Source organism: Hymenobacter taeanensis (assembly GCF_013137895.1).
Taxonomy (GTDB): Bacteria; Bacteroidota; Bacteroidia; order Cytophagales; family Hymenobacteraceae; genus Hymenobacter; species Hymenobacter taeanensis.
In genome coordinates this window covers 4112389-4227384 of record NZ_CP053538.1, presented here as the reverse complement: position 1 = coordinate 4227384, position 114996 = coordinate 4112389, and the positions used below count along the sequence as shown (strand labels likewise).

Sequence of the window (114996 nt, the reverse complement as noted above, 5' to 3'; positions counted from 1 at the left end):
AAAAATCTGTTTGCGGTTCTGTCGGGCGTCGGGGCGTTGCAGCAGTGACTGCAGATACGCGGTCTGAGCTGTTAAGTCAAGGCTGGCAAAGTCTGGGGCAGTCGCTTCGGGGACGTACTCTTCCTCCTCGTCGGTAGCAGCGGCATCAGACGAGGTATGCAATGAAGCCACGGCCGGGGCTTGTTCTAATGCTGCGTCCAGATTCTCGCCAAGCGTTACCTCTACCACGGGTTTCACGTGCGGAGCTTCTGGTTCAGGAGCCTCCTCTTGACTAGCATCAGGGCTGGGTTCCGTAGTGCCGTAATGGGCCAGGGACCGGGCCTCGCCGGCAGAATGGACTGTTCCTGTCGTTCCCGTGGGGATATGAGTCGCGGATTCAGCGGCGGCGGTTTCTTCGGGTGAGGGCGTTGCTTCAGCAGGGCCATTGCCGCTGGGCTCATTTGTATCGGCTGCTACAGTGTGGCTGGGTTGCTCACTGTCGGTTTCAGGAACAATGGGGGCTGCCGGAACATTGTTTACCGCGCCGGAAGGCTCAGCGGGAGGGGCAACGGATTCATTGGCCGGATCCTGCTTGGCGCTGATTTCAGCCAAGCGACGCTCCAGAATGCTCATTGGCGACTCTGAATCATCATTGGCGTTTGTGGGGGCGGTGTTATCGTTTTCAGGTAGCATAAGATTCAAGGGAGATAGGCCCGGAGGCGGGCAGTGGGCGCGATTAATTCAGACGAGGGTCTGTGGGGTAATTGGACAACATACGGAAGCGGCCCCCTTTTTCACGCAAGATTGACTGCCAGAAGGCATCGTTATCCAAAGTAAATACTTTCCCGGCAGCATTGGGATGCACAATCCAAACATTTTCCTTCACTTCTTCAGCAAGTTGCCCAGCTGTCCAGCCAGAATATCCTACGTACATACGCACATCTTCCGTGGGCGATGGATCAGTTTGCAACTCCTCCATCAGCTGCCGAAAATCACCTCCCCAATAAATATCCTGGCCTAGGGCCACAGCGTTTGGTAAATTGGCACGGCGGTGCACATAGTGAAGCGTATCGGGCTGCACGGGGCCACCCAGGCCTAGCGGCAGACGCGCGAGCGGGAGGGCATCACCACCGGGTAGTTCCAGCACGTCGCCCAACTGCAACGACGCCGGCCGGTTTAAAACCAACCCAAAAGAGCCCTCGTCATCGGAGTGGCTACAGATGAGTACTACGGTTCGCTCGAAGTTAGGGTCGCCGAGAAAGGGCTGAGAAATCAGCAAACTACCAGATCGAATGCGTGGCATTGGAGAAGGTGATTGGTTGAAAGAAGGCAGAGGGGAACGAAGAGAGCGGGTCAGAAAGTGCCGAAAAGCAAAGCGAGACTAGCGCTTCCTGCAGCCCGAACCGGAGCGGTATGTTTATGAGAAGAGTACGTTGGGCAGGGGGGCACAGGTTCCGTTTGCCGGTTGTATTGTACTACCTTGCAGTCTTACTAAGGCGCATTGCCCTTTTTTAGGTACTATCCGGGCTACTGAACAGGCCTACGAAATCTACCAACCACTAGTATAAGGGCTTTGCGCCGGTCTCGTATTTTTGCGGCGGTTGTATCCTTCTCAATGGCAACTAAAGCTTGCTGCTGCTGTTGGCCTTTACTATTGCTCTCACTCCTTTATAGCCTGCCTGCATGATTGACCCCCAGCTTGCTGATCTGCGCAAAACATACGCCCAACGTACGCTCACCGAAGCCGATGTGCAGCCAGACGCAGTTCGTCAGTTTCGGGCGTGGCTGGATGAGGCCATGAGCGCGCAGGTAGAGGAGCCAACGGCACTGACGCTGTCGACGGTTAGCGAAGCCGGACAGCCCTCCGCCCGGGTGGTGCTGCTGAAAGGGCTGCCTGATGATGCGGGTTTTCTATTCTTCACCAACTACAACTCCCGTAAAGGGCAAGAGCTGGCCACGGGTGCCCTGGCGGCCATGACGTTCTTCTGGCCCGCCCTGGAGCGGCAGGTGCGTGTGGAAGGCCGCGTGGAGAAAGCCCCCGAAGAATTATCGACTGAGTATTTTCAGAGTCGGCCGCGGGGTAGTCAGATTGGCGCGTGGGCATCGCCGCAAAGCCAGCCTATTAAAAGCCGGGAAGAGTTGGAACAGCGGGAGCATGAGATAGAGGCCCGCTTCTCTGAGCAAAACCCCTTGCCTCGGCCGCCGCACTGGGGCGGATACATTCTGCGGCCCCAGCGCATTGAGTTTTGGCAGGGCAGGCCCAGCCGGCTGCACGACCGGATAGTGTATGAAATTCATGAGCAAGGCTGGTCCATCTCTCGCCTGGCACCCTGAGGAATGCCGCTGGCCTGGCTAGGCCACTCCGTTCCACCTTTCACTTTACGTCCCTACTTTCAGTGGCCGAAATACAACCCGTACGTGGCTGGCGCTATAACGCAGTCTTAAGCCAGCAGATAGACCGGTACGTTTCTCCGCTCTTCGATGTGGTGTCGATGAAGCAGCGGGAGGCGTTGTACCAGAACCCACTTAACAGCATTCATTTATCGGTGCCGCGGGGAGATGATGCCGCGGGTGCGGCGCGCCAACGGCTGCAGGAGTGGCAACAGCAGGGCGTATTGCAGCAGGATGAGCTACCCGGGATCTACGTGTATTATCAGTATTTCCGGCTGCCCGGCAGTGCCCGCGAGTACTGTCGCAAAGGCTTTATGTGCCATATCAGGGCCTATGACTGGGCTGAAAGCGTGGTGTTGCGCCACGAGAACACGCTGCCTGCTTCAGTCAACGACCGGGCTGAGCTACTGAGCCGCACTGAGTTTCAGACCAGCGCCACCCACGGCCTGTACCGCGATGATGCCTTTGAGTTGGAGCAGTACATGGATGAGGCCATGCAAAACCCCTTGTACCAAACCGAGGAGGATTACCAAGGAGCGCGGGATGTGCTGGCCGTAATTCAGGACGTGCGGATTATTCAGCGCTTTCAGCGGGTGCTGGCTTCCCGGGAGGTTATTCTGGCCGATGGGCACCATCGCTATGAGGGCTCTTTGGCGTACCGGCTGGCGCGCCGGGTAGCCGCCGGGGAGGCCTACACGGGGGCGGAAGCCTGGAACTTCCACCTGATGTACCTGACCAATGCGGCTGCCGATGATCTGCGTATCCTGCCCACCCACCGCTTGGTGCTGGAGTTTCCCGTTGCGCTTTCAACGCAAGAGCTACTGGCTCGCCTGGCTACCTATTTTACGGTGCTGACCCTGGATGACCCCTATGATTTGCCCGAGCGCATTGCCGGCAAGCCCTGGGCCTTTGGTGTGTATCTGGGCGAAGGGCAGGTGTATAAGATTCGGCTGAAGCCGGAAGTACATGCGCTGCTCGACTGGCCTACCACGCCCGAGGTGAAGGCTCTTGACCTCACGGTGCTGCACTTCTTCGTGCTGGAAAAGGTGCTGGGAGTTGTGGGGGCTGAGGCCCAGCGGCAGTGGACGGGAGTGGCCTACGTGCGTAATTTTCCGGAGTGCCTGTCGCGGGTTGACCGCGGCGAGGCGCGGGCCGCATTCATCACCAACGAGGTAACCATGGAAGAGGTAGAGCGGGTATGTCATTCCGGGGCCGTTATGCCGCCCAAATCCACCTTCTTCTATCCCAAAACCATTGGCGGATTCCTGTTCACCAGCATCCGCGACTCCGAAACTGAACACCCTTTTTATGCCGTCTTCCGCCCCTGACTCACTTCATCATCGGCCCCGTCTGGTGCTGGCCTCGAACTCGCCCCGCCGGCGGCAGCTGCTCACGGAGCTGGGAGTGGACTATGAGGTGCGCCTGCGGGAAGTGGATGAATCTTTTCCGCCGCACCTGGTGCGGGCGGAAGTAGCCGAATATCTGGCCGCGCACAAGGCCTCTGCTTACGCCTCAGAGCTGGCCCCCGATGAACTCCTGCTGACGGCCGATACCATTGTGTGCCTGGACAACGATGTGCTCAACAAGCCCGCCGATGCCGCGGAAGCCATTCAGATGTTACAGCGTTTGCAGGGCCGCGCCCACGAGGTGTACACGGGTGTGTGCTTGCTGGCGGGTGATGGGCGCCGCGTGGTGTTCTCAGACCAGACTCGCGTGCACTTCCGACCACTCTCCCTGCCCGAAATCGAGCATTACGTAACTCACTACAAGCCCCTGGACAAAGCCGGCGCCTACGGGGCCCAAGATTGGATTGGTATGGTGGCCGTTACGCAACTGGAAGGCTCCTACTTCAACGTGATGGGGCTGCCCGTACACCGCGTGTGGGAAGAGTTAGAGAAATTTGGCGCGGTAGGCCTGTAGTTGAATAAAACGAATGCGCCCGCAAACTGCAAGGTTTGGGGGCGCATTCGTTTTCTGACTGGGCTATTCCAGGCGCTTGAGCAGATCTTGCTGCGCCTGCTGCCACTGCGGAAATTCCTTGGACTCCTGCCACAGCTCTAGCAGCTCCGAGCGCTGCAGTACGGTTGCCACGGCGCGGCGCGCCAGCTCCGTAAGCTCATCTTCATCACTAACATCCAGCTCGTAGGCCACCTCCTGAAGGTCCTCCGGAAAGTCGGCGGCAGGCTGGCCCTGCCAGGCCGCTACAATTTCGGCGGCCGCCAGGGCCTGAGCGGCTACGTCTGCTTCAATGTAGCCTTCCTCTTCCGCCGCGGTTATTAAAGTTTCCAGCAGCAGTAATTCGCTGGGGTCATCGGCGAAGTCGGCTAAAAAGTCGGCTGCATCGTCGTTGTCGAAATTCTGGTAGCCGAAAGTACCCATGCGTAGTTAAGCAATACGTGAAAGCGCAAAGATAGGGGTGCAGCAGCGGAGAGGAAAGAACCCCGGTGGTAACCTGGTGGTAACAAGCTTAGCGCAGGGGTAACTCAGGCAGGGGCTGGTTAGGCCTGGCGTAGCCATAGCGTGCTTGGGCAACGGCCGTGTGGTACGTATCGAGCCCGGAAACGCATACTGTATCAGCGGTGGGTAAGTTCAGGGAGCCATCTGGCCGTAGCACCTCCTCGGCGAGGTAGAGGTGCTTAACCCGCCCAATGAGTAGAAGGGTGCCGTTTAATTCAATAGGTACTTCCTGCGCCAGCTCCATACCCATCTGAATGCGGCACCCCTGTACGTACGGTGCCAAAAACTCGTCGCGGTACTCGGGGGTAAGCCCGCACGCCTCAAACTCTGACACCTCTCGCGGAAAGTTAGCGGAGGTGAGGTGCGCCTCCCGCATAATGCCACTATGAACGTGGTTGATGGTGTAGAAACCCGTAGCCTTGATATTCTCATACGTGTGGCGCGGTACGCTGGCGGGGCGCATCACAAAGCCAATCAGGGCGGGGTTGGAGCCCAGGTGCACCACCGAGCTGATAACGCTCAGGTTAGTGGCACCATCAGCCGATACTGTTCCGACTAGGTTGGCGGGCTTGTAGCCGGTTACGGAGTTAACCAGGTTCAGGCGGAATACTTTCTCTAGACCAGCAAGGTCGTCGGCGGTGAAGTGTGGCATCAGTTGTGAAGTAATAAGACGGAGTTATATGCAAGTCCCGACCTTTGCCAGATGTTTCAACGATTGTTTCGTCGGCGGCCTGCTTGGCTAGAGCCACTGTTCTACGTAGCCCTTGGGCTAGGCCTATATTTGTCGGGCTGGCATACTGAACTGCTGGGTCGGGCTCAGCAAGGCCTGCTTAGTACCGGGTTATGGCAACCCAAGCTGCCTGAGCCAGCTATAGCGCCCTTATCAACGTACCCCTCCGCAGACTACAGCCTGCTACTGCTGCCGCTTAATAACCCGGGGCCGGCGGTGCCATTTTCTGCCTTGCGCGGGAAGGTGATAGTGCTCAACATCTGGGCGAGCTGGTGTCCACCCTGCATAGCGGAAATGCCCAGCCTTGCGCGGTTGGCCGGGCGCACTAACCCCGATAGCGTGGCCTTTGTTCTTCTCTCCCTTGATCAAAATCCAGAGAAAGCCCGGCGCTTTCTGGCCCGTCGGGGTATTACGGTGCCGGCGTATTCGCCAGGCTTGCCCTTGCCGGCCGCCTACCAAACTGGGGGGATACCGGCAACCTTCCTGATTTCTCCCGCCGGACAAATCATTGGCTCACACGAAGGCATGGCGGAATACGACACACCTGAAATGCTAGGCCTGTTGCACCGCTGGCAGAATCAGAAACAGTAAGCCGGGTGAACGATAGTAGCTGTTAGGCCTCAGTGATTTACATGATACCAAATGGCCAGTGAAAGGGCTAGTATCGCGGCCACTACCATTAGGGTGTAGATAACGCGGTTCTGACGGGGCTCTATCTCGTTCCGTTTCATTTGCTGGTGGTTGAAGGCTCAACCGTATCTATACTATTTGTCTCTATAACGCAGCATGGGGTTTATAGTTAGGATATGCTATTTTCGGCACCGCAATAATTCAATTTAAATAAATATAAATAATAAAAGCGCACCCGTAATTCTATGTAAACATAGAATTACGGGTGCGCTTTTATTATTTATCAAGTTAATTAGGGCATCAACACTTTGTCAATTACGTGAATTACGCCGTTGCTCTGCGTAACATCATACGTTGAAATGGTTGAAACACCACCTTTTTCGTCAACCAGCACAATGTTCTTGGGGCCGTTCATCATGGCCTTCAGGGTGCCACCGCTCACGGTCTTCAGTGAAGCAGTTCCTTTGCCAGCCTTAATAGCCGCCATGATCTTGTCGGCGGTCATGTTGCCAGCTACCACGTGATAGGTCAGGATTTTGGTTAGGGTAGCCTTGTTTTCGGGCTTTACCAGTGTTTCAACGGTGCCAGCGGGCAGGGCATTGAAGGCAGCGTTGGTAGGTGCAAATACCGTGAAAGGGCCTTTGCCTTGTAACGTTTCCACCAGGCCAGCTGCTTTCACGGCGGCCACCAGGGTGGTGTGGTCTTTGGAGTTAACCGCGTTTTCTACGATGTTTTTGTTGGGGTACATGGCTTCGCCGCCAACTGAAACGGTACCGGCAACCATTTTGGCCTGAGCCGAGGCCGAAGTGGCAGTGGCTGCGCCCATCAGGGCTACTACTGCGAGGGAAAGCAGGTGCTTCTTCATGTGTTGTAATGAGTAAGGGGAAGGTAGATTGGTTTATTTGAGGGCATCTACGCCACCTTGCTCAATACTGGATTTACTCGCGCCTAAATAATTTTCAAATCCCCTTAATTTGAATAGGCTACTTATTTATACGCAGGGCTTTAATGCGCTTAAATAATTTGTTTTTTAACTCGGATAATTACTTGAAAATTTACCCTGGTAATTACAGTTGTCTAAATATAGTTGCCGTTAGGAGAGCAGCACTTTCATCGATGTCGGGTAGGAGCTGCCGGCGGCCCTGCTTGGTTTGGCAGGTTTAGTACGCAGGGAGATGGGCATCACTAGCGCAACTACCATAATAAGCAGGAAGGTTGTTTAAGGCCGTTGCGTACAGCTTAGGGCTTCAGCCGTGGGTCGAAGGGGTGAGGCTCCAGTGCTACAATGCGTAGCTGCCGATGATCGGGGTGCAAGGGATTAAGCAGGTAATTCCACTCATGGGGGGCGTGGGCCGAGGGTACCCGCATTAGCCACTCCTGGCCCTGCTCAATCCAGGCCCGGGTGAGCTGCGCCAGTTCCAGCGGATACGGCAGCTGCTGCCAGCTGCTAGGCAGTTCCTCCAGGGTTACGTGCCGGACGGAAGCCGTATCCGGAACCTCCAGGGTCAGGGAAAAGTAATTACGGGGTAAAGTGGGGGAGTTGGCCAGCACTTCCAGCTTGGCTAGCGAGAGATGCTCTGATGTATAAAGAATCAGCGTCCCGATTTCGTGCCAGCGACCTCCGTAGTACAGGCCACCCTGTCCGGAGGTATCCGAAATGTAGGGGGCCTTACCCAGGCGGTAGAGCAGCATGAAGTGGCCTAGGAGTAATGCCCGTATTGAATACGACCCAGAATGTCGCAGATCTGCTCACGCCCAATGGCCGACGATAACAGCGCCTTCGGCTTAATGCCGCCCAAGGCTGGGTTAGAGGTGGCCAGCCAGTGCTGAAAGTCATCCTGGTCTTCAAACACCTCCAGGCCCTTGGCCAGCACCCCGGAAAGCTGAATAGTTTTCTCGCCTTCATCAAGCGTGAGGGCACGTTGGGCCTGCTCGCGGCGGGCCAGCGTACTTTCTGAAATGCCCAGTACGGCGCTGATTTCCTTATTAGAGAACTGCAGACGCTGCTGTAGCGCCCGTACCGCCTGTACCGACATGCCCTTAATGGCCACGCCTAGCAGGTCCAGCTCATTGCGCACGAGCTGGGGAATTACGGCCGGCCCACCCATCAGGTCAACCATGCTGGCTACGGAAGTTTTACGGACGACTGTCATTTGCGGGTCTTTAAACCGTCATTTGACGGCAATATATGCAGGAACGAAAAACATTCGCTAAAAGATTCCAGTCATCCGGCTCCAGGCTGTTAGGCCACCACTTTAATTTATAGATAAACATGGATAACACCCATCAAACGCGGATCAGCAAGTTCCTGAGTTTGCATTTGCGCCACCGGCCGGAGTTGCTGGGTTTAACACTGGAGCCCGGAGGCTGGGTAGGGGTGAAGGCACTGCTGGCCGCCTGTGCCCACCATAAATTTCCACTAACCAAGGCGCAACTGGAAGCCATAGTAAGCAACAGCGACAAACAGCGCTTTGCCTTTGATGAAACGGGTACCCGCATTCGGGCGCAGCAAGGGCACAGCGTACCAGTTGAGCTAGGCCTGGTACCCCAGGTGCCACCATCGGAGCTGTACCATGGCACTGTAGCGTCGGCTTTACCGGCAATTAGGCAGCATGGGTTGCAAAAGATGACCCGCCACCATGTGCACTTATCACCCGATGTGGAAACGGCCCGCCGCGTGGGCAGCCGGCGGGGGCGGCCAGTATTATTGGTAATAGATGCAGCAGCTCTGTATGCCGCCGGGACACTATTCTATCAAGCGGGTAATGGCGTTTGGCTCACTGATCATGTGCCACCGCAATACTTACGGGAGTTGCCTTTTTAAGCTGAAGCCGGCAACGGGGCATGGTCAAGGCGTCGGGGTAGAGTGATACCTTTGCCGCGTTCTAATACTGGCATAGGCCACCGTCATGATGCTCAACGCGCAACAACTCATTGCTCAAACGGCGGACTTCGTCCGTGATAAATTTCTGAATGAAGGCTCCGGCCACGACTGGGCCCACATTCGCCGGGTATGGCACGTGGCCCGGGCGCTGGCTCAGCAAACCCCCGAAGCCGACCCCGTGGTAACTGAGCTAGGAGCCTTACTCCACGACGTGGCCGACTGGAAGTTTCATGATGGCGACGAGGAGGCCGGCCCAAGGGCGGCCCGGTTGTGGCTGGAAAGCCAGCAGGCTGATGAAGGCATCATTGAGCGCGTAGAAGCTATAATCCGTGAGATTAGCTTTAAGGGCCTGGGGGTGGCCACGCCCATGAGCACGGTGGAGGGTGAGCTGGTGCAAGATGCAGACCGCTTGGATGCTATTGGGGCCATAGGAGTAGCCCGGGCGTTTGCTTACGGGGGCCACAAGGGTCGGCCATTACATGACCCGGCCGTGCCACCTATCACGCACGATTCCTTCGAGAGCTATAAGCAAAACACGGCCCCAACCATCAACCACTTCTACGAGAAGCTGCTGCACCTGCGGGGACGGCTGAATACGCCCGCGGCCCGGCGGGTGGCCGAGGAGCGGCACCACTTCATGGAGCAGTTTCTGGAGCAGTTTCTGCGGGAATGGGACAGCACCGACGTCAGCACCCATGCCTAGGCCAGTATAGTAGGGCTTGATGCCTGGCCCTGTTATACTCCACCGTAGCCCAGAACCTAATACCTTTAACCATATGAATCTACGCGTACTCTTTTCTCGCCTGCTCATGCCCCTGCTGGGGCTGCTGCTAGTGGCCTCCTGCCGCACTTGCCCCATGGCTGCATGCCATACGCGCAAGGTGCATTTGCACAACGGGACCAAGTACCGCGGGCAACCGTGGTTTAAAAAGCAGAACCCCGCAATCGGCGAAAAAATCAAGGTGCACAGCCAGAATCAGGGCAAGCATCAGAACGATAAAAAGAAGACCTTGTAAGGGCGGCAAAGATGGCTTTAAGTTAGGTAAAATGGCCTTTTTTGCCTATCTTGCGGTCTTAACGAAGTACACACTCACGGGCCGAAAAAGCTCCCGTTTTTCACGGGATTCTAGGCCACTTAGATCTCCCTATGGCGGAAGGCGAAAAGATCATTCCGATAAACATTGAAGATGAGATGCGCGGCGCCTACATCGACTATTCGATGTCGGTCATCATCTCCCGAGCTCTGCCGGATGTGCGCGATGGCTTGAAACCCGTGCACCGGCGCGTGCTGTATGGCATGAGCGAGCTGGGCGTTTCCTACAACAAATCCTATAAGAAGAGTGCCCGTATCGTGGGGGAGGTGCTCGGTAAATACCACCCCCACGGCGACTCCTCCGTGTACGATACGATGGTGCGCATGGCCCAGGACTGGAGCCTACGCTACCCCCTCGTAGACGGTCAGGGTAACTTTGGTAGCATCGACGGCGACTCGCCGGCGGCTATGCGTTACACCGAAGCGCGCCTGAAGCGCCTGGCCGATGAAATGCTCGGTGACCTGGACAAGGAGACGGTGGACTTCCAGCCAAACTTCGATGACTCCCTGGAGGAGCCATCGGTGATGCCGGCCAAGTTCCCGAACCTGTTGGTAAACGGTACTACTGGTATTGCAGTGGGTATGGCTACCAACATGGCGCCTCATAACCTCACGGAGGTGGTAGACGGCATTGTGGCCTACCTCGGTAACGAGGATATCACGGTGGCCGAGTTGATGGAGCACGTAACGGCTCCTGACTTTCCAACCGGTGGCATCATCTACGGGTACGATGGCGTGAAGCAGGCCTTCGAAACCGGCCGGGGCCGTGTGGTAATGCGGGCTAAGGCGCACTTTGAGACCTTGCCCTCGGGTAAGGAGCAGATCATCGTAACCGAAATTCCCTACATGGTGAATAAGGCCTCGATGATTGAGAAGACGGCTGCCCTCATCAACGAGAAGAAGATTGAAGGCATTGCTGACTTGCGCGACGAGTCGGACCGTGACGGCATGCGCATTGTGTATGACCTGAAGCGGGATGCCATGCCCACGGTGGTGCTGAACAACCTGTTTAAGTACACCCAGCTGCAGTCTTCTTTCGGCGTCAACAACGTAGCCCTCGTGAAGGGTCGCCCCATGACGCTGAACCTGAAGGACCTTATCGTTTACTTCGTAGAGCACCGCGCCGATGTAATCGTGCGCCGGACCCGCTACGAATTGGCAGAAGCGCAGAAGCGGGCCCACATCCTGGAAGGCTTGTTGATTGCCCTCGACCACCTCGACGAGGTAATTGCCCTTATCCGGGGCTCACGCGACGGAGAGGTGGCCCGCACCCAGCTTATCGAGCGGTTTTCACTGAGCGAAGTGCAGGCTCGTGCCATCTTGGACATGCGTCTGCAGCGCTTAACTGGCCTGGAGCGTGATAAGATTGTGGCCGAGTACGATGAGCTGATGAAGCTGATTGATCACCTGAAGGCCGTATTGGCGTCGGATGAGCTGCAGCGCCAAATTATCCGCGACGAGCTTCAGGAGATCAAAGACCGTTACGGCGATGCCCGTCGGACCACTATTGAGTACGCCGGTGGCGACTTCTCAATGGAGGACATGATTGCCGACGAGAGCATGGTGATTACCATCTCTAGCGAAGGCTACATTAAGCGGACGGCGCTGGACGAGTACCGGGCGCAAGGTCGGGGGGGCGTAGGTGCCCGTGGCGCTACTTCCAAGCAGGATGACTTCACGGAGCATCTGTTTGTAGCTACCACTCACGAGTACTTGCTATTCTTTACCGAGGCCGGACGCGTGTTCTGGCTGAAGGTCTACGAAGTGCCAGAAGGAGGGAAGGCTACCAAAGGCCGCCCCATCCAGAACCTGATTGAGATTCCACGGGAAGACAGTGTGCGTTCCGTACTCAACGTACGTGGCCTACGCGACCCGGATTATCTGGAGAATACCTACCTGATGTTCTGCACCGAGCAAGGCACCGTGAAGAAGACTCCTTTGGAGGCATACTCACGCCCCCGTACGGCTGGCATTAATGCCATTACCATCAACGAAGGCGACCGGCTGCTGGACGTGCAGCTGACCACCGGTACCTCGGAAATTGTGGTTGCACTGCGCTCCGGCCGGGCCGTACGCTTTCCCGAGGAGAAAGTGCGCTCAATGGGCCGCACTGCCGCCGGGTACGTGGTATTACCCTCACCGATGAATCTGATCGGGTAGTGGGTATGGTGTGCATTGACAAAGACAGCGAGCAGGAACTGCTGGTAGTATCCGAAAACGGATATGGCAAGCGCAGCCCGCTGGATGAGTACCGCATCACGAACCGTGGTGGTAAAGGTGTCCGGGCTATGAAGATTACCGATAAAACGGGACAGCTGGTAACTATTAAAGCGGTTAGCGACTCCGATGATTTGATGATCATCAACAAGTCTGGTATCACCATCCGCCTGCGAATGGCTGAGCTACGCAGCATTGGACGCGCAACCCAGGGGGTACGTCTGCTGAAGATCAGCCAGGGAGATGAGATTTCTTCCGTTGCGAAAGTAGCGGCCGAAGAAGAAAAGGAGGCCGAGTTGGGTAGCGGAGATGAGCCAACCCTGAATGGGGATGGATCAGCTACCACGCCTGACTCGGACCTAACGTCTCTAACTGACCCCGATTCGCTCAGCGCTAATTAACTTGCAACGGCAGAACTCAACCCTGAGTTCTGCCGTTTGCTTTGCAATTCCTTTCAATCAACCTGACCACTCTTCGACAAACTCCCATGAAGAAGACAATTTTGACGCTCGTGGCAGCGGCCGCTCTACACACAGCTTCCGCCCAGAATTCAGCTGTAACGAATGCCGTACTATTTCAGCGCCAGGGTACCCTAGACAAAGCCCGTACTGAAATTGACAAGGCTATAACCAACGAGAAAACCTCTAACAAGGCCAAGACCTGGTATACCCGCGGTGAGATTTACGATGCTATGGTATCCAGCCCCATCTACGGCAAATCATTACCCGCCGGTGAAGGCGCGAAAGTGGCCTTTGAATCGTATCAGAAGGCAATTCAGCTCGATGGTAAGGATGGCGAGTTCGGTAAAAAAGCTACCGAAAAGCTCGATGGCCTGTATGGCCTAGCACTGAACGCTGGGGTAGAAAACTACAACGGCAAGAATTACGATGAAGCGCTAAAGTCGTACCAGATGGCTCAGCAGATTCGCCCCCAGGACACGACGGCATATCTCTACGCAGCCTATGCGGCGGCAGCCAAAGAAGATTTCTCAGCAGCCAAAGACCAGTACACCAAGCTTCAGGGCATTGGGTACAAGTCGCCGCAGATGTATACGGCCTTGCTGCAGATGGCACGCCAGGAAAAAAATGATGCCGAGGCTAGCAAGGTATTGCAGCAAGCGTTGCAGGCGTACCCAACAAATAAAGCCTTTATGCTGGAAGACCTGAATGCTGATCTAAGCTCAGGTCGTAGCAAAGAAGCGCTGGCTAAAATTGACAAAGCCATTGCCGCTGACCCTAAGAATGCGAACCTGTACGCAGTGAAAGGCTCGTTGTTGGATCAGGCTAAGCAGCCAGCGCAAGCACTAGAGGCTTATAAAAAGGCTGTGGAGATTGAGCCTGAGAATTTCGACGCCAATTTCAACCTTGGAGTATATAATTACAATAAGGCTGCTGATTTGTACACCAGAGCAAGCAAGATGAGCTTGGCCGAGTATCAGAAAACGGGTAAGAAATATGAAGCCGATGGCAAGAAGTATTTCCAGGATTCACTGCCGTACTTTGAGAAGGCTCTGCAGGTGCAGCCAAATGACCGCTCAACTATTTCATCCTTGCAGAAAGCGTATCTGCGTGTAGGTCGTACTGCAGATTCAGAGCGCATGGCAGCAAAGCTGGAAGCAGCAAAATAGGTTTATAGCTCTACCACCTGTGTAGGTAGGGGAGTTAAACACAGCCCGGGCAGATGAAGTAATGGTTCGGGCTGTGTTTTTGAAAACACTACTTAACATAATATAAATTATAAGACAAATGAACATGGCGGATTACAAGCTGATTAAGAATGGTTTCTTATACAGATATGGTCAAGTCTAGGCAGTAATACACAGACACATGGCGTAAACTATTATAATGCCAAGCATGAGAAATCCCCGGCTTAACTGCTTGCTGTTGGCTTTTGCTAGCTTTCAATTGCTGAACAAGTCAGAAGTCCATGCAAAGTCAGATCAGTAAAAGTTGCTTCAGTGCCTGTTGCTATTGAAGTTTTAGTTGCTTCCATTCTGGCTCAAGCAATGAGTAAGACAAATCATAACTATTAATTTACCTTACTAGTTTTAGCTCAGTTAATCTTGCAGGTACTGTGGCATTAAAGTCTAGAAAATGGGCAGCTACCGAGGCAAATAGAACGCACAGCATTACTGAACTTTCCAGATGAGAATTAACAGAAGAATATTCTCAGGGCTGTTAGAACAGTTTAGCGTTTATGATGCTCGATATAGAGGTTAAAGATTCCGGAGAGTTTAGAGCATCGTCTTCTGTGCTTTAAACAGCGACATACATATTAAGGTAAACCACTCAGGTGAGAGTTCTAAGACCTGCAGTACCAGTGGATAGATGCTAGAAGCATCTGGCAGTGCGTAGGCAATGATTTGCTGGCAAGGAATTCACTAATTACACTGGGCATCGGTTTTGCTCAAGGCGTGGCTACTCCGACTGTGCTGCGGAATCAATTGCATTAAGGCTATTGAAATGAGTACTGCTATGGTCATAACGCTGATGTGCCAGTCGTATAGGTATTCCATTAGGGGCTTTTCCGATACCTTACTAAAGCACCTATTATAGATGGTGAAAGATGGGCGACCGGAAATTGTTCCATTGACGAATTATCCTGGCTGGAGACCATTGCCTACAATTACGTGCCACTGGCATGAGGCAAGAAATGGTTAAGGCTTTATCAAATAGCCCTCCCTCCTATCTACACAGTCAGTTTCTTTATGAGTAGCTGAAAGCTACAATAAATTTGGAGTCCTGAGATATGAACTATAAAGGCAGTATAACAGCGATTCTAATTAAGGCAAATCTATAATAATCCTTTCTGAGAAAAAACCACTTGAAAGCGCTTGTAAGCAAAAGAACTGGCTAGTTACACGCATTCCTGAGGCATTAGCCCTGCCCCGCCCATACGGCAAAGGGTATTATTTTTTTATTGGTTATTACAGTGTGTAAAACTAGAGTATATAAACCCGTGCACTAGTCAATTAATAATAGCTCATAAAAGCATAAAAAGGTCCAAAAAATACTATACGTTTATGCCAATTTATACTTTGTACTACTGATTTATGCTTGATGTTCTGTTATCTTATTACCTTGCTTTCGCGTAGTGTAGTTATAAATACCACTAAAGTCTTCCTACCCATGCCAAAAACCATAGATTATCCACGCACCAGTTATACCAGTGCCTGGGAAGTAGCCGAAGTCGTTGATGACACTGGTGGCAAATGTGCTATTGAAACAGCAGCACGCAAACTCAATAGAAAGGTTAGCGGCTCTTTTAAGGCAATTATAGGATCTGCTGTAAAGTTTGGGCTATTAACCAGTAAGCGGGAGTTGCTCACTACTACAAACCTATTTAGACGCATAAAACATGCTTATGACAAACAGGAAGAAAGAATCTACCATCGGGAGGCCTTTCTACATCCCCCACTATTCACTCAGATATGCCGGAAGTTTCGTAATCGTGAACTACCCGTGCATATGCTCGATGTGATGTTATTACGGGAGTTCGGTGTTGAGGAAATCAATGCTCAAGGCGTAGCCAAGGCTTTTATTGACGGAGCGAGAATGGTCTCTATTTTAGATGAGAGAAACATTATTGTTGATATAGATCAGCTTGACGCTCAACAGGGCCCTCGCAAAGAGTTAAGCAAATCAGAGATGCCCCTTAATCTATTTAAGAGTTCTGTATCATCTCCTGCTACCAGTGACACTAGGACACCGCCGGATACTAATACTTTGGGTATATCACCTTCCCCCGCTTATGTACCCCCTCAACAAGGTGTAGATCCCGTATCCAGCCTGTTTGGCCTTGACACGGAAGACCTTGACGATACCTCTGAAGAAATAACTGGTACAAACGATAAGTTTAACGGAAACTATGTACCGTCAGCTGTTGCTGCCGACGCTATACAGAAGCCAAGGGACATTTCGGCTCCTTCAGTCTCATCCGCTGCGCCCGTAACACCTAGCACTTCACAAAGCCCTGCAACATCAGGCAGCCGTGTAGAATCACCGCCTGCGACGAAGTATGCAGGTACTACACCTAGCTCTGGTTACAGCATTAGTATTAGTGGCCCTGGCCTAGACACTCAGATGGTTATTGAGGATGCAGAAGACTTAATACTAGTGAGCGCACTGCTTGATAAGATAAGGCGGCAACTACGTTAGAAACATAACAAGGGCCGCGGGATTAAGCGCGGCCCTTGTTTTTGGGAACCCCTACTCCTACACGGAAGGAAAATTTACTTTATTCTGTTTTTACATTATGTTAATGCGTGTTTTGTGCATTTCTAGCAAGAATACCGACGTACCAATACCCTGACTCCTTTTTGCCACCCAAATAAAAGCTGTCAGCTTGGGTGATGCTATAGCCTGCCCTGCGCCAAACTAAGGGCAAACGAGGGATTAAGGGGGCTGCTGAAAACACTGCCACGGGTTCAGATAGCCTCCCCTGAGTAGTAGGTGCACTGATAGCGGTTGCGGGCAAGTGCCAAATAGGGACTGCCCTACCTGCTGCCCATACTTGTTTAACGTGTAAGGTATCGAGACTATACCACGGGATACGTTGTAACGCCACATGCCGCCGGATATCCCGCATCTGACGCAGGCCAGCATTGTCGCGGCGCCGCTCCCATAAAGGATAGAACGGCAGCAACAGCACTAGCAGAGCCGCCATGCCCGTTAAGGAGGCTCCTGTGAGAGCCGTAGGCCGAGGTAAGCGTACCACCTGCCGTAGTACATACACCCCGAGCAACCCAAACACAACCAAGGCCGCCCACAACCGGGGACCCTTGGTACCAGGGAGATGTATAATCAGCATAAACACCGGTACGGCCAGGCATACCACCAGCAGAATAACTCCCCAGGCCCGCAGTACCCATTGGTCAGAACGAGTTGCCTGTTTTGTTGCGACGGCTTCTTCCCAGAACCGAAGCATACCAGCAACTAGTAAGGCTAGTGGCGGCATTAACGGCAGCATATAACGCTCTTTCTTCTCCGGAACCAGACTGAGCAATAGTAGTGCTAGCAACGCCCACCCCAAGGCTAGCAGATACGGAATATACCGCTGCACCCGAGGCCGGGCATAAGGCCACACCAGGGAAGACAACGCCACCAGAGCCCAAATCCCTGTGAAAGCCGCAAAAGGTGCGTAAAACCACACGGGTTTCACATGCCGCTCTCCCCAGGAAGATATTTCTGTGCGCGCTACCATTATAGCGGCCGGCGCAACGTGCTGATAAATATACAAGGGCCAGCTGCAGCCAATCATTAACAGCAAGCCTGCCCCTAGTACCGTGCCCGCAATACGACGGCGTACTTGTTGCCGATGCTTAGGATAACCGACGAAGTATATTAACAGAAACGGAAAAAAAACGGTGTACAGAGCCACGGGGCCTTTACTCAGTAACGACAGCCCCCCTACTACTCCAGCCGCCGCGAGCCACGCCCATGAAGCATGGCCAACGTGCTGCCAGCCCTTCACCATAAGCCAAAGGGCCCCTACCATTAGGCTAACAGCGAAAATATCCCATTGGCCCTCTCGCCCGGTGGTAATAACCAGTAAGCTGCTAGCCAGCACTAAAGCGCCCAGCCAGGCAGTCCGACCTGGATCATCAGCATCACCAGACTGGTGACGGGTTAATTCACGTACGAGTCCCCAAAAAAACAGCACCAGTAAGGTAGCGGCCAATGCGGCGGGAAGCCGAAGCAGCGCCAGGTTTTCTGTAGGGCCTACTACTTTCTGCAGCCCTGCTACAGCCCAAGTGGGTACCGGCGGTTTGGCAAGGCGGAGCTCCCCGTTCATAGTCGGGATTAACCAAGAGCCGCCGGCTACCATTTCACGGGCCGCTACAAAATTGCGCGCCTCCATCAGGCTGACTGCGGGTGCCCCGCCGTGCACAAAGAAACTTGTAATACAAACGACTACGACGGATACCCACCGCCCCCAGGCACGAAGGCGCAGAGGCCGGGTGCTTTCTTGCTGCATAAATTAACGTGTTACTGTGTTGGCAATAAATTGGCGAGATATATGCTAAACCTATTTAAGATCTGCCTTAGTCATGGTGAGAACCTGAGGGGCGACGCCTTGCTCATGGTGAAGCTCCCGTAGTAAACGCCGAACATTATCTACCTCGTAAGCGTCGGGATGGGCCGCTACCACCCGGGTTATGGCTTTGCCAGAACGCCCCCCAAACACCACCACCTGGTGGCCGGTCTGGTGCAGGCGCGCTACCCGCTCGGGTGTTACATCATCTTTATGCAGTACTACAGCCTGCACATCGGTAGTAGCCAAGGCAGCCATTCCCTGCTCAAACTCATCAGTAAATTCGAGCCCCAGTGGAACAGATGGGTGTAGCCGACGGAAGTACGCCAGGGTAGCGGGCCGGTTGGTTAAAATCAAGACTCGCTCTGGTGGTACCTGGTACTGGCCTAACAAGGTTACCAGCTGGCGAGCCAGTAGGCGGCTGCGAGTAGTATCGTTGGCTGAACAGGCATCATCTTCGTGCAAATCAAGGTGCAGGTAGGGAAAAACCGGCCGCTGTGCAAGCTGGCCTAGCAAAGTTTCAAACGTGCTGATTTTCTCGCGCTGAAACCAATCGTAGGGCCACCCCCCGCGGTACTGTTGGCGCTGCAGTGCGGCCGCTGAGGTTTGACTTACGCACCCCTGCCCATCCGTCATCGAGCCCAAAGTATGGTCGTGGTAGAGTACGGGTACCCCATCCTGAGACAACCGAACATCGACCTCCACTCCTGCTGCCTTATGGCGCAGCGCCCGGTTGATGCTGCGCAGGCTGCTGGGCGGCAAGGGGTTAAACGGAAGAAACGGGGTGAAAAAGCCTGAGCCCGCATGGCCTAGTACCACGGGCTGCAGCACTGCCCGCACGGGCGGGCGGGAGGTCATACCAGAGCTCTTAGTTTGGGCTGCAGCAGGACTACCCGCCATACCTAGGCCACTCAGAAGCACGGGCAATACTCGGCAGCCCAACCAGAATAAAGATGATTGCATACAGCATAGCCAGCCCGCAGATGAGGGGAAAGAGAAAACGGGCTGATAGGAGATTGTATACGTGAAAAACTGCCAGCTGGGCAATTCCATTACCTTTGCGCCCCGCGGTTTACCCGTGGATTTCACTTTCTCCCCGCTTCTGCGCATGGCATCCATTCTGGTTACCGGCTGCGCGGGCTTCATTGGCTCGCACCTCGCCGAGCGGCTGCTCCAGGATGGGCACCGCGTTGTAGGCCTCGACAACTTTGATCCGTTCTACGACCGGACCCTCAAACAAACCAACCTAGGCCAGTGCCTCACGCACCCACGCTTTAGCTTTCATGAGGTAGATCTGCGTAACGGCCTCGATGCCCTGGTAGACGCCCTGCCCGCCGACCCCATTGAGGTAGTAGTACACTTGGCGGCGAAGGCCGGAGTCGGACCCTCAGTGCGGGAGCCCGTGGCTTACCTGGAAAACAATGTACTCGGGACAACGCATCTGCTGGAGTGGATGCGGCTGCGAGATATCAAGAAGCTGTTCTTTGCCTCGTCCTCCTCAGTGTACGGTAATACCAAGGAGCTACCCTTCCGGGAAGAGCAAAACCTGCTGGCGGCCTGCATTTCACCCTACGCCGCATCTAAGCTGGCGGGTGAGCAGCTCACGTATACCTACCACCATCTCTATAAGATGGATGTGCTGAATGCCCGCTTCTTTACGGTATATGGCCCCCGCCAACGCCCCGACCTCGCCATCCATAAGTTCGTGCGGTTATTGCGAGCGGCGCAGCCTATTCCCGTATTCGGTGATGGTACTACCGCCCGCGACTACACCTTCGTGCTGGATACCGTGGATGGTATTGCCCGCGGGGTACAGTATCTGCTGGATAACCAGGGCGTATATGAAACCATTAACCTCGGAAACAACCGGCCCGTTACGCTGATAGAACTGATTACGGCCGTGGGAGAAGCGGTAGGCCACTCCCCGCAGCTGGCATTTCAGCCCATGCAGGCCGGCGACGTTGACATCACCTACGCTGATATAACCAAAGCCCAGCAGTTGCTGGGGTATGCCCCTAAAACTTCACTAACAGATGGCCTGCGCCAGTTTGTAGAGTGGATGGATGGGCAGGACCCACTGGCGTAACCTCCTGAACATATACAATACACCATAGAAAAGGCCCCTCAGTACTACCGAGGGGCCTTTTCTATGGTGTTGCTTGAATGATGTTGATTCCTCGTACGCACGCATAGGCTAGGCCACCGGCATCTGCCCTTGGCTGGCCTGCTCCCGGCGCAACAGCACAATGTTGCGGGTATAGACCACCATACCAGGTACGTTGCCCAGAATCAGCACCTCATCGTGACGCAGTATGGCGTAGATGAGCACTAGAAACGAGCCTACTAGGCTCACCACCCAAAACCCTAACGGCAGCACTGATTCGCCCTTACGCTCAGAGTATAGCCACTGGTACACGAAGCGGAGCAGAAACACTGCCTGGCCTACGGCCCCCAGCGCCAGCCAGCCACCCGGAATGGGCGTGTGCAGCATGCGCTGGAAGCTGAAATTAGGCGTACCCACGAAGAACAGCACCAGCGTGGCCAGCGGGAAAACATACGCCCCGGCCCGAAAAATGCCATTGAGCTTACGCCACTCGCCCAGCAGCTGCAGGTTGCGGATGTAGATGCCGTAACTGATCAGCTGAGCTCCCAGAATAACCGGGTCGTGCCGGAGTATGCCATAGATAATCATCAGGAAGGATGATATCAGGCTGATCTGCCAAAACAGCGCGGGTACCAGCACCTGCTTGGCCCGCTCACTCTTGATCCATTGCAGAATAATACGGCTGCTAAACAGCCCCTGCGACACCAGCCCGATGATACGGGCAACCACTTCGGTGCTCATAATGCGCGTGGCCTAAGCTATGCTGAGGCCGCCGTAGCGCGCTGTTCCTCCCCAATTTCATAGTTCTTCCAGCGGCTCCGGATCCAACGGAAACCGAAGGTATCCACCAGCGGCTTCCAGGCACGGTTCCAGAGGTTGTACTTAGCCGTACCGGCAAAGCGCGGGAAGTGCTGCACGGGCATTTGGTGCACTTTGCCACCCTGCAGCTGCACCAGCGCCCCCAGGAAGCGGTGCATGCCGTGGAAAAGCGGAATCCGGCGGGCATACTCAATCTTCATGATCTTGAGCGGGCAACCGGTGTCCTGAATGCCATCGTTAATGAGCGTACGACGCACACCGTTGGCAATTTTGGAGGAAAGCTTTTTCACAAACGTATCCTGGCGCTTAGCCCGAATGCCATTCACCATATCATACTGCGGGAAAAACTCAAAAAACTTGAGGAAGTCCAGGGGTGAGGTCTGAATGTCGGAGTCGATGTAGCCCAGCAGCGTGGTGCGGCAGTGGTCAATGCCTGCTTTAATGGCCGTGCTTAGCCCCCGGTTCTGACTGAGACTGATGAACTCGTAGTGCGAATCCTGCCGGCAGATGTCGCGCAGAATGGCCAGGGAGCCATCCGTGGAGCCATCATTCACAAATAGGACCGTGGTAGCCACGGGCGTTTGGTCCAGAAACTTGTTCATCTCGACTGCAAACTGCTGCAGGCTTTCTTCTTCATTATACACCGGCACCAGCACGGTGAGACTTTGCGTGGCCAGATAGGCAGCGTTATCAGACATACAGACGAGGCAAGCATTTAGCTGCGCAAGGTAGGGTAAGATTAGAAAATGATTCGAAAGTGCACGTATTTCCCCAGGAAAGTATACTGTACGACAAAACCCGCCGACGGGTACCTGTATCTATCCGTCGGCGGGTTTGAACGCGTGTAGGCCACTAGATCAGGTGCGACACTACTCCCGGCGCACTCCCCCGGAAATAGTAGTATGGCGCTGACGCAGCACCGCCACAATATCTTCCAGGGTCAGGCCGGATGCCGTGAGCAATACCACCAAATGGTAAAGCAAATCGGCAGCTTCTCCTTTAAGGCCTTCGATGTTGCCCCCAACGGCATCAATAACGGTTTCCACGGCCTCCTCTCCCACTTTTTGGGCGATTTTCGGCATACCTTTCTTAAAGAGCGAAACCGTGTAAGACTTCGGGTCCTCGTCGGGGAATTGCTGGCGGCGCTGCACCAGGCGCTCTAACTCGGCAATGAAACCCACCGGCGCCGTTGGGTAAGCCCTCTGCTCAACCTGCTCGAAGCAACTGGTGGTACCGCGGTGGCAGGTAGGCCCATCCGGAATGGCCCGAATCAGCAGGGCGTCCTGGTCGCAGTCGGGGTGTTGGCTCACCACAGTGAGGTAATGGCCACTGGTCTCGCCCTTGGTCCAGAGGCGCTGCTTAGAGCGCGAAAAGAACGTGACGCGGCCCGTTTCAGTCGTTACGCGCTGGGCTTCCTCGTTCTGGTAGCCCAACATCAGCACCTGCCCCGTCTGAGCATCCTGCACAATTACGGGTATTAGCCCATCGGGCATTTTGGCGAAATCCATCAATTTTATGATGATGAGGTGATGAGGTGATGAGGTGATGAGGTGATAGAAAGACAGGTTAAGAGAGTACTACACTTCACCCTATCACTTCAACACCTCATCTCTCAAAAATTATAATCGAACGGGGATGCCGTCCTGGCGCAGGTGCTCTTTCAGCTCCCGGATGCCGATTTCCCCGAAGTGGAAGATACTGGCGGCCAGGCCTGCATCGGCGTAGGCCTGCTGGAATACATTGGTGAAATCCTGCTTGGAGCCAGCCCCGCCCGAGGCCACCACCGGAATAGTTACCGCCCGGCTCACGGCGCCCGTGATATCCAGGGCAAAGCCATCCTTGGTGCCGTCGTTGCTCATGGAGGTCAGCAGGATTTCGCCGGCGCCACGGTCCGCTGCTTCCCGGCACCACTCCACAGCATTGCGGCCGGTGTTGTTAGTACCGGCGCGGGTGTAGATCTGCCAGCCATCGGCGTCATTGTAGCGGGCATCAGCAGCCACCACAATGCACTGGCTTCCGAACCGGGCAGCCAACTCGTCAATTAGCTCCGGCCGCGCCAGCGCCGCCGAGTTGATGCTGACTTTGTCGGCCCCGTTCAGCAGCAGCGCTTCCACATCCGTAACAGTACCAATACCGCCGCCCACGGTGAACGGAATATCCAGCTCCCGGGCCACGTCACGCACCAGAGCCACTAGCGTAGCCCGTTTCTGGTTGGTGGCGGTAATATCCAAAAACACCAGCTCATCGGCACCTTCGCGAGCGTAGCGCGACGCCAGTGCCACTGGGTCGCCGGCATCGCGCAGGCCCTCAAACCGGACGCCCTTCACGGTGCGGCCATCCTTCACATCGAGGCAGGGAATGATTCTTTTAGTCAGCATAGAGTTGTGAGGTCAACAGTTACAGCCAGCTTTTAAGCTCGTCGAGGATGATGGTGCCTTCATAGATGGCCTTGCCAATAATGGCGCCGTGCATGCCGATTTGCGCTAACGCCTCCACGTCGGCAATCGTCGTGACGCCGCCGCTGGCAATGAGGCGGGCGGCCGGCAGCGCCTGCCGCAGCTCCCGATACGTGTCCAGGGCCGGGCCTTGCAGCTTACCATCCTTGCTTACATCGGTGCAGATAAAGGTAGTAGCTCCGGCACTCAGGTACTGGCCTAGAAACTCCTGCAGGGTGCGTTCACTCTGCTCCGCCCAGGCGTTGATGGAAATATGATTGTCACGGAAGTCAGCCCCTACAATGATCTTCTCGGCCCCGAAGGTTTGTAGCCAGTTGTTGACAGTTTCCGGCTCCCGCACGGCAATACTGCCCGCCGTAATCTGGGTAGCGCCCGCCCCGAAAGCCTGCCGCAGGGCTTCGTCACTTTGCAGGCCACCGCCGTAGTCCACTACCAAACCAGTATGGCGGGCAATGCGCTCCAGCACGGGCAGGTTGACGGGGCGTTTGGCGCGGGCACCGTCCAGGTCTACCAGGTGCAGGCGCTTCACACCGTGCTGCTCAAAGCGCTGGGCCACGGCCAACGGGTCAGAGTCGTAGGTGGTCTGCTGGGCGAAGTCGCCTTCGGTGAGGCGTACGCACTGGCCATTTATCAGGTCTATGGCGGGGATTATTTCCATGTTGGTTGAGCGATGAAGTGGTGAGGGGATGAAGAGACAAAAGCATTGAGAGTCTAAGCCCTAAGCTTCTTTACTTTATCACCCCACTTCCAGTATTACAGGTTCAGAAAGTTTTCCAGGATGCGTGTGCCCACGGTACTGCTCTTTTCCGTGTGGAACTGCACGGCATAAAAGTTCTCATGCTGCACGGCCGCGCTGAACGGTGTGGGGTACTGCCCCTGGGCAATGGTATACTGGCCTACGGGAGCATAGTAGCTGTGCACAAAGTACACGTAGTCTTCTTCCTGAAGCCCGGCAAATAACGGAGAGCGAAGTTGGCTCAAAGTGTTCCAACCCATGTGCGGAACTTTGTACTCGGCCGACGCCGGAAAACGTACCACGTCAAACGGCAGGACACCGAGTAAATCAGTACCACCGCCTTCTTCGCTATGCTGGCCTAGCAACTGCATGCCCAGGCATATACCCAGGAAGGGTTGAGTAAGCGTGGGCAATAGCTTATCAAGCCCTTGCGCCTGGAGCTCACGCATGGCCGAGGCAGCTTCGCCCTCACCAGGAAAAAGCACCTTGTCGGCCCGACGTATCACGTCATGATCGGCCGTTAAAGTTGCTTGCACTCCTAAGCGTTCCAACGCAAAAATTACCGACTGAACGTTACCTCCTTTGTAATCAATTACGGCTATTTCCATTTGAATATAAATTGAGGATTTCCCGGTTTACACATTTGTTTATACATATGGATAAAGCACCTGCTCGCATTATTGTAGCTGACTTCACATACAACCCATTTAAGCTAGTATCAATCGAGCACGAACCACAATTACCACGGCATCAAAACATTACCCATATGTTTAAACATATGGGTATACTATAGAATGCCTTTCGTACTGGGGATTTCCATCTTGCCGGCATCACGCATCAAAGCCATCTTTATTGACTTGGCTACTGCCTTGAATATTGCCTCAATCTTATGATGCTCATTCTGTCCTTCGGCCTTGATGTTAAGGTTGCAGCGGGCCGCGTCAGAGAAACTCTTGAAGAAATGGTAAAACATTTCCGTCGGCATATCCCCAATTTTTTCGCGCTTGAACTCCGCTTCCCACACAATCCAGGGGCGGCCAGAGAAGTCAATGGCGGCTTGTGCTAACACATCATCCATGGGTAGTAAGAACCCGTAGCGCGCTAGGCCACGCTTGTCGCCGAGGGCTTGGGTGAAGGCTTCGCCTAGAGCAATGGCCGTATCTTCAATGGTGTGGTGCTCATCAATGTGCAAGTCGCCCTGCACCGTGATTTTCATGTCGACACCGGAGTGCTTGCTGAGCTGGTCGAGCATATGATCAAAGAAACCCAGACCCGTGTGCATAGCCGGACGGCCGTTGCCGTCGAGGTTCAGCTCAATGCTGATTTTCGTTTCGTTCGTGTCGCGTTGTACTACCGCGGTGCGCGCAGGCAGGCGTAGAAACTGGTATATTTTTTCCCAGCTCAAAGTAGTCAACGCAGCGCGCTCGTCCTCCTCCCCTTCCGGCTTCAGCAAAATAGACTGGCAACCCAGGTTTTGTGCTAGCTCCACATCCGTCAGCCGGTCGCCGATAACGAAAGAATGTTGCAGGTCATACCCTGCTGCCTCACCGAGATACTGCTGCAGCATGCCGATGCCGGGCTTGCGCGTGGGCAGGTTCTCGTGGGGGAAGCTCCGGTCAATGTGCTCACGCACGAACTCCACTCCTTCCGAGCGCAGAATGTCAAGCATCATGGTGTGGGCCGGCCAGAAAGTATCCTCCGGGAAGCTGTCGGTGCCGAGGCCATCCTGGTTGCTCACCAGCACTAGCTCATAATCCAGCTCGCGGGCAATGCGGGCTAGGCCAGTAATGGCACCGGGCACAAACTGAAATTTTTCGCGGCTGAGCGAGTCAACCTGAAAATCGGTGGGCGGCTCGATCAAGATGGTGCCGTCGCGGTCGATGAAGAGTACTTTTTTCATGAGGTTGGTTGGCGCAAGCAAAAGCTGCGCGAGTAGTCGATGTACTACGTTACGTAAAGGAGTGGCCGACGAAATCAAGGTTGATGCTCCGTAGGCCACTCCCAGAAAATTACGCTTCCTTAAATTCCTGCAGCGCCTGCAGCAGCTCTTTGTTTTCGGTGGGCGAGCCTACCGTCAGGCGAAGCGTGCCCACGCAGCCGGGCTGGGTGGTGCGGTTGCGCACGATGATGCCACGGCCCACCAGGTAATCATACACGGCGGTGGCATCGGGCCGGAAGCGCGTCAGCAGGAAGTTGGCATCCGAAGGGAATACCTCCTCCACAATGCTCAGCCCTGGCAGCCGCTCGGCCAGCCAGTCGCGGCCAATGAGGAGCTGCTGGCGCATCTGCTCGAAGCGGGGCGCATCCTGCAGGGCGGCCAGAGCATGCTGCTGCGTGGCTTCCGATATATTATAAGGAGGCTTGATTTTGTTGAGGTAGCTGATTACCTCCGACGAGGCGAAAGCCATACCCAGGCGCAAGCCGGCCAGGCCCCAGGCCTTGGAGAACGTTTGCATCACTACCAGGTTGGGAAACTCCGCCAGGCGGGTGGTCCAGCTGGGAGCCGCCGCAAAATCGGCGTAGGCCTCATCCACCACCACCAGCCCCCGGAAGCCGCGCAGCACCTGCTCAATGGCATCGGCATGCAGCAGGTTGCCGGTGGGGTTGTTGGGGGAACACAGGAAAACGATTTTCGCGTCGGAAGCTACGATTTGAGTAATTGCTTCCGGGGAAATCTGAAAGTCGGGGGTGAGAGGCTGGCGCTCAATGCGCACATCGTTAAGGTTGGCGGCTACCTCGTACATGCCGTAGGTGGGCGGCAGAATCACAATGCTGTCCTGGTCCGGAATGCACACCAGGCGCACCAGTAGGTCGATGGCTTCGTCGGAACCGTTACCCAGGAAAATCTGGTTTTCTGCCACGCCCTTCAGCTTAGCCAGTTCCGTCTTTACGGCGCGCTGCAGCGGGTCGGGGTAACGGTTGAACCGCTCGGGACCGGCGCTGCCCAGGCTGTTCTCATTAGCGTCGAGCATCACATGTGCCTCGCCCTGAAATTCGTCGCGGGCCGAAGAGTAGGGTTTCATTGCCCGAATGTTGGGGCGAACGAGGCTGGTCAGATCAAACATAGATCACGGATTTAGACGGATGTTGAGGAGTGCGCGGATTTTGTTCAGCTGGCCATTCCATGCTTGTTCCAGGCCTGGAATGGCCCTGACACTTATGGACCTGGTGAAGGCTGCTCCGCACAAACCTGATTTGAGTTGTTACTGTTGCTGGCTGGCTACGGCTTCCAGGCGTAAGGTCACGGCGCGGGCGTGGGCACTGAGGCCTTCAGCCTCAGCCATGGTTTCAACTACTGGTCCCACGTTGAGGAGACCTTCGGCGGTGATGCGCTGGTAAGTGATTTTCTTCAGGAAGGAATCCAGGGAAACACCGCTGTAATTGCGGGCGTAGCCGTTGGTGGGCAGCGTGTGGTTAGTGCCGGAGGCATAGTCGCCGGCCGCTTCGGGTGTGTAGTGGCCTAGGAACACGGAGCCGGCGCTGGTCACGCCTTCCGCCAATTGCTCAGGATGTTGTACTGCCAGAATCAAGTGCTCGGGGGCGTACTGATTCGAGAAGTAGAGCATGTCTTCGGGTGTGCGCAGCAGAATGGCGCGGCTTTCGGTGAGTGCTTGCGTGGCCACGGCCGCCCGGGGCAGCGTAGCCAGCTGGCGCTCAATTTCCGCTTGGGTCTGCTCAATTACGGTCATGGAGTCAGAAACCAGGATCACCTGGGAGTCTGGTCCGTGCTCAGCCTGGCTGAGCAAGTCGGCGGCCACAAACGCGGGGTTAGCCGATGAATCGGCAATAACAAGCACTTCCGATGGACCGGCCGGCATATCAATGGCCACCCCGTAGCGGGTTGCCAGCTGCTTAGCCGCCGTTACGTAGCGGTTGCCAGGACCAAAAATCTTATCCACGGCGGGCACTGAATCGGTGCCGCCAGTGAGGGCCGCAATTGCCTGGGCGCCGCCGGCTTTGATAATCGTGCTAATGCCCAGGAGCTGGGCCGTGAACAGGATAACGGAGTTCACGGAACCGTCTTTCTGGGGGGGCGTGGTAAGCACCACTTCCGGGCAACCCGCCAGCCGGGCAGGCACGCCCAGCATTAATAAGGTACTAAACAGCGGGGCGGTGCCGCCCGGAATATAGAGGCCCACGCGCTGCACCGGCACCGAGCGGCGCCAGCACGTTACGCCCGGCATCGTTTCCACGGGCTTCTCTTCTGTCCGCTGACTAGCATGAAACTTCCAGATGTTGGCGTGGGCCTGCCGGATGGCCGTTTGCAGCTCGGCGGGCACCTGGGCTACGGCGGCCGTAATCTCCTCGGGCGTTACCCGCAGATCCTGCAGCTGCACACCGTCAAACTGCTGGGCGTAGTCGCGCAGGGCCGCGTCGCCGCGCTGGCGCACATCCTGAAATATGCCCAGCACGCGCTGCTCTATTTCCTGCGCTTCCTGCGCCGCAGCTCGCTGTTGGAGCGCGGCCCACTGCGTCTGGTCGGGATATTGAAAAACTTGCATAATGAAAAACTGATTCTGGGTGGGTCTAACAAGGTGATATAGCACTCAGGCAAAGAACCAAGTGGGCAGCTGCATTATCAGCAGGCTGCACCACCCAGTTTCTACCCTATCAGCCGTTAGGCAATCATCTTTTCAATCGGCAGCACCAGAATACCCTCGGCGCCTACGGCTTTCAGCTGCCCTGTGATGTGCCAGAAGTCATCTTCATTCACCACCGACTGCACCGACACCCACCCTTCCTCGGCCAGCGGCGTCACCGTGGGCGACTTAATGCCCGGCAGCAGCGCCTTCACGGCATCCAGCGAGGCAGTGGGCGCGTTCAGCAGAATGTATTTGTTGCGGCGCGCGCGGCGCACGGCCTGCATCCGGAACTGCAACTGCTCCAGAATCTCCCGCTTTTCCGCCGACAGGTTCTGGTTGGCAATCAGCACGGCCTCGGAGCGGAACACGGTTTCTACTTCGCGCAGGCCGTTGCCCAGCAAGGTAGAGCCGCTGCTCACGATGTCGCAGATGGCTTCGGCCAGCCCAATGCTGGGGGCAATTTCTACGGAGCCGCTAATAGTGTGCAAGTTTGCCTTCACGCCCCGCTCCGCAAGGTAGTCGCCCAGAATCTGGGGATACGAGGTGGCAATGTTCTTCCCCTGCAGGTCCTGCACTGAGTCGTAACCAGCAGCGCGGGGCACGGCCAAGCTCAGGCGACACTTGCTAAAGCCCAGCGGCTCCAACTCCAGTGCCGGCATGCCGGCTTCAACCAGCACGTTCTGGCCTACAATGCCCAAATCGGCCCACACCATCCTGCACGTAGCCGGGAATATCGTCGTCGCGCAGGTACAGGATTTCGAGGGGAAAGTTGGTGGCTTCGGTTTTGAGCTTGTAAGAGCTGGTCTGGAAGCTGATGCCGCATTCACGAATCAGGTTGAGGGAGTCTTCGCTCAGACGGCCCGATTTCTGGATGGCAAGACGAATCATACGGGTAAGGGGGAAATGACGGATACCGGCTAAGCAAACGGTAGGTGCTTATAATAGTCCGGTGTTGGTGAGGGAATTTCAGCACTAATACGAAGGAGACCCCAACGTTGTATAGCGGCCATACACGGCCGGGGCCACCTGTTTCGGGGGCCGGGGAACCAGGTGCGGTTCGCCCAACGGGGTCAATATGATGCGTATATTCCTCTAGAAAGAGGAATGATGCCCGTGCAGATGATGATGCACCGCGCGCAGCCCGGCCAGGGCGCCCAGCGTGGGGGCGGCCATGTGGCGAAGGGTGCAGATAGAAAGCGCGTTGAAGGGCATAAAGGGCTGAATAGCGAGGCAAATGTACGCGCCGGAAGGTAGGATGAAAACTTTTCAAGCAAAAATTTACATCAAAGACCCACCTTTGCAGTAATAATACCCTTGTAACTTACAACTGGCACCATTGTTTCGGGATGAGAAGTTCCGCTCCACTTGGGCAAGTCAGTTGGCTGCCTGCTCACCACTTATTGCCTTTTGCATATGATGAAAGACCGGTTATTGGCACGTTTGGGCCTAAGCATCAGTCTTGCAGTTTTTTATACCTGCGGGGCGCTGGGTCAGACGGTATCGGAGCCGACGCCGACCTCCATCACGCCACCCACCAATGCGCCGGAGAATGCCCAACCCGTCCTGTTGCCGCTGCCCCAGGCCAGTCCGCACGCCCTTACTTCCCAAACCATTGGGCTGACGGAGGTAGTGGTGGATTACCACGCTCCCAGCGTGCGAAACCGTACCGTGTGGGGTGGCCTGGTGCCGTATGAACAGATATGGCGGGCAGGAGCCAATGAAAATACTATCATTCGCTTCTCAACCCCGGTGATACTGCGGGGCCAAACGGTGGTGGCGGGTCAGTACTCTATTTATGTGCTACCCCACGCCGACCGGGAGTGGGAGCTGATTCTGAACCGGGTAATAAACCACTGGGGCTCCGAGGGCTACGATGCCAACGCCGATGTTGTTCGGGTACCGGTAATGCCGGAAACAGCGCCGTTCCATGAAACCTTACTCTACTGGTTTTCTGACGTGCAACCCACCGGGGCGCACCTCAACCTGACCTGGGAAAAGCGCACGCTGGTGCTGCCTATTGAAACGGAGGTCCACAAGCAAGTGCTTTCCAGTATTGAGCAAGTCCTGCAGCAGAAGCCCAACGACTGGCAGCTTCTGGCTCAGGCCGCCGACTACCTCGTGCAGAACAACCTTCAGCCCGAGCGCGCGCTCACCTATATTAATGAATCATTGAAGCTGCAGGACGTGGCTACTAACAACTGGATTAAGGCTCGCTTACTGGCCCAGCAGCAGGATTTTGGCACTGCCATTGTGTATGCCCGCAAAGCCATCAAGCTCGTCGATAAGGATGAAGCCCTGAAGCCCCAGTTGCCCAGCATGCGGATTGCTCTCACCGAATGGCAGTCGAAAGCGTACTAGGCCACTCGCTTAGCCCGTTTATAAAAGCAGTACAGCGCAGAGCCACTTTCTGAGGAAGGTGGCTCTGCGCTGTATAGTGTACCTGGGATTCCAAGTAGCTTACCTCTATTACTCTTTGCAAATGCACTCCTTCCTTTCCGTTTGCCAATCCATCCAGCCTCTATCATTGCCGCTCCGGGAGGCACTGCAGCAGCTTGTGCAACGCGAGGAGCTACCTGCCCGGGAGCATTTGCTGCAGGCGGGGCAAGTGGCTAATCGGCTCTATTTCCTGGAAACGGGTGTGGTGCGGGGCTACTACCTCAAAGACGGCAAGGAAGTCAGCTCGTGGTTTATGAAGGAGGGCGACTTTGTAATTTCTATTCTAAGTTTCTTCTCCCGCCAATCTTCGCACGAGTACATTCAGGCCCTGACGCCCAGCGTGGTTTGGACACTGGGCCATCAGCAGTTGCAGGAGCTGTACACTCGGTTTCCGGAATTCAACTTTATTGGCCGCATTCTCACCGAGAAGTACTACGTGCTAAGTGAGCAGCGGGCCCTGCACCTGCGCATGCACTCCGCCGCCGAGCGCTACGACCAGCTGCGCACTGAGTTTCCCGACATCTTTCAACGGGTACCACTCAAGCTGATTGCCTCCCACCTTGGCCTAACGCCGGAAACGCTAAGCCGCTTGCGGGCCCGCCGTTCTTGATATATATCAAGGAGATTAGTGGGCGCAACCAGCACCTTTGGGACATGGTTTTACTAAACGCCTCGTCCTATGTTTTGTGCCCCCACTGGCCTGCTGCTGTGCGTTAACAGCTTATCTACCTGGAGCCCGCCGCCCCTGCTGACAGTCATCCTGGCGGCATTCGTGTTTTGCTTTGTGTTAGAACGCATAGTACCCGGCTGGAAGCTGCCTCGGGTGCCTACCTGGCCGCTACGCGTGCTTACCATTAACCTGGCACAGCTGCTGGTGGTGCTGCTGGCGGGTATCACTTGGGAAGAGTGGTTTTCGGCGTACTCCGTATTCAACCTCTCCCGGCACGTAGGACCGGTGGTGGGCGGCCTACTGGCCTACGTGGTGGCCACTTTCGTGTTTTATTGGTGGCACCGCTGGCGCCACACTCAGGATTTCCTCTGGCAGCACTTCCACCAGATTCACCACAGCCCCCAGCGCATTGAGGTAATTACCTCCTTCTATAAGCACCCGCTGGAAATGACGGTAAACTCCTTGCTGGGTGGCCTGCTGGTATATACGGTGCTAGGTCTCAGTCCGGCGGCGGGGGCCGTGTATACGCTCTGTACGGCCCTGGGCGAGTTCTTCTATTATACCAACGTCCGGACCCCGCAGTGGGTGGGCTATATTTTCCAGCGCCCCGAGATGCACCGCATTCACCACGAGTACCAGAAGCACAGCCACAACTACGGCGACCTAGTAGTGTGGGACTGGCTGTTTGGCACCTACCATAATCCCCGGGAGTTTCAGGCCACCTGTGGGTTTGATGCCGACAAGGAGGAGAAGCTCTTGCCTATGCTGTTCTTCAAAGATGTGCATCAGGATGACTAGCCATCCTCCAGCCAGGCCTCTAGGCTACAACCTATTACTCAGCATATTGCTCGTTGCGGCCAATACCCTGCTAGGCCACTACGCAGCTCCCTTCGGGATTTTGCTGACTCCCATAGTCGTTTTGATTCTAACTGGCACACTGCTGCCCCTTTATGCCACGTATTCCATGAGCCTGCAGCGGGTGCTCTGGTTGGCCCTGCTGATTTGCGCCCACGATGTAGGCACCAAGCTATTTGCCGGTGGCGCGCATGATGCAGAAGGTCAGGGACTTGTTCACGCCTTACTGTTTATGGGCGTACTCCCGGCGTATGGGTATATCCTGTATCAGGCAACCCATCACAAAGAATGGCCGCTACGCACTCGTGTAGGCATGGCCCTGCTTTTTCCGGCAGTGCTCAGTGTGTACCTCTACTTTTTTGCCGGGTTAGGCTACGAGTTTCTGAATCCATATTCCCTGGGCTACTTACTGTAGCCTTTCTAGAATCGCACAATAGCCCGCATTTCTAGAATCGCACAATAGCCCGCAGATTTACTACGCGCTGCGAAAGAAAATTGGGTACGGAGTATATCTGACCGTTCAGATCCTGGAGGTAATTGTACCCTGCTATATTATCTGCTCCCAAAATATTGAGGATTTCGAGTCCCAGCCATAGGCTTTCGAGGCGGATAGGTTGGGCCGCATCCTGATCGGGCAGACTGGTACGTAACACCAGTACCTTCGAGAAACCCATATCCACTCGCTTGTAGCTGCGGGTAAGCTTACTGGTACCTCGCAGGTCCGGCAAACCGGGGGGGCTAAAGGGCAGGCCACTGCCAAACACAAGATTCACGTAGCCTTTCACAGAGGGTATTCCCGGTAGATTATCCTGGAAGAATACGCCGAGGTTTATGCGCTGGTCTGAGGGGCGCCGAATGTATCCCTTCGGTACCCGGCCCGTGGGTGTATTGCCGTCATAGGTAGTAACGGAGTCTCCGTCTACGTTTTCGCGGGTGGTGAGCAGCCCCAGGCTAAACCAGGACTCCACTCCCTTCACAAACTCCCCACTCACCCGGGTATCAATACCCGCCGCGTAAGCACGAGCGTTGTTTTTGGCGAAGTAGCGCAGACGCACATTGTCAATATCGTAGGGTACTACATCGGTCAGGTGCTTGTAGTAGGCCTCGCCCGTAAACTTGAAAGGCCGGTCCCACTGCTTAAACCGTACCTCGTTGCCCACAATAAAGTGTAAGGAGCGCTGGGCGCGCAGGTCTGGGTTTAAGAAACCCGTTTGCTCTTGGGGTGCTCCAATCTGAGCCCGCAACTCCCGATAAAATGGCGGCTGCACATACACGCCTGCCGCCGCTTTCCACGACACATTGGGCCGGCTCGGGCTGATAAACGAATACTGCACCCGGGGGCTAACAGTAAACTGGCCATTTACCGTCCAGTAGTTCACCCGTGCCCCATACGTGAGAGTGCGCAGAGAATCAAAGGCAATGGTGTGCTGGGCGTACCCTTGGTAGCGGGTACTTTCCAGGTTCAGGTTGGAGCGCAGGCGGGTGCGTCGGGCGTCGGGCACAAAGCCCGCAGAATCGGCGAAGCTATATTCATCCAGAATATCATCTATTTTCTCCCGGCCCACTTTCAAGCCCCACCTAACGGTGTAGGCCTGTGCGGGCGTCCAGGCGCCGCGGGTTTCCAGCGTAGCTATCCGAGCCGTTAGGTAGTTGCGGGAGTGGCTAAAGCGGCTCCCCAGATCACGCTCTCGGGCTGTCTTGTTGAAATCTTGAGAATCCGGGTCGGTGTTAACTTCGCCCAAACTATAGCTGGCCTCCACGTCGCGGTACTCAAACTCGCGCGAATACAGCAGCCCGGCCAGCACCTCCACCTGCAAATCGGGCCGGATGTTATGGCGCAGGTTGAGCCCACCCTGGTAGGTGTCATACTGCATCCGCTCCAGGCCCTTATAGCCAATCTTGAGGCGGGTGTATTGATTTACTGACGTACTAAAGGTGCTTTCGCCATTATCGGGGCTAAAGCGGTAGTCGTTGTGCGCAAACGTATTTAATATTCCCAGTGAGGTACGCGCGGGGTTATCTTGCGGGCCCAGGGCCACGGTAATCAGGCTTTGGCCGTCGTAAAAGGTAGGGTTATATACCCCCTGCTGCTGCTCTTGTGACCGAAGCACCGTAGTAGCGTTTTTATACCGGATACCCGTCAGATAGCTGATGCGCTTGTTGGGAGAAGTGGCTTCCACGTGAGCCGTACCGCCTACCAGGCTGGCCGAAGCCGAAGCCCCAAACCGCGTGGGCTGCTTGTAGTCGATATTAAGCACCGAGGAGAGCTTATCACCGAACCTGGGCTGCCAGCCGCCGGTGGAAAACTCTACCCGGTTGACCAGATCGGGGTTGATAAAGCTCAAGCCTTCCTGGGCAGCAGCTGTTACCAGAAACGGCCGGTATATCTCAAAGCCGTTTACGTACACGAGGTTTTCCTCGTAGTTGCCGCCCCTAACGGAGTATGTGCTGGTCAGCTCATTTGTACTGGTAACGCCAGGCAAGGTTTTGAGAATGGCATTAAAGTCGCCGAAAGGCGAAGGTATGACCTTGGCGGTGCGTGGGTCCAGGGTCAATATGCTTACCTGCTCACGGGTGTTTACCGCGTCGGAGTTGCCGCGCACGGTCACGTTGCCCAGGGAGCGGGTATCTTCGGTTAGGGTGAGGTGTAGATCCCGCTGCTCCGTTAAAGCCAGCGGAATACGCTGCGTTTTATACCCCAGCCGCCGCACAACAAGCACCTGCGCACCCGTAGCGCGGGGCACACTGAGGGAAAAGTGGCCTAGCTCATCGGAGGTGGTGCCACCGGGCTGGCCCTCCACTCCCACGCTCACCTGATCAAGGGGGTTGCCCGCCGCATCGAGCAAGGTACCGCTCACCACCACCCGCTCAGGCTGCTGAGCCACGGCGGCCGGGGCGGCAACTGTGCAGAGCAGCGCCATGGCGCTCAGCGGGTGGCCTAGCAGCTGAAGCCGGAAAACGTGGCGGGAGAGGTAATGGCGCAGCATCCGTGTTAGTCCTGGTCGCCGGATTCCGTTAGCGCCGTTAGCTGCTGGCGCATTTCTGCCAGGGTCGCAATAGGGTCAGCGGAGTTAAACACGAAGGAGCCGGCTACCAGCACATCGGCGCCGGCTTCAACCAAGGCGCCGGCATTGTCGAGGGTTACGCCCCCATCAATTTCAATTAGCGCCTGTGAGCCACTATCTACCAGTAGCTCTTTCAGAGCCGCCACTTTTCTCAGGGTGTTCGGGATGAAGGTCTGGCCACCAAACCCCGGGTTCACGGACATTACCAGCACCAGATCAAGGTCGGCGGCAATATCTTCCAGCACCCAAACCGGCGTGTGCGGATTCAAGGCCACTCCGGCCCGACAACCCAGCTGTTTGATTTGCTGCACTACCCGGTGCAGGTGCGTACACGCTTCGTAATGCACCGTAAGGTTGGTGGCACCTGCATCGCGGAAAGCGGCCAGGTAATGCTGGGGCTCTTCAATCATGAGGTGCACGTCGATGGGCTGCTTGGCATACCGGTGCACGGCCTGCAAAATGGGCATACCAAAGGAAATATTTGGTACGAAGCGCCCATCCATTACGTCGAAGTGCAGCCAGTCGGCGGCGCTATTAGCCAGGCGCTCGGTTTCGGATTGCAGATTGCCAAAATCAGCGGCCAGAAGTGATGGGGCCAACAGCGGGGCCATACGACGAGTAGGGTTCATGCCACGAAGGTATAGGATTAGGGTGAGTAGGATGATAGACGCCCCCGGATTATCTGGGTGCCGCAAACAAAGAAAGCCGCCGAAGTAGCCAGGAGCCAACCGGAGCTGATTCCTGCACGAACGTAGGAGCATTACACAGATTGCATAAGCGCTACGTTTTTCCAGGAACATACCAGCTGCTCTAGGCCACTCCCGCGGCTTTCGTGCTATGGTTTGAAGTTAAGCGACGCCCAGCGCAACGTTATTTGTCGGACTTTTCCCAGGCGCGCCAATCCAGCTTGCCATCCTCTGTTTTGCGCAGAAACACGGTCTGGTCATCGTCTTGGCGCTTGCCAAACGTAACATCAGCCCGGCAGTCAATGCACTTTACAGAAGTGTACTTAAACTTATCCTGAGCCACGCGCGCCGTCAGGTCGAGGTTGTCGGAACCACAGATACCGCACTTTGGCACATCAGGAAAACTAAGCCGGTCGTATTCGGCTACTACTTCGTGAAAGTTAGGACCCTGAACCGTGAAGTGAAACTGCCGGCGCCCAATGCGCTTGGAGACCATCATTTGTAACATGCTGGGAAAGAAATAAAAGAAGTTTACTGTGCCTTGTGGCTGTAATATTCAACAATTCCGGCAAAGAAATCATTGCCTTACAACTAATTAAATTTGCAAAAATCCAATCATAATAGCAAAACCAGACTGAGATTTGGCTTAACGTCACTAAAACATTGGCACACTGATTCATACGCAAGCTATAGCTTCACAAAACGCACCGTGCGCTGCTGCTTGCCAGCGGTTACTGAGCAGGTGTACACTCCCTTAGGCAGCTGTAAAGGCGTTAAGCGCACTTCACTAGCGCTTGTGGCCGCCAGCTGTTGCTCATTTACCAATCCGCCACGCGCATCATAAATACGAATGTGCAAGGGCTTGCTGCGGAATGCTTCGGCTAGCTGCAGAAACAGCTCATTATCCTTACTAGGATTGGGATAAATGTATAGTTCCTGGCGGGGGGCAGCAGGTGAGGCGGCCAGGGGTGTACTGGGATTAGCCAGGTTATAGGCCCGCACAAAATGAGGAATGCCATACCCTATTTCATCATTGGGCATGCTGGCCCGGGAGCCCGATCGTTCCAGAAATCGGAGCACTTGCTGAGCCGTCAAGGTGGGATTTGCCTGCCAGAAACCGGCTGCCATGCCCGCTAGCACTGGGCACGAGAAGGAAGTGCCATTACCACGCGTAGCGGTGCCCGAAGGCGTAATGATGGCCGTTTGCTGGCCCATGGCCGAAAGGTTAGGCTTGATGCGCCCATCGGCGGTAGGCCCCACGGAGCTAAAGCCGGCACGGTTCAGCAATGAGTCAACGGCCCCAACGGTAAGGATTGAGTCGGCGTCGGCGGGAGCCGTGACATGCCGCCAGGAATTGGCCCCTTCGTTACCGGCGCTGTTTACTACCAGCATGCCTACCCGCGCCGCAATAGTTGCGGCCTTAGTGGAAAGAGCAGTTTGCCCGTTCAAATCATTCGTGGTGTAATCAATGGAGGGGTAATCGAAGGTAGTGTACCCTAAAGAGGAGCTGATGACATCAACACCCACGGAGTCAGCGTATTCAGCTGCTATCAACCAATTCACTTCCTCTACCGGATGCTCGGAAGTAACGTCCTCCGTAATAAACAGGTGGTACGTGGCTTTGGGGGCCGTACCAACGTAGAACCCTGGCTGATTGGCGGCCATGGTGGAGAGGCAATTAGTGCCGTGGTTGTTGCGCAGAAATACCTGCTGGTTTTTATCCACAAAATTGAATACACTGCCCAACCGGTTCTCAGCGCGAAGCGAGGCAAAAGGCGCCGTAGTATTCACGCCCGGAAACCCCGCATCAAATACGGCTATCTGCATGCCTTCGCCGCGGAAGCCCGCATCGTGCATCTCAACGGCCCCAATCATTTTGGCCTGGGTGTAGGCCGGACCGTACTCGGCGCGGGTACCACGGCTTTGTTCAGCCGGTTCCTGGTCGGCTCCGTCGCGCTTGCGTGAACCCGGCAGGCCCCGGTTTACCGTCTTGATGGTTTGCACGCACGGCAGCGTCTGGAGCTGGGCCAGGGTAGCTGAGTCACAGGAAACGACGGCCGCATTAAACCAGCGGGAGGTATACCACAGCTGGGCACCCGCCACGGCCTTTACCTGCTGCACGTACGTAGGATTCACGGGCAAGTCGCGGGGGAGAATGGCGATGTTCTGCCGTTGCCGCCGCTGCACCGCCCGCGCCGATAAGTAGGCCAGGGGCTGACTGGTGCTGTAAGGCGAACTGGCCTTGTCGCGAAAGTAAACCAAATGTTTGCGCACGGTGCCAGCTGGCACGGCAGTAGCGGAGGGCGGGTGGTGCGGTCCGGATGCTGCAGCTGACGCTGGCAGCGTACCCGTCCACAGTGTTGCAACAAGCAATAAGTGAGGAAGGCGCATTCAGAACGGGAATTAGCTTGCCGGAAGATACGAAGGAAACCTCGCTTTATACCTGCCAAAAGTCATATTTCAGCGGGTAATTACCACTCCATTTGCGGCACCTCTCTGGCCTCTGCTTTCAGGCCTCTACCCTATTGAGTAGGCCATATACAATATAAAAAAAGCCCCGGCCTGAATCAGCATTCAGGTCGGGGCTTAATGCCCTAATCCGGGGTAGTGATACTAATTGGCTACTTACTGCTGTCTACCAGCACTTCACTGCGAGACTGGCCTAGGTAGATGTAAGCCGGATTAGGCGTGCAGTTGCCGGTTTGGCAATAAATGTAGCGCCGCCGTGCCCGATATATTGGCCCTACGCCCTGCGCATACACGTTGCGTAGTACTGTATAATAGTAGGCATTAACGCCGGTCCGGGCATTTGATAAATCATTTAGCGTAGTGACGGTATTGGGGTACGAGTACGTTTTGCCATTGCTGGCAATGCTAAACGACTGACCTACGTTTATGTAGGAACGATTTAAAACCTCATAATTCCGGTTAGCCAAAGCATCCGGATCCAAATCTTCGAGGCTTAACGTGTTAAAGGCGTTACTATCCCACTGCTTTCCTTCGGTTATAGGGAAAACCAGCTCGACCCGACGCGTATTGTTGCGCAACTCCAACACATTGCGCTGGCTGGCAGAAATAGTAAGTACGGAATCTACTTTCCACGCATCGGCGGTAGTCATACGGCGCGACCGTATAACCTGGTACACCAAGCGACCAGTGGCATCAGCCATTTGCGATGATGCTACCTCTTCCTTGAACTGGAAACGGCTAACCTTGGCACATTGGCATTGAAGGTAGAGTCAACCACATCATATATCCGATAGGCACCTACTGACAGCGGATAGTACTCCTGGCTTTGATCGGGTACGGCCTCGGTTTCATTTTTGCACCCCACCAGCCCGGCACTCACTGTTAACCCCAGGAGTAGCGCCCTGGCAATTTGGGTAACTGACCTGAAAACCGAAGAATAGGCTTGCGACATAGGATATGATTTACAACTGAAAAATAGCACAAAAACCGTTGTCGTCGGTGAGTGGGTAGTGATTACCGCCAAACGGCCCGGTAGCGCTTCCAGATGAAAGGCCGCCGGGCCGTAGGGGGAACAGCAATATGCAGGCCTAGGCTTCGCTATTGGGCATCAGCAACCAGCTCTGTGGGCTCTGGTATTTCGCCAATGGTGTGACGTTCAATCCAGCCGCCCCCCAGCACATCTTCGCCCTCATAAAATACAGCGGCTTGCCCGGGGGTTACGGCGTGCACGGCCTCTTCAAAGTAGACGTAGATTTTGTCGCCTTTCTGCTCCAGAAATGCCGGGGCGCCGTCGTGGTTATACCGGATTTTGGTGATACTGGGCACCAGTCCGCGGCCCTCCAACGAAGCAAACTTGCCCATGTTGAGCTTGCCCACCACCGTACGGGTGCTGGCCAGATCCTCAAAGTTGCCAAGCACCACGCGGTTGGTTTCAGGGTCGATGGCGGTAACGTAGGCGGGGAAACCTAACGCCACCCCCAGGCCCTTGCGCTGCCCGATGGTATAAAACGGATAGCCCTCGTGCTTGCCCACCACGGTGCCGTTGCGCAGTACAAACTCGCCGCCCGCTACGCGCTCCTCCAGGCCCGGCACCCGCCGCCGCAGGAACCCCCGGTAGTCGTTATCGGGGATAAAGCAGATTTCGTAGCTCTCCGGCTTGTTGACCAGCTCCGTGAAGCCCCGCTCCCGGGCGAAGTCATAGATGGCCGTTTTACGTAACTGGCCTAGCGGAAACAGCGTGCGCGCCAAGCTCTCTTGAGTTACTCCCCAGAGGGCATAGCTTTGATCTTTGTTATCGTCGAGGCCTTTGCTGATGACGTAGCGGCCATTCTCATGCCGAACTTGGGCGTAGTGGCCCGTGGCAATGAATTCGCAACCGAGCTGATCGGCCCGGCGCAGTAGCGCATCCCACTTAATATGTGTGTTGCAGAGTACGCACGGATTGGGCGTACGGCCAGCCAAGTATTCTTCAGTGAAGTTGGAGATAACAAAGTCTCCAAACTCGTCGCGGATGTCAATGATGTAGTGTGGGAAGCCCAGATCAACAGCAATCTGGCGGGCGTCGTTGATGCTATCGAGGGAGCAGCACCCGGTTTCCTTCTTGCTGCCGCCCGCCGAGGCGTAGTCCCAGGTTTTCATGGTCATCCCGACCACCTCATAGCCTTGCTCGTGGAGCATCACGGCTGCCACTGAGCTGTCGATGCCGCCGCTCATGGCAACCAGCACCCGTCCTTTCGTAGTATTCATAAGAGAATGAAAAGCGCCCGGAGCGTGAAAGGTTCCGGCCGATGGTGCAAAGGTAGTGGGTATTGGGGAGTATGGTTTGCTGCTACCCAGAGAGCCCAGGCCACTTTCGGGAGAAAGTAGACCGCAAAGCAACCAGTTAGCCTTATTTTCCCCGATTATTGCAGGCGCAAACGCAGCCTGTTGCCTTAGCACCGGGCTTTTCCCAAACCTTCACCCTCGTACTTCCTTCTGCCATGGCTCTCATCGTTCCCGTTATGGTGCGCGGCATCAATAACCTCTCCGATGCCCGCTATTGCGCCGGCATGGGTGCCGATTGCCTCACGTTCCGCCTCGACCCCGCCTGGCCCGACCATCTTTCGCCCGAGGCAGTACAGGAGCTCAGCGGCTGGGTTTCGGGGGTGCAGCTCATTGGCGAGTTTGATTCCTTGCCCGTGGCCGAGATTAATACACTGGCCCGCACCTGCGGCCTCCAGGGCGTACTATTGCACCGGCGCCGCCCAGCCCAGGAGTTAGCTGAGCTAGAGCTACCGGTATATAAGCTTACTTCCTGGATTCCGGATATGCTGCCCGAAGATGTTGAGCTACGGTTCCGGGAGCAGCAGGCCTCTTATACCGGGTTTGTGCTGGCCGCGGCGCCCTCGCCCTTACCCAGCACTACCCAGCTTACGCGCCTCACTGAGCAGGCCCGGCGTTATGCTATCTGGCTCGGCGAAGGCTTTGCCCCTACTGATATCCGGCAGTTAGTGGAAACCGTGCGCCCGGCCGGTATTGTGCTGGAAGGCGGTCATGAGATTAAACCCGGCCTCCGCGACTTTGAGGAAATGGAGGCGGTGTTCGAAGCTCTGGAAGAACAATAGCACCTTACGCCATTACGGCCAGCAGCGAGTAAACTGGCTCAGCCCAAGCCCGCTCCCCACGTACCACAAGTTGTTGCCTTGCCTGCTGCTCAGGGAGGCTTTTGGTGAAGAGGCGCCACGCAATTTCGGGGGCAATTAGTACTGCAGTATCCACGGCTTCGGTGCCCGCCTGGCCCAACTCCCACGTGTAGCCTACCCGTTGCAGCTGCCACGCATCACCGGCGGGGCCACTTACGGTGAAGCGGATGGTAGTGCCTGCTGGTGCCGCAAGGCCCCGGTACTGGTGGGGTAAGGCCCGCACGCAGGTAGCCAGGAAAGGATGGCACAGCTCACGGGTAAATAATGCAGCCTCTTGGCCCACCGCCAACCTGATCTGCTGCTGATGATGCCACTTCTCGGTGTAGTCGCGGGCAATGTGAAACCAGTTGGCCGACTGAGTTTCTCCGGCCCAGGCCACCGGAAATACCGCCGGCCCCAGTGGGTCAAGGGTAGCCATATACTGGCAGTAGGCGGCCCCACTCAGCTCTAAGAGCCACGTAATAATTGCCGGGCTGAGCCGCTGGCCCGCATGCACCCAACCGGCATTCAGCTCGTTCAGAAAGGTAACTACATCGGGGTAAGCGGTGCTACGGGGCGGTGGGCCGCCAAAATGCCCATCCCGCAGCATGGATAAGGTTCTCAGGTTACCGTCAAGTAAATGCAGCGCTACATCGCGCACCCGCCACTGCGGGGCCACCGTAGGCCTCTCCCATTCTAACTCTGTGAGCCCCCGTAAACACTGCAGTAGGTGCTCATCCAGCACAGGAAATAAGTGAGCAGTGGTGAGAATGGATAGGGCTTGCATAGCAGGCAGCTTTACGCGTGAAAGGAACCATCAGAGTCAAATGCAAACTACTGGGCTTATTCGATTTTCTAGTGGAGCATTAGCTGTACCTGCTACTCAGGTACTCAATTACCGGGGATTAGTCGCCTGCTATGGGCGGGCACTCTAATAACATATTTACGACTTGCCGCAACAGAGCTTGCTAAGAGGCGTACCAAGTACTAGCCAATCAGGTGGTTACCTACCGTGCGCAGGCCACCACCTGACCAATGTTCTTCACCACCAAACCCTACAGCTATGTCAACGCAATCTGGAAAGCGCGGCCAGCACGACCCTAAAGCCGGGCCGAACGCCAACGATAAAATCAGCAACCAGTCCTCGGAACAGGCACAACAGGCCGGCTCCACGGAGCATGACCGCTCCGTCCGGAGTGGCCTGTCGGGTCAGGCCAGTCAGCCACACGTAGCGGCGGGCAACCGCCCCGAGAATTTCAAGGATCGAATAGCCGGTGATATGGACAGCGGCACCGGCATGACGAGCCCTTCCGACAAGGGAGGCAAACGCTCCAATGATAACTACGAATTGGAATAACCACCCCACGCCACCCAGCCCTAGGCGTGTTTATCTGCCGGGGCATGTAAGGTGGTGAGCCACAAACGACAGAGCCTGTTGCTGCATCAAATTATGCGGCAACAGGCTCTGTCGTTTGTGGCTATGGCCAGTAGCCCTGGTGTACTAGCTTAACTGAAACTGGAGATACTTGATGGGCACGCCCTGAGCGCGGTATTTACTTTCGAAGTTTGTCACAATATCCTCAGCGTGGGGCAAAAGCTCGGGAGTAGCGTATAAATCTTTAGTGTAGGCCAGAATAGTAGCACCGGGGCGCTGCTGCACCGTTTCCAGAGAATAATCAAACAGACTTTCGTTGTCGGTTTTGAGATGAACCAGTCCACCCGGGCGTAGCAATTGTTGATACAGGCTCAGGAAGCGCGGCGACGTTAAGCGGCGCTTAATATCCCGGTCGCGCGGGCGAGGGTCGGGAAAGGTTATCCAAATCTCGTGCAGCTCGCCGGCGGCGAAATGCGTGAGCAGGTCGTGGGCCCGAGTGCGCACAAACCCCACGTTGGAGAGGCCTAGCGCTTCGGCCCGGCGGCTGCCCCGCCAGATTCGGTCGCCTTTTATGTCGAGGCCCAGGAAGTTGCGCTCGGGGTAGCGTTCGGCCAGACCTACGGTGTACTCCCCTTTGCCGCAGCCTACCTCCAGGGTAATAGGATTCTGGTTCTGAAAAAACTGCTCGTGCCAGCGCCCACCCAGTTGTTGGTAATTGTCTTTGCCGGGCTCTACAATATCATGACGGCCGGCATTGTCGGCGAAGCGCTTTAGTTTGATTCGACTCACGAAAAGGTGAAGTGGTGTTGTGGTGAAATTGTGAAGTAAGGCTCAGTTACGTATTGTAAAGCCGAAGCCTAGATGATTTGAACGCCCATGTGCGCCTGCCCTGCCAAGCTGAGTTTGGGATTAGCAGGCCTAGAGTTCTTCAATATCGGCCACCACAAAGGTACTCCCTCCGATGAAGACCACATCATCGGGGCCGGCCGCGGCGCGGGCGGCGGCTACAGCCGCCGCCACCGGGCCGTATACCTGCCCATGAAGGCCTACCGCCGCGGCTCGCTCAGCCAACTCCGCTCCCGGCAGCGCCCGCGGAATACTGGCTTGGCAGAAGTAATAGCTAGCATCTCGGGGCAATAAATCCAACATCTTGGTAACATCCTTGTCATTGACAACGCCCAGCACGAAGTGAAGCCGTTGGTACGGCAGCCGGGCCAGCTGCTCGGTCACAAACCGGAGGCCAGCCTCATTGTGGCCCGTATCGCATACCACCAGGGGCTGGCGGCTCAGTATGGTCCAGCGGCCGCGGAAGCCTGTTAGACGGCGCAGGTCGCGAAGGCCAGTGCGCACCGCTTCTTCCGGAATTGTATAGCCCTGTTGCCGCAGGGCTTCGATAGTTGCTAGCACTCCGGGCAAGTTCAGGCGTTGATAGTCACCGGCCAAGGCCAGCTCCAGATTGTCTAAGTAAGGAGCGCCTTGGCGCGTTACGCGCAGGTGCTGCACATCCTCATCGGGCGCGGCGGGCCGGATTGGCTCCACGTGGTATTCCTGATCGGCAAACTGCAGGGGTGCGTGCATGGCAGCGGCTTTTTCTTCAAACACTGAGCGTACCTGGGGCTGGGTCTGGCTGATGACTGCGGGCACTTCTGACTTGATGATGCCGGCCTTCTCCCCTGCAATTTTGGGCAACGTATCGCCCAGCAGGTTTTGGTGGTCGAAGCTGATATTGGTAATCAGGGAAACTAGCGGCCGGATAATGTTGGTAGAATCTAGCCGCCCACCCAGGCCCACCTCAATTACCGCTATATCTACTTTCTGCTCTGCAAAGTAGCAAAAGCAAAGCGCCACGCACATTTCAAAAAACGAGGGCTGCACGTGCTGAAACTGGGGCCACCAGCGGGCCACCCAGTCCACTAAGTATTCTGGCTTCAGATCCTCCCCATTGACCTTTATGCGTTCGGTAAACTCGCGCAAGTGGGGTGAGGTATACAAGCCTACGGTATAGCCTGCGGCCTGCAACACTGCCGCCAGCAGGTTGGAGCTGCTGCCCTTGCCGTTAGTGCCGGCCACGTGCACGCTCGGGAATGTGCGCTCCGGGTGGCCAGTAAGCTCAGCTAATGCCTCCGTATTCCCGAGCCCTGGCTTATAGCCCGCCTCTCCCACCCGCTGAAACATGGGAAGCTGGTTGTAAAGAAAGTCGAGCGTTTCGCGGTAGGTCATAGTTGTTTGGGTTGATCGTCGGTTGCTGGTTACCGGCGGGCTCAAGCGGTTTTGGACTGAACAGCGCATTAATAGTGCCCAGCTACTGACAACTATCATCTAGCAACCATAATCAGTAAGCAGCCTGCAAAGCAAAGCCGCCGACCGGATAAATCCGACCGGCGGCTTAAAAAAGAGTTTGGTTAAGGTACGCTTACTGAACTGTAAAGCGGAAGGTGTAATAACCGGTTGCTCCGCCCTCGGCGGCGCTAGTGCGGCGAAATTCTACCCGTTCCAGCGCATCGCGGCAGGCTCTGTCCTGAGCCGGTGACACGTTGCCGGATACCTTTCTCACTGACTCCACTTCCCCATCAGCGTTGATTTTGATCTGATATCGAACAAAGCCTGAGTTGTTATCAAGCGCTGCCACGTTCGGCTTGCTCACCACTGCCCACCCCGACATTTCCAGGCCACCGGAGCCAGGACTGGTACCCCTACCACCACTGCCCGGCTCGCCAGAGTAGGCCGTGCCGCCGTAGGTGCCGCGCGGGTCACCTTTGTCGCCCACGGTGCCGGGGTTGTCGCCGTTGTTATTGCCGGTGGGTGCATTGCTGGTGCCATTTACCCCGTTACCCCCGCCGGTATTGCTATTGGCTTTGGGCGTAAACACGGCCCGCTGGTCAACTTTGGGGCGGGGTGGCTCGGGCTTTACTTCTTCCCTTACCACTGGGGCAGACTTCTGCACCGGCGGCACGGTTACAGGGCTCTCCTCTGCTTCGCTGGTCACCACCCGCTCCTGGGTCGGAGGAGTTGGGTCAGGCTGCGCTACTGGCCTAGGCGGCGTGGGGTCGGGCTGCGCGGCGGGCGGGCGGCTGTCTTCCCGGTTCTTTGATTCGTTGGCCGGGGCCTGGCTTTGAATGTCGCCGGAGCCAACCTCATCAACGCCATAGTTTAGCTCCACGCCATCGCCTCCCAATGTCTCTAAGGGCGGATCTGGGCCCTTAAACACGGTAAAGATGAACAGCGCCGCCAGGGCGGCATGGATCAGCACAGTACCGATTAAGGCTTCGCGACGATGCTCTTCCCGATATTCAGTTGCCATGGGTGAAATAGGTTTGCTCGTACTGGCCTACGCAGCTCAGTTTGAGGAAGTCAAAGGTATGTTTCCGGCGGCGAGTAATACGCAAGCAATTCTTCAACCGAAAACCGCTTCCGTGTCCTCTCAGTCTTAAGAGTAATAGTGCTGGCCGCCCTTCTGACTGAGATGCCTGTTAATTACTACGCCCCGCTCCGAAAAACGGCAGACGGGGCGTAGTGTGAACTTGTAACGATAAAACCAGACCAGCCGGTTCAGCCAGTGGCAGCCTGACTTACTTACCCGAGGCTTGCTGGGCCTGGGTGGCCATTACCATTCTAATTTTGAGGCGGTTGCCAATTTCGAGGATATCAACCAGCTTCTGCACGTTCAGGGAAGCATCTACGCGTAGTACGGCAGTGGGGCTTTCCAACCCTTCAACCCGGCGTGCCAGTTCGGCTTCCAGTTCAGTAGGCGTAGTCAGCTGACGGTCGATGAAGTACTGCCCGGCGGCATCTACCGATACCGTGATGGGCTGCTTCATGGCCTGCTTGCCCGAACGGGCATTGGGCAGCATGAGCTTGATAACGTTTGGGTTTACCATCGTTGACACAATCAGGAAGAACAACATCAGAAAGAACATGATGTCGTTCATCGAGCTGGTCTCGACGTGAGAAGAAAGCTTACGGCGCCGGCTAAGGTCCATGCGGTGAAGTTGTGAGAAGTGAAAGGGTGAAAGGTGAAGCTGTAAAACCCATTGGGCCTATTGCACAACTTCGCCTTTCACAACCTCACACTTAGTTATCCTGCAGAATGTCCATAAACTCGATGGCCGAGTTCTCCATGCGAAAGACCATGCGCTCAACCATAATGCTGAGCCAGTGGTAGCCCACGTGCGCCACGATACCTACAATCAGACCCGCGGCGGAAGTCACCATTTTGGTGTACAAACCACCCGAAATCTGGGCAATGCCAAAGTCGCCGGTGGAGCTGATGGCATAGAAGATTTTAATAACCCCGATGATGGTACCCACGAAACCCAGCATGGGCGCAATACCGGCCACAATACCTAGTACGTTGATGTTCTTCTCGAGACGGGCAATTTCAATTTTGCCTACGTTTTCCACGCTGGTTTCAATTTCCTTGAGCGGCAAGCCAATCCGGCGAATACCCTTCTCAATCATGCGAGCCAGTGGCGTAGGGTTCTGTGCGCAGAGCATTTTAGCGCCCTGCAGGTCCCCTTTCACCATGAGCCCCCGGATGCCAGGCATAAACGTTTCTGATACGGCACCCGCCTTCCGAATGGTGAAATACCGCTCCAGGATGATGTATACCGAAACAAACAGCAGCAGGAACAGCGGCACCATGATCCAGCCGCCGGCCAGAACCAGGTCGATGAGGGAAAGGCCGGTGGCTGCGTTGGCGGCAGCATTAGCCGCAGTTGCGGCAGAATCAGCGGCGGCGGGAGAAGCCGCGGGAACTGCTGCGGCCCCAGTGGGCGCTTGCAGCAGCAGGGTGAGAAGCGTCATGCTAGTAATTGAGTACCCAAAGAGAATTTCCTAAACGACGGCGCTGCGCCTGGGCTTCACGGTCGGCCGATGTACGGTCAGCGTAATCGGCCACGGAAAGCTTGTACTGGCGGCTACCTGCCTGGGGCAGGATTACCCGCGCCCGGTGGCCTAGGCGCACCAGGGCCTGACGGCCCTTCTCGGCATTGGTCAGCGACGTGTAGCTGCCAGCAATGACGTAGTAACGGCCCGTCCGGCTTTTAATTGTCGTGCTTTCGCCGCTGGTAGTTGCATTGGTGGCGGCAGCTTTCTCCCAGCCTGGAGCTTTCGCCTTAGGCTGGGCGACTGTTTTAGAAACCGGTGCCTTTTGCGCCCCAGCCAAGGTAGCTACCGGAATGGGCTTTTTAACCACCGGAGCGGCTACTACGCTTGGCTTAGCTGCAGGAGTAACTGCGGCAACCACCGGAGCCACTTTTTCTTCAGCGGGCGCCATCGCGGGCACTTCCCGACTAATTCGCGGGGCCGGCGCCGAAATTTCGGAGGCCAGGGCGGCCTGCTGCCGCGCCATAACCGGCACCGGTACCTCGCCAGCCGATGGCAGGGAAACCGATTTGGAAACCTTCCAGCCCTCAGGTAAGTAGCCCAGCATGTCGAGGGTCATATAATTAGCTGACAGGGCTAATCCCGCCACCAGGGTCATGGCGGCCACCCGAAAGGCACGCGTAACGCGCGAGGAGCGTGACACGGCAAGCAGTGGAGCCGCTACGGGGCGCTCCCGGGCCAGGATGGCATCAGTAGCCCGAATAGGCCTAGACACTAGCTCGGGCAAACCATAGCTTGCGCTCAGCAGGTTCTGCGTACCTGTGTATTCAAACTCGAGCCCCCTGCCAGCAGCCCGGCGAAACATGCCAACGCCACGGAGTTCTGTACGCTGCCCGGTTTCGAGCTCTTCCTGCATCTGCAGCACCGCTTCGCGCACCAGTTGGCGGGCCTGAACCGTGCTCAAATTCAGCTTGCGGCTCAGCGCATCTACCAGCAGCCCATCATTGCGGGTCAAAGACTGGTTGAAGGCAACGCGCTTGGCGGGAGGTACCAACGTGTGGCGTACCGGATGAATCCGAGCCGGCTCATACTCCGCAATCAGCCCGCCAAAGTCGGGGATGATAACGCAGTCATGGTCACGAAGCAGGGTACGGATATGGTCGGAAAGCTGCATGCAGGAGACGTGCTAGTTTTTTTGAGGTAGGAAGCTGCCACTTCTGATTTTAGCGGAATATACCATGCAAAAGCGGCGAGCAACGTGGGGTTGCTCGCCGTATGCCCCGGCATACGCTGCCGTTGACTGGCCTAGAATCATCCGGTGGAGTGGCCTAGCACCTGCCAAAGAATCAGCAGTTTAGAAATCGTAGGTAACGCCCGCCAGTACGTTAATTCCCTTTACTGGATAGTTCAGAAAACGCTCGTTCTTGCGGCCCAATAGGTTGTTGCCTAAAGCAAATATGGATAGATTTTCCATAATGCGGTAATCTGCGCGCAGGTTCAGGTCGATAACCGAGTCGGTGGGGCGCACCACAGCGGCGTAGGTAGCGGGCGACGGGCCCGGCGGCACCGACGGAATCTCCTGCCGCCTGTAGCCCCGCCCGAAACTGGAGCTATAGGTGTAAATTTCGGCACCCAGCAGCAGCTTGTCATACACGTTATACGTGCCAAATAACGTACCCTGGAACGCCGGGCGGTGAAACGCTTCGGGCAGAGAATGCACCTTATAGCCGTTGTAGTCAGCCTTAAAGCCCACACGGGTTTTCTCAGCGGCATTGTAGATGACCTCACCATGCACGTTCAGGAGTTGGGTAGACTTCTGATCATACACCAGATTAAATTTGGTGGTATCGCGCGGCGAGTTGGCGTAGAAGTATAGATTCTGGTCGTTGGAGAGTGTCACCTTGGCATTTACCTCCAATGAACGGGCCGGAGCCGCCTGGAAGCCGAAATACAAGGTCGGCCCGCGGTGGGTATCTGCCACCCGCTGGTTGGGAGCCAACCATGGGTTTTCCGTGGTCAGATCATACATCGTTACTCGCTGCAAGGCGCCACCTAAGCCAGCAAATACCAAGAACTTATCCTCGGTAACGGTGTAGCCCAAGCGTACTGCCGGGTAGAAGTTGGCCTGCTTTGCTTTCCCGATGGTATCGCCGGTATACGCTAGCGTAGCCCCAACCGATACTGCCAGACGGTTTAGGGTAAGCTCATAGGCCGGTGTTACTTGCACCAAGGGCCGGCTGTAGCTCAACGAGTCCCGGAAGTTGATGAATGATACGTCCCCGTCAAACCGAATTCGGCTGGTTTCATTGATCTTGTAACCAGAGCGCAGCGTAGCGTATACATTGCTCTCCTTAGCCCTGAAGCGGTCTTTCCAGAAGTTAAAGCCCACCCCAAAATCGTACTGGAAGGCCGCATCAGTGGCGCGGTTGCGGGCGTAAAGCTTCACGGCCGCGCGAGTGAACACCTGTTTCAGACTATCGGGGCTGGGCGGCAGGTTAAACTCCTGATCGTAGCCGTAGAAGTTGTACCGCTCCCGGCCGGCGCTGGCGGTGGCGCCCAGCACCAGGGGGCCACCGTAGGTTTCCCCGTTCAGGGCCAGGCTGGTTTGGCTCTGGCTGGAGTTCTTCTTGTCAACCGGGCCCTTTGAGGAGGAAAGGTGACTGAAGTCGAGGCCATAACTGGCTCGGTCGCTGCGGTTGTTGTGCAGGTAGGCCTTGCCGTACACGGTACCGTAGTTTCCTAAGCCTCCCTTCAGGTAGTTGCCCGTGAGTGGGGCCAAGTCTTCCTGCCGGATGGTAAGTACACGTACGGAAGGGTTAAGCTTATCGGCGGGCAAGCGAAAATCGGGGAACGTGTACGTCACCTTTTTCTCCACTTTCACGGGCCCCTCCAGCTTCACCTTTTCAAAGTTGCGGGTGGCCTCGGGCAGCTCATTCACCCGCTCCTTTACAATCTCAATCTCGGCGTCCTCAATCTTACCTCCCGTCTTCTGGGCCCACACAGTAGCCGGGGCGGCAGCGGTAAGCAAGGTGGCGGCGGCCAACAATTTCGACGGTTGAAACGTCATAGTATCAGAAGTTCAGCGTATTGAACTGAGCATTTAGCTTCAGGTAGTCAATCAGCTAGTATTTAATTATTTATTTTCCAAAAACCAGCTCTTCGCCTTAGTCCTCCTGGCCTACGGGGCCATCGGTGGGGTTAGTGGTGGAGTCGGTTGGGGCGGCGTTGGTGGGTGCCAGGGAACTGCGTACCGGCGCCTTGGTAGCGGCCTTACCGGTGGCTGGCTTAGTTGTGGGGGCGGTAGTTTTAGGGGGCGTTGCTTTGCCAGGCTGGGCCTTGGTGCCCCCCGCAGGGGGTGCGGGCGTGGTGGGGTCAGCAGGTAGCTCAGCCAGGCGCTGCTTGGCTCCGTCTACAATTTCCTTCACCGGAAATTTATTATCGATGATAGAGTTGAGCGTCGCCCGGGCCTGAAAAATTTCGTTCTGTGCTTTGTACACGTCCGCAATCAGCAGGAACGCACGGCCAAGCCACACATCATAGTTAGCAAAGTCCGAGTTGCTCTTGTAGGCTGCGTCCAGTGCCTCCGGATACTTTTTCTGTTGGTAGAGTACATCGGCCAGCAGGTACTGTGCTTCGGCCCCGCTTTCGTCCTTGGCGGTAGCTGCGGCGGTGGTTAACTCTGTAATGGCTTGGTCAAGATTGCCGCCTTTGTAGCTGGCTTTCCCCAAGTAGAGCAGGGCCAGGTTGGTAGCGTTGAGCGCCGCGCCACCTTGCGCCTGCAGCTCCTGTGCCACGCGGCGGGTGCCCTCCAGGTCACCTGCCTCATAATAGCTCTTCATCAGCCCAATGCCAGCGTTGGCCACTTCTCGCTTGTTCTGCGATACTTCGCGTAAGCGCGCATAGTACTTGGCGGCCTCGGCGTAGTTCTTGTTTTCAAACTCCAACTCGGCTACCCGGCCCACGGCGCGGTTTACAAACTCACTCTTGCCTTCCTGCACTACAGCCTTCAGGCGCGGCAGCGCATCGGTCTTTCGGCCCGTGCGCAGGTAAGAGTCAGCCAGGAAGAAGCGCCCATCGGCGGCCAGCACGTTGTCGGGGTACTGCTTGAGGTAGCTTTCCAGGCGCGGTATAGCCTGGGCATATTTCTCAGCCAGGTACAGCGACTTGGCGGCTTCAAACTCTACACTCTCAGTGGCTTTGTTGTCGGGGTTCTGCTGCTTAAACTGAGCCAGGGCCTGATCAAATTCCTCGGTCCGGCCTAGCGCCGACAGGCTTTCCTGCAGGCTATAAATAGCACTGCTGGCCGATTTGGTGCGCGGAAATTGGTTGAGCACCTGCCGGAAATCGGCCGCGGCCTTTTCGTGCTGGTCTAGGTTCTGGTAGGCCACTCCCCGCTTCTGCAGAGCTGTGGGAATCAGGGGTGAGTTGGGGCGGTTCTGAATAAGGCGAGTAAACCCATCTACGGCTGCCTGGAACGAGCCAGCTTCGTAATCAAGTTGGGCCTGCTGATACACAGCATCGTCGGCGTAGCGCGAAGTAGGCGCAGTTTTGAGCAGGGTACTCAGCGTGCGGGCCGCTTCATCGCGCTTGCCCATCAGGCCCAGGGTCTGGCCCTTGCGGTAGTAGGCGTAGTCTTTGTCGGTGGCGTTGGCCTGAATTACTTTATCGTACTGGTCAACGGCCTGCTGGTAGTTTTTGGCTACGTAGTACGTATCGCCTAAGCGCAGGGTAACGTCGTAGTAGTTTGGGTCGGCGGGTTTGGCCGAGGGGTCTTGCAACCACGCCTGGAACTGCTGGCGGGCGCGGTCATACTGCTTGGTATTGTAGTAGGCGTAGCCCAGGCCGTAGCGGGCCTTCTGATCGAAGTCAGTTTCGGCGGCCGAGCCTGTACGCGCCGTGCGTGCGGCAGCAGTATAGGCTGTAATGGCGGGCTGGTACTGCTGGCCTACGCTGTAAATCTCACCTTTCAATACCTGGGCAGCGGCACGCAGGGCATCATCCTGGGGGTGCTTCAGGCTCTTATCGAGCACCGGCAGGGCATCCTGGTAGCGGTTATCGTTGTAGAGCGTGGCGGCGTGCAGGTAGGCCACCCGTTGGTAGGTGGCGTTCAGCTTGGAGCTGCGCTCCTCCAGGTTGTCGAGGTAGTTAAGGGCCTGCGCGTAATCGGAGGAGTTCAGGAAGCTCTCACTCAGAATATCATCAGCCGCCGCTTGGTTTTTGGAGCGCGGGAAGCGCTTGGGAAAGTCGCGGAGGGCAGCAATTACCTCTTGGGTATTGCCTAGCTCGTAGCTTACCTGCGCGTATTTCAGCGTCGCATTTTCGGTAATATTCTTGTCGAAGGTGACCTTGCGAGCAGCATCAAATGAGTTTAATGCCAGCGGCTTCTGGTTGGTTTGCAGGTAGCTTAGGCCCAAGTGGTAGGCAGCGTTCTGGCCCAGGGAGTCGCGGCGGGCAGCCACGTTCTTCAGGCTACCAATGGCCCCTTTAAAGTCCCCCTGCTTGAAGTTGGCGTACCCAATTTTGTACTGCACCTCGGGCTCAATTTTCTTGCGGCCGGCAGCGTACTGATCTAAATAGGTGGCAGCCTGCTTGAAATCCTGCTTCTGATAGTAGGCGTCGCCCAGGAGTAGCTGAATCTCATCGGCGCTTTGGGGCGGGGGAGTCTGCTGTAGCGCCTGCGAGGCGTAGGCAATCAGTCCGTCGTAGTCGCCTTCTTTGTAGTAGATCTGCGACATGATGGCCGGCACCACGGGCCGGTATGCATCGTTCTGTTCGGCCACGCCCAGGTCTTTGCGGGCCCCGGCGTAGTCGCCGGCGCGGTAGGCCAGGTAACCGGCGTAGTAGCTGCTGGCGTAGCGGTACTGGTGGCTGCCCACTTTGTTACGGTCAAACTGCAGCTTGGCCTTATCGTACTCTTTCTGCGAGAAGTAGCTGTAGCCCAGCTTAAATTCGGCTTCGGCGCGCTGGTCGTCGGTGAGGTTATCGGGCCCTACCTGCTGCAGGTAGCTAATGGCCTTTACGTAGTCCTTCTTATCGAAATAGAACTTACCCAGCTGGAAGTACGCTTCGGCAGCCTTGGGGTGGGCCGGGTTGGCGCTGGCAAACGCCAGAATACGGTCTTCCGAGTCGGGATGAAACAGGTAGAGGCCTGATACGGCGTAGTAGTATTCCGCATCGGTGGTGCGGCCAGCCGCCAGCTCACCGGTGCGGCGCTGAGTTACGTCGAGGTAGCGTTGGAAAGCCTGTTGGGCGGCGCCGTACTTGCCGCGGTCAAAGAGTTCGAGGCCTTCCTGGAAGTGGCGTTCATCGTTGGTGAACACCTGCGTTTGCTGGGCCGAAGCAGCGAGTGGCGCTGCTGCACTAAGGGAGGCGGCCAGCGCCAGGCGAGGGAATAGTTTCATCAGAGAGCGTTACGCAGAGAAGGGCCAGAGCCGCCAGCGGCCCCGGAATCAGCCAAAAGTAGCGAAAAGTTCGGCCGAGGTTGCCCTAGAACTGGCCTTTTGCGGGTTCTAACGCGAAGAAGTAGGACTTTGGTGTAGAAAAGAGAAGAATAGTGCCGTGCTTGAGAACGTATTCGCCCTATCTGTATGCGCTACTGCTATCTATTCCTTTTATATGGCCTAGGCCTGTGTGCCCTAGCTAGCTGCTCTTCGCCCACAACCTCCTCTTCTGCTTATCCGCAAAATTCGGCCGTTTCTGATGCGCTAGGCCACCCACGCGATTCGACCACGTTCTACTTTCCGGCTGCTGACTCCTCGTACACTCCTCTTGATCCGATAGAGGCACAAATCGAAAGCATTCCTCACAGTCGGTTAAGATTTTCTTCTTGTAACCTCCTTCATTTTGGGGCGCCGGTACTATCCAACTATTACACAGGCCAAGATGTCTACCGATTTCTGTGGCTTCGATCTTTCCACCGGCCAGTTTTACTAACGCTAACACGGCAGGCCCATGAGGTGACTTTGCGCACGCAGTTCTTAAGTAAACCTGCTTGTGGCCCTAAAATGCCCCCCATCCAATTCATTCCTCCTGACGCCACGGCAGCGCAGAAAAAAAAGTTGCAAGCGGATTTCAACCGGCACTTGGCTGATCCGGCAGTGCAACGGGAAATGGCGGAAGCTAACAAGCCGGCCACACGGGTCATAGCAGAAGAAACTGTACAAGGTGTATCCTCAGAGCAATGGCAGCATTTTGAACAAGTATTTAAGAACGGGTTCCACCATCTGCCTGCTTATGGTTCAAACACACGAATGAATGATGGCGCTTATTGGCTGCTAGAAGCGCATCAAGCAGATGGGTATCACATGGTGTTTCGCCACAGCCCCGCTAAAACAGATGATTTTCGCAGAGCCTGCGAGTATCTGCTTGATATAAGCTCTGCCCGAAATGAGGAGCGGTACTGAAGCGGTATCCATTCTGCTTGTGGCAACCTTTCCGCGATTTTGCGGCTCCACTGAGCAACTACCGCCCTCCTTTCTATGCCCTTCCGCTCGTATCTGCTTACCGTTTTCTTCACCTTCTTTGCTTTCAGCCTGCGGGCTCAAACCCTGCTGGTGAGTGGCACGGTGCTAGATGCCAAAACCGATGCTCCTGTTCCGTTTGTGTCCGTGGGCGCTCCTAATTCGGCCCTGGGCACCGTGGCCGATGCGCTAGGCCACTTCCGGTTTACCCTTCCCGCCCCGCCGGCCGCGGGGCAGCAGCTCTTGATTTCCTGCGTGGGCTACGAAACCCTGGCCCGCCCGCTGGCCGAGTTTCTAGGCCACTCACCCACCGTTCGGCTAGCTCCGGTGGCCGTCAGCCTGGCCGCCGTGACGGTGCGGCCCGGGAAGGTTAAGACCAAAGTATTCGGGCGCACCAGCAGCTCCTCCTTTATGGGTGCCAACCTCTACACCGAGCCCAACCTCACCGACGACGGCCTGGCCAAGGAGCAGGGTACCGTACTTCCGGTTGATGAAGAGTGTCTGCTGCAGGACTACAACTTCCACGTGGCGTTCAACCACTTTAAGTCAGTGAAGTTTCGGCTGAACCTCTACAGCGTAAAAGCCGGTCTGCCCGATCAGCCCCTGCTCACCCAGGACATCCGTTTTGATGTGATGCAGCCGCGAGGTTGGGTGAAAGTGGATCTGCGCCCCTACCATATTTTCCTGCAGGGCCACCGCGAAGTGGCCGCCACGCTACAGTGGCTGCAAAGTGAAACCATCGAAGGCAATTATAAGGCGTTTGGCGTTTCGGCGGTGCCCCTGCCGAGCCACAGCGTGCTCACCCGCAACAAAAGCCAGGCCCAGTGGCGGGAGATTAAACCCGGCTACCTAAGCTTCTACCTCACCGCCGACTCCTACCGCGGCGGCAAGCCCACCACGCCCGCGGCCGCCGTAGCCGAAAACACCCTCCCCGACAGCCTGCGGTACTTGCGCTACCTCTCGGTTACCCCGCCGGAACTACCCAATCGGCAACATTACGGCGAAAACGCCGCCCTAGGCCACTACGTGGCGGTGCAGGGCGCCAAGCTGTATGTTGAGCGCTACGGCAAAGGTGAGCCCCTGCTCCTGCTGCACGGCAACAGCCAATCAATATCCGCCTTCCAGCTGCAGATTGGAAAGCTGGCCAAGCACTATGAGGTAATTGCCGTGGACACCCGCGCCCAGGGCAAAAGCCCCGACTTCACCACCGGCAACCTCACCTACGACCTGTTTGCCGCCGATATCCGCCAGCTCCTCGACTCCCTAAACCTGCGTAAGGTGCACGTATTGGGTTGGAGCGACGGGGGCAATACGGCCCTGAAACTGGCCCTGCAGTACCCCACCTACGTCAACCGAATGGTGCTGATGGGCGCCAACCTCTTCCCCACCGCCGAGGCCATTGAGCCCGAGCTTCTGCAACTGTTGCAGCGGCAGTGGCAGGAAGCAGCCAAAACTCCGGAGGCCCAAACCAGCCAGCCCACACGTCTGCTACGCCTGCTGCTGCAAGAGCCGCACATGACGTTTGAGGAGCTGCACACCATCACTGCGCCGATATTGGTGATGGCCGGCCAGCACGACGTTATTCGGGAGGCGCACACCCGGGCTATTGCCGAGCACCTACCAAAAGCTCAACTGGTGATTATACCCGGCGCTTCCCACTACGCTCCGCAGGAAGTGCCGCACGTGTTCAACGAGGCCGTGCTTCGCTTTCTAGGCCAGCCCGCGCTACCCTTGGCGCACTAGCGTCACCTCGTCGCGGGTGAAGTCGATGCGGCTTTTTTCTACCGCGCCCTTGCACACTAGCACCCGGGGCGGTGCCAGCTTGCCCTTACGGCCGGCCTCAATTTCGGCCTCTCCTGTTATGTCTAGCGTAGCCATGGTTTCGCCATTTAGCCGCAGCTCCCACGGGCCGGGCTTCACGGCGCCCGTGAAGTGGCCTACCAGAAAGGTTTCTTTCGGCGACATCTGAATGATGTCGAGGAGTTGGATAGCGGGTGATTCGGCCATTAACCTGAATTTAGTAGGTGGTAATGTCAGTAGGATAATAAATCCAGAACTCCTTGGGTAAAAGAGCATTCATTTGCTGGCAAACCTCTACCAAGACGGGCACTTTTGCTTTAAATACAGAGATAGTCTTGGCTGCGTTGCCTTTCACTATTGTGAAATAGAAACTCGCTCCGTGTTGATCTGCAAAGTAATCTTGGTACTGATCTTTCCAGGAGGTAAGGTATCGTTGGTCGAGTGGCCTTAACATTTTGTTTCGCTCTGCTACTGTAATCTTGCGTGAATATTCTGCACTATCATTAAGAAGATCGTGCTTCCTTTTGACATTTATACTACTGTTCGTGATACTATATGTTGTAGATTCAAAGAACCCCGTTGACTCTGCAATTTTTAGACAAGTGACTATCTGTGGACTCCGTTGCGCTAGACACTGCGGAGAAATAGCTGCGAGTATTAAGAGCCATAAGACGACTAATTTCGTCATATAATTATTCTGGCTTGCTGGCCTTGATACGAGCGTCAAAGCCAAATTCTTCGCGCGCCACTATCTGGATACGTTTAAACTCGGGGTGCCGGCTGTTGAGGATAAAATTAGCTTCCTGCGGAATAATGGACGAGGGCACCCGCAGCACTGCCGACTGCCTTTGGGTGTACCAAGCCGCCCCAAGGGGCTGGCACACGGCGTAGCGGCTGGCTTTCTCCCACTCCGGCGGCAACTGGCCTAGCGTGATTTCCTCTACCACTATGTCGTCGGGCACGTCAATCACCAGCACCCGGAACTGGTCGTTAAGGCCTTCTCCGCTCCTATGCACAACGTTTTCCAGGCAAGCCAGGGCGCGGGAAGAGGCCGTGTATATCACGAACTGGTTTTGGTAGTTCCACCGGCCCCGGTAGCCGGAGGCAAACAGGTCGTCGGCGTATTTGGCCAGACAAATGCGGTACACTAGCATAGGCCTACGACAAGTCGCCGTAGGCAATGCGGGTCAGCTCCTCCGCCACCAAATCAATGCCGCCGCTGGTTTCCAGCAGGCGCAAGGGTACTTCCTGGTCGAGGCCGTGGGCGGGCTTATCGAGCCAGCGCAGAAACGCTGCGGCTTCGCCAAATACCTCTAGGCCTAGGTTATAGAGGCTGATGATTTTGAGCGTCTTTTCGCTGCTGGCGGCACTGAGCGTTTTCTTCTCCTGCGAGTACGTCCGCAGGGTTTTGGTGGAGAGCTCATAGATGGCCTCCAGCTCATTGGCCTGCAGCTGGAATGCCTCGGCTACTTCAAAGGCAGTGGCGGCGGGCACGCCTTTACGGGCTTCCATTACCAGGGCAAATGCATCCTGCCCCGCTTGCCCCCACGCCGCCCACTTCTTGCGCAAGGCGGCTGGTATGGTAGTCGTGATTTTGGGATGATGAGCGGTAGCGGCCATGGGTGTGTAGGTTTAACAGATCGAACTTAGGGAAATTTTTCTGATTAACGAGGAAATTTTTCCTTTGGTTCTACTGATCAGCAGTAGCGCGAAGCTCCCGCGTCGCGCTACATCCCCACCACCGCGTGCAGGGGCACGGGGTGCAGAATCAGCCACACCAGTTCCCGCAGAATCTCGCCGTCGGTCATGGAGCCGCTGTCGATGCCTTTGCTTTGGGCGTCGGCACGACGGATGAGGTGCACGATGTCGCGGGTGCGCGGGAAGTCAAATACCTTCAGGCCAGTTTGGTAGTCGCGGCGGGCGTAGGTGCTTACCAGGCCGATGCGCTTCCAGTCGGCCTCGGTGGGGTTGGGGATTTGATGCAGCGCCAGCAGCCGCGAGAAGTAGTTGAACAGCAGCGTCAGGTTCGGGATGAGCGGGTTGTTCTTGGGGTTGGCCTCGAAGTAGAGCAGAATGCGGTTGGCCTTGAGCACGTCGCGGCGGATGAGGGCGCTCTGCAGCTCGAAGATGTTGTACTCCTTGCTGATGCCCACCATGCGCTGCACCAAGTCCTCATCAATGGCCTGGCCCGGCAGCAGGTTGATGAGCATCTTGTCCACCTCATTGGTCAGGCGGCCCAGCTCCGCCCCTATGTACTCGGCCAGCATGTTCGTGGCCTGGGGTGTGATCTGCTGCCCTTTGCTGCGCACGTAGTTCGTGAGCCAGGGCGCCACCTGATTATCGTAGAGCTTCTTGCTGGTGAGCAATACCGTACCGGCCGGGGCCGGGTTGCTTTTGTCGCCGGTGAGCAGCTTGCCGAGCTTCTTGCGAGCATCGAGTGTCTTGTGCTTGTAACAAAATACCAGCACCGTGCTCTGCAGCGGGTTCTTCAGGTAGGCCTCCAGAAACGGCCACGACTTCTCCGCCTCCAGATCAGCTACGGCCTGGGCCTCTTTCACAATCACCACCGAGCGTTCCGCCATCATGGGGAAGCGCTTGGCCTGGCCCAGGATGCCCGTTACGTCGGTATCCTTGCCGTAGAGCACCACTTGGTTGAAGCCCTTCTCTTGTTCCTGCAGCACATTCTTCTCCAGCAGGTCGGCTACCAGATCAATATAGTACGGCTCCTCGCCTTGCAGAAAGTACACGGGCGCAAACTGCCGTTGCTGGAGCTGCTTGAGAATCTCGTCGGCGGTGAGGGTCACGCGGTGAAGTGGTGAAAGGTGAAGTGGTGAGGTGTGAGACTGGAGTTTTCCTGATGGGTGTCACAACTCTTCTACAAATGTACCACAGCCCTTTCTACCTTTGCATCTCTCTTTCGTGAAACGCGGGTCGCCACTGGCCTACTCGCTGACTCACAACTCCACAACTTCACCATTTCACCCTTGGACCTAATAGAAGAACTCCGTTGGCGGGGCATGTTTCACGACATGATGCCTGGTACTGATGAGCATTTGCGCCAAAACGCCCCCATCACCGGCTATATCGGCTTCGACCCGACGGCTCCCTCTTTGCATATCGGCAACCTGGCTACCATTATGCTGCTCGTGCACCTGCAGCGCGCCGGCCACCGCCCCCTGGCGCTGGTAGGCGGCGCCACCGGCATGATCGGTGACCCCTCGGGCAAGTCGGCCGAACGGAACCTGCTGGATGAAGAAGCCCTGCGTCGCAACCAGGCCGGTATCCGTGCCCAATTGGAGAAATTCCTCGACTTCTCGGAGGGGCCTACCGGCGCCAAGGTGGTCAACAACTACGACTGGTTTAAGGAGTTTGGCTTCCTGCAGTTCCTGCGCGAAGTGGGAAAGCACCTCACCGTGAACTACATGATGGCCAAGGACTCGGTGAAGCGCCGCATCAGTGGCAACGAAGAAACCGGCGCCGAGGGCATTAGCTACACCGAGTTCAGCTACCAGCTCCTGCAGGGCTACGACTTCTTCCACCTCTATAAGGAGCTGGACACCACCCTGCAGATGGGCGCCAGCGACCAGTGGGGCAATATCACCACCGGCACCGAGCTTATCCGGCGCATGAGCGGTGGCGAGGGCAAAGCCTACGCCCTCACTGGCCAGCTCATCACCAAGGCCGATGGCACCAAGTACGGCAAGAGCGAAACCGGCACCGTGTGGCTTGACCCCACCATGACCTCGCCTTACCAGTTCTACCAGTTCTTCCTCAACGCCGCCGACGCTGACGTGCCACGCCTGATCCGGGTATTTACCCTGCTAGGCCAGTCGGAAATTGAGGCCCTGGAGGCGGAGCACGCTCAGGCGCCCCACTTGCGCATTCTGCAGAAGGCCCTGGCCAAAGACGTGACCATTCGGGTGCACTCGGAGCAGGCCTACGAGGCAGCGCTGGCTGCTTCGCAGGTACTCTTCGGGGGTGGCGACCTAGCTACGCTAGACGAGGCTACGCTGCTGGATGTATTTGCGGGCGTACCGCACGTAGAAGTTAACCGCGCTGAAGTAGCCGACCTCGACGCCCTGACGTTGCTGAGCGCCGCTACCGGCGGCGCTATCTTCGCCAGCAAAGGCGAGGCGCGCAAAATGGTGCAGAACAACGGCGTGAAGCTCAACCGCCAGAAAGTAGCGCTCGACCAGTCGGCAACGGCCGTACCAGCCCTACTCGATAAGTACCTGGTAGCTCAAAAGGGAAAAAGCTACTTCCTGATTAAACTGGTATAATTAGCTGACTACGCGCCAAGAAAAAAGCGGCCCTGCTGATAGTCAGCAGGGCCGCTTTTGTATTCACACAGGGCCCGGACCTTAAAGGGTACGAACCAGTGAGTGACTACTTCTTTTTTGCAGGAGCAGCCTTCTTGGCAGCAGCAGGAGCTGCAGCTTTCTTAGCAGGAGCAGCCTTAGCATCGCCAGCACCAGCAGCGCTGTTCTTGGCGTTCTGTACTTCCGTACGAATGGTCTGAGCCATGTTCTTCAGTTCCTGCATGCCTTTACGCACACGGGTACCAGCGGCCGAGTTGTTCTTGTCGTAGAACTTTTCGAAGTCGGCTTCCAGCGACATTACGAGGTCCTTCAGTTGGCTAAAATTGCTCATTTGGGAGGGGTTGTATGGTGTGGAAAAAATTGATTAACCGGCCCTAATATACAGGGATTTCAAATACAAGCAACTGCGCAAGTTTTTTTCTAAACTGCCCCTACAAGCTTGTATAAGGGTTTTTTGCTTTACTCCTCCAACGCACAACCCCATCATTGCGTTACCCCACATTAGAAAAGTACTAAAAAACAAAGCCAGACACCCGGAGGTATCTGGCTTTTGCACTTAGCGAAGCGGGAAAGTGGCCTAGAGGCCGGCTGGCACTTCTGCTTTTGAATAAAGACCTTTGTTGAGCTTCTCCGCCACGGCTTCAAACGCTTTGATGGTCACTGCCACATCATCTAGGGAGTGAACTGCCGTTGGAATCAAACGGAGCATAATCACGCCCTTTGGCACTACCGGATATACCACGATAGAGCAGAAAATACCGTGATTCTCACGCAGATCGAAGGTTATTTGGGTAGCGTCAGACAATTGCCCCTGTAACAGCACGGGCGTTACGGGCGAGGTAGTAGTGCCAATGTTGAGGCCTTTTTCGCGTAGGCCACTCTGCAACGCGCGTACTACCGTCCAGAGGTTTTCCTTTAACTCAGGCTGCGTGCGCAGCAGCTCCAACCGCTTCAACGCGCCTACTACGAGCGGCATGGGCAGGCTTTTGGCGAAAATCTGGCTGCGCATGTTGTAGCGCAAATATTCAATTACGTTCTCGGGACCCGCAACGAAAGCACCAATGCTTGCCATACTCTTTGCAAACGTCGAAAAATAAAGGTCAATGCCGTCTTGCACGCCCTGTTCTTCGCCCGTTCCGGCCCCGGTAGCCCCCATTGTTCCGAAGCCGTGGGCATCATCAACGAACAACCGGAACTCGTATTTGTCTTTCAGCGCAATCACGCCCCGCAGGTCGCCTTGGTTGCCCGACATACCGAACACGCCCTCCGTAATCACGAGGATACCGCCGCCGGTTTCGTCGGTGATGCGCTTGGCGCGCTCCAACTGCTTCTCCAGGCTGGCCATGTCGTTGTGGGTATACACAAAGCGCTTACCCTGGTGTAAGCGTACGCCATCAATGATGCAGGCATGCGACTCCGCGTCATACACAATTACATCGTGGCGACCTACCATGGCATCAATAATGGATACCACGCCCTGGTAGCCAAAGTTCAGCAGCATGCAATCAGGCTTAGCCACAAACTCTGCCAGCTCGCTTTCCAGCTGCTCGTGCAGGTTTGAGTTGCCCGACATCATCCGGGCACCCATGGGCAGGGCCATACCATATTCAGCAGCACCTTCAGCATCTGCCTTGCGTACTTCAGGGTGGTTAGCTAAGCCTAAATAGTTATTCAGGCTCCAGGTAAGTACCTCTTTGCCGCGGAAAATCATGCGCGGCTTAATCTCACCTTCCAGTTTAGGGAATGCGAAATAGCCGTGGGCGTAGTGCGAGTGGCTGCCCAGGGGGCCGCGGTTCGCGGCAATCTTTTCGAAAAGATCCACGAGGGAACAGATTTAAAGTGAATAAAAGCGGGTGGTTACGTAGTGGGAGTAACGCCCGAGGGTTGTACAAAGTTATGGCAATCCGCAAAGGTAGCCGCTAGCGGGCAGGCTTCCAACCAGCAAAGTGGCCTACGGAAATCCGTTTTAAGTTTTTTGGAGCGGCTTGAATGGCGTTTCTTTGGGCTCCCGTAAGCGTAGCTGTGAGCAACTGCCCACCAGCTGCGCTTTAGTTCATCGTCTACTCTCCCACCCTCTGCCCTACAATATGAAGAAAATCACCAAGCTTCTCGTCGCCAACCGCGGGGAAATTGCGCTCCGCGTTCTACGCTCAGCCCGCGAGATGGGACTTAAAACCGTGGCTATTTATAGTGAGGCCGACCGCAACGCCCTACACGTACGCTACGCCGACGAAGCCGTGTGTGTAGGTCCGCCAGCCTCGAAAGACAGCTACCTGCGCGGCGACAAGATTCTGGAAGTGTGCCGCCAGCTGGGCGTTGATGCTATTCACCCAGGGTATGGCTTCCTGAGCGAAAATGCGGAGTTTGCCCGCATGGTAAAAGAGGCGGGCTTGATTTTCGTAGGCCCTTCTCCCGAGGCAATGGAAATCATGGGCGATAAGCTCTCTGCCAAACAGGCCGTGCAGGCCTACAACATTCCATTGGTGCCGGGTACTGCCGAAGCCATCACCGACGTGGAAGAGGCCAAGCGCATTGCGGCTACCGTGGGCTTCCCTATTCTAATAAAAGCCTCCGCGGGCGGTGGCGGCAAGGGCATGCGCATTGTGAACTCCGAAGCGGAGTTTGAGGAGCAGATGCAGTTGGCCATCAATGAGGCTACCTCGGCCTTCGGCGACGGCTCTGTATTCATCGAGAAGTTCGTGACGGGTCCGCGTCACATCGAGATTCAGGTGTTGGGCGATGAGCACGGCAACATTGTGCACCTGTTTGAGCGGGAATGTTCCATTCAGCGCCGCCACCAGAAGGTGATTGAGGAAGCGCCTTCCTCAGTGCTCACCCCAGAGCTGCGCGCCGAAATGGGCCGCTGCGCCGTAGATGTGGCCCGTGCCTGCAACTACACCGGCGCCGGTACCGTGGAGTTCCTGCTGGATGATAAGCGCAACTTCTACTTCCTGGAGATGAACACCCGCCTGCAGGTAGAGCACCCCGTAACCGAGCAGATTACTGGCCTAGACCTGGTAAAGGAACAGATTAAGGTGGCCCAGGGCCAGCTCCTCGCCTTCGCCCAAGACGACCTCCACATTCAGGGCCATGCCCTGGAGCTGCGCGTGTACGCCGAAGATCCGCAGAATAACTTCCTGCCCGACATCGGAACTCTCACCACCTACGTGCGCCCTCAGGGCCCCGGCGTGCGGGTAGATGATGGCTTTGAGCAGGGCATGGAGATTCCAATCTACTACGACCCCATGATTGCCAAGCTCGTGACCTTCGGCGCCGACCGCCAGGAAGCTATTGAGCGGATGCTGCGTGCCATCGACGAGTATAAAATCACGGGCATCGAAACCACGCTGGGCTTCGGCCGCTATGTGCTGCAGCACCCCGCTTTCGTGAGCGGCAACTTCGACACCAACTTCATCCGCGACCATTTCCCTGCCGGCGCCCTGCAGCCCGCCGCCCCGGACGAAACTACCGCCAAGCTCGCCGCCGTGCTTACAGCCATGCTCCTTTCAGAGAAGAAAGCCCCTGCAGCAGCTACATCGGAAACGCCCGCAGCTACCGGCTCGTCGTGGAAGCGGAACCGGTTGGGTGTGCGGTAGGCCACTCCCCTTTTCTGTACAGCAACGCCCAACTAATTTAGTTGGGCGTTGCTGTTACTGTATGGACAGGAATAGTTGTAAAAACCTATTCTTAGCATCTAGCTATATCAACTCCGTTATTTCCCGCACGCCCAGCGGCCGCTCACGCGTGAAGCCTTCCCCAAACTCTACGCCAATGAGATGGCCGAACTCGCGGGCGCGGGCTTCCATGAAGTTACTGAACACCGGCGTGGAAAGGTAAGTCGTCGGCTCGGTACTTTCGGGATCGTGGAACTGGGTGCGGTACGCTTGGATACTCTCCCACTTCTTAGGCCAGTGCGCCGTAATATCCACCACGAAGTCGGCGGGAATTTGGCGGTCTTGGATGTAGTGAAACACTAGGCGCGGGCGCCAGGGCTCCTGAGGTTGCCCGTCGTGGCCTAGGGTTTCAATCATGCGTAGGCCACTCAGGAAACATGACTCCGAGGCCAGTTGGGCCCCACGGCCGTGGTCGGGGTGCCGGTCATGGATGGCGTTGCAGAGCACGATATCGGGCTGATAGCGGCGGATGGCGGCAATGAGCGGCAGCTGGTGCTCCCGGTCATTGCGGAAGAAGCCATCGGGCAGGCCCAGGTTTTCGCGGGCGCTAAGGCCCAAAATGCGGCTGGCAGCCTCCGCCTCGGCGGCGCGGGTAGCGGGCGTACCACGGGTCCCCAGCTCACCACGCGTAAAGTCAACGATGCCAATTTTCTTACCAGCCGCCGCCGCCGCCAGGAGCGTGCCGGCACAGGACATTTCTACATCGTCGGGGTGCGCTCCGAAGGCCAGGATATCAAGTTTCATAGGTACAGAGTAGGGTGCTTTAGTAGTGCCTAGTTACAGCTCTGTTCTAACGGGCCATTAGGCCACTCCGGTTAGAGAGCTTAACTGAGCAAGGCATAAAAGTACGCGGAACACAACAAGCAGACTTATGCGGCGCATGATACTGGCCAAAACACTACGCTGCGTCAGGGGGTTACATTTTCCGCCGCATAGCTTGACCTCAGAGGAATAGGCCTGCCCCCAGCTCAGCGGTTTCCTCTCACCCTACATCCCTTTATTAATGGAATACAGACAACTGGGCGCATCGGGCTTCCGCATTCCAGTGTTGAGTTTTGGAACGGCCACATTTGGTGGTGGCAATGAGTTTTTCAAGGCATGGGGCAGCACGCAGGTTGGGGAAGCGCGCCACCTGATTGACATTTGCCTGGAAGCGGGCGTGAACTTCTTTGACACTGCCAACGGCTACTCCCACGGCATGGCCGAGAAAATCCTGGGCAAAGCCTTAGAGGGCCGTCGGCAAGAAGTGCTCATCTCCACCAAAGCTACCTTCCCCACCGGCGACGGGCCCAACGACTACGGCTCCTCCCGCCTGCACCTGACCAAAGCCTGCGAAGACAGCCTACGCCGCCTCGGCACCGACTACATCGACGTTTACCATATGCACGGCTTCGACTCCCACACGCCCGTGGAGGAAACCCTACGAACCCTTGATAATCTGGTGCAGAGCGGTAAAGTGCGCTACATTGCCTGCTCCAACTTCTCCGGTTGGCACCTCATGAAATCCTTGTCCGTGTCAGAGCGCTACGGGTGGGCACGCTACGTAGGCCACCAGGCCTACTACTCCTTGGCCAACCGGGAGTTTGAGTGGGAGCTAATGCCGCTGGGCCTCGACCAAGGCGTGGGCACGCTGGTATGGAGCCCTCTCTCGGCAGGGCTGCTCAGCGGCAAAATCAGGCGCGGCCAACCCATACCCACCGAAAGCCGCCTAGCTCAAGGCGGCGGCCAGGGCCCTAAAGTGCCCGATGAGTTGCTCTATAACATCATCGATGCCCTCGACGAGGTAGCCGCTGAAACCGAGAAGACAGTAGCGCAGGTGGCCCTAAATTGGCTTCTTCAGCGGCCTACAGTGGTGAACTTGGTAGTGGGTGCCCGCAATGAGGAACAGCTTCGTCAGAACCTGGCCGCAGTGGGCTGGAACCTCACGCCGGAGCAGGTGGCTAAGCTGGATGCTGCCAGTGCTACTGAGCCCATTTACCCCTACTGGCACCAGCGCAACTTTCCAATGCTTCAGAAGAACCCTTTGTAGCCAAGCCAGCTGTTTCCGAGAGGCCTAGCACCACAAAAGCCCACTGCCATTAAAACGACAGTGGGCTCTTGCGGTGCTAGGCCTGTTTAGGAGCCTGAATTATTTTATGCGCAACGTGCGGCCAACGCGTAGCGTGCTTGTTCCGCCATTCAGGCGCCGCAACTGGGCCTGTGAAACCCCATACTTATCAGCAATTTCTGAAAGCGTATCGCCTGAGCGTATTTTGTGCGTAACTACCCGGCGCGCCTGAGTAGGTTTTCCGCTGCTGCTTCGGCTGCTACTTCCCCCGCCACTACCGGCGCCCGGTACGCTGCCACCCTTATAGCGCAACGACTTGCTGTAATAGGCAAACAGGGCTGAGGTAATCTGGAAGTTGTCTTTGATCAGCTTATAATCCGGGAAGTCATACATCCGCTCCGGATCAATAGGGTTGCCCTCATAACGCACTTCAAAATGCAGGTGCGAGCCGGTGCTACGGCCCGTGCTGCCTCCCCAACCAATCAGTTGGCCAGCCTTCACAAATGTGCCGGGCGTTACCAACGACTTCTGCAAGTGACCATAAAGGGTTTCAATGCCATTGTAGTGGCGCACCAGAATGTAGTTGCCATAGCCAGAGCCATCCCACTTCACAATGCGCACCACCCCATCAAAAGCAGCTTTCACTGAGTCGCCGGTTTCCAGGTCCAGGTCAACGCCGTAGTGCCAGCGGTACCCCCGGAACCCAAAGTCGGAGGTCATGGGCGTGGAGGCCAGCGGCATTTTGGCATAGCGCTGGTTGGCGGGGTCCGTAAGCTTAAGATTCAGGGTATCCTTAATCCGGCGCCCATCAACCCGGTAAGGGTTGATGTTGTGGGTGTCCCAGATGGCGTAGTAACCGGCCACCTGAATCCAGGAAGAATCAATCTGTACTTCTTCCTTTACCTCCACAATATGTTGCTCCCCCTCGTTCAGGGAGCTGGTATCCTCACTGACAATAGACAGCTTTTTGGCCGGATTAAAAAAGATAGACTTTGCCGCGTCGGAATTATCGTCAGGCAGCTCCTCCGTTTCTATCAGGATAGTAGTATCGGGCCGGACATAGCGGATAGTGGGCGATTTGATTTTGAAGAAATCCTTCCGAGTGCCAGCCGAACCCGATTTCGCCTTGGGCTCAGGCACTTTGCGCCGCTGGGCAAGCAGCTGGCCGGGCAAGCCAAGAAACAGCCCGATCAGTAGCAGCGGCAGCAGCCAAGGTTTAACAAGTTGAAACAAGGGCAATAAGGTAAAAAGTGAAGTTGTGAGGCTGTGAAGTTGTGAAACGGTAGCGTAAGGTGCCTGCTAACGGACAATGCAGCTGTTACCCTGTCCTGGGCACCAAAGTCACCGTTTCACAACTTCACAAGTTCACCTAATGGTCGCCGAGAGCGGCCAGGTAACGCTCGGCATCCAGGGCCGCCATACAGCCAGAACCTGCGGCCGTAACCGCTTGCCGGTAGGTGTAGTCCTGCACGTCGCCGCAGGCAAACACCCCATCCACGTTGGTTTTGGCAGTACCCGGAATGGTTTTCAGGTAGCCCTGCTCATCGTGGTGCAGATAAGGCTGGAAAATTTTGGAGTTGGGCTCGTGGCCGATGGCTACGAAGAAGCCTTCAACGGATAAATCGCGCGTTTCGTGTGTGAGCACGTTTTTAACCCGTACAGCCTCTACGGCATGCTCCCCGAGAATTTCGTCGGTCACGGTGTTCCAGAGCACCTCAATCTTGGGGTTATCCATCACGCGCTTCTGCATGATTTTGGAGGCCCGCATCTCCCCTTTCCGCACCACCATATACACTTTACTGCATAGGTTAGCCAAGTAGGTAGCTTCCTCTGCGGCGGTATCGCCAGCGCCTACAATCACCACATCCTTGCCACGGTAGAAGAATCCATCACAAACGGCGCAGGCAGATACACCCGAGCCATTCAGGCGCTGCTCCGAGGGCAGGCCTAGCCACTTAGCCGAGGCGCCGGTGGCAATAATTACCGTATCGGCTGTTAGCTCCAGCTGCTCATCAATGGTAACACGATGTGGATGCCCGGAAAAGTCAACTGAAGTAGCAATACCGTAGCGGATATCCGTTCCGAAACGGGCCGCCTGCTTCTTCAGATCCTCCATCATCTCGGGACCCATAATGCCGTCCGGATAGCCTGGAAAGTTCTCAACGTCGTTGGTAATGGTCAGCTGTCCGCCGGGCTGCAGCCCCTGATACATAACGGGTTTCAAGTTGGCACGAGCAGCATAAATAGCTGCCGTATAGCCTGCTGGACCAGATCCGATAATCAAACACTTTATGTGTTCGGGGGAAGTATTCTCCATGAGTATGAAAGGGCACACGCTACAGCCTGCGCCGTGAGAGGTTTACTAAGGGGTTGCAAAGGTAATAGTTGCGGCGCGAGGTTCTACCGCCGAAGTGCTAACTCAACGCTAGGCCACTAGCTATTAACAAAAAACCCCAACGGTAAGGTCGGGGTTTTCTTGGATAGGGTAAAATTCCTTACCCCAAGTAGGGCTTCAGGGCTTTAGAACGCGAGGTGTGGCGCAAGCGGCGGATAGCTTTTTCCTTGATCTGGCGCACCCGCTCACGGGTCAGGTTAAACTTCTCACCGATTTCCTCTAGGGTCAGTGAGTGTTCACCATTCAGGCCAAAGTAGAGCGTGATAACGTCGGCTTCGCGCTTGGTGAGCGTGCTCAGGGCACGCTGCACTTCCTTGCGGAGCGAGTCGTTCATCAGGCCGGTATCCGGCGACTCCTCATCTTCGTTTTCGAGTACGTCGAGCAGGCGGTTTTCCTCACCTTGCACGAAGGGAGCATCTACCGACACGTGACGGCCCGATATTTTCAGGGTATCAACTACTTCAGAGGTAGTCAACTCCAAAACTTCGGCAATTTCTTCGGGCGAGGGCTCCCGCTCAAATTTCTGCTCCAGTTCAGAGAACGATTTGCTGATTTTATTCAGGGAGCCTACCCGGTTCAGGGGCAGACGTACAATGCGCGACTGTTCAGCCAGCGCTTGCAGAATGGACTGGCGAATCCACCATACGGCGTAAGAAATAAACTTAAAGCCGCGGGTTTCGTCGAAGCGCTTAGCGGCTTTGATCAGACCAAGGTTGCCCTCGTTGATCAAATCGCCCAAGGAAAGGCCCTGGTTCTGGTACTGCTTAGCCACCGACACCACGAAGCGCAGGTTAGCTTTGGTCAGTTTTTCCAGGGCCTGCTGGTCACCTTCCTTAATGCGTTGCGCCAGCGTTACCTCCTCATCGGGGGTTAGCAGATCTACCTTGCCAATCTCCTGGAGATATTTATCCAGCGACTGGCTTTCGCGGTTGGTAATCTGCTTGCTGATTTTTAGCTGTCTCATTGCGGGCGCGAGAGAGTTGAAATGTTAATGCTTGGAAACGTCCTGTTGATCCGGTATACGATGGATACCCAAACGCGGGTACCGGGGTCAGTTGTGAGCAACACCCCGATACCCGCGAAAGTTCGGCAGTGGGTTACTGCGCGGTTCCGTTTGAGTCGGCGGCACGCTCCGGTTTCGGGAGCAGCACTTTCCGCGACAAACGATATTTACCGGTTTTCTTGTCGATGTCCAGCAGTTTAACGTCAATTTCCTGTCCTACTTCCAGTACGCCTTCCAGCGCAGCTAGGCGCTCATGCGATACTTCAGAAATGTGCAGGAGGCCGTCTTTGCCCGGCATAATTTCCACGAAGGCACCGTAAGGCTGAATGCTGCGCACTTTGCCTTTATAGGTGGCCCCTACTTCCGGTACGGCCGCAATGGCCTGGATCCGGCCAATAGCAGCCTGCATGTCTTCCTGATTGGAAGCATAAATGCTCACGTGGCCTTTCTCGTCTTTCTCCTCGATGATAACCGTGGCGTTGGTATCCTTCTGAATTTGCTGAATAACCTTGCCACCTGGCCCGATTACAGCACCAATGAACTCCTTATCGATGAGCATTTTGTGTGAACGAGGCGTGTGAGGCTTCAACTCAGCCGCCGGCTGCGCAATGGTCTTGGCCATCTCACGCAGAATGTGCAAGCGGCCTTCGCGCGCCTGGTGCAGCGCCGCCGTCATGATTTCGCTGCTCAAGCCCTGGATTTTGATGTCCATCTGGCAAGCCACAATACCTTTCTCAGTGCCGGTTACTTTAAAGTCCATGTCGCCGAGGTGGTCTTCGTCGCCCAGGATATCAGACAGCACAGCATACTCGCCGGTTTCCTTGTCCTGCACCAAACCCATGGCAATACCTGAAACAGCCGCACGAACCGGAATACCAGCGTCCATCAGAGCCATTGAGCCAGCGCAAACCGTAGCCATGGAAGAAGAACCGTTAGACTCCAGAATGTCAGACACGATACGCACCGTGTATGGGTTTTCGTCATCAGAAGGCATAACCTTCTTTAAGGAACGCTGAGCGAGGTTTCCGTGTCCAATCTCCCGACGCCCTGGGCCGCGGTTAGGCTTTACTTCACCCGTAGAGAAGGCAGGGAAGTTATAGTGCAGCATGAACTTGCTGTAACCAGAGGTCATAGCCGTGTCAATGATCTGCTCATCAAGTTTGGTACCCAGAGCTACCGTAGTCAGCGACTGAGTTTCCCCGCGGGTGAACAGAGCTGAGCCGTGGGCGCCGGGCAGATAGTTAACTTCGCTCCAGATCGGACGAATTTGCGTCAGGGCGCGGCCGTCGAGACGGGTGCGCTCCTTAATCATCATATCGCGAATAGCCTTCTTCTCAGCCGAAGAGTAATATCGACCGAACATTTTCATATCCAGTTCAGGCTGCTCTTCCAACAGCTTTTCCGTCAACGACTTTTTAATCGTTCCGAAGGCTTCTTTACGGCCGGCTTTGCTTGTGTTGCCTGACTTAGCCACTTCGTAGGCCTGCTGATATACACCTTCGTGGATGCGCTTCTTCAGGTCGTCGTTCTCCTCGTACTTAGGATATTCGCGCTTTACGTGTGATTTCTCCACTTCAGCAGCCAGCTCCTGCTGCACGCGTACTTGCTCTTTGATGGCTTCGTGAGCGTACGCAATGGCTTCCACCATTTCTTCCTCGCTCACTTCGTTCATCTCGCCTTCTACCATAGCCACTGAATCGGCAGTAGCGCCTACAATCAGGTCGATGTCGGCGCGAGCAATGTCGGCAGTAAGCGGGTTGATCTGCAGCTTGCCGTCGATACGGGCTACACGTACTTCCGAGATAGGGCCAGCAAAAGGAATATCTGAGATGGAGAGTGCAGCAGATGCAGCCAGAGCGGCAAGGGCATCAGGCTGCACCGTTTTATCGGCTGAGATAAGGGTAATCATTACCTGCACCTCATAATGATAATCCTTAGGGAACATCGGACGCAGGATACGGTCAACGATGCGGCACACTAGAATTTCGTAGTCCGAGAGGCGACCTTCGCGGCGCTGGAACGAGCCAGGGATGTTGCCGGCACCACCAAATTTCTCCTGATAATCTACCGAAAGCGGCAGGAAGTCTACGTCGCCGCGAGCACTAGGCTGCGACACAACGGTAGCCAGCAGCATGGCATCGCCGAGGCGAACCACTACGGCGCCATCGGCGAATTTGGCCAGCTTGCCAGTTTCAATAGAAATCTGCCGGCCATCTGGCAGGGTAATGTGTTTGGTAACCGCGGTGTAGTTGGGCATCTTATGGTTTGCTTAAAAAAGCGACAGCGGGCGAGCAGCCAAAAAAACAGGCCTAGAGAGGGCCTATTTTACTCAAAAATATTTCCTTGCGGAAAAGGTACTGATTCAGGACGTGAGCAGCTAGGATCAGCCCGGATAAAAAAAGAGCAGGGAACCTTCCGGGTTGGAAGGCTCCCTGCTACTTCGGGGCTGGTTACTTGCGGATACCCAGCTCCTTGATGATAGCGCGGTAGCGGTTGATTTCGCGGTGCTGGAGGTAATCCAACATACGACGACGCTTACCTACTAGCTTCAACAGACCCAGACGGGTCGAGAAGTCTTTCTTGTTTACCTTCAGGTGCTCCGTCAGGTGGTTGATGCGGTGCGTAAACAGGGCAATTTGTGATTCAGCGGAACCAGTGTCGTTAGCAGACTTCTGGAGGCTGTTCTTTTCGAAAATAGCCTGTTTTGCTTCGGTGGTGAGTTTCATCGGCAGATAGGTTTCCCCCGTCTTGGATTAAGATGAAAAAAGAAAATATGAACACCCCGGTTCTCGAGGTGGCCGCAAAGGTAAGGCTTTTTTGGTTGACTATTGTTACCTCTTGCTGATTTGTTTGGCAAAGCCCACCTATCAATTTGCGAAATAGCTAGGCCTATACCGTGCGCTTGTAGCCGCGTAGGGGCCAGCGCAGCCAGGTGGGCCGGAACCGTTGCCAGTCGATGTCCAGAATACCGGAGTCGTGCCGGGCCTGGTAGAGAAAGTACAGGCCTACGGGCAGCAAAATCACAGTGGCCATCCACATGCCTAGGCCTACAGGCATAATTACTTCACGCCCGTACTTCTCCCCCATGATGGAGATTACATAGTACACGATGAAAAAGACAATAGAAATAAGGATGGGCACGCCTAGGCCACCTTTCTTGATAATGGCTCCTAGTGGCGCTCCAATCACAAACATGAGCAGAATAGCCGCCGACTGCGTGAACTTGCGATAAATCTCAATACGGAAATTGGCAGTTTCCTTGGTCATATTGCTAAGCCGGTCGGCACTGGTACCCAAGTAAGAGTGCACATTGCGGGCCCTGTTGGCTGCCTGTTGAGTAATCAAACCGTTCACGACTCCTAGCCGCCGGGTTGGGACTTTCCAATTGGCCACTTTCTGCATAGCTACTTGCCCGGTAGTATCAAGCCGCAGGAAAGAGTAATACGGGTTTAGTTGCCGCACCAGGAGTTTTCGCTCCGTGAACAAGCGCGAGTGCAGAGAATCAGTGGTGCGCTCTAGCTGCTGGACATTCAGCATCATCTTGTTGTCCTTGAACAAATCCTTTTTGGTGCGGCCCAGCCCAAAAGACTCCAGGGAAAAGGTGATAGTATTACGGTCAAAGTTCTGGCGGATAAAGCTGGCGCCCGAACGGTTATTGGCGTCTGGCTGCTCTACGTAGGTGCGCCCTCGGAACAGCTCCAGGCCTAAGTATTGCCCCCCAAAGCGGGTAAACATTTTTCCGGAGTCAGCTAAAATCACCCGCATAGAGCCGGAGCTTTGGGTATGGTCATAGATCATGACGCCCTTTAGTAAGTCACCGTTCTTGCCAAGCTTCTGATTTACCTTGATAGTGTACCCCGGGATGCCATTGTAAAACACGCCCTCCCGAATGTCCAGCGCCAGTTTTTGCTGACGCACATCCCAGAGCAAGCTATAGGCCTCCAGGTTGGCCATTGGCACAATGGTGTTATTAAACCAGAACGCCCCACCCGCCAGCAACAGGCTCGCCACCAACACAGGCTGCAAGATGCGGGTCAGGGAAATACCTGAGGTTTTAATAGCAGTGAGTTCATGGTGCTCACCAAGCGTTCCAAAAGTCATTAATGACGACAGCAACACGGCCAAAGGCAGTGAGATTGGCACAATTAGAACGCTAAAGAAAAAAAGCAACTGCAGTATAACTCCCAGGCCCAGGTCCTTACCTACCAGATCGTCCATGTATTTCATCATGAACTGCATCAGGAAGATAAATTGCACCACGGCAAACGTGAGCATGAACGGGCCCACAAAGGCTTTCAGAATAAGCTTATCGAGTTTTTTCATTCAGATACCGGTCGCCGACCCAATAGATCAGATGTGCCTAACGCAAAAAGGAGCAAACGGGAAACGAAGATACGGCTCGTTTCGCGTGTGCTCCTTTTCCCGGACTAGATAACCGAATCAACCGCCTACCTGTTCCCGCAACTTTTGGATGAGACTATCCCACATTTCCTGCAACTCAATGTCATCGGTCTCCTCCGAGTAGTCAATTACGCGCAGGTACACCTCCTGGGTTAGCTGCGACTCCTCTAGGGTAAAATCCAGGTAATTAGCATCGGGGGTCTGACGCTTATTTGGCCCCAGAAATACGTAGCGGACGGAGCGGTTGGTTCGGTGGGAGTTCATTTCCGCAAAGTGCGGCTGGTTATCCCAAATGAAGTTGTAGCAATGGTCTTCATCAATGCGAACATCCTGGCAAAACCACTGCGAAAGCCCGGAAGCCGACGCGAGATAGGGATACAGAATTTTGGGAGAGGCATTAATGGGGTACTCGACCGTAAAACGGTGCTTGAGACGAGTAGCAGAAAGGGGCATAAGCGGAACTATGTATTTTTATTATCCCGGAAGCACAGGAACTTACCGGCTGGAAGCAATATACACGGCTTTTTTTTTCCGCAAACACTTGCATCAGGCCAAATCTTGTCTCTACCTTTGCACCACCAAAACAGGGCGGGGTAGCTCAGTTGGTTAGAGCACAGGATTCATAACCCTGAGGTCACGAGTTCAACTCTCGTCCCCGCTACAATAAAAAAGGCCTTTCCATTACGGAAAGGCCTTTTTTATTGCCTTATTTTCTATACTGCTTCCAGTATGCGTATAAGCAGGAGCTAAATATGCACTATTACCTGTGAACTAGGAGCACACTTATATGTACCACTCAAGCGTACTTTGCTTTGAGTAATACTATAGTTCGCTCACGCTAATGGTTTCCATTACGCGCAGAGTGGGGCCCGAGAAAGAAGTATTTTTATCCAGCTTGATAGTCCGCAGTACCTGACCGTTCACTACCACTTCTGTGGTAATAGCAGTTGTCTCGGGCAGCGATTTTGCCTGGACAGCTGACTTAACGTTTGGAAAGCTGAGATCCACTTCAATTTTATCGGTAGCAACCATATCTACTACGCTCGATTCCTCCTGGCCTGAATCTACACCAGTAAGAAAGGCCGAAATAGACCCTCTAGGGGTTTGTCCTTTGTCCGTAAGCAGCACACTAACATTGGCCCCAACATCCCTTCCGTTTGGTTGGAGATTTGTTGCCTGATAGCGCACTTGCACTTTATACTGCTTGGGCGTTGGATCAGCTTGCTTTGTGTCATCACCACAGGAAGTTAACAAACTACCCAAAAGCCCAGTCCCTAGCAGTATGAATACTTTAATATTTGTAAACATGAAGGGGAATTATGTACAAAAATGAAAATACTAAATTAGAAATCATTCAAGCCAGCTGCTACTCAATAACTAGAGCAATGTGTGAAATGGCGTATACATAGGGTACCCAAAAGGATAGCTCATTATAGACTAGCAGCACCGGTCTCGGGCAGTGCTTTATTTGCTATTTAGTGGGCCTCAGCAGCGGCCCGTTGAACAGTGATAAAGCCTGTAGGCCACTCACTGATCAGTCAAATATCCCCATCGTCTGAATGGTAATCATTATTAAGACTTCGGGGCTTCGCTACTTGCCATCCCCGCAGTAATAGCGGCACCGTAGCTAAGCTGGTTAGGCCACCAGAAATGAGAATAATGGTTAGGTGATAGAGGTTTTGCAGAAGGATACTCTCGGATAGTTGCAACCGGATTACGACCACCCCTATTGCCACCAAGAATACCAAGATCCAGTAAGACAGTTGATTACGCTTAATGCCTGTCTCCCTGTATCTGTGTAAGTGCAGGGTATACCATACAAGGGCTAACACGCCTACTACTGATCCTAACTTTTGTAGGAAAGAGTAGAGCCTCATATCCAGGGCGCCCCCGAATGTATAGTGCAGTAAAAACGGAAAATACCGGACTCCACGTCCTTCAGGATGAGTGAAACTGTCCCATACCAAATGAGATACTGTGCCTAGTAACAAGGATACAATAATTATCAGGTAATTTTTCCTGAAGTGAGCTAGCCAGTTGAAGCTGATAAACGGCGTAAACCGCTGGTAAAGTGCAATAGGCAGATGCCGAATTAGGGCATCGCGCACGAGTGCATGAAAAACGAAGGATAGCACTAAGCCCAGTGGAAGATTGAAATAAAAGATGCTACGCCAGGTATGGCTATACGGATCAAATTCACTCATCCGGATAAACTTTTCGAAGTCCGGGGTCATGCTTCCAACAATTAAACCGGTAGCAGAGCGCCATTTTTTTGGCAGCCAGAGTAATGGCAATACTATAGCTGGATGAGAAAAAGTAAATGGCATAAATGAGTGTGTTCTTTATTCGAATCGCTTATTTAGTTCTATAGCTTTCTATATCAGCATTAATTGATTTCACTACCTACTTAATCGACAACAGTGGGGTACCTGTTTCACTAGCATTTGCCCACAAATTCAGTATTATATTCAACTGAACAACAGCCCTCACTTCACTCCCCCATCCCAGATGGAGCCATTTCGCCTAAAAGTTGCTGGCTATTCCCCGCCGATAGGGCTATTGACCCTACTTTTTACCTGCATTCACTCGCAACGGCGAAGCTTCTGATTAGGATACGTTGCGCTATCTTTAGAGCTATTAGTAATACCCGGCTGATAACACTTGATTTGCTTTCCGCTTACCATGCCCACAGAACTGCAGAACGGATTTGGTGATACCTATCTTATCATTGAATATGATGCGGTCAATCATTGGGTGTACAACAATTGGCTCGGAACGCAAACGTATTTACAGGTCACATCTGGTGCTGACGCCTGCCTGAACTACTTACGGGACTATAAGTGCCCTTATTTGCTGAACGACAACCGCCACGTAATCGGTGCCTGGGATTTTGCAGTTGATTGGGTTGTTTCCAGTTGGGTGCCCAGGGCAATTGAGCATGGGTTAACACACATGGCCCACTTGTTCAGTCCGGAGGGTTTAGCTACCGCGTCAGCTGAGTTTATGTACGACGGAATCGGCCAGGACTTACAAATGCGAATGTTCAGCGACTACGAAGAAGCTAGAATGTGGTTAACCCAGTCGCAGGAGCGAAAAGTATAGTTGAAGCCAATAAGGCGCTCTTAACCAACCAAGAAGGTGCGCAAAGAGCCATTCCATCTTCCGGCACGTTGTGGCCTGCTATGCTATAGACAAGAACAAAATTACCTGGGGTCCCTTCTTTCTTATCGTGCGGTAAAGCCCTTTGTTCTTGCCAAGGCGGTAGAGTCTAGGCAATCATATGATGGTGCTAGGCTAGCTGATGCATCCGTCACCAAATAGGAGTTGTACTACAGAATGAGTACAAACGTACCAATCAGTATCAGCCCTGCTCCTACCCCTATCTGCCAGGTTAGCCGCTCACCCAAAAACACAACTGATAGCACAATGGCAATTGCCACACTCAGTTTATCAACGGGCGCTACTTGTGATACTTTGCCTATTTGAAGTGCTTTGAAATAGCAAATCCATGAAAGGCCCGTTGCCAGTCCGGACAGGCCTAGAAAGAGCAGATTAGTAGATGTTAGGGTTTGCAGTTCCGCTAGGCCACCTCGCCAGTATACTATACCCCAGGCAAGCAGCAGAATCACAACGGTTCGCACGGCAGTTGCCAGATTAGAGTCAACCCCCTTAATGCCTATTTTGGCGAGAATAGCTGTTAAGGCTGCAAACAACGCAGAAAGCAAAGCATAAACCCACCACATAACTGGCAAATAAAATTTAGTAGCCGGCTAGGCCAGTAGCAAACACTCTGCCTGCACTGCGGGCTACTTGGGTTGCCAAGTGAATTGGAGGCCCGGCGCTCCACTCCGTGCTCCACCTGTTCTGAAACCATACCCACTCTGCCAGGTAGGTGTGAAACTTATGCCCTGAGGCAACCTAGGCTTACGGCCCCACCTGTTACGGTGCGTAAGGTAGCCTAAATGGGCTGATAGTATACCAATTCCTGCCCCAGCTACTACATCGCTCTGCCAGTGCTTGGTGTTGATCATGCGCAGTGCGGCAACACTGGTAGCCAAGGCGTAGGCCCCTATTCCATACCATTGGCTTTTGTCGCGGAACTCGGTGTGTACTATGCTTGCTGCCAGAAAAGCTTGCGCCGTATGGCCCGAGGGGAACGACAAATTATCAGATCCATCAGGACGCGTTTCCCGGCTTAGATTTTTGATAGCGAATACAGAGGTGAGCATAATCAACTCACTCTTCAGAATAACCAACCCCGTATTCAATCGGTCGTCCCGAGATTCTACTCCTGCCAGCGCTACTGCGCCAAGCTCCAGATAAGGAGCAAAAATAAGGAAGTCATCGAGGCGGGTCCGGTAAGTAGGAAACAGCTTGTGAATGTCGCGGTTGGCCTGCTGATTCGTATAAAAACCGCCACCATTAAAGGTGTACACGCCATAGCCAATCATTACCGCTGGTACAATACTCGCCCTAACCAGTTTACCCTTGTACCAAGGAGCCTTAACCACCGATGGAACACCCACTGGGTTTTCAAACTTGTGAGTGGTATCAGCGGGTGCAGTTGGCGCAACAGATACCTGCGCCATGGCAGGCATAAAAGATGAAATCCACAAGAAGCCCCCTACTGAGCAGCTGGTAAACAACGACTTCATATTCAAAAAAAGGAAAAAAATACGTAGCCTGAGCACGGCCAGCGGTTAGATGCGTAACGTTTACGTAACACACTGTAATAGTTTACTCAGCTAACTCAATTTTCCACTATTATTTGGTATGACAGCTCATATAAGCTTCCATTTCTCAGGTAGAAGTATGTGTTTCTGATAAGAAGCGATAAACAAATAAAGTGGCCTAGCCTACAGCAAAAAACGTTTTTCAGCAAGTTGACAAATAAAAAAGAGCCTGACTGTTAAGTCAGGCTCTTTTAGCAAGAGGCCTATGGAGTAGGCTTACTTGATTTTCTCGATGATGCCTTTGAAAGCCTCAGGGTGGTTCAGAGCGAGGTCGGCTAGAACTTTACGGTTCAGGTCGATGCCAGCCTTTTTCAGGCCACCCATAAACTGCGAGTACGACAGGCCGTGCTCACGAGCGCCAGCGTTGATACGCTGAATCCAGAGGGCGCGGAACTCACGCTTCTTGGTTTTACGGTCGCGATACGCGTAGAGAAGACCTTTCTCAACGGCATTCTTGGCAACGGTCCATACGTTCTTGCGACGGCCGAAATAGCCTTTCGCCAGGCGCATTACTTTTTTCCGACGGTGGCGCGAAGCCACGTGGTTTACACTTCTTGGCATAACCTGTTTTTTTTGGCGGCCGGCGGCGGAGTTAGTGCCGCGACTTACGTTTCAGCCGGACGCCTGGTGAAAATTTGTTAATTGGAGTAAAGCAGAAAGAGTTTAACGCTGCGTGCAGTAGCTACCCTCTTTACAGCCAAATGCCAATTAAATGTTAAGCATGTCCTTTACACGGTTCATGTCGGCCGAGCTAACCAGAGTAGCGTGCGTGAGGTTACGCTTCTGCTTGGTGGTTTTCTTGGTCAAGATGTGGCTTTTGAAGGCATGCTTGCGCTTCACTTTGCCCGTGCCGGTGAGCGAAAAACGCTTCTTGGCGCCGGACTTGGTTTTTACTTTCGGCATTGTAGTGGAGGTAAAGAAGTAAAACAACTGCGGCGGTCGGCTGCCTAGGGCCGGTGCGCCAGCGTAAAATGCGGCTGAGCCGCGGGTAAACTATTCAGTAGCTTTATCAGCAGGCTGAGCGGCAGGCTTGGCTTCCTTGGGCGCCTCCTTGCCGCTCTCTTTAGGAGCAGCGGGCTTGGAAGGCTTCACAGGAGCCGCTACTTTGGGCGCCAGGTACAGGAACATACGCTTGCCTTCTAGCTTGGGCAGCTGCTCTACTTTGGCCAGGTCTTCAAGGGCCTGAGCAAATTTAAGCAGCAGGATTTCGCCCCGCTCTTTGAAGACGATGCTTCGGCCTACGAAGTGAACGTAAGCTTTAATTTTAGCCCCTTCACGCAGGAATTCCTGGGCGTGCTTCAGCTTAAAGGCGAAGTCGTGGTCATCGGTGTTAGGACCGAAACGGATTTCCTTGATGACAACCTTTGTCTGCTTGGCCTTAAGTTCACGCGTCTTTTTCTTCTGCTCGTACTTAAATTTCGAGTAGTCAATGACGCGGCAAACGGGCGGTACGGCTGTGGGCGAAATCTCAACGAGGTCGAGGTTTTGCTCCTGGGCCATCCGGCGGGCCTGCTCAATAGGATAAATGCCCTGCTCGATGTTTTCACCGACCAGGCGCACTTCACGGGCCGTAATCTTTTGATTGATCTTGAACGGCTCCTCGACTTGAGCGCGAGGGATGTAGCGGCGGTTAGGGGTTGCTATGGCTGTTCTCCTTAAAGGTGAGCTAAAAATTCAGTTTACTAGGATAGTAATTGACACAAGTCAGCCACAATCCGTTCATTCAGGGGGCAAATATCCGGCATTTTTTCCAAACACTCAAAAAGGCTATATTAAAATAGCATCATAAGTTGCTGGAAACTCAGCCATGTGCCTCCTGATGACCTTGTCCCGCTGAAGGGAAACCGTATAACGGCTTTCGGCGGAGCAAGGTCGTCATTGTTGGCAAGATGACTGCTATAACTTAGACAGTCTTTCCGTCCATCAGGTCATTTACCTGCTGCTGGAAGCTTTGGATGAATGCTTCAATGGGCATGGAGCCAACGTCACCCTCACCGTGTTTGCGCACCGAAACGATGCCGTTCTCCTGCTCCTTCTCCCCTACAATCAGCATGTAAGGCACTTTTGAGACTTCGGCATCCCGAATCTTCCGACCAATTTTCTCGTCGCGGTGATCTACGCTGCCGCGTAGTTCTGCCTGCACTAAACGGTCATACACTTGCTGTGCGTAGTCCTGATATTTTTCAGAAATCGGCAGAACAGCAAACTGCTCAGGGGAAAGCCATAACGGGAAATTGCCGCCGCAGTGCTCAATCAGAACAGCTACAAAGCGCTCCAATGAGCCGAAGGGCGCCCGGTGGATCATAACAGGACGCTGCCGCGAGTTATCAGAGGCTACGTACTCCAGCTCAAAGCGCTCAGGCAGGTTGTAATCTACCTGAATAGTGCCCAGCTGCCACTTGCGGCCGAGGGCGTCACGCACCATAAAGTCGAGCTTAGGACCGTAAAAGGCCGCTTCACCCAGTTCCGTTACCGTAGTCAGACCTTTCTCCGCGGCAGCTTCTTGAATAGCAGCTTCGGCACGAGCCCAGTTTTCATCGGAGCCGATGTACTTGGTCTTGTTCTCAGGGTCGCGGAGGGAGATTTGCGCCGTAAACTCAGGGAAGTCCAGCGCTTTCAACACGTACAATACAATGTCGATTACCTTCAGGAACTCTTCTTTCACCTGGTCGGGGCGGCAGAAGATATGCGCATCATCTTGCGTAAAGCCCCGTACCCGCGTCAGGCCGTGCAGCTCGCCACTCTGCTCGTAGCGATACACCGTCCCGAACTCGGCGAGGCGCACCGGCAGGTCGCGGTATGAGCGAGGCTTGCTACGATAGATTTCGCAGTGATGAGGGCAATTCATGGGCTTGAGGAAGAACTCCTCGCCAGGATTTGGCGTCCGGATGGGCTGGAACGAGTCGGCCCCGTATTTCTCATAATGCCCTGACGTCACGTAGAGTTCCTTGGAGCCAATGTGCGGCGTAACTACGGGCTGATAGCCAGCTTTCATTTGCGCACGGCGCAGGAACTGCTCCAGCCGCTCACGCAAGGCAGTGCCTTTCGGCAGCCACAGGGGCAAACCCGCTCCTACTTTCTCAGAGAACGTAAACAGTTCAAGCTCCTTGCCCAGTTTGCGGTGGTCGCGGCGCTTGGCTTCTTCCAGCTTCTCAAGGTACTCGCTTAGCTCCTTGGCCTTCGGAAACGTGATGCCATAGATGCGCGTGAGCTGCTTGTTCTTCTCATCACCGCGCCAGTAGGCACCGGCCACGTTTAGCAGCTTCACGGCTTTGATAGGAGACGTATCCGGGATGTGAGGACCACGGCACAGGTCCGTGAACTCCCCCTGCGTGTAGAACGTGATAGTGCCATCTTCAAGGCGGTCAAGCAAATCGAGCTTATACTCGTCGCCCTTTTCCGTGAAGTAGGCAATAGCGTCGGCTTTAGATATGTCTTGGCGGCGATACTGGCTTTTCTTTTTGGCCAGCTCCAGCATTTTGGCCTCAATCTTCGGAAACTCTTCCGTTGAGATGGAACGGCCCTCACCCAGATCGATATCATAATAGAAACCGTTCTCAATGCTGGGGCCGATGCCGAGCTTTACACCGGGGTATAAAGCCTCCAGGGCTTCAGCCATTAAGTGCGCCGAGGAGTGCCAGAAAGCTGACTTCCCATCCTGGTCGTTCCAAGTTAGAATTTCCACGGCGGCATTCTGGTCAATTGGCCGGTGCAGGTCGCGCACTTCGCCATTCACGCGGACGCCAAGGGCATTGCGGGCAAGGCCCTCGCTAATGCTGGCGGCAACGTCGTAGCCCGTGATGCCATCTACAAACTGGCGCACGGAGCCGTCGGGGAGCGTTATATCAATCATGTGAAAAAATGGGGTTTAGCTATACAAACAGCGTTAGCCCGCAAGTTAGAGGTTTACTTTTGGCTTTACTGACTGAAAATTCAGGAAAGCCACTGGTCGGCGTAGTTTAAGAGGCTTCAGGTTGCCTCAGTGCAAGTAAACTACTCGGTTAAACTGAACGTTCCTAGGCTTTAAGAGGCACCCTCGGCCTGTTATTGATTAGTGTTGGGCTGTTGAATAGAAAGCGGCTCAACCGGCTCTACTGCCTGCCGTGGGGTTTCATCTACCATAATGCCCCGGGCTCGGTTTCCAACCTTCCAGGCTTTATACGTCCAGTGGCGGTTGCCGGGGTTTTCTGCAACCAAAATACGGTATTGATCGGCTGCTTCAGGGAAGCGCGCCAGGCTCTCATAGCTTTCAGCCAGCATCTGACGGGCACCGGCCAGACGGGGAGCCCGGCGCAGAGCGCGCTGCAAGTGCGGAATGGCGTCGGCGTACTTGTGATTCTTGTAGGCCACTAATGCCAGCCGATAGTCGGCACGGTAGAACGTGGTATCGAGCTCAACGGTACGCGTATAAATCCGCAGGGCACTGTCGGGCTGGTTTTGCAGCTCAAACTGGCGGCCATAGTCGTACCACAGCGGGCCGTAATTGGGGGCCAGCTTAAGCCCTTGGGCGGCGTACCTCGCAGCATTTGCCGGTTGGCGGAAGGCATTTGACAGAAAAGCCAACTGGTGTAAGGTCTCCGGCTGACGTGGGTCCCGGCTCAGGCTGGCACGCAGGTAGTCTAACGCCTGCACGGTGTCCTGTAGGCCTATATAAGCCACACCTTTATAAAATAGCGCCGCTGCATGGTCGGGCTCTTGCTGCAAAGCTCTATCAAGCTGGTCTAGCGCATCCTGAAAGCGCCGCTCAGCCAAGTGCGTTTCGCCGACCAACAGGTTTAAATCGGGAGAGGAGAAACCACGACGGGAGGCCTCTGCCGCGGCCGTAAGAGCCTGCTTCAGATTACCCTGTGCCCGCACAGCACGCGCTTTAATGAAGTAAAACTCCGCCGGACCATCATCCAGGGCAAGGGCCCGATTAATATCCTCGAGGGCCGCAGCAACCAGGCCAGCGTCGAGGCGGAATCCGGCCCGGCGCGCGTACAAAGAGGCGTTTCGAGGCTGGCGGGCAATAGCTCCCTCCAACTCAGCAGCCTGAATTTTGGGCCCGCTTTGCACGGTGGCTAGGTTTACCATCACTTCGGCCTGCTCACTTGGGTCATTTTGCCCACAGCCCCACACCCCGCCGGCAAGTAGCGCGAGCAGCAGTGAGGCACAAAATGAGGTAGGAAGAAGTGAGTTTAAAGCCGCCATTGAGCCGCAAAGATACGCAGCTAAACTGGCCTAGCCACACGTACTCCTGGCTTACAGGGCACTGCTACCTGGCCTAGCGGATATATATTCCGACCTCCTTTCGGATGTGCCGTTGCAGCTGACGGCGCATTTGGCGGTTAAGCAGCTCCTGCAGACGGCGGCAGCGTCGGCTGATTTCCAACTCCTCAGCGGTTACGGGCGTGAGCTCCATAGCTTCTTGCAGCACCGCAACGGCGCGACTACGCTGGCCTTGGTTTAGGTGCACCCGGGCTAAGTCATAGCAAAACTCAATGCGTTTAGGAGCTAGCTCATGCGCTCTTACCAAGGCGTCAATAGCTTTGCGGGTACCCGCTCCGCTGGGCATTCCACCTAAAAACAATCGACTAAACGCCCGTTCTAATAGGTTGTAGTGGTCGACTCGGTAATGCCAGCGCCCTAGCATTTGCCAGGCCTCAGCCCAATCGGGCCGACGCGCTACTGCCTTAAACACATGGCTCTTCATTTCCTTGTAGGCCAGTAGCCGCCCCCTGGCTCCTAACAGATTGGCCTGGTTTGCCAATGCCATAGCTTCCGCGTAGTGACCTTCAGCCCCATCTGTGCGCACCACCAATGCCCGGTTGGCATATAATCGGGCCGCTGAGAAGTAAGCTGACTTCCGGGTTTCATCCGTATAGCGGGCCCCAATCCGGACGCTAAGGATAGCGGCTTGCCAGAGGGCATCATAGGTAGCCGGAGCCTTGGCTAGCACTTGCTCATACTTGGCCAGGGCTTCCGAATCGTGGTACTGCTCCTGTTGCGTCTTGGCCTGAGCCATAAGTTGCTCCAGGGCCGGAGCAAGCGCTTCGGTGGGGGCCTGGTTTGGCTGGGGGGTTCCCTGACCCAACACATCAGTCACCCAGCCCGGGCTGCCCCATAGGGCTAGCACCCCAACTGCAAAACGAAGTGAACGACGCATAACCTGACTTACACCCACAAATCTGGGAGTTTTTGCTGAAACCCGTAGGCACCTAGTGCCTCGCACTTGTGCTCTGTATGCAAGGCCCCGTAGGCCAGGATAGTTTCTATTACAACCAGAAGCCCCGCCGGGTGGCGGGGCTTCTGGTTGCTAGAACAGCTTAAGCTGAGACTTCGGCGTTTTGAGCACTGCCTGGGCCTGGGCCACATCGGCAGCCGAGATGTCAACGTCGCCGGTATGCTCGGGCAGAGGTGCTGCATCGGCGGAAACGGGCGAGTTGGTGCGAGGAATAGTTGCCGGTCCTCGCTTCTTGGCTACCTCCCGGCGCTGGGGCTCGGGACCCTCGTCGGTGAGCAAGGTCACGGCGTGAATCTTGAAGAAGTTAAGCTTGTTGCCCATGGCCTTCCAGCCTTTTACGTCAATGAATTCGTGCAGCAGAATCTTTTCAGTTTCCTTATCTGCCTTCTTATCGCGCTGCAGCTTTACCTCTACCTGCGGCTCAGCGTGACATGTTGCACAGAGCAGCTTCGAGCCTTTAGTTGCTGAAATAAACGTAAAGCGGTTTTCCAGTGTGCTGGTTTCAATCTTGAACCGCTTCACGTAGTGCGTCTTCGTTTCTCCTTCGGCATACACAGCACTGATTACAGTCTCGGGCTCGAGCTTGCGTAGCAGTACTATGTTAGGCACATCGAAGTGATGCGCAGGATCAGGCGACTTCATCTCGTAGCTACCATCCTTGTACACCACCAGAATGGTATTGTCGGTGTCGAAAGTGCCCAGGTAACGACCGTGGCCGGCCGTATTGAGGCGACCCACCACGCTGTCGAAAAACACCTCCCGACCACCAAGCGTAGAGTCGCCGAGGCTTTTCTGGGTGATTTTCTTGATGGGCTGCTTGGTCACGATGTTACCCATCGAGCCCTTGCCTTTAATTGCCAGCTCCGCGAAATCAAAGTCAAACTGCTTCACGCGGGCCTGGGCTTTATCTGAGAGTTGCACGCTTACAATCTCCGATTCGGAGTTGGGGTTGGCGGTCAGATACAGCGTTTTGGTGCCCTTGGTGCCTTTTGTCAGGTCGTAGCTTTTATCCCGGGTTATGCCGGTTACCAGGAAGCGCTTGGCGAAGCTTATGCCCGAAGTACCATCCTGGTAAATCATGTTATACACTAGCCGGTCGTCGTTCTTGTTGTAAACGCCCGCGTGCATAATGTCCTTCCCAACGAAAGTCTTCTCGGCAATTTTCGACACCATGAAGGTGCCATCCCGCTTAATGGCGATGATGTCGTCGAGGTCGGAGCAGTCGCAGATGTACTCCACGTGCTCGTCCTTCTTCAGGCCATAGCCCACGAAACCATCGCGACGATTCACGTAAAGCTTCTGGTTGGCCACGGCTACTTTCTGGGCTGTTACCACATCAAAGGTGCGCAGTTGGGTTTTACGCTCCCGGGTGGCGCCGTACTTCTTCAGCAGGCCCTCAAAGTAGTGAATGGCGTAGCGGACGATGTTGGCCAGGTGGTCGGCTACTTCCAGGAGCTCCGTTTCCAGCTTCTGAATGTACTCTTCCGCCTTAAAGCCATCATACTTCGAGATACGCTTGATGCGAATTTCGGTCAGGCGCGTAATGTCATCTTCGGTAACGGCGCGGCGCAGCACAATGCGCGTGTCATTGGCCTTGGGCTTCTCCCCTTCAATGCGCACGAATTTCTTCAGGCCCGCATCAATGGTCTGGATAATGTCTTCCCAGGTCTCGCACTCCTCAATTTTGCGGTAAATGCGGTTTTCGATGAAGATCTTTTCCAACGAAGCCGAGTGCCATTTTTCTTGCAGCTCCTCCTGTCGGATTTCCAGCTCCCGCTCCAGCAGGCGCACCGTTTTCTGGGTGCTCAGGCGCAGCATGTCCTCGACGGCCACAAACCGCGGCTTATCTTCGATGATAACGCAGGTGTTGGGCGAGATGCTGATTTCGCAGTCGGTGAAGGCGTAGAGGGCGTCCATGGTGAGGTCGGGGCTCACGCCCGTAGGCAGGTGCACCTGAATCTCTACCTCAGCGGCCGTATTATCAACTACCTTCTTGATCTTGATCTTATTCGCTTCCGAGGCCTTCACGATGCTTTCCATCAGCGCCGTGGTGGTGGTGCCGTACGGAATGTCGCGAATGACGAGCATGGTCTTATCGGCCTTCTCAATGGTAGCGCGCAAGCGAATCTTGGAGCCGCGTAGGCCACCGTTGTAGTTCGAGACGTCGCAGAGACCACCCGTGGGAAAGTCGGGAAAGAGCTGAATGTCGCGGCCTCGCAGCACGTCGATACTGGCCTTGCACAACTCGCGGAAGTTGTGGGGCATAATCTTCGTGGACAGGCCTACGGCAATGCCTTCCACACCTTGGGCCAGCAGCAGCGGAAACTTCACGGGCAGCGTGGTAGGTTCACGCTTGCGGCCGTCGTAGCTCATCTGCCACTCTGTAATGTCGGGGTTGAAGACCACATCCAGTGCAAACTTGCTCAGGCGGGCCTCAATGTAACGCGGAGCAGCCGCGCCGTCCCCGGTGCGGATGTCGCCCCAGTTACCCTGCGTCTCGATGAGCAGATCTTTCTGGCCCAAGTTCACCATGGCATCACCAATGGAGGCGTCACCGTGGGGGTGGTACTGCATGGTCTGGCCGATGACGTTGGCTACTTTGTTGAAGCGGCCATCATCCATTTCCTTCATGGCATGCAGAATGCGGCGCTGAACAGGCTTGAGGCCGTCTTCAATGGCCGGTACGGCACGCTCCAGAATCACGTAGGAAGCATAGTCCAGAAACCAGTTCTGGTACATGCCGTTCACGGTGGCCACATCATGAATGGTTTCACCGGGCGCGAACTTGGGCTCTTCCTCGGTTTCTTCCGTTACGGGCTCTGGCTCAGTTACGGCGTCTACATCGGCACCTGACTCGGCCAAGAGCAGCTCACCTGATTCACTCACCACAGATTGCACAGGCTCTTCGGCCGGCGTTTCAGCATCCGCCGACTGATCCGGCGCGGATCCAAACTCAAAGGAGTCGCCGGAGCCAAATAGGTTTGGCTGCTCTTCTTGGTTTGGGTCTTGGGGGTTCGTCTCTTCTGACATTACAGGGTGTGGCCTAGGACCACGGTTATTGTTCTTGTACCTCTCTCCTGCTCTCCCGCCATGGAAGCTAGGAAAGCAGAAGGTTTAAACTGTTCACTGTCCAGCTTTTGCTGGTGATTGCTTGCCAGCTTTGCTCCAGCGCCAAAGCGCTAGGCCACTTGGTGCAGCTGGCCGAGTAGGCCTGGCGCTAGGCCAGGTCTTCCTCGGGCACTTCCTCAACAGGGAGAACATCGGAAGTCACCAAATCCTTCTCCAGACGCAGGTTTTCGATGATAAATTCCTGACGGGCTGGCGTGTTTTTGCCCATGTAGTAATTCAACACCTGCTGAATGGATCGGTCAGACTGCAGAATCACAGGCTCCAGCTTGATGTTGTCGCCGATAAACTTACCAAACTCGTCGGGAGAAATTTCACCGAGGCCCTTGAATCGCGTCACCTCAGGGTTGCGGCCCAGCTTGCGCATGGCAGCCTGCTTCTCCTGCTCATTGTAGCAGTAGATGGTGGTTTTCTTATTCCGAACGCGGAACAGCGGCGTTTCCAGAATGAACACGTGGCCATTGCGCACCAGGTCGGGAAAGAACTGCAGGAAGAACGTGAGCAACAGCAGCCGGATGTGCATCCCGTCCACGTCGGCATCGGTGGCAATAACTACGCGGTTGTAGCGCAGACCTTCAATGCCTTCCTCAATGTTAAGGGCGTGCTGCAGCAGGTTCAGCTCCTCGTTCTCGTAGACGATTTTCTTCTTCAGCCCGAAACAGTTTAGGGGCTTACCGCGCAAGGAGAAAACGGCTTCCGTCTCTACGTTGCGGCTCTTGGTGATGGAGCCGGAGGCCGAGTCACCCTCCGTGATGAAAAGCGTGGTCAAGGCCTCCGCTTCCTGTTTGCCTTCTCCTAAGTGGAAGCGGCAGTCGCGAAGCTTGCGGTTGTGCAGGTTAGCTTTCTTGGCGCGTTGGTTAGCCAGCTTTTTCACGCCCGCCATATCTTTCCGCTCCCGCTCGCTCTGCTCAATACGCTTGCGGAGGGCATCGGCTACTGCCTGGTTTTTGTGCAGGTAGTTATCGAGGTGCTCCTTCACGAAGTCAAGAACGAATCCGCGCACTGTAGGCCCATCAGGCCCCATATTGATAGAGCCTAGCTTGGTTTTAGTCTGCGACTCAAACACTGGCTCCTGCACTCGAACGGAAATGGCGGCCACAATGGAGGCTCGGATGTCGGCGGCGTCGTACTCCTTCTTGTAGAACTCGCGCACCGTTTTCACCACCGCCTCACGGAAAGCGGCCAGGTGGGTACCGCCCTGGGTAGTGTACTGGCCGTTTACGAAGCTGTAATACTCCTCGCCGTAGTCGTTGCCGTGGGTGAGAGCCAACTCAATATCCTCGCCCTTCAAGTGAATAATAGGATACTTAATTGAATCAGGATCGGCTTTGCGGGCCAGCAGGTCTAGTAGTCCATTCTCAGAGTAGTACTTCTGCCCGTTGAAGTTAATGGTGAGGCCCGCGTTCAGATATACGTAGTTCCAGATCTGATTTTCCAGGTACTCCGGGATGAAGCGGTAGTTGCGGAAAATAGAATCGTCGGGCTGGAACGTGAAGAGAGTGCCGTTGCGCTGGCTGGTTTTCTGGGGCTTTGGGTCGCTGGTGAGTACCCCTTGCGAGAACTCCGCCGACTTCATCAACCCCTCCCGCACGCTCTGCACCAGAAAGTAATTGCTAAGGGCGTTAACCGCCTTGGTGCCGACGCCGTTTAAGCCTACAGACTTCTGGAAGACTTTCGAGTCATACTTGCCGCCCGTATTAATCTTACTGACCACTTCCACCACTTTACCCAACGGGATACCCCGGCCATAGTCGCGCACCTGCACGCGCTGGTCAGAGATTTTGATGTCGATAGTACGGCCGTGGCCCATCACGTGCTCGTCAATCGAGTTATCGATGACTTCTTTCACCAGCACGTAAATGCCGTCGTCGTAGCTGGAGCCATCCCCGAGTTTACCAATGTACATGCCTGGGCGCAGGCGAATGTGCTCACGCCAGTCCAGCGAACGAATGCTGTCCTCGGTGTAGCCATGGTCGGGGGTTGCGGCGGGTACTTGTTCTTCAGCCATCAGGAAAACTGGAATTCGAATTTGGGGTAAAATAACACAGAAAATTGACCTTTTCCGCGCCTTACTTTCGCTAGCCAAGTTAGCAATTTATAGGGTTTCAACCTAGATAAACGGCAGATTGTTCCCCTAGCAACGCTCTAAAAAGCGTAGTTTCTTCTTTTTCAACTCCCTTTCATTCCCAATAATATTAGCAAAATGTTTCCTCCCGCTAGTCAACATCACTTGCCCCCTGCCGGACATAAGCCCAACACTTCAGTCAAGCAGAGCCCGTTTATTCAGTTTGCCTTCTTCATGGTGGGCGCAGTGCTGCTGATCTACACCCTCAACAAATTAGATGAGATTCTGCTGCCTCTGCTGTTTTCGGCGCTATTTACCTTGCTGCTGCTCCCCATTTGCCGCTGGCTTGAGCTGCGAGGCATCCCAAGAGTGCTGAGCATTATCCTGTGCCTGCTGATGCTGCTCTTATTTCTGGTAGGGATAATTCTGGGATTTGGGTCTCAGCTCACCCAGTTTCAGTCGGAGATTCCGAAGCTGCAAGACAAGCTGATGCAGTTTTTCACGGAGGCCCAGGCGTGGGCGCACAACAAATTTGGGTATGAGCCCATGAGTGTAGAGGAAATCAAGGAGTCCACGGTAAAAGCGCTTAAAAAATCAGGGGGCACCTATATCGGTACCACGCTCAACACCACCACTGCGGTGCTAAGCAACCTAGCCCAGGTACTCATTTATATTTTCTGCTTGCTCCTGTACCGTGACCACCTTCGGCAGTTTATGTTTCGGTTCGTGTCGCCTGACAAGCGCACGTTTGTGCTGCACACTGTTGATAATATTCAAACGGTAGTGCAGGCCTACATTTCGGGGCTGTTTAAGGTGATTGTGATTGTGGCCGTATTGAATGGCATAGGCCTAGTAGCTCTGGGAGTTAAATTTGCCATCTTCTTCGCCATTTTCGCCTCGGTATTGGCCGTTATTCCCTATATCGGCATTATGATTGGCGCCACCATTCCGGCGGTTATAACGCTGGTTGAGACCGGCTCTATCTTGCAGGCCGGGCTGGTGGTAGGCGTATTTGTGTTTGTGCAGTTTCTGGAGGGCAATTTTATCACTCCTATGATTACGGGCTCACAGGTGAGCATTAATCCGCTGGCAGCCATTCTGGCCCTGATACTCGGAAATGCTCTGTGGGGCACTCCCGGCATGATCTTGAGCATCCCTATGATTGCGGTAATAAAAGTGGTGCTGGATGCTAACAAGACCACCGAGCCGTGGGGCTTCCTACTGGGCGACACGGCCGAAGGGGATGACTCTACCAAACCAGAAAGTAAACAACCTGGGGGCATCAAGAGGCTCTGGGACCGGGCCTTTGGTAAAGCAGCATAGGCCATTCCCACACCAACAAACTGCATCCGCGCTGCCACTACTGCAGCACGGGGGCAGTTTGCATTTAGCCTAGCTGCAATGAGAATATCCCAAATTTTGTACCACCATGCAGGTAACCTACCACTGGGCAAGCGGGTATAATGCTCAGGTGGCCGCTACTAGCGGCAGCACCATATCATACTATCAACATCAGAAACTCTCTTCATCATGGCAACTATCACTGGCGAAGCCGCACGCGCTTACAACGACCTCGTAGAAATCAATAAAACAGCTGCTAAAGGCTACCAGGAAGCCGCAGAAGGCGTATCCAGCCCAGACCTGAAGTCGCAGCTAAGCCAATTCAGCCAGCAGCGTGCCCAGTTTGCCTCGGAGCTCTCGCAACATGCGCAGCAATTTGGTATTTCAGTAGAAGGCGACAATACGATTGAAGGCGTAGTAGCTGATGCTGCCGCTGCCGTACACCGCGGCTGGATCAATATCAAGTCGGCCATTACGGGCCAAGACGACTCGGCCATTCTGGGCGAGTGCGAAACCGGCGATGCTACAGCCCTGTCGTCGTACGAAACGGCTTTGAAGTCGAACGAGCTGCCCGCAGAAGCCCGCACCGTAATTCAGAAACAGCACGGCGAAATTCTGTCGGCCAAGAACTGGGTTACTCAGCACAAAGGCAACCGCTAGGCCACTTTGGCTAAAATAATTGAAAAAGGCTCGCCACATGGCGAGCCTTTTTTGTTGTACATGCGGAGGCACTAAACGCTTGCCGCTAGGCCAGTGCTGAGATGCAACCTTTGGAAAGCGTATCTTTGTTACCAATTTAATTAGCACGTTTTTTACCTGATTTCGAGCCGCTTTTGTACGCCATCATTGACTTAGAAACTACCGGCGGTCAGCCCACGCAAGACCGCATCACGGAAATTGCCATCTATATTCACGACGGTGAGAAGGTGGTGGATGAGTACAGCACGCTGCTCAACCCAGGTAGGCCTATCCCCTTCTTTATCACGCAGCTCACGGGCATCTCCGACGACATGGTGCGCGACGCGCCTAAGTTTCATGAGGTAGCCCGCAAAGTGGTGGAAATGACGGAGGGCTGCGTGTTTGTGGCCCACAACGTGCGCTTTGACTATAGCTTTCTGAAGAAGGAGTTTGCCGACTTAGGCTATAACTACTCGCGAAAAACGCTGTGCACAGTGCGATTGAGCCGTTCTCTGATGCCAGGCCAACCCAGCTACAGCCTGGGTAAGCTCTGCCAGAATATTGGTATTCCGCTCCACGACCGGCACCGGGCCTCCGGGGATGCCGCCGCAACGGCCATACTGTTCGGGCGGCTGCTTAAGATCTCGCAACAGGAAGAAGCCTTGGTGGCCCCTGGCCTCAGCCCGGCCGAAACACTGGCGGCCGTAGATGCTACGGCACCGTCGGGCCGCCAACCTAAAACTGCGACCAAGCAACCCGCGACCCGCAAAATCAAAGCCGTACAGGAAGCCATTCGAACGGCCCTGCTCCCGCCCAATATTACCCCCGAGAAGGTAGCTTCATTGCCTCAGGAGGCCGGGGTATACTACTTCTATAACCAGCAGGGCGAAGTTATTTACGTAGGTAAGAGCATTAATATTTACAAGCGGATTCAGCAGCACTTTGCCGTTGATTATAAGTCGCGCAAGAGTCTGGAGTTTAAGAATTCCATTTCCGATATCACGTGGGAGCTCACGGGCTCTGAATTGGTAGCCCTGCTGTTTGAGTCGCATGAGATAAAGCGCATGAAGCCGCTGTATAACCGGGCGCAGCGCCGCTCCGTGTTTCCGGCGGGCATTTTCTTGCGCACAGATGAGAATGGGTACAAGCGACTCTACTACGGCCGCGCCGACGACCACGCCGAGTCGCACCCGCTAATTGCGTTGGGCAACCAGTTTAAGGCTAAGGGCTTCCTCTTCCATAAAGTATCAAAATTCAACCTGTGCCAGAAGCTCTGCGACCTGTATAAAACCACTGGTTCCTGCTTCGATTATCAGGTGCACCGGTGCAAAGGTGCCTGCATAGGCCTAGAGCCACCCGAAGAATATAATCAGCGGGTAGAAGAGGCCATTGAATCATTCACCTATGAGCACGGCACCTTTGTGATTATTGGCGCGGGCCGGCATGCCACGGAGAAAAGCCTGGTGGTGGTAGAAAACGGCAGGTACTTGGGCTTTGGTTATGTTGATGAAACGTTCTCGGCCCGCCGCTTCGTGGATTTTAAAGACGCCATTACCCGCTACAACGACAACAAAGATGTGCAGCAGATCATTAGGCAGTACCTGCGCACCAAGCACAAGGATAAAGTAAAGGTCTTCGGCTAAGCTCCGAGGCAGATAAATACGGGTAGGCGTAGCGCGCAGCTAGGCCTGGGAGGCTTCGCGCTGAGCCTGCTGCAGCCATTCTACGGCGTGGGTCTCGTCGTTGAAGCGGCGCATTTTATACGTTTGGTGGGGGAAGCCTTCAGCTTGCTGAAATTCTTGGCTGGCGGAGGTGAGCTGCTGATACAAAGGTGACAGCAACTGGCTCATGTACACTTTGCTGCCCAAATGCTGGCTCAAAGTCGGGAAGAACTCGTGGAGACCCCAAGCAGTAGTTTCAGGGTCGGCAGGTAACCGGCGGCGGCCGTCCAGCAGCCAGTACGGGCACTTACACGCTTGGGCGGCACTCAAAATCAGCCGATACCCTTCTTGGGTTTCAGCCCCCGTTACCGGGCGCTGCCAGCGTGCTACCAGAAAATGAAGATCCGACCGATACATGAGGGTCAGATAGTCTGGGGCAGTAAACGTTTGCATTATTGGTGTAGCAAAAGGCAAACATACAACAAGCTAACGTAAGGGGTTAGCTGCCGCGTGCGCGTGCGTGTATTCTTAACTGTAGAGATAGATAGGGTCCGGGGTCATTGTAAACGCTAGAAAGACGCATGAGTTGCCTAATACAACCGATGCCGCAGCAGCCAACCAGCCGCGTCAAACTCTTCGGCCCGTGGTTGGTACTTTTCTACTTTCACAGCTTTGTTTGCCGGCAGTGTATTTCCGTCTCCGCTGTCATATACGGTTATGCTAGATTTAGCTTCGGCTGGCATATTGGTTGTACCGATTAAGTCCTGCCCGGCGCCATCATATATACCAATAGTAATTTTTGGGTCGGGCGTGCCTCTTATCTCAAAGGCATCGTTGCCGCCCAGGCCAAAAAGCCGAATGGTCTTAGTTAGCCGGGCATCAAAGGTGCGCTGAGACAACAGGTTTTCGCCGGTAGGCAGCAACCTGAATACCTGCACCCGCACCTGCCCGGGCCCGACAGCTTCCACTACAAACCGTTCGGCTTCATCAGTACCGGGTAGCTCCACCTCTTCGGCTAGCAGCTCATAAAACTTGTTGGCTACTGCGGGCAGTTGGTCACGGCGGGCCTGAAGCTTGCGGGTAAACTCGCTTGCCGAGAGGGCCTGCACTTCCCGGGGCCATACGTTAAGGGCTTCGGCAATAACGGGGTCGGGCAGAGAATTGCGCAATGAATCAGCAATCTGCCGGAAGTCTTCACGGGTCAGGTAGGCAAGCAGGGACTTATCCATCGGCCGAGCCGCCCGGTTCAGGCCCTCTACGTCCTGCAGGCGAATTTTCTCATGAAAGCTTTGATAGTTTGATTTCACCCAGGCAATGATGTGGGTAAGAAATCCGTCATCAAACTTAAAAAAAGCATGGTCACGGTCGCGCGGAATGGCACGGTACACGGTGGCCCCCTGCTGCCCGGCAAAGCTGGCCCAGCGCCACTGGTCTTCGCGGCGGCTCCAGTCGCCGAGCCACATATCAAACAACCGGTTGCGCAGATACTGGCGGGCGTCTACCTGGTATTGGGCGCTAGCAAGCAGGTTAGTAAAAACCTTGCGGGAACTCTCCACATTAGTTGAGCGCCCAAAGCTACTAACGGCACTTTGGTCACCTTCGGGGCGCTCCTCAAACAGGTATAGCTGGTTGGCAAACACTTTCTGAAACTCTCCAAGAGCCGGATCATCGGGCACAAATACCAGCCGGGGGTTTGTATGATAAAGTCCGGCGGCCTCAGCTAGCACGGGCACTATATACGCCCCATAAGGATGAATGACACTGGTTTGGTCTTTCATCAGGCTCCCAATGGGTCCGTTTTGCAGGCCTTCAGGTAAGGCTTTCGTGGGGTCCTTATCCACGGAGCGCAGCACATACTGCACGCCATTGCGGTCAACTAAGCGCAGGTTGCGGGTTTGGAAGCTGCCACCCTCGCGCACCGGAGTGAGGCCCCCTGGCACCGCCGTACGGATATTGAATACCGGTGCCGTAACAGGCTCAGCCCACACGTTGCGGTAGTGCCTGCCCCAGAAAAACCGGTGCACTGCCCCTCGCTTATACTGGGGCCCAGCTGCTACTTTCACCGTGGAGTCAGGCCGCATAGGTACCGCCGGGTGAGTTACGACCGGGGCTGCTGACGAAGTGCAGGAGTGCAGCAGAAACGTGCCAAATAAACACGCAGATGCAGAGGCGGAAATAGCAGACACAGAAGCTTCAGGGGCAAGAGGTAAACGGCAGCGGCATGCCAGCCGCCGACCTTATAGCGCAAACCCTGCCCATACGGTTGTTGAGCTCTAGCCCTACTTTTAAGGATAAGTTGCGTTGAAGGATACAAACGCGCTTTATATCTCCTGAATGGTCAAACGTTTTCCCGTCTTATTAGCTTTGCTGCTCGGGGGTACCGGATGTGCCCGCGACGCGTATTTTCAGCCGGATGCCCGCGTGGCCTATCCTGCCCCGCTTGCCCCCAACGCCGATAGTGCGGTGGTGACAGCAGGCCGGCACTACCGCCGCGGCCCACTAGGCCGGCTCCTGCTCGGGGCGCATTACCGCCGCGCCTGGGCTACGCCGGTTGAACTGCCTGTATTTTACCCTAAAAACGTAGTGCCGGGTGGCCTAAAGTTTAGTAAACTGGGGGGCGGGTTCCAAACCACGAGCGCAACTCTTACGGCAGATGATGGGCGCGCCTTCGCCATCCGCACCATTGATAAGGACCCGTACAAAACCCTCCCTAAAGTATTACGCCAGGGGTTTGTGCTTACGGCCGTGCGCGATGCCACTTCCGCCGGCATGCCCTACGGGGCCATGGTGGTACCACGGCTGGCTCAGGCGGCCCAGGTACCGCACGCCACTCCCCGGCCCTATTACATCCGTACCGATGAAGATGGCCTGGATATAGCCTCTGAGCGGTTCAGGGGGAAGGTGGTGATTTTGGAGCAGAAGCTGGAAGGCAAAGCTAACCTTACGCCCCTGCTGCGCGGCGCCACAGCCCTGGAGGAGAGCGAAGACATGCTGGAAGAACGCTACCACAGCCAGGAGCACACCCTCGATGAAGCCGCTTTCCTGCGAGCCCGCCTGCTTGATTTATGGCTTGGCGACTGGGACCGGCACGAGGGCCAGTGGAGCTGGGCCTCGTTTCCGCAGGAGAATGGCCGCACCCTGTGGCGCCCCGTACCGCAGGACCGCGACCAGGTGTTCTTTCGGTTCAACGACGGCGTACTCACGTGGTTGGTCAGCAAGATTGTTCCGAAGTTCCGCACGTTTGGGCCCACCTACGAAAGCGTGGAGGGCTACACCCGAAACGCCCGCTTTATTGATAGCCGTGCTTTAAGTGAGCTGCCCCGGGAGCAATACCTGCGCATTGCGCAAGACTTGCAGCAGAAGCTCACTAACGAGGTAATTCACCAGGCCGTACGGGGGGGGCTCCCCCGCGAGATTTATGCTCTGGAAGGCCCCCAGATGGAAGCTGCTCTGCGCGCCCGCCGTGAGAAGCTCCAACGAGTAGCCAAGAGGTACTACGCCCACATGGCTGAAAACGTGCTGGTGGCTGGCACCGACCAGGCCGAGCACTTCGTGGTTGAGCGCCTATCCGATACCAGCACGGTGGTATCAGTGTATCGCCTCGGCGGCAACAGCAAAGCCGCTCCCGACTCCTTACTCTACCGCCGGCAGTTTCACCCCGCCGAAACAGAGCGAGTGATCCTGCACGGCCTGCAGGGCAAAGACCTGTTTACCATTTCTGGTGCCGTGACCCACTCACCCTTCATTGATATCTATGGTGGCCCCGATGAGGACACGGTGCGGGATACCTCCCGTGTGAGTGGCCTACGGAAGAAAACCCGCTACTTTGATACCAAGCGCAACAACGAGTACGAGGGTGGCCCGGAAACCAAAGACCAGCGCACCCACGGCGTAGAGTCGCACGCCTTCGACCGAGACGGATCGGGCAGATAGAACTTGCCGAAACTGTAGTGGCCTGGCCCGCGCCCCGGAGAATAATTCGGGACGCGAGCCAGGCCACTACATGGTTGAAAGCCGGGCGTTACTTGCTCGCTTGTAAAGCGGCTTTGTCGCCATCCAGCTCCTGCAGCATTTCCAGCACCATGTGTTCAGTGGGGGTCAGCAGGTCATTCTCGGAGGGGTCGGCGTCGTGGCGGCGCAGGTAGTCGATGAGCTTGTCGGAGTTAAAGAGCTCCACTACCTGCGGATGGATATAGTATTTTGAGCACACGGTGGGGGTGTTACCCAGGTTTTGAGCTACATCCTTAATGGCTCGCTTTAAGGTTTTGGGCTTCGGAAACTCCGGCTCTTCATCAATGATTGCCTCCAGGCACTCTACCATTTTTACGGTGCCGCCCCAGGTCCGGAAGTCCTTAGCCGAAAGCTTAAGCCCAGTTACCTGCTGCAGATACTCATTTACATCACCAGACTCCAGCTCGGCGCGGTGGCCATCGGGCAGGTAGTACTGAAAGAGGTGCTGGCCCGGAATCTCCTTGCACTTCTGCACCATCCGCGCCAGCTTCCGGTCATGAATGGTTAGGTCGTGAGCTACGCCTTTTTTCCCCACAAAGGCAAAGCGCACATCGGCGCCACTTACCTGCACGTGCTTATCGCGCAGCGTGGTAAGGCCGTAGGTTTTGTTTTTCTTGGCGTACTCCTTGTTGCCAACCCGTATAAAAGACTGGTCCATGAGGGTAAGCACCAGGGCAATTACCTTGGGCTTATCCAGCTGGGGTCGGCTTAGGTCTTTGTGAATATGCTGGCGCAGCTCGGCTAGCTTCTCTCCAAATGCCCGCAGGCGACTGAACTTGGTAAGACTCCGTGCCTGGTCCCAGGCCGGATGGTACAGGTACTGCTTACGGCCCTTTGCATCGCGGCCGGTTACCTGCAAGTGAGTGTTGGCGGAGGGCGAAATCCATACGTCCGTCCAGGCGGGCGGTATCACAAACCCCTGAATTCTATTCAGGACCTTTTCATCAGTAACTGGCTCCCCTTTCGGGGTGAGGTACTGGAACGTTCCGTCGGGGGCGGCTTGGCGGGTCAGGCCAGGCTTGCTATCAGTGAGGTAGCGTAAGCCAGCCAGCTCAGCCTGGCGGGCTGGGTCTTTGTACAGTAAGTGGGCCTCCTCTAATGGGTCGAGGCGCTTTTTGCGGGTTTTTGGGCGGGCGGCAGAAACGGTCATACAGGTAATAAATGAGCCGATTGGCCGGCAGTGGCCTACGGGCTATTGCTGTACGCAGAAACTAAGGAAGTGATGGTTGCTGAACCATTGCTGCCAGCAGTAGCCTACTCTGCCATACTGCGGGCGGACGGCGACCGGCTCCCCTTGTTGCCTGGCAACATATACACTAAACCAGAGTGCCGGCGTTTACGAAAGGACTACCAGGTGGCTTTAAAGGAAAGACGCACAAAATCTTGTCACTGATTTTCCGTCAGATACACCACAAAATTGAAAAAAGACAACTTCTAAACACTCCCAACGTAGGAAAGCGCCGGTATTTTGGCCCCTCATTTCCGGTTTACCTTAGTACCGCTCCGCACTGTTTCCACTTACTCTTTTCCTGTTCATGCGACGCTATTTGCTTAAATCCGGGCTGTTTTTAGGCCTTGCCCTCTCTCTTGGTTCACTGGCTTCGTGCTCGAAAGACGGCGACGGCGTGGTACTGTTTTCAGTGGAAGATGATAAGGCTTTGGGCCAGAAAGTGGCTCAACAAACTGACTCTACTTACCGGGCTAAAGGCCAGCTGCTGGAAAAAAGCAGCAATGCCCGCGCTTATACCCTCCTGAACCAAATTGTTACGCGGGTACTCAACTCAGGCCAGCTGCAGTACCGCAATGAGTTTCCGTGGGATGTGCAGATCATCAAGGACGATGAGACTCAGAACGCCTTTGCTACCCCTGGGGGGCACATTTATGTTTTCTCGGGGCTGATTAAGTTTCTTGACAATGAGGATCAGCTCGCGGGCGTATTGGGCCACGAAATTGCCCACGCCGACCGTCGGCATACCTCCCGCCAGCTCCAGCAGCAGTATGGTATTAGCCTGCTGCTAAGCGTGCTGCTGGGGGAAAACCCCGGCCAACTGGCCCAGATTGCTACTGGCCTGGGCCAACTCAAGTTCAGCCGCGACTTTGAGCGCGAGGCCGATGAGTACTCTGTAGTGTATCTCAATGGCACCAACTACTACGCCTGCGACGGCGCTGCCGGCTTCTTTATTAAGGCAGAGGCCCAGGGCCAAAGCGGTACCCCAGAATTCCTGAGTACTCACCCCAACCCCGGCTCGCGCATCCAGGATATTCAAACCAAGGCCGACCAGCTGGGTTGCCGCAACCGCAATACCAGCAACTCCACCCTCACAGAGTTAAAGAGCTTGCTCTAGGCCACTTGCCATTCTCAGAAACGGCTTTCTGCCCTAGCAGGAAGCCGTTTTTTTGTGGCTTAACGTATGCTTGCGTAACGCAGAGTCTCCTGCCTCACGTAGGCAGTTGCGGTTGAACTGCTTTCTTTGCCCTATGCCTCCATTCATGAATACTCTCGGCGACTGGGCCGAACGTGCTGACGATACCCTTACCCGCATGCGGGCCCGGCTGGGGCTGTTGCACCCCCTGCAGTTAGTGCCCTACCGTAGCTATGGCACTGCTACACGCCTGTACGTGAAGGGCCGCCTGCTCACTGACAAAGGAATCAAGGAGCCTGACCCTAGTGACTCCCGCTGGCATAACCTACTGAACATGTACCGCCGCTTCGATAGTGACGAAATCAGCGGGGCAATGCTCTCGGTGCAGCCTGCTGATGGTAGCCACCATCCGGTAGTAACTGATGAGGAAGGGTACTTTACACTCAACCTGGAGCCTGCAGTACTTCCGGAGCCCATTGACTACCTGTGGTACCCTGTGGATGTGCTGCTGCAAAAGTCGCCGCCCCCGTTTCCCACTCCGGCTAGCCTCCGTACGCAGGCCATGGTGCTTATTCCGCCCACCGATGCGGAATACGGTATTATCTCTGACCTGGATGATACCGTCATTCAGACCTCAGCTACCGACCTCATCAGAATGGCGCGCACGGTGCTGCTGCGCAATGCCCGCTCGCGGCTGCCGTTTAAGGGCGTAGCCGAGTTCTATCGGGCCCTGCAGCTGGGCCGCAATGGCAAGCGCAACAACCCGTTTTTCTACGTGAGCAGCTCCCCCTGGAACCTCTACGACCTGCTGGAGGACTTCCTGACGCTGAACAATATTCCGCCCGGCCCCTTGCTGCTGCGAGATATGGCCGTAAAGCGCAAGAGTGCCGCCGATGCCTCGGCCCACCATGGGCACAAACTCAAGGAAATCGATAACCTGCTCCTTACCTATCCGCAGCTGCCGTTTGTGCTGATTGGCGACTCAGGACAGGAGGATGCCAACATATACCGGGAAGTGGTGCGCCGCTACCCCGGCCGCATTCTGGCCGTGTACATCCGCGACGTGAACCTGCCGGAGCGGGCGGCCATGGTAGAGCGTGTCTCGGAGGAGCTTCGCCAGGATAAGGTGGAAATGCTTTTGGTGAAAGACACCGTGCAGGCAGCCGAGCACGCCGCCCAGCGCGGCTTAATCTTCCAGGAAGCTATACCAGCAGTTGTAGCAGAAAAGCGTAAAGACGAAACCGCCCCCGATGGCCCCGAAGAGCCTACCTCAGGTGAGCCCGTAATGAAGTAAAACCAGCTACAACATACCCATAAACGAAGTGGCCTAGCGAGCAGTTAAGCTTAGCTAGGTCACTTCGTTTATGGGTATGTTGTAGCTGGTAAAAACGCCCAAGCGAGTGGTTCAACCAGCCGGTACTACCCGCTTGGGCATTTACCTTTTCAGTGGTCTACTATCAGCTGGAATGGTCAGCTACTACTACCCACTGCCCATTAAGGCGGCGGAAGACAAGCAGGAAATGGCCTTGCAAGTCACCAGCAGAGGGCCGGGCCAAGTGCCAGCGCCCAATTACGTGGGCGGCGTCGGGGCTGAGCGGCTGAATTTTAAGGTTACTGAAATCGAGCTGGCCCATGGCAGCGGCATCGGGGTAGCTGCAGCGGTAATTGTCGAGGGTCTGCTGCCAGCCGTAGGTTAGGCCACTCTTTCCAATGAATACAAGGGAGTCGTTTTTCCAGTACCCCTGCATGAAGCCCGCTACGTCGCCGCGGTTCCAGGCGGCTGTTTGGGTGGCCAGCACCTGCGTTATGGCTTTGCGGGCAGCGGCAGGGTCACTGCTGAGGGGCTTCGAGGTAGTGCAGGCCACAGAGAGCAACGGAAGAGCAAAGAGCATACGGTATTTCATGCGGTAATATACAGGCCTAGTTCAGTACTAAGCATTTTTCAGTGGGTGATTGTGTCATCGGTACAAGTGTTACCGACATCCCTCTGACGCAGGCTTATAAAGCTGGGCTTCAGCACGTCAAACATTCTGCTGCTTGAAAACGGCGGTATTTACGCTGAACCTAACCTGCGGGGCGATGGTGCAGGTGGTGCTTAATCATTCAGCAATTCCTGCACGTAGGCCTGTCCGCCAAGGCGGCGCATGTTGCGCAGCACGCGCTGCTGCTTGGCCCGCGCCTGGGGGCCGGGGTTGCTGGCCCTAAAACGGAGCGGGTTGGGCAGCACTCCGGCCAGCAGTGCTGCCTCCTGCGAATTGAGCTTTGCCGCCGACTTGTGAAAATACTGCTGAGAGGCCGCTTCTACCCCAAAAATGCAGTCGCCCATTTCGGCTACGTTGAGGTACATTTCCATAATGCGGCGCTTGTTCCAGAGCAGCTCAATGAGCACGGTGAAGTACGCCTCGGCAGCTTTGCGCACGTAGCTGCGCCCCTGCCACAGAAACACATTTTTGGCTACCTGCTGCGAGATAGTACTACCACCACGCAGCTGCTTACCACCATTCAGGTTAGACTTGGCGGCTTTTAGCAGAGCGTCGGCGTCGAACCCATGATGAATGAGAAAGCGCTGATCTTCGGCAGCCACCAAGGCCAGGGGCACGTTACCCGAAACCTCCTCCATTGTCAGGAAACGGTAGTTTATCCGCCGGTTTTCCTCCTTAATTCCGTAGTACCCCTTCCCTACCGGCGCATGTGCGCGCCGGTCAAGCATTAGCCAGGTAGCCGGCGGCGACACCCAGCGGTATACCAGCACCCACGCCACCGAGGTCAGGAAAAGTACGGCTGCCACTTGAAGGCTTATCCGGCCAATTCGCTGCAGATAGTGTTTATAGTTAGTTTTCAAAGCAGAAACTCAGATCAATCAGGATAACAAACAGGGCAGCAATGCCTGTGCGCTTAGGGGATGGCGGCAAAAGTAAGAGATTTAAGCAGCGCCTGACTGCTAGTTTATGACGTAGTCACCATGCCGAGTATCGTGGGCCTGTTCCTGGCAGCTATCCAGCCAAGTTAAGGCGAGCGTTTTGAGCAACAACCCACTGGCTTTACAGTATAGCTTTATACAGACTGTTCAGTATGCGGGAAGCCGCCACCTTAAGGAGTCTTTATTTCGTCACTTTTTATTTCCTACCTCATGTCTGAGACCAGGCTACTAGCCTTATTCCCCCTGAACCTGGTAGTGTTTCCCGGCGAAAAGCTTAACCTGCACATTTTTGAGCCGCGCTACCGCCAGCTCGTGCATGACTGTTTGGAACAGAATATCACGTTTGGCATTCCGCCCTACCTCAAGGAGGGCATCAGCACCCTGGGCACAGAGATGCAATTAGTAGGAGTAGAAAAGACGTATGAGTCGGGAGAAATGGACATCAAGACGCGGGCGCTAGGCCTGTTTCGGGTGCAGGAGTTTTACCGCCAAGCGCCGGGTAAGCTCTATGCCGGCGCTGATGTAGAGGACGTAACTGATGACCCTACCGGCGACATAGCGCTGCAGTCCCGCATTAAAGACCAGATTCGGCAGCTCTACGCCATTTTGGGCTTGCGGCACTTGTTTCTCGAGCTACCAACCAATTTTCGGGTGTATGATATTGCGCATCACCTGGGCATGAACACTGAGCAGGAGTTTGAACTGCTCACAGCCGATACGGAAGTTGACCGCCAAACCATGGTGCTGGAACACTTGGAGCAGGTACTTCCTATTCTGCTGGAGACCGAGCGCCTGAAAGAACGGTCTCGCCTGAATGGGCACTTCAAGAACCTTACGCCGCCCAACTTTTAAGTGGCCTTCCCAGGCAGGCTGCGGGTTGCGTGGGAGATACCTGAGCCTGGGCGGAACGGCCGGGGCTGGTTCCCACGTATAGGTAAGTAAACCTAGTTGCCGTGTCGTACTCTACTCTGTTTTCTGTTCTGTTGCTGTGCCTGGTTATTGGCTCCTGTGCCTGGCTGTGCTGGCGCTACTGGCAGGAGCGGCAATATCGGCGGCGGCCGTATGTGGCCCCGGCAGTGCTTGACTGGCTCCTGCACACTCCTGACCCCGATACGCCTCCCCTGCACCGGGTAGCGGTTCTCGGGGACCCAGGCGCCGTGGCTACCGATGGCACCGACCCTATCTTGCAGCTCCTCAGCCACTGGCAGCACGAAACCGGCCCCGATGGCACTATCATTATTCTCGGCGACAATATCTATCCTACTGGCCTACCGGCTCCGGAGCACCCGGCCCGCGCAGCCGCAGAACAGCGGTTTAATGCGTTGCTGGCGGCGCTAGGCCAGTACCCCGGCACTATTGTGCTGCTCAGCGGCAACCACGACTGGAACAAAGGCCGGCCCGACGGCTGGGAGTACCTGCAGCGCCAAGAGGCGTACGTGCGGGAGCACCTGCCCAGGGCGCACTACCTGCCAATGGGTGGCCAACCGGGCCCGGTGAGCTTGCAGCTGGCAGAAGGCGTGTTACTGATTGTGCTGAACACGCAGTGGTGGGTGCAGACTGGAGCCCGCCCGCCTGCCGATGCCAAAGAGCCTTTCCGACAACTACAGCAACTGCTGGAGCAAAACCGGCATCAGCGCATAGTAGTAGCGGGGCACCACCCGGTGTATTCCAACGCCCTGCACGGCGGCAAGTTTACTGCCAAGCAACATGTGTTTCCGCTTACCACCGTGAATAAGCGGGCATACGTTCCGTTACCCCTAATTGGCTCCTTATTGCCGCTGTATCGCAAGCTGGTAGGCGCCGCCGAAGATATGGCCCACCCCCGCTACCGGAAAATGCGCCGCCGCCTGCTGCGGGTGTTACATCAATATCCTGGTATTATCTACGCCTCGGGCCACGACCATAACCTGCAGTATTTCCAGAAACACGGCGGCCACTATTTGGTAAGCGGCTCGGGTAGTAAAACGGCTTTTGTACAAAAAGGCGGATCGGCTACATTCGTGCACGAACACCAAGGTTTTTTTAGCCTCGATTTTTACGCCCACGGCGAAACCTGGCTGCGCACCCTTGAGCCCGCAGCTAACTCCAGCTTACAGCCCGCACCGGAAGTTTTCCGCTTGCGCCTACAGCCCATACATGAAGTCGCCCCGGCCTTGGTACCTGTGTCGGCTTTTAAGTAGATGGGTGGCCTAGCACTAGTATACATCAGGCAGTAGTCGGCTGTTGTATTGGAGGCACCAGCACATGCAGACTTCGGGGCATTATTTCCACTTCAATGGGTGTAGGTAAGTGCATAGGCTCACCATCAATCTGCACCAGCACCTGTTTTTGGCTGGGTATAGTAATGGTGGCCCGGCTGCAACACAAACGGCGCGTGTAGCTAGACTGGTTGAACCCGCTGGTGTAGAGGTTGTACAGGATGCCGGGCGCGGCTGCGTTCGGGAAGGGATCAATCAGGCATATCTCAAACTGCCCATCATTCAGCTTACCCTCCGGGTTGATGACTACGTTGCTTCCGAACGTATTGGCATTGGCAATAGTGAGCATAAAGGCCGGGCCTTCCCACTCCTCACTATCGGTTTTGATGTGGTAGTGCTCGGGCTCATAGCTGATGTACTCCTGTGTGGCAATGCGCACATAAGCCCCCGGCCCACGCGCCTCTCCCTTATCAAAGCGCTCCACAATGAGGGCATTGAAGCCTAAATCAGCTAAATGCGCCGAGAAATTTCCGCCTACCTGAATGGTATCCATGGTTAAGACCTGATAGTCCCAGGTGAGCCGCAAGGCCTGTTCAACGTCTTGCGGAATGTTGAGGTCCTTAGACAGCCCATTACCCGAGCCTAGCGGAATTATCCCGAGCGGCACCTGCCCTCCTGCTAATGCTTCGGCCACCAAACTTACGGTACCGTCGCCGCCGGCGGCAAATACGGCGTGGTAGGCCTCTTGCGCTAGCTTGCGGCGGAGTATCTCTAAGTCCTGCTCTCCGGTGGTATGGAAAAACGCTACGTGGCGGCCCCGCTCGCGGCAATACCTGCCAATGGTGCTTTCCAGCTCTGACTTATCAATATCGCCCGAGATGGGGTTGAGCACAAACATGAGATTACATAGCTGCTGCGGAGAAACCATAAGTCGCAAGAAAATTCGTGTCGGAAACCGACGATTAAACGATAAAAATGCTTCGCTGTTCAGCTTCGGTGTATACTACCGAAAACAATGTGGCCGGCCGTAGGGCCGGCCACGTGCTAAGCAGCTGCTAAGGGGCTAGAATCAGGGTTTTAGGTTGGCGGGCAGGCCCTGCGGATAGTCCGCGGCAATATCGCGCTGCAGTTCCTCAATCCGGTTGCCGGGGTTTGGGTGAGTGCTCAGAAACTCGGGGGGACTGCTGCCTTTGTTTTCACGCTCCAGAATCTCCATCACCTGAATCATGGCGCGCGGGTCGAAGCCAGCGGCCGGGGTGAAGTCTACGGCCAGCTTATCTGCCTCCAGCTCATCCTGGCGGCCATAGCGTAGCGTAAGCAACTTGCCAACCATAGCAGCCGCGGCGGCACTCATTGCGGTTCCGGGCCGGTCAGGGTCGTACATACCAATGGCGGCAGCGCCCGTCAGGCCTTGCGTAAGCTTCGACTTAGCAATTTGCTCTGCCGAGTGACGAGCTACTACGTGGCCAATCTCGTGGGCCAGTACGCCTGCTACCTGTCCTTCAGTCTTCAGGTTTTTGAGCAGGCCAGCCGTAATGAATACTTGCCCTCCTGGCAACGCGAAGGCATTAATGGTATTTTCATCGGCCAGCAAATGAAATTGAAACTTATAAGGCGTTTGGCCGGCTTTGGTGCTGCGCACTATTTGCTGGCCAATGCGCTCTACCGCGGCCCCAGCCTGGCGGTCGGGGTGAATACCGCCATACTGCTGAGCCATTTCGGGGGCCGCCTGTAGGCCCAAGGCAATTTCCTGATCGGCGGTCATATCCACGTGCTGCACTTCGCCAGTAACTTCATTCACTGAGCGTTTACAGTAGTATGATATCAGGGTGATGCCCCCCAATAAGAGGGCAATGATGTAACGGAGGCTTCCTCGCATGATTGGTAAGGAATAGGGAGTGAAAAGAGCGGAAACGGAGAGAGACAGTTCCTGTAGGGCTTTGTAACGCGAAGCCAGCAGCAGGGTTGTGCAGGCCACCACACCCAAATTATCCTGATTCCCGTATCAGGCTTACTCTCACTATTTCAATACATCTCTCTTCTCCCTTTCCTCTTCAATCATGAATCAGAAACGCACTTTCGGCAGCATCCTGACTATTCTCGGCATCATTGGCATCATCGTTGGGGCCCTGGGTTACTTGCAAATCGGAGGCCTGGGCCTGAGCAAAATGAACTCCATTGTGCCATTTATTGTCGGGCTGATTTTCTTTTTCGCCGGCATCAATTTGGTTAAAACCACCGGCGACCGAGCTTAACTATTTATCTAGCTTCATAACGCACTCGCATTACACCGCAACACCCGACCATTTCCTGATCGGGTGTTGCGGTGTAATGCGAGTGCGTTATGAAGCTAGCCGGGCAAACCCGGAAGACTTTTGCTCCGCGCAAAAGCCAGCAATGCGGGGTCCAGCTGCAGTAAGTCAGACTGGTACGATACGGCCGTAGGACCGTTGGCAAATACCACCGAGCCTGATTTAATAACCTGTATGATGGCACTGCTCTGCGCCATGGGCAGCGCCGGGCACCCTTGGCTACGGCCCAGCCGGCCATGCTGGCGCACAAATGCCTCACTTACATAGTCGGCGCCGTGTACTACCACCGCGCGGCTGGCTGCGTTGGTATTGTAGCCGGGGTCAATGCCGTTTAGCTTCAAAGAAAGGCCATGCTTGCCTTGGTAAGTGTTGCCGGTGAGGTAAAATCCGAGGCTACTTTTCTCGGAGCCCTCAGTATTAGAAAAACTCTTGGCCCACTCTTCGCCCGTGTTCTTGCCGTGCGCTACCAGGGTATGAAATACCACCTGTGGCTCAGCCACGTTAATCACCCACAGCCGTTTCTGGCTGCTGGCCCGGCTGAAATCAATTATGGTAAGCAACGGCTTGGCAGTTTTGAGGGCGCCACGCTGCTGCAGGTTGTAGTACCCAATCAGGGCTTTCCGGTACACGGGTAACGACAACCCCGTTCTGATTAAGCCCGCCTGCACGTAAGACCGGGCAACGTGCTGCTCAAAAGCGGCCATATAGGTGGTGCGGAGTTCCTCGTTTAGAACTGGCCTAGCACCCGGCCGGGCGGGCGGCGTTGCGCCAGCTGAGGTAAATAGCGTGAATAAGGTAAGCAGAAGTCCGGCGGTGGCGGTCGGCGCGTAGGTCATCGTGTAAAACTTGTCGTAACAGGCAAAAAACAGTACCCGAGAGCTTTTGTCATAACGGCACGTTCTCAAAAATAGTACTTTCGCTCCAACCAATCATGCCCGGCTCAGCTAGATGCCTTGCACATGAGGGGGTAAACTCCAGCTTATGGCTTCCCGTTTTACGTTTCTTGCGCTACTCACCAGCCTTGCTCTGACTGGTTGTGGGCATGCCCTCCCCGACTATCCCGACTTCAATGCCGCCGCCTGGCGCAAAGACCCCTACGGCTGCGCTAACAAGCGCCAGACTCTTCTTCCGGCACTAGAAAAGCACCGCGACGAGCTGTTTGGGGCGCGTATCGGGGAGATTGATGCCCTGCTAGGCCACCCCGATGAAGAAGAGCTCAGTGAACAAAGCGAGAAGGTTTACATCTACTACATTACGCAGGGCCCTCAATGCGTAGCCACCCACCCCCGCGCTAATGGCCCACGCCTTATTCTGCGTTTTGGTGCTACTGGCGCATTAACTGAATCCCTGTTTCCGGTTAGCTCCACACGCTAAAACTGGCATTTTGCTGTAGTGTATAAAGCCAAAAAAGCCGCTCCGTATATCGGAGCGGCTTTTTTGAGTTATAGATCGGTCGGCAGGCCTAGCCAATGCCTCCTTCATTGTTGGCAGGCGTGCTGGGCGTCTCTTCGCGCTTAAACTCCTCATGGTAAAGGCTAAGCTGCGTTGGGGTCAGGATACGGCTGCATTCCGTTTCAAACTGCGACTCCAGCTCCGAGAGCTTGGCAGTGCGCATGGCTGCGTCGTCCTGGTACTGCCACTGGATTTCATCGAGGCGGGCCAATTTGATCTTATTGATAGCCCGCAGGCGAATGTATTGCGCCTCGTTCAGTTGCAACTGGTTGCATATCTGGCGAGTAACATCATCAATGCGGGCGGCTGAAGGAGCATCATTGCCGGGCACCTCAGCGTGGCGCTCCTTCATTTGTGCCGAGGCAGATGTAACCAGAGTAACAACAAGAATAATGGTAGATAGTAAAGCTTTCATATCAAGGGCAAATGCAGGTCAGAGGAAGTAAAACTTTTAGGTTGCAGCGCAAACAAGTAGAACCATCAGAAGATTCCCTTGTGGATCTACATTATTTTATACAAACTTATATGCAATAAAGCATATAAACAAGGCTGTTCAACAAAAATTTTTATCTTTTTATTAGAATATTTATCTTTTACAGAATAGCCCAAAACAAAAGCCACACCTCAGATGAAGTGTGGCTTTTCAACGAATAGAGTCAAAAGTTATTCGATGCCGGTAATTGGCTTATGATCAGGGCTCTTATAGTATTGCATTGCTACGAGTGAGATAATCACCCCAGCCATAGCCCCCTGCAGTAGAATGGCCAAGAAGGCAATGGTTACTGAAAGATCAAAGCCGAATAAGTCCTTGGCCCGAATGCCATCCATGATATGCTTGTTGAGCACTCCGGCATATATAATAAAGAAGAAGCCAAAAGCCACTGAGGCTATCATGGCCGTGATAATACCGGTACCAAAGCCCTGCAGATACGGCATACGGTCTTGGCGGTAACGCTTGAAATTAGCAACAGCCATGCACACGCCCACCGTAAGAATCACGGCGTTGAAAAAGCTGAATTCTATGCGGGCAGTTAAGTTAAAGAGAGAGGCCACTATAAAATAGATGACCATACCAACGGCGGTAAACAGGCCATAACGGATGCCATTGGTTTCGGGCGTAAGACGAGCGTCAGCCATACAATCAGGACGAGTATGAGGGTGGTTAATTGGGAAGAAGAACGTAGCCTAGCGGAACTACCACCCCATGGGTAACTGTTGCTTTCCCATGCGTGCTAGTGGCCTGGCCAGCTCTCTTTATCTATACCGTATTGGTGAGCAAGGGGTTGTATTCCGTAAGTTTTTTTTCTGGGGTTATGGCCTTGTCTGATGGCATTTATAGGCCTAACACGATATGGCCGTGGCATTTTCCGTACTTTTGCGCGCCGCAATGCCACAGCCTAGCGCGTAGCATTGCCCCACATTTGTGTTTCTCCGCATCTTTTTGATATGATCAGCACCTCCAACGTAAGTCTGCGCTACGGCAAGCGCGTATTGTTTGAAGACGTTACCATTAAATTTATGCCCGGTAACGTGTATGGCCTCATTGGGGCCAACGGCGCCGGCAAGTCAACGTTTCTTAAAATTCTTTCGGGCGAGATTGAGCCGAACACGGGTTCGGTAGACATGCCGAAAGGCGCGCGCCTCTCGGTGCTCAAGCAGGACCAGTTTGCCGCCGATGCCTTTCCGGTACTCCAAACCGTTATCATGGGCCACACCCGCCTGTGGAAGGTTATGGAGGAGAAGGATGCTATTTATGCGAAGGCTGATTTCTCTGACGCCGACGGCGAGCGGGCTGCTGAGCTGGAAGGCGAGTTTGCTGACCTCGAAGGCTGGAACGCCGAGTATGAAGCGGCTGAGCTGCTTTCGGGCCTGGGCATCTCCGAAGATAAGCATCACACCCTGATGGGTGACTTGGGTACATCCGATAAGGTGCGGGTGTTGCTGGCACAGGCCCTGTTTGGTAACCCCGATGTATTGCTCCTCGACGAACCAACCAACGGTCTGGATGCGGAAACGGTCCTGTGGCTGGAGAACTTCCTCGACTCCTTCCAGAACACGGTAATTGTGGTAAGCCACGACCGCCACTTCCTGGATGCCGTGTGTAACTACATGGCCGACCTCGACTTCTCGAAAATCACCATGTACCCGGGCAACTACTCGTTCTGGTATGAGTCGTCGCAGCTGGCGTTGCGGCAGCGCCAGGAGGTGAACAAGAAAACGGAAGATAAGCGCAAGGAACTGGAAGAGTTCGTGCGGCGCTTCTCCGCCAACGCTTCTAAAAGCAAGCAGGCTACTTCGCGCCAGAAGCTGCTGCAGAAGCTTACGTTGGAAGAGATTAAGCCCAGCTCACGGAAGTACCCATACATCGCCTTCAAGCCCGAGCGTGAGGCAGGTAACCAGCTGCTGACGGTAGAAAACCTAAGCAAGTCGGTTGATGGGCAGGTGGTTTTCCGCAACGTGTCTTTCTCGCTCGATAAAAAGGACAAGGTGGCTATCATCGGCCGCGACGACCGGGCTGCCTCTCTCCTCTTCGATATTCTCTTTAACGAGGCCAAAGCGGACTCCGGCGACTTCAAGTGGGGTACCACCATCACGCCCAGCTACTTCCCTAAGGAAAACACCGAGTTCTTCAATACCGACCTGAACTTGGTTGACTGGCTGCGTCAGTACAGCACTGAGAAGGACGAGTCATTTATCCGGGGTTTTCTGGGTCGGATGCTGTTCTCGGGTGAAGAGTCACAGAAGAAGTCTAACGTGCTGAGCGGGGGTGAGAAAGTACGCTGCATGCTCTCCAAGATGATGATGGAAAGCGGCAACGTGCTCGTTCTCGATGACCCAACGAACCACTTAGACCTGGAAAGCATTACGGCACTGGACAACTCCCTGCGCGACTTTAATGGCACCCTGCTGTTTGCTTCGCACGACTTGCAGGTTATCCAGAGTGTAGCTAACCGTATTATTGAGCTGACGCCGGACGGCATCATTGACCGCCGCATGAGTTACGAAGAATACCTGGCCGACGAGAACATTAAGGCGCAGCGGCAGCGCATGTACCAACTTGTGTCTTAGACACGTTTTAGCGGGGATATGAAACGACTTCTGTTACTTCTTAGCTTAGGCGGAGCTGGCTTGCTGCTGGCGCCGGCTGCCCAGGCCCAGCGCACCGATAGCACGGGCGTGAAGCCTCAACTTAATACCGCCCCGCCCGGCTCGGCCCCGCGTCCGGCGCAGCCGGTAAATACGCCTCAGCCCACCATACCGGCCCCGCCACCGGTGGAGGCGCCTCTTCCCTCAAACCAGCAGTATGATCCAAACCGGCCGTCGGGGCTTGACTTCCCGAACCGGCCGGGGGTGGCGGCTCCGCCCCCACCCGTACGCAAGTACTTTATCTACTCAAACTTTGGCTTAGGCTACACCAGCTCCTATGGGTTTGGCGTGTTTAACGCCAGCATTGCGCCAGCGGTAGGTTACCAGGTAAATGATCGGTTTGCCTTTGGGCCGGGGTTTAGCTATATCTATAGCAACTATTCTTTCCCTAACTCCTATCGCCAGTTTGGCTACCCCTCCAGCTTAGGGCTGAATAGCTTCGGACTTAAGGCCTTTGCGCAGTACCGGGTAATTGACCAGTTCTTCATCCACGCGGAGTACGAAGTTACTAACGCACAAGCCCTGGCAGAACGCCAGATTGGGCCGCAGCAGGTAGAGCTGATTAAGGTGAAGCAAACCTATTACACGCCTTTGGCAGGCATAGGCTACCGCCAGCAACTAGGTGAGCGGGTAGCGGCTGATATTTTGCTGCTGTATAACTTCAACAACGGCATTGATAACTACGGTAATCGAACCTCGCCCTACGGGCAGCCCGAAATTCGTTTCAATTTCCTTTACCGGTTCGGTCGCTAGGCCATACTACACACAAAAAAGCCTTCCTCAAGTTGAGGAAGGCTTTTTTGTGTTTTTTCGGAGGTGGTATTTAACCTATTACCAAAGGGCAAGTCTAGTTAGACTACACGCCCGCCACGGATAACACGCAGCAGAATGGCGATGATGGCAATTACCAACAGAATGTGAATCAGACCATTGTTAGCCAAGCCGGCTCCAAGAACGCCGAAGAAGCCAAGCGCCCAGATGATGATCAGGATTACTGCGATGATATACAGGAGA

At 55.2% G+C, this 114996-nt stretch carries 102 protein-coding genes, 1 tRNA gene and 4 pseudogenes (2 of these 107 cut by a window edge); 36 read left to right on the top strand and 71 right to left on the bottom strand.

Annotated features, from left to right (window positions below; all coding sequences use genetic code 11):
* Positions 1–672: the 5' portion of a DUF349 domain-containing protein gene (locus HMJ29_RS17720; RefSeq protein ID WP_171592745.1), read on the bottom strand. Its footprint begins 1623 nt before the window's first position; 672 of the gene's 2295 nt are visible here — the first part of the coding sequence; the start codon lies at positions 670–672; its stop codon lies beyond the left edge, outside the window.
* Positions 673–715: 43 nt separating this feature from the next.
* Entirely contained in the window at positions 716–1282 is a 567-nt protein-coding gene (locus HMJ29_RS17715; RefSeq protein WP_171592744.1) for a YqgE/AlgH family protein, read from the bottom strand.
* A gap of 380 nt (positions 1283–1662) precedes the next feature.
* Between HMJ29_RS17715 and pdxH the strand changes: the two genes are divergently transcribed.
* From pdxH to HMJ29_RS17700, 3 genes are all read left to right on the top strand, one after another.
* Positions 1663–2313 (top strand): pyridoxamine 5'-phosphate oxidase, encoded by a 651-nt coding sequence (gene pdxH, locus HMJ29_RS17710; protein WP_171592743.1) that lies wholly within the window; start codon positions 1663–1665, stop codon positions 2311–2313.
* A 62-nt stretch (positions 2314–2375) separates the two neighbouring features.
* Positions 2376–3698, top strand: a complete 1323-nt coding sequence (locus HMJ29_RS17705; RefSeq protein WP_171592742.1) for a DUF1015 domain-containing protein — start codon at positions 2376–2378, stop codon at positions 3696–3698.
* Positions 3679–4290, top strand: a complete 612-nt coding sequence (locus HMJ29_RS17700; protein WP_171592741.1) for a Maf family nucleotide pyrophosphatase — start codon at positions 3679–3681, stop codon at positions 4288–4290. The genes HMJ29_RS17705 and HMJ29_RS17700 overlap by 20 nt, the downstream gene beginning before the upstream one ends.
* A 63-nt stretch (positions 4291–4353) precedes the next feature.
* Here the strand turns inward: HMJ29_RS17700 and HMJ29_RS17695 are convergent, their stop codons facing one another.
* Together HMJ29_RS17695 and HMJ29_RS17690 are read right to left on the bottom strand one after the other, a co-directional pair.
* Positions 4354–4749 carry a DUF4259 domain-containing protein gene (locus tag HMJ29_RS17695; protein WP_171592740.1) on the bottom strand — a complete coding sequence of 132 codons (396 nt, stop codon included), beginning with the start codon at positions 4747–4749 and terminating at the stop codon, positions 4354–4356.
* 88 nt (positions 4750–4837) lie between these two features.
* The gene (locus HMJ29_RS17690; protein WP_171592739.1) at positions 4838–5479 is read right to left on the bottom strand and encodes a flavin reductase family protein; all 642 of its coding nucleotides are present in this window, start codon (positions 5477–5479) and stop codon (positions 4838–4840) included.
* Positions 5480–5530: 51 nt separating this feature from the next.
* On the opposite strand from HMJ29_RS17690, the gene HMJ29_RS17685 reads away from it, so the two are divergent.
* Positions 5531–6148 carry a TlpA family protein disulfide reductase gene (locus HMJ29_RS17685; protein WP_171592738.1) on the top strand — a complete coding sequence of 206 codons (618 nt, stop codon included), beginning with the start codon at positions 5531–5533 and terminating at the stop codon, positions 6146–6148.
* Positions 6149–6479: 331 nt separating this feature from the next.
* On the opposite strand, the gene HMJ29_RS17680 is transcribed toward HMJ29_RS17685, so the two are convergent.
* From HMJ29_RS17680 to HMJ29_RS17670, 3 genes are all read right to left on the bottom strand, one after another.
* Positions 6480–7052: a fasciclin domain-containing protein gene (locus HMJ29_RS17680; RefSeq protein WP_171592737.1), complete on the bottom strand. Its 573-nt coding sequence runs from the start codon at positions 7050–7052 to the stop codon at positions 6480–6482.
* A 374-nt stretch (positions 7053–7426) separates the two neighbouring features.
* Positions 7427–7879: an RES family NAD+ phosphorylase gene (locus HMJ29_RS17675; protein ID WP_171592736.1), complete on the bottom strand. Its 453-nt coding sequence runs from the start codon at positions 7877–7879 to the stop codon at positions 7427–7429.
* Between the two features lie 8 nt (positions 7880–7887).
* Positions 7888–8340, bottom strand: a complete 453-nt coding sequence (locus tag HMJ29_RS17670; protein WP_171592735.1) for an Xre family toxin-antitoxin system antitoxin — start codon at positions 8338–8340, stop codon at positions 7888–7890.
* A 119-nt stretch (positions 8341–8459) separates the two neighbouring features.
* Between HMJ29_RS17670 and HMJ29_RS17665 the strand changes: the two genes are divergently transcribed.
* From HMJ29_RS17665 to HMJ29_RS17640, 6 genes and pseudogenes are all read left to right on the top strand, one after another.
* Positions 8460–9011, top strand: a complete 552-nt coding sequence (locus HMJ29_RS17665; RefSeq protein WP_171592734.1) for an RNA 2'-phosphotransferase — start codon at positions 8460–8462, stop codon at positions 9009–9011.
* Between the two features lie 85 nt (positions 9012–9096).
* The gene (locus tag HMJ29_RS17660; RefSeq protein ID WP_171592733.1) at positions 9097–9774 is read left to right on the top strand and encodes an HD domain-containing protein; all 678 of its coding nucleotides are present in this window, start codon (positions 9097–9099) and stop codon (positions 9772–9774) included.
* 73 nt (positions 9775–9847) lie between these two features.
* Entirely contained in the window at positions 9848–10087 is a 240-nt protein-coding gene (locus HMJ29_RS17655) for a hypothetical protein (protein ID WP_171592732.1), read from the top strand.
* A gap of 131 nt (positions 10088–10218) precedes the next feature.
* A pseudogene (gene gyrA / locus HMJ29_RS17650) lies at positions 10219–12782 on the top strand (DNA gyrase subunit A).
* Positions 12783–12868: 86 nt separating this feature from the next.
* On the top strand, positions 12869–14008 hold the full coding sequence (locus tag HMJ29_RS17645) for a tetratricopeptide repeat protein (protein WP_171592731.1): 1140 nt from the start codon (positions 12869–12871) through the stop codon (positions 14006–14008).
* Positions 14009–15509: 1501 nt separating this feature from the next.
* Positions 15510–16538: a hypothetical protein gene (locus HMJ29_RS17640; RefSeq protein ID WP_171592730.1), complete on the top strand. Its 1029-nt coding sequence runs from the start codon at positions 15510–15512 to the stop codon at positions 16536–16538.
* 100 nt (positions 16539–16638) lie between these two features.
* On the opposite strand, the gene HMJ29_RS20740 is transcribed toward HMJ29_RS17640, so the two are convergent.
* Both HMJ29_RS20740 and HMJ29_RS17630 read right to left on the bottom strand, forming a co-directional pair.
* Positions 16639–18207, bottom strand: coding sequence for an ArnT family glycosyltransferase (locus tag HMJ29_RS20740; RefSeq protein ID WP_366671531.1), 1569 nt, complete (start codon positions 18205–18207; stop codon positions 16639–16641).
* A gap of 201 nt (positions 18208–18408) precedes the next feature.
* Positions 18409–19272: a glycerophosphodiester phosphodiesterase gene (locus HMJ29_RS17630; RefSeq protein ID WP_171592728.1), complete on the bottom strand. Its 864-nt coding sequence runs from the start codon at positions 19270–19272 to the stop codon at positions 18409–18411.
* 250 nt (positions 19273–19522) lie between these two features.
* Between HMJ29_RS17630 and HMJ29_RS17625 the strand changes: the two genes are divergently transcribed.
* Complete coding sequence (locus HMJ29_RS17625) at positions 19523–20500, top strand: GDP-mannose 4,6-dehydratase (protein WP_171592727.1); 978 nt, start codon at positions 19523–19525, stop codon at positions 20498–20500.
* Positions 20501–20608: 108 nt separating this feature from the next.
* Here the strand turns inward: HMJ29_RS17625 and HMJ29_RS17620 are convergent, their stop codons facing one another.
* The 10 genes and pseudogenes from HMJ29_RS17620 to hisG all read right to left on the bottom strand — a co-directional run bounded on the left by HMJ29_RS17620 (position 20609) and on the right by hisG (position 30000).
* Positions 20609–21259, bottom strand: coding sequence for a lipid-A-disaccharide synthase N-terminal domain-containing protein (locus HMJ29_RS17620; RefSeq protein ID WP_171592726.1), 651 nt, complete (start codon positions 21257–21259; stop codon positions 20609–20611).
* A 17-nt stretch (positions 21260–21276) separates the two neighbouring features.
* Positions 21277–22035, bottom strand: coding sequence for a glycosyltransferase (locus HMJ29_RS17615; protein ID WP_171592725.1), 759 nt, complete (start codon positions 22033–22035; stop codon positions 21277–21279).
* Between the two features lie 171 nt (positions 22036–22206).
* Positions 22207–22845 carry a bifunctional phosphoribosyl-AMP cyclohydrolase/phosphoribosyl-ATP diphosphatase HisIE gene (gene hisIE, locus HMJ29_RS17610; RefSeq protein ID WP_171592724.1) on the bottom strand — a complete coding sequence of 213 codons (639 nt, stop codon included), beginning with the start codon at positions 22843–22845 and terminating at the stop codon, positions 22207–22209.
* 111 nt (positions 22846–22956) lie between these two features.
* Positions 22957–23715 (bottom strand): imidazole glycerol phosphate synthase subunit HisF, encoded by a 759-nt coding sequence (gene hisF, locus HMJ29_RS17605; protein WP_171592723.1) that lies wholly within the window; start codon positions 23713–23715, stop codon positions 22957–22959.
* Between the two features lie 19 nt (positions 23716–23734).
* The gene (gene hisA / locus HMJ29_RS17600) at positions 23735–24451 is read right to left on the bottom strand and encodes a 1-(5-phosphoribosyl)-5-[(5-phosphoribosylamino)methylideneamino]imidazole-4-carboxamide isomerase (protein ID WP_171592722.1); all 717 of its coding nucleotides are present in this window, start codon (positions 24449–24451) and stop codon (positions 23735–23737) included.
* A 95-nt stretch (positions 24452–24546) separates the two neighbouring features.
* A complete protein-coding gene (gene hisH / locus HMJ29_RS17595) occupies positions 24547–25137 on the bottom strand; it encodes an imidazole glycerol phosphate synthase subunit HisH (protein ID WP_171592721.1) in 591 nt (196 codons plus the stop codon).
* Between the two features lie 179 nt (positions 25138–25316).
* Positions 25317–26429 carry a bifunctional histidinol-phosphatase/imidazoleglycerol-phosphate dehydratase HisB gene (gene hisB, locus HMJ29_RS17590; protein WP_171592720.1) on the bottom strand — a complete coding sequence of 371 codons (1113 nt, stop codon included), beginning with the start codon at positions 26427–26429 and terminating at the stop codon, positions 25317–25319.
* A 109-nt stretch (positions 26430–26538) separates the two neighbouring features.
* Positions 26539–27594 (bottom strand): histidinol-phosphate transaminase, encoded by a 1056-nt coding sequence (gene hisC / locus HMJ29_RS17585; RefSeq protein WP_171592719.1) that lies wholly within the window; start codon positions 27592–27594, stop codon positions 26539–26541.
* Positions 27595–27732: 138 nt separating this feature from the next.
* A complete protein-coding gene (gene hisD, locus HMJ29_RS17580; protein ID WP_171592718.1) occupies positions 27733–29031 on the bottom strand; it encodes a histidinol dehydrogenase in 1299 nt (432 codons plus the stop codon).
* Positions 29032–29147: 116 nt separating this feature from the next.
* Positions 29148–30000 (bottom strand): annotated as a pseudogene (hisG, locus tag HMJ29_RS17575) (ATP phosphoribosyltransferase).
* Positions 30001–30525: 525 nt separating this feature from the next.
* On the opposite strand from hisG, the gene HMJ29_RS17570 reads away from it, so the two are divergent.
* The 4 genes from HMJ29_RS17570 (at position 30526) to HMJ29_RS17555 (ending at position 33488) form a co-directional block, all read left to right on the top strand.
* Positions 30526–31470: a DUF2911 domain-containing protein gene (locus HMJ29_RS17570; protein WP_171592717.1), complete on the top strand. Its 945-nt coding sequence runs from the start codon at positions 30526–30528 to the stop codon at positions 31468–31470.
* Positions 31471–31591: 121 nt separating this feature from the next.
* Positions 31592–32158, top strand: a complete 567-nt coding sequence (locus tag HMJ29_RS17565) for a Crp/Fnr family transcriptional regulator (RefSeq protein WP_171592716.1) — start codon at positions 31592–31594, stop codon at positions 32156–32158.
* Between the two features lie 69 nt (positions 32159–32227).
* Positions 32228–33016, top strand: coding sequence for a sterol desaturase family protein (locus HMJ29_RS17560; RefSeq protein WP_171592715.1), 789 nt, complete (start codon positions 32228–32230; stop codon positions 33014–33016).
* A 46-nt stretch (positions 33017–33062) separates the two neighbouring features.
* Positions 33063–33488 (top strand): hypothetical protein, encoded by a 426-nt coding sequence (locus HMJ29_RS17555; protein ID WP_171592714.1) that lies wholly within the window; start codon positions 33063–33065, stop codon positions 33486–33488.
* Between the two features lie 31 nt (positions 33489–33519).
* Here the strand turns inward: HMJ29_RS17555 and HMJ29_RS17550 are convergent, their stop codons facing one another.
* From HMJ29_RS17550 to mnmA, 6 genes are all read right to left on the bottom strand, one after another.
* Positions 33520–36060: a TonB-dependent receptor gene (locus HMJ29_RS17550; protein WP_171592713.1), complete on the bottom strand. Its 2541-nt coding sequence runs from the start codon at positions 36058–36060 to the stop codon at positions 33520–33522.
* Positions 36061–36065: 5 nt separating this feature from the next.
* Entirely contained in the window at positions 36066–36767 is a 702-nt protein-coding gene (gene rpe, locus HMJ29_RS17545; RefSeq protein WP_244679087.1) for a ribulose-phosphate 3-epimerase, read from the bottom strand.
* Between the two features lie 241 nt (positions 36768–37008).
* Positions 37009–37323 carry a hypothetical protein gene (locus tag HMJ29_RS17540; RefSeq protein WP_171592712.1) on the bottom strand — a complete coding sequence of 105 codons (315 nt, stop codon included), beginning with the start codon at positions 37321–37323 and terminating at the stop codon, positions 37009–37011.
* 188 nt (positions 37324–37511) lie between these two features.
* Positions 37512–39215, bottom strand: coding sequence for a S8 family serine peptidase (locus HMJ29_RS17535; protein WP_171592711.1), 1704 nt, complete (start codon positions 39213–39215; stop codon positions 37512–37514).
* A gap of 230 nt (positions 39216–39445) precedes the next feature.
* Positions 39446–39994 carry a hypothetical protein gene (locus HMJ29_RS17530; RefSeq protein ID WP_171592710.1) on the bottom strand — a complete coding sequence of 183 codons (549 nt, stop codon included), beginning with the start codon at positions 39992–39994 and terminating at the stop codon, positions 39446–39448.
* 397 nt (positions 39995–40391) lie between these two features.
* Entirely contained in the window at positions 40392–41540 is a 1149-nt protein-coding gene (gene mnmA / locus HMJ29_RS17525) for a tRNA 2-thiouridine(34) synthase MnmA (RefSeq protein WP_171592709.1), read from the bottom strand.
* A gap of 233 nt (positions 41541–41773) precedes the next feature.
* On the opposite strand from mnmA, the gene trpF reads away from it, so the two are divergent.
* A complete protein-coding gene (gene trpF / locus HMJ29_RS17520; protein WP_171592708.1) occupies positions 41774–42397 on the top strand; it encodes a phosphoribosylanthranilate isomerase in 624 nt (207 codons plus the stop codon).
* A gap of 4 nt (positions 42398–42401) precedes the next feature.
* Here the strand turns inward: trpF and HMJ29_RS17515 are convergent, their stop codons facing one another.
* Positions 42402–43241, bottom strand: coding sequence for a maleylpyruvate isomerase N-terminal domain-containing protein (locus tag HMJ29_RS17515; protein ID WP_171592707.1), 840 nt, complete (start codon positions 43239–43241; stop codon positions 42402–42404).
* Between the two features lie 276 nt (positions 43242–43517).
* On the opposite strand from HMJ29_RS17515, the gene HMJ29_RS17510 reads away from it, so the two are divergent.
* Positions 43518–43811, top strand: a complete 294-nt coding sequence (locus tag HMJ29_RS17510) for a hypothetical protein (protein ID WP_171592706.1) — start codon at positions 43518–43520, stop codon at positions 43809–43811.
* 144 nt (positions 43812–43955) lie between these two features.
* Here the strand turns inward: HMJ29_RS17510 and trmB are convergent, their stop codons facing one another.
* From trmB to HMJ29_RS17470, 8 genes are all read right to left on the bottom strand, one after another.
* Positions 43956–44618, bottom strand: coding sequence for a tRNA (guanosine(46)-N7)-methyltransferase TrmB (gene trmB / locus HMJ29_RS17505; RefSeq protein WP_171592705.1), 663 nt, complete (start codon positions 44616–44618; stop codon positions 43956–43958).
* A gap of 129 nt (positions 44619–44747) precedes the next feature.
* Entirely contained in the window at positions 44748–46049 is a 1302-nt protein-coding gene (locus tag HMJ29_RS17500) for a bifunctional folylpolyglutamate synthase/dihydrofolate synthase (RefSeq protein WP_171592704.1), read from the bottom strand.
* 193 nt (positions 46050–46242) lie between these two features.
* Entirely contained in the window at positions 46243–47130 is an 888-nt protein-coding gene (locus HMJ29_RS17495) for an energy transducer TonB family protein (protein ID WP_171592703.1), read from the bottom strand.
* Between the two features lie 268 nt (positions 47131–47398).
* Positions 47399–47809 carry an ExbD/TolR family protein gene (locus tag HMJ29_RS17490; RefSeq protein WP_171592702.1) on the bottom strand — a complete coding sequence of 137 codons (411 nt, stop codon included), beginning with the start codon at positions 47807–47809 and terminating at the stop codon, positions 47399–47401.
* Between the two features lie 91 nt (positions 47810–47900).
* Entirely contained in the window at positions 47901–48632 is a 732-nt protein-coding gene (locus tag HMJ29_RS17485) for a MotA/TolQ/ExbB proton channel family protein (protein ID WP_171592701.1), read from the bottom strand.
* A gap of 1 nt (position 48633) precedes the next feature.
* Positions 48634–49827 (bottom strand): HU domain-containing protein, encoded by a 1194-nt coding sequence (locus HMJ29_RS17480; protein WP_171592700.1) that lies wholly within the window; start codon positions 49825–49827, stop codon positions 48634–48636.
* A gap of 180 nt (positions 49828–50007) precedes the next feature.
* A complete protein-coding gene (locus HMJ29_RS17475) occupies positions 50008–51720 on the bottom strand; it encodes a porin family protein (RefSeq protein ID WP_171592699.1) in 1713 nt (570 codons plus the stop codon).
* 97 nt (positions 51721–51817) lie between these two features.
* Entirely contained in the window at positions 51818–55054 is a 3237-nt protein-coding gene (locus tag HMJ29_RS17470) for a tetratricopeptide repeat protein (protein ID WP_171592698.1), read from the bottom strand.
* A 603-nt stretch (positions 55055–55657) separates the two neighbouring features.
* Here HMJ29_RS17470 and HMJ29_RS17465 point away from each other — a divergent pair.
* Together HMJ29_RS17465 and HMJ29_RS17460 are read left to right on the top strand one after the other, a co-directional pair.
* Positions 55658–56056: a hypothetical protein gene (locus HMJ29_RS17465; protein WP_171592697.1), complete on the top strand. Its 399-nt coding sequence runs from the start codon at positions 55658–55660 to the stop codon at positions 56054–56056.
* 75 nt (positions 56057–56131) lie between these two features.
* Positions 56132–57856 carry an alpha/beta fold hydrolase gene (locus HMJ29_RS17460; protein ID WP_171592696.1) on the top strand — a complete coding sequence of 575 codons (1725 nt, stop codon included), beginning with the start codon at positions 56132–56134 and terminating at the stop codon, positions 57854–57856.
* Here HMJ29_RS17460 and HMJ29_RS17455 read toward each other — a convergent pair.
* The 4 genes from HMJ29_RS17455 to holA all read right to left on the bottom strand — a co-directional run bounded on the left by HMJ29_RS17455 (position 57839) and on the right by holA (position 60717).
* The gene (locus HMJ29_RS17455) at positions 57839–58120 is read right to left on the bottom strand and encodes a hypothetical protein (RefSeq protein WP_171592695.1); all 282 of its coding nucleotides are present in this window, start codon (positions 58118–58120) and stop codon (positions 57839–57841) included. The two genes, HMJ29_RS17460 and HMJ29_RS17455, sit on opposite strands and share 18 nt — an antisense overlap.
* A 485-nt stretch (positions 58121–58605) precedes the next feature.
* Positions 58606–59067, bottom strand: coding sequence for an RES family NAD+ phosphorylase (locus HMJ29_RS17450; protein WP_171592694.1), 462 nt, complete (start codon positions 59065–59067; stop codon positions 58606–58608).
* Positions 59068–59071: 4 nt separating this feature from the next.
* Positions 59072–59533 carry an Xre family toxin-antitoxin system antitoxin gene (locus HMJ29_RS17445; protein ID WP_171592693.1) on the bottom strand — a complete coding sequence of 154 codons (462 nt, stop codon included), beginning with the start codon at positions 59531–59533 and terminating at the stop codon, positions 59072–59074.
* A gap of 107 nt (positions 59534–59640) precedes the next feature.
* A complete protein-coding gene (holA, locus tag HMJ29_RS17440; protein WP_171592692.1) occupies positions 59641–60717 on the bottom strand; it encodes a DNA polymerase III subunit delta in 1077 nt (358 codons plus the stop codon).
* A gap of 180 nt (positions 60718–60897) precedes the next feature.
* On the opposite strand from holA, the gene tyrS reads away from it, so the two are divergent.
* Entirely contained in the window at positions 60898–62193 is a 1296-nt protein-coding gene (tyrS, locus tag HMJ29_RS17435; protein WP_171592691.1) for a tyrosine--tRNA ligase, read from the top strand.
* Positions 62194–62392: 199 nt separating this feature from the next.
* Here the strand turns inward: tyrS and HMJ29_RS20735 are convergent.
* Together HMJ29_RS20735 and HMJ29_RS17425 are read right to left on the bottom strand one after the other, a co-directional pair.
* Positions 62393–62563 (bottom strand): annotated as a pseudogene (locus HMJ29_RS20735) (BF3379 family histone-like protein); the annotation flags it as partial.
* Between the two features lie 246 nt (positions 62564–62809).
* The gene (locus HMJ29_RS17425) at positions 62810–64054 is read right to left on the bottom strand and encodes an aminotransferase class I/II-fold pyridoxal phosphate-dependent enzyme (RefSeq protein ID WP_171592689.1); all 1245 of its coding nucleotides are present in this window, start codon (positions 64052–64054) and stop codon (positions 62810–62812) included.
* Between the two features lie 265 nt (positions 64055–64319).
* Here HMJ29_RS17425 and accC point away from each other — a divergent pair, with 265 nt between their 5' ends.
* Positions 64320–65828, top strand: a complete 1509-nt coding sequence (gene accC / locus HMJ29_RS17420; RefSeq protein WP_171592688.1) for an acetyl-CoA carboxylase biotin carboxylase subunit — start codon at positions 64320–64322, stop codon at positions 65826–65828.
* Between the two features lie 102 nt (positions 65829–65930).
* On the opposite strand, the gene bshB1 is transcribed toward accC, so the two are convergent.
* Positions 65931–66650: a bacillithiol biosynthesis deacetylase BshB1 gene (gene bshB1, locus HMJ29_RS17415; RefSeq protein WP_171592687.1), complete on the bottom strand. Its 720-nt coding sequence runs from the start codon at positions 66648–66650 to the stop codon at positions 65931–65933.
* Between the two features lie 259 nt (positions 66651–66909).
* On the opposite strand from bshB1, the gene HMJ29_RS17410 reads away from it, so the two are divergent.
* Positions 66910–67935 (top strand): aldo/keto reductase, encoded by a 1026-nt coding sequence (locus tag HMJ29_RS17410; protein ID WP_171592686.1) that lies wholly within the window; start codon positions 66910–66912, stop codon positions 67933–67935.
* A gap of 99 nt (positions 67936–68034) precedes the next feature.
* Here HMJ29_RS17410 and HMJ29_RS17405 read toward each other — a convergent pair whose 3' ends face one another.
* From HMJ29_RS17405 to HMJ29_RS17375, 7 genes are all read right to left on the bottom strand, one after another.
* On the bottom strand, positions 68035–69186 hold the full coding sequence (locus tag HMJ29_RS17405) for a M23 family metallopeptidase (protein WP_253805654.1): 1152 nt from the start codon (positions 69184–69186) through the stop codon (positions 68035–68037).
* A 136-nt stretch (positions 69187–69322) separates the two neighbouring features.
* On the bottom strand, positions 69323–70270 hold the full coding sequence (gene trxB / locus HMJ29_RS17400; protein ID WP_171592685.1) for a thioredoxin-disulfide reductase: 948 nt from the start codon (positions 70268–70270) through the stop codon (positions 69323–69325).
* A 178-nt stretch (positions 70271–70448) separates the two neighbouring features.
* Positions 70449–71312, bottom strand: coding sequence for a sigma-70 family RNA polymerase sigma factor (locus HMJ29_RS17395; RefSeq protein WP_022823752.1), 864 nt, complete (start codon positions 71310–71312; stop codon positions 70449–70451).
* Positions 71313–71445: 133 nt separating this feature from the next.
* Positions 71446–73608, bottom strand: a complete 2163-nt coding sequence (gene pnp / locus HMJ29_RS17390) for a polyribonucleotide nucleotidyltransferase (protein ID WP_171592684.1) — start codon at positions 73606–73608, stop codon at positions 71446–71448.
* A 193-nt stretch (positions 73609–73801) separates the two neighbouring features.
* The gene (gene rpsO, locus HMJ29_RS17385; protein ID WP_135436106.1) at positions 73802–74077 is read right to left on the bottom strand and encodes a 30S ribosomal protein S15; all 276 of its coding nucleotides are present in this window, start codon (positions 74075–74077) and stop codon (positions 73802–73804) included.
* A gap of 163 nt (positions 74078–74240) precedes the next feature.
* Positions 74241–75674 carry an LptF/LptG family permease gene (locus HMJ29_RS17380; protein WP_171592683.1) on the bottom strand — a complete coding sequence of 478 codons (1434 nt, stop codon included), beginning with the start codon at positions 75672–75674 and terminating at the stop codon, positions 74241–74243.
* A 117-nt stretch (positions 75675–75791) separates the two neighbouring features.
* Positions 75792–76205, bottom strand: coding sequence for an START-like domain-containing protein (locus HMJ29_RS17375; RefSeq protein WP_171592682.1), 414 nt, complete (start codon positions 76203–76205; stop codon positions 75792–75794).
* Between the two features lie 134 nt (positions 76206–76339).
* Here HMJ29_RS17375 and HMJ29_RS17370 point away from each other — a divergent pair.
* Positions 76340–76413, top strand: a tRNA-Met gene (locus tag HMJ29_RS17370).
* Positions 76414–76574: 161 nt separating this feature from the next.
* Here HMJ29_RS17370 and HMJ29_RS17365 read toward each other — a convergent pair.
* Positions 76575–77060 (bottom strand): hypothetical protein, encoded by a 486-nt coding sequence (locus HMJ29_RS17365; protein ID WP_171592681.1) that lies wholly within the window; start codon positions 77058–77060, stop codon positions 76575–76577.
* 230 nt (positions 77061–77290) lie between these two features.
* Positions 77291–78079: a DUF4184 family protein gene (locus HMJ29_RS20730; protein WP_171592680.1), complete on the bottom strand. Its 789-nt coding sequence runs from the start codon at positions 78077–78079 to the stop codon at positions 77291–77293.
* A gap of 355 nt (positions 78080–78434) precedes the next feature.
* Here HMJ29_RS20730 and HMJ29_RS17355 point away from each other — a divergent pair, with 355 nt between their 5' ends.
* Positions 78435–78854, top strand: a complete 420-nt coding sequence (locus HMJ29_RS17355; RefSeq protein ID WP_171592679.1) for a hypothetical protein — start codon at positions 78435–78437, stop codon at positions 78852–78854.
* Positions 78855–79081: 227 nt separating this feature from the next.
* Here the strand turns inward: HMJ29_RS17355 and HMJ29_RS17350 are convergent, their stop codons facing one another.
* The 10 genes and pseudogenes from HMJ29_RS17350 to HMJ29_RS17305 form a co-directional block, all read right to left on the bottom strand.
* Positions 79082–79495 carry an EamA family transporter gene (locus HMJ29_RS17350; protein ID WP_171592678.1) on the bottom strand — a complete coding sequence of 138 codons (414 nt, stop codon included), beginning with the start codon at positions 79493–79495 and terminating at the stop codon, positions 79082–79084.
* 63 nt (positions 79496–79558) lie between these two features.
* Positions 79559–80407 carry a phosphatase PAP2 family protein gene (locus HMJ29_RS17345; protein WP_171592677.1) on the bottom strand — a complete coding sequence of 283 codons (849 nt, stop codon included), beginning with the start codon at positions 80405–80407 and terminating at the stop codon, positions 79559–79561.
* Positions 80408–80701: 294 nt separating this feature from the next.
* Entirely contained in the window at positions 80702–81046 is a 345-nt protein-coding gene (gene rplT, locus HMJ29_RS17340; protein ID WP_171592676.1) for a 50S ribosomal protein L20, read from the bottom strand.
* 147 nt (positions 81047–81193) lie between these two features.
* On the bottom strand, positions 81194–81388 hold the full coding sequence (gene rpmI / locus HMJ29_RS17335; RefSeq protein ID WP_135436037.1) for a 50S ribosomal protein L35: 195 nt from the start codon (positions 81386–81388) through the stop codon (positions 81194–81196).
* 183 nt (positions 81389–81571) lie between these two features.
* A pseudogene (gene infC / locus HMJ29_RS17330) lies at positions 81572–82129 on the bottom strand (translation initiation factor IF-3); the annotation flags it as partial.
* A gap of 259 nt (positions 82130–82388) precedes the next feature.
* Positions 82389–84338 (bottom strand): threonine--tRNA ligase, encoded by a 1950-nt coding sequence (thrS, locus tag HMJ29_RS17325; protein ID WP_171592675.1) that lies wholly within the window; start codon positions 84336–84338, stop codon positions 82389–82391.
* 191 nt (positions 84339–84529) lie between these two features.
* Positions 84530–85675 carry a tetratricopeptide repeat protein gene (locus HMJ29_RS17320; protein WP_171592674.1) on the bottom strand — a complete coding sequence of 382 codons (1146 nt, stop codon included), beginning with the start codon at positions 85673–85675 and terminating at the stop codon, positions 84530–84532.
* 73 nt (positions 85676–85748) lie between these two features.
* Positions 85749–86630: a tetratricopeptide repeat protein gene (locus tag HMJ29_RS17315; protein ID WP_171592673.1), complete on the bottom strand. Its 882-nt coding sequence runs from the start codon at positions 86628–86630 to the stop codon at positions 85749–85751.
* A 150-nt stretch (positions 86631–86780) separates the two neighbouring features.
* A complete protein-coding gene (locus HMJ29_RS17310) occupies positions 86781–89738 on the bottom strand; it encodes a DNA gyrase/topoisomerase IV subunit A (RefSeq protein WP_171592672.1) in 2958 nt (985 codons plus the stop codon).
* 187 nt (positions 89739–89925) lie between these two features.
* Positions 89926–91842 (bottom strand): DNA topoisomerase IV subunit B, encoded by a 1917-nt coding sequence (locus tag HMJ29_RS17305; RefSeq protein ID WP_171592671.1) that lies wholly within the window; start codon positions 91840–91842, stop codon positions 89926–89928.
* A gap of 195 nt (positions 91843–92037) precedes the next feature.
* On the opposite strand from HMJ29_RS17305, the gene HMJ29_RS17300 reads away from it, so the two are divergent.
* From HMJ29_RS17300 to HMJ29_RS17290, 3 genes are all read left to right on the top strand, one after another.
* The gene (locus HMJ29_RS17300) at positions 92038–93222 is read left to right on the top strand and encodes an AI-2E family transporter (protein WP_171592670.1); all 1185 of its coding nucleotides are present in this window, start codon (positions 92038–92040) and stop codon (positions 93220–93222) included.
* 207 nt (positions 93223–93429) lie between these two features.
* Positions 93430–93900: a ferritin-like domain-containing protein gene (locus tag HMJ29_RS17295; protein WP_171592669.1), complete on the top strand. Its 471-nt coding sequence runs from the start codon at positions 93430–93432 to the stop codon at positions 93898–93900.
* Positions 93901–94073: 173 nt separating this feature from the next.
* Positions 94074–95561, top strand: coding sequence for an exonuclease domain-containing protein (locus HMJ29_RS17290; protein WP_171592668.1), 1488 nt, complete (start codon positions 94074–94076; stop codon positions 95559–95561).
* 39 nt (positions 95562–95600) lie between these two features.
* Here HMJ29_RS17290 and HMJ29_RS17285 read toward each other — a convergent pair whose 3' ends face one another.
* Positions 95601–96032 (bottom strand): hypothetical protein, encoded by a 432-nt coding sequence (locus HMJ29_RS17285; RefSeq protein WP_171592667.1) that lies wholly within the window; start codon positions 96030–96032, stop codon positions 95601–95603.
* A gap of 137 nt (positions 96033–96169) precedes the next feature.
* Entirely contained in the window at positions 96170–97660 is a 1491-nt protein-coding gene (locus tag HMJ29_RS17280) for a hypothetical protein (protein ID WP_171592666.1), read from the bottom strand.
* 253 nt (positions 97661–97913) lie between these two features.
* Here HMJ29_RS17280 and HMJ29_RS17275 point away from each other — a divergent pair, with 253 nt between their 5' ends.
* A complete protein-coding gene (locus tag HMJ29_RS17275) occupies positions 97914–99512 on the top strand; it encodes a hypothetical protein (protein ID WP_171592665.1) in 1599 nt (532 codons plus the stop codon).
* An 88-nt stretch (positions 99513–99600) separates the two neighbouring features.
* Here HMJ29_RS17275 and HMJ29_RS17270 read toward each other — a convergent pair whose 3' ends face one another.
* Positions 99601–100740 carry a DNA topoisomerase IB gene (locus HMJ29_RS17270; protein ID WP_171592664.1) on the bottom strand — a complete coding sequence of 380 codons (1140 nt, stop codon included), beginning with the start codon at positions 100738–100740 and terminating at the stop codon, positions 99601–99603.
* Between the two features lie 385 nt (positions 100741–101125).
* Between HMJ29_RS17270 and HMJ29_RS17265 the strand changes: the two genes are divergently transcribed.
* Together HMJ29_RS17265 and HMJ29_RS17260 are read left to right on the top strand one after the other, a co-directional pair.
* Positions 101126–101935, top strand: coding sequence for a M48 family metalloprotease (locus HMJ29_RS17265; protein ID WP_171592663.1), 810 nt, complete (start codon positions 101126–101128; stop codon positions 101933–101935).
* A gap of 133 nt (positions 101936–102068) precedes the next feature.
* On the top strand, positions 102069–103247 hold the full coding sequence (locus tag HMJ29_RS17260; protein WP_171592662.1) for an App1 family protein phosphatidate phosphatase: 1179 nt from the start codon (positions 102069–102071) through the stop codon (positions 103245–103247).
* Between the two features lie 163 nt (positions 103248–103410).
* Here HMJ29_RS17260 and HMJ29_RS17255 read toward each other — a convergent pair whose 3' ends face one another.
* Both HMJ29_RS17255 and mtgA read right to left on the bottom strand, forming a co-directional pair.
* A complete protein-coding gene (locus HMJ29_RS17255; RefSeq protein WP_244679102.1) occupies positions 103411–103845 on the bottom strand; it encodes a YybH family protein in 435 nt (144 codons plus the stop codon).
* A gap of 203 nt (positions 103846–104048) precedes the next feature.
* On the bottom strand, positions 104049–104741 hold the full coding sequence (gene mtgA / locus HMJ29_RS17250) for a monofunctional biosynthetic peptidoglycan transglycosylase (protein ID WP_244679103.1): 693 nt from the start codon (positions 104739–104741) through the stop codon (positions 104049–104051).
* A 342-nt stretch (positions 104742–105083) separates the two neighbouring features.
* On the opposite strand from mtgA, the gene HMJ29_RS17245 reads away from it, so the two are divergent.
* Together HMJ29_RS17245 and HMJ29_RS17240 are read left to right on the top strand one after the other, a co-directional pair.
* Positions 105084–105725, top strand: coding sequence for an LON peptidase substrate-binding domain-containing protein (locus tag HMJ29_RS17245; protein WP_171592660.1), 642 nt, complete (start codon positions 105084–105086; stop codon positions 105723–105725).
* Positions 105726–105826: 101 nt separating this feature from the next.
* Positions 105827–107053, top strand: coding sequence for a metallophosphoesterase (locus HMJ29_RS17240; RefSeq protein ID WP_171592659.1), 1227 nt, complete (start codon positions 105827–105829; stop codon positions 107051–107053).
* Between the two features lie 25 nt (positions 107054–107078).
* On the opposite strand, the gene HMJ29_RS17235 is transcribed toward HMJ29_RS17240, so the two are convergent.
* Positions 107079–107999 carry a diacylglycerol/lipid kinase family protein gene (locus HMJ29_RS17235; protein WP_171592658.1) on the bottom strand — a complete coding sequence of 307 codons (921 nt, stop codon included), beginning with the start codon at positions 107997–107999 and terminating at the stop codon, positions 107079–107081.
* A gap of 141 nt (positions 108000–108140) precedes the next feature.
* On the bottom strand, positions 108141–108872 hold the full coding sequence (locus tag HMJ29_RS17230; RefSeq protein ID WP_244679104.1) for a M48 family metallopeptidase: 732 nt from the start codon (positions 108870–108872) through the stop codon (positions 108141–108143).
* Between the two features lie 259 nt (positions 108873–109131).
* Between HMJ29_RS17230 and HMJ29_RS17225 the strand changes: the two genes are divergently transcribed.
* On the top strand, positions 109132–109326 hold the full coding sequence (locus HMJ29_RS17225) for a hypothetical protein (RefSeq protein ID WP_171592656.1): 195 nt from the start codon (positions 109132–109134) through the stop codon (positions 109324–109326).
* Between the two features lie 95 nt (positions 109327–109421).
* Here HMJ29_RS17225 and HMJ29_RS17220 read toward each other — a convergent pair whose 3' ends face one another.
* A complete protein-coding gene (locus tag HMJ29_RS17220; RefSeq protein WP_171592655.1) occupies positions 109422–110219 on the bottom strand; it encodes a murein L,D-transpeptidase catalytic domain family protein in 798 nt (265 codons plus the stop codon).
* A 145-nt stretch (positions 110220–110364) separates the two neighbouring features.
* On the opposite strand from HMJ29_RS17220, the gene HMJ29_RS17215 reads away from it, so the two are divergent.
* Positions 110365–110757, top strand: coding sequence for a hypothetical protein (locus HMJ29_RS17215; RefSeq protein ID WP_171592654.1), 393 nt, complete (start codon positions 110365–110367; stop codon positions 110755–110757).
* 88 nt (positions 110758–110845) lie between these two features.
* On the opposite strand, the gene HMJ29_RS17210 is transcribed toward HMJ29_RS17215, so the two are convergent.
* Positions 110846–111250 carry a hypothetical protein gene (locus tag HMJ29_RS17210; RefSeq protein ID WP_171592653.1) on the bottom strand — a complete coding sequence of 135 codons (405 nt, stop codon included), beginning with the start codon at positions 111248–111250 and terminating at the stop codon, positions 110846–110848.
* Between the two features lie 248 nt (positions 111251–111498).
* Positions 111499–111972 carry a DUF4199 domain-containing protein gene (locus tag HMJ29_RS17205; RefSeq protein WP_171592652.1) on the bottom strand — a complete coding sequence of 158 codons (474 nt, stop codon included), beginning with the start codon at positions 111970–111972 and terminating at the stop codon, positions 111499–111501.
* Between the two features lie 309 nt (positions 111973–112281).
* Here HMJ29_RS17205 and HMJ29_RS17200 point away from each other — a divergent pair, with 309 nt between their 5' ends.
* Complete coding sequence (locus tag HMJ29_RS17200) at positions 112282–113904, top strand: ABC-F family ATP-binding cassette domain-containing protein (RefSeq protein ID WP_171592651.1); 1623 nt, start codon at positions 112282–112284, stop codon at positions 113902–113904.
* Positions 113905–113922: 18 nt separating this feature from the next.
* A complete protein-coding gene (locus HMJ29_RS17195) occupies positions 113923–114735 on the top strand; it encodes a hypothetical protein (RefSeq protein WP_171592650.1) in 813 nt (270 codons plus the stop codon).
* Between the two features lie 98 nt (positions 114736–114833).
* Here the strand turns inward: HMJ29_RS17195 and HMJ29_RS17190 are convergent, their stop codons facing one another.
* A protein-coding gene (locus HMJ29_RS17190) for a lmo0937 family membrane protein (protein ID WP_171592649.1) crosses the window boundary here: on the bottom strand, positions 114834–114996 show its 3' portion. It continues 8 nt past the right edge of the window; the window shows 163 of its 171 coding nt (coding positions 9–171); its start codon lies beyond the right edge, outside the window; its stop codon occupies positions 114834–114836.

Excerpts from the sequence above, each read along its gene's own strand:
- HMJ29_RS17560 (WP_171592715.1), top strand. The coding sequence starts at position 32,228 with ATGTTTTGTGCCCCCACTGGCCTGCTGCTGTGCGTTAACAGCTTATCT.
- HMJ29_RS20740 (WP_366671531.1), bottom strand. The coding sequence starts at position 18,207 with ATGGTAGCCGGCGGCTCTTGGTTAATCCCGACTATGAACGGGGAGCTC.
- HMJ29_RS17690 (WP_171592739.1), bottom strand. The coding sequence starts at position 5,479 with ATGCCACACTTCACCGCCGACGACCTTGCTGGTCTAGAGAAAGTATTC.
- HMJ29_RS17700 (WP_171592741.1), top strand. The coding sequence starts at position 3,679 with ATGCCGTCTTCCGCCCCTGACTCACTTCATCATCGGCCCCGTCTGGTG.
- HMJ29_RS17460 (WP_171592696.1), top strand. The coding sequence starts at position 56,132 with ATGCCCTTCCGCTCGTATCTGCTTACCGTTTTCTTCACCTTCTTTGCT.
- HMJ29_RS17200 (WP_171592651.1), top strand. The coding sequence starts at position 112,282 with ATGATCAGCACCTCCAACGTAAGTCTGCGCTACGGCAAGCGCGTATTG.
- HMJ29_RS17455 (WP_171592695.1), bottom strand. The coding sequence starts at position 58,120 with ATGGCCGAATCACCCGCTATCCAACTCCTCGACATCATTCAGATGTCG.
- HMJ29_RS17465 (WP_171592697.1), top strand. The coding sequence starts at position 55,658 with ATGCCCCCCATCCAATTCATTCCTCCTGACGCCACGGCAGCGCAGAAA.
- HMJ29_RS17320 (WP_171592674.1), bottom strand. The coding sequence starts at position 85,675 with ATGGCGGCTTTAAACTCACTTCTTCCTACCTCATTTTGTGCCTCACTG.
- HMJ29_RS17275 (WP_171592665.1), top strand. The coding sequence starts at position 97,914 with ATGGTCAAACGTTTTCCCGTCTTATTAGCTTTGCTGCTCGGGGGTACC.
- hisH (WP_171592721.1), bottom strand. The coding sequence starts at position 25,137 with ATGGAAATAGCCGTAATTGATTACAAAGGAGGTAACGTTCAGTCGGTA.
- HMJ29_RS17355 (WP_171592679.1), top strand. The coding sequence starts at position 78,435 with ATGCCCACAGAACTGCAGAACGGATTTGGTGATACCTATCTTATCATT.
- HMJ29_RS17480 (WP_171592700.1), bottom strand. The coding sequence starts at position 49,827 with ATGCAGCTTTCCGACCATATCCGTACCCTGCTTCGTGACCATGACTGC.
- thrS (WP_171592675.1), bottom strand. The coding sequence starts at position 84,338 with ATGATTGATATAACGCTCCCCGACGGCTCCGTGCGCCAGTTTGTAGAT.
- pnp (WP_171592684.1), bottom strand. The coding sequence starts at position 73,608 with ATGCCCAACTACACCGCGGTTACCAAACACATTACCCTGCCAGATGGC.
- HMJ29_RS17260 (WP_171592662.1), top strand. The coding sequence starts at position 102,069 with ATGCCTCCATTCATGAATACTCTCGGCGACTGGGCCGAACGTGCTGAC.
- HMJ29_RS17655 (WP_171592732.1), top strand. The coding sequence starts at position 9,848 with ATGAATCTACGCGTACTCTTTTCTCGCCTGCTCATGCCCCTGCTGGGG.
- HMJ29_RS17235 (WP_171592658.1), bottom strand. The coding sequence starts at position 107,999 with ATGGTTTCTCCGCAGCAGCTATGTAATCTCATGTTTGTGCTCAACCCC.
- HMJ29_RS17300 (WP_171592670.1), top strand. The coding sequence starts at position 92,038 with ATGTTTCCTCCCGCTAGTCAACATCACTTGCCCCCTGCCGGACATAAG.
- HMJ29_RS17305 (WP_171592671.1), bottom strand. The coding sequence starts at position 91,842 with ATGGCTGAAGAACAAGTACCCGCCGCAACCCCCGACCATGGCTACACC.
- HMJ29_RS17485 (WP_171592701.1), bottom strand. The coding sequence starts at position 48,632 with ATGACGCTTCTCACCCTGCTGCTGCAAGCGCCCACTGGGGCCGCAGCA.
- hisIE (WP_171592724.1), bottom strand. The coding sequence starts at position 22,845 with ATGGATTTCGCCAAAATGCCCGATGGGCTAATACCCGTAATTGTGCAG.
- HMJ29_RS17270 (WP_171592664.1), bottom strand. The coding sequence starts at position 100,740 with ATGACCGTTTCTGCCGCCCGCCCAAAAACCCGCAAAAAGCGCCTCGAC.
- hisA (WP_171592722.1), bottom strand. The coding sequence starts at position 24,451 with ATGGAAATAATCCCCGCCATAGACCTGATAAATGGCCAGTGCGTACGC.
- HMJ29_RS17630 (WP_171592728.1), bottom strand. The coding sequence starts at position 19,272 with ATGACCTCCCGCCCGCCCGTGCGGGCAGTGCTGCAGCCCGTGGTACTA.
- HMJ29_RS17675 (WP_171592736.1), bottom strand. The coding sequence starts at position 7,879 with ATGCTGCTCTACCGCCTGGGTAAGGCCCCCTACATTTCGGATACCTCC.
- HMJ29_RS17695 (WP_171592740.1), bottom strand. The coding sequence starts at position 4,749 with ATGGGTACTTTCGGCTACCAGAATTTCGACAACGACGATGCAGCCGAC.
- HMJ29_RS17265 (WP_171592663.1), top strand. The coding sequence starts at position 101,126 with ATGCGACGCTATTTGCTTAAATCCGGGCTGTTTTTAGGCCTTGCCCTC.
- HMJ29_RS17295 (WP_171592669.1), top strand. The coding sequence starts at position 93,430 with ATGGCAACTATCACTGGCGAAGCCGCACGCGCTTACAACGACCTCGTA.
- HMJ29_RS17510 (WP_171592706.1), top strand. The coding sequence starts at position 43,518 with ATGTCAACGCAATCTGGAAAGCGCGGCCAGCACGACCCTAAAGCCGGG.
- HMJ29_RS17315 (WP_171592673.1), bottom strand. The coding sequence starts at position 86,630 with ATGCGTCGTTCACTTCGTTTTGCAGTTGGGGTGCTAGCCCTATGGGGC.
- HMJ29_RS17285 (WP_171592667.1), bottom strand. The coding sequence starts at position 96,032 with ATGCAAACGTTTACTGCCCCAGACTATCTGACCCTCATGTATCGGTCG.
- HMJ29_RS17670 (WP_171592735.1), bottom strand. The coding sequence starts at position 8,340 with ATGACAGTCGTCCGTAAAACTTCCGTAGCCAGCATGGTTGACCTGATG.
- HMJ29_RS17570 (WP_171592717.1), top strand. The coding sequence starts at position 30,526 with ATGATGAAAGACCGGTTATTGGCACGTTTGGGCCTAAGCATCAGTCTT.
- HMJ29_RS17375 (WP_171592682.1), bottom strand. The coding sequence starts at position 76,205 with ATGCCCCTTTCTGCTACTCGTCTCAAGCACCGTTTTACGGTCGAGTAC.
- trpF (WP_171592708.1), top strand. The coding sequence starts at position 41,774 with ATGGCTCTCATCGTTCCCGTTATGGTGCGCGGCATCAATAACCTCTCC.
- bshB1 (WP_171592687.1), bottom strand. The coding sequence starts at position 66,650 with ATGAAACTTGATATCCTGGCCTTCGGAGCGCACCCCGACGATGTAGAA.
- HMJ29_RS17490 (WP_171592702.1), bottom strand. The coding sequence starts at position 47,809 with ATGGACCTTAGCCGGCGCCGTAAGCTTTCTTCTCACGTCGAGACCAGC.
- HMJ29_RS17280 (WP_171592666.1), bottom strand. The coding sequence starts at position 97,660 with ATGCGGCCTGACTCCACGGTGAAAGTAGCAGCTGGGCCCCAGTATAAG.
- HMJ29_RS17475 (WP_171592699.1), bottom strand. The coding sequence starts at position 51,720 with ATGACGTTTCAACCGTCGAAATTGTTGGCCGCCGCCACCTTGCTTACC.
- HMJ29_RS17535 (WP_171592711.1), bottom strand. The coding sequence starts at position 39,215 with ATGCGCCTTCCTCACTTATTGCTTGTTGCAACACTGTGGACGGGTACG.
- hisF (WP_171592723.1), bottom strand. The coding sequence starts at position 23,715 with ATGCTGACTAAAAGAATCATTCCCTGCCTCGATGTGAAGGATGGCCGC.
- HMJ29_RS17350 (WP_171592678.1), bottom strand. The coding sequence starts at position 79,495 with ATGTGGTGGGTTTATGCTTTGCTTTCTGCGTTGTTTGCAGCCTTAACA.
- HMJ29_RS17345 (WP_171592677.1), bottom strand. The coding sequence starts at position 80,407 with ATGAAGTCGTTGTTTACCAGCTGCTCAGTAGGGGGCTTCTTGTGGATT.
- HMJ29_RS17225 (WP_171592656.1), top strand. The coding sequence starts at position 109,132 with ATGAATCAGAAACGCACTTTCGGCAGCATCCTGACTATTCTCGGCATC.
- HMJ29_RS17530 (WP_171592710.1), bottom strand. The coding sequence starts at position 39,994 with ATGGCTGATGCCACTGGTCGCTTGGTGTACCAGGTTATACGGTCGCGC.
- HMJ29_RS17645 (WP_171592731.1), top strand. The coding sequence starts at position 12,869 with ATGAAGAAGACAATTTTGACGCTCGTGGCAGCGGCCGCTCTACACACA.
- mnmA (WP_171592709.1), bottom strand. The coding sequence starts at position 41,540 with ATGAATACTACGAAAGGACGGGTGCTGGTTGCCATGAGCGGCGGCATC.
- HMJ29_RS17450 (WP_171592694.1), bottom strand. The coding sequence starts at position 59,067 with ATGCTAGTGTACCGCATTTGTCTGGCCAAATACGCCGACGACCTGTTT.
- HMJ29_RS20730 (WP_171592680.1), bottom strand. The coding sequence starts at position 78,079 with ATGCCATTTACTTTTTCTCATCCAGCTATAGTATTGCCATTACTCTGG.
- HMJ29_RS17210 (WP_171592653.1), bottom strand. The coding sequence starts at position 111,250 with ATGAAAGCTTTACTATCTACCATTATTCTTGTTGTTACTCTGGTTACA.
- rplT (WP_171592676.1), bottom strand. The coding sequence starts at position 81,046 with ATGCCAAGAAGTGTAAACCACGTGGCTTCGCGCCACCGTCGGAAAAAA.
- hisD (WP_171592718.1), bottom strand. The coding sequence starts at position 29,031 with ATGCAAGTTTTTCAATATCCCGACCAGACGCAGTGGGCCGCGCTCCAA.
- trxB (WP_171592685.1), bottom strand. The coding sequence starts at position 70,270 with ATGGAGAATACTTCCCCCGAACACATAAAGTGTTTGATTATCGGATCT.
- HMJ29_RS17195 (WP_171592650.1), top strand. The coding sequence starts at position 113,923 with ATGAAACGACTTCTGTTACTTCTTAGCTTAGGCGGAGCTGGCTTGCTG.
- rpsO (WP_135436106.1), bottom strand. The coding sequence starts at position 74,077 with ATGAAACTCACCACCGAAGCAAAACAGGCTATTTTCGAAAAGAACAGC.
- HMJ29_RS17205 (WP_171592652.1), bottom strand. The coding sequence starts at position 111,972 with ATGGCTGACGCTCGTCTTACGCCCGAAACCAATGGCATCCGTTATGGC.
- HMJ29_RS17685 (WP_171592738.1), top strand. The coding sequence starts at position 5,531 with ATGTTTCAACGATTGTTTCGTCGGCGGCCTGCTTGGCTAGAGCCACTG.
- hisB (WP_171592720.1), bottom strand. The coding sequence starts at position 26,429 with ATGAAAAAAGTACTCTTCATCGACCGCGACGGCACCATCTTGATCGAG.
- HMJ29_RS17215 (WP_171592654.1), top strand. The coding sequence starts at position 110,365 with ATGGCTTCCCGTTTTACGTTTCTTGCGCTACTCACCAGCCTTGCTCTG.
- hisC (WP_171592719.1), bottom strand. The coding sequence starts at position 27,594 with ATGTTTGATCTGACCAGCCTCGTTCGCCCCAACATTCGGGCAATGAAA.
- HMJ29_RS17680 (WP_171592737.1), bottom strand. The coding sequence starts at position 7,052 with ATGAAGAAGCACCTGCTTTCCCTCGCAGTAGTAGCCCTGATGGGCGCA.
- HMJ29_RS17620 (WP_171592726.1), bottom strand. The coding sequence starts at position 21,259 with ATGAGCACCGAAGTGGTTGCCCGTATCATCGGGCTGGTGTCGCAGGGG.
- HMJ29_RS17395 (WP_022823752.1), bottom strand. The coding sequence starts at position 71,312 with ATGAGACAGCTAAAAATCAGCAAGCAGATTACCAACCGCGAAAGCCAG.
- HMJ29_RS17625 (WP_171592727.1), top strand. The coding sequence starts at position 19,523 with ATGGCATCCATTCTGGTTACCGGCTGCGCGGGCTTCATTGGCTCGCAC.
- HMJ29_RS17365 (WP_171592681.1), bottom strand. The coding sequence starts at position 77,060 with ATGTTTACAAATATTAAAGTATTCATACTGCTAGGGACTGGGCTTTTG.
- HMJ29_RS17255 (WP_244679102.1), bottom strand. The coding sequence starts at position 103,845 with ATGCTCTTTGCTCTTCCGTTGCTCTCTGTGGCCTGCACTACCTCGAAG.
- HMJ29_RS17665 (WP_171592734.1), top strand. The coding sequence starts at position 8,460 with ATGGATAACACCCATCAAACGCGGATCAGCAAGTTCCTGAGTTTGCAT.
- HMJ29_RS17380 (WP_171592683.1), bottom strand. The coding sequence starts at position 75,674 with ATGAAAAAACTCGATAAGCTTATTCTGAAAGCCTTTGTGGGCCCGTTC.
- accC (WP_171592688.1), top strand. The coding sequence starts at position 64,320 with ATGAAGAAAATCACCAAGCTTCTCGTCGCCAACCGCGGGGAAATTGCG.
- HMJ29_RS17540 (WP_171592712.1), bottom strand. The coding sequence starts at position 37,323 with ATGATGGTCTCCAAGCGCATTGGGCGCCGGCAGTTTCACTTCACGGTT.
- HMJ29_RS17495 (WP_171592703.1), bottom strand. The coding sequence starts at position 47,130 with ATGGCAACTGAATATCGGGAAGAGCATCGTCGCGAAGCCTTAATCGGT.
- rpe (WP_244679087.1), bottom strand. The coding sequence starts at position 36,767 with ATGAACCCTACTCGTCGTATGGCCCCGCTGTTGGCCCCATCACTTCTG.
- HMJ29_RS17515 (WP_171592707.1), bottom strand. The coding sequence starts at position 43,241 with ATGCAAGCCCTATCCATTCTCACCACTGCTCACTTATTTCCTGTGCTG.
- rpmI (WP_135436037.1), bottom strand. The coding sequence starts at position 81,388 with ATGCCGAAAGTAAAAACCAAGTCCGGCGCCAAGAAGCGTTTTTCGCTC.
- pdxH (WP_171592743.1), top strand. The coding sequence starts at position 1,663 with ATGATTGACCCCCAGCTTGCTGATCTGCGCAAAACATACGCCCAACGT.
- HMJ29_RS17310 (WP_171592672.1), bottom strand. The coding sequence starts at position 89,738 with ATGTCAGAAGAGACGAACCCCCAAGACCCAAACCAAGAAGAGCAGCCA.
- HMJ29_RS17565 (WP_171592716.1), top strand. The coding sequence starts at position 31,592 with ATGCACTCCTTCCTTTCCGTTTGCCAATCCATCCAGCCTCTATCATTG.
- HMJ29_RS17500 (WP_171592704.1), bottom strand. The coding sequence starts at position 46,049 with ATGACCTACCGCGAAACGCTCGACTTTCTTTACAACCAGCTTCCCATG.
- HMJ29_RS17715 (WP_171592744.1), bottom strand. The coding sequence starts at position 1,282 with ATGCCACGCATTCGATCTGGTAGTTTGCTGATTTCTCAGCCCTTTCTC.
- HMJ29_RS17220 (WP_171592655.1), bottom strand. The coding sequence starts at position 110,219 with ATGACCTACGCGCCGACCGCCACCGCCGGACTTCTGCTTACCTTATTC.
- HMJ29_RS17550 (WP_171592713.1), bottom strand. The coding sequence starts at position 36,060 with ATGCTGCGCCATTACCTCTCCCGCCACGTTTTCCGGCTTCAGCTGCTA.
- HMJ29_RS17410 (WP_171592686.1), top strand. The coding sequence starts at position 66,910 with ATGGAATACAGACAACTGGGCGCATCGGGCTTCCGCATTCCAGTGTTG.
- HMJ29_RS17660 (WP_171592733.1), top strand. The coding sequence starts at position 9,097 with ATGATGCTCAACGCGCAACAACTCATTGCTCAAACGGCGGACTTCGTC.
- HMJ29_RS17445 (WP_171592693.1), bottom strand. The coding sequence starts at position 59,533 with ATGGCCGCTACCGCTCATCATCCCAAAATCACGACTACCATACCAGCC.
- HMJ29_RS17245 (WP_171592660.1), top strand. The coding sequence starts at position 105,084 with ATGTCTGAGACCAGGCTACTAGCCTTATTCCCCCTGAACCTGGTAGTG.
- HMJ29_RS17470 (WP_171592698.1), bottom strand. The coding sequence starts at position 55,054 with ATGAAACTATTCCCTCGCCTGGCGCTGGCCGCCTCCCTTAGTGCAGCA.
- HMJ29_RS17615 (WP_171592725.1), bottom strand. The coding sequence starts at position 22,035 with ATGTCTGATAACGCTGCCTATCTGGCCACGCAAAGTCTCACCGTGCTG.
- HMJ29_RS17640 (WP_171592730.1), top strand. The coding sequence starts at position 15,510 with ATGCCAAAAACCATAGATTATCCACGCACCAGTTATACCAGTGCCTGG.